We start from the raw sequence: 115,343 nt of genomic DNA on the forward strand, positions 1-115,343 counted from the left end.
AGACGGCGGTTGGGGTTCGGCTCCACGAAGTATTATGGCCCAAAAAGAAGATGGTACAATTATGTTTCTAGTTATTGACGGTAGACAGACGCATAGTATAGGAGCTACGTTAAAAGAGTGTCAAGACATCCTATATGAAAAAGGAGCTATAAATGCAATGGCAATGGATGGAGGTTCTTCTGCTACGCTATATTTAGGGGGAAAGGTTATAAATTCGCCTTCCACATTATCTCATGAAGATCGTTATTTACCGAATGCTTGGGTGGTAACAGCAAACCAAAAACAAAAAATAAAGATGACAATTGATGGGAGAAAAATAGATACCAAAACATCAGATGAATTTGATGCGAACATTTCAACGAATTTATGAATTATTAAAAATAGAACAAATACATGAGTTTTATCTCGTTAGTTGGAAAATTGAAATTATTTTTTGAAATTAGAAATTATTATTTCATATTCATGATTTGCACAATATCAAATGAGAGTGATGAGGATTCCAAATTTACGGAATTCTTATCACTCTTTTTTAGTTTTTTGTAAATATGGAACAATATCCTTACTTTCACTGTCTATTAAGCGTTAAAACATTTTTTATTAAATAAATTACGAAAGGAATCATCATTTTTAACTAAGGGAGAAGATTGAATTGAAAAAATTATGGATGCTGCTTTTCGTTTGTTTCGCAGTTTTGTTGGTAGGATGTAATAAAAACGAACCACCAAAACAAGCATTTGAAGAATATATCAATTTATGGAATGATAGAAAATTTGCAAATATGTATGATCATTTATCAGACCATGCCAAAAAATCGATTTCTAAAAAAGAATTCACAGAAAAATATCAAAAAATCTATGAGGGGATTGGAGCTAATAATTTAAAAGTTAAAATGAAAGGAGAGAATACGAAAGATAAAGAGCTTTTTCTTTTTGAAGTTAAGATGGATACGGATGTAGGACCAGTTTCATTCATCCATGAAGCAAAACTTGTGAAAGATAAAGAGTCTTGGGAAATAGATTGGACACCAGACTTCATCTTCCCAGGTATGAAAAAAGATTACAAAGTACGTATGCAAATAGAGCAAGGAAAACGCGGAGAAATATATGATCGAAATGGAAAAGGGCTTGCAACGAATGGTAAAGCGACTGAGGTTGGAATTATTCCAGAGAAACTAGGCGAAACAGCAGCGCAAACGAAAGAAATAGTAGCACAATTACTTGATATGTCTATAGAAGAGGTCGAACAAAAGCTCACAGCGAAGTGGATAAAACCAGACTCCTTTGTACCAATTGGCATTTTAAAAGAGGGAACCAGACAGAATGATTATATTGAATTAGAAGGAGTTTCATCTCACCCAGTAAATATTCGTACGTATCCATTAGGTGAAGCAGCGGCACACTTAACTGGATATATAGGAAAGGTGAATGCGGAGGAGTTAAAATCACTTCAAAAACAAGGTTATCAAGCAGATGATTTAGTAGGTAAGACTGGTTTAGAGAAAGTGTTAGAAAATAAATTGCGTGGTGAAAAGGGTGGACGCGTATTTATAGAAGATGAGAAGGGGAAAGAGATTAAAAACGTAGCAAAAAAAGAAGCCAAAGAAGGAGAAAATGTTACGTTAACAATTGATGCTGCAATTCAAGAAAAAATCTTTAATGAGATGAAAACTGAAGCAGGGTCTAGTGCAGCGGTCAATCCTAAAACAGGTGAAACAATCGCACTTGTAAGTAGCCCTGCTTATAATCCAAATATAATAGTTAGAGGAGCATCGAAAGCCCAACGAGAAGCATGGAGTAACGACTCGAAACTACCAATGACGAATCGCTTTACACAAGCATTTGTACCAGGTTCCGTATTTAAAACGATCACAGGTGCAATTGGTTTGGAAACAAACACAATAAATCCGAAGGAAGAATTTAAAATTCAAGGATTGAAGTGGACAAAAGATTCATCTTGGGGAAATTACTATGTAACGCGTGTAAAGGATGCAAGTCCAATTGATTTTGATAAGGCAATGAAGTATTCTGATAATATTTATTTTGCTCAACAAGCTTTGAAAATGGGAAAAGATCAGTATGTAAAGGAATTTAAAAAGTACGGATTTTATGAAAAATTACCAATCGAATACGAATTTCCTATTTCAATCATTGCAAAAGATGGGATAAAAAACGATATTCAACTAGCAGACACGGGCTATGGACAAGGACAAGTATTAATGACGCCACTTCATTTAGCATTAACATATGCACCGATTGTGAATGAAGGGAATATTCCGTCGCCACATCTTTTAAAAGAAGCAAAAGTAGCAGGGAATTGGAAAGAAAATGTGGTTTCTAAAAAGAATCAAGAAATATTAAAGAGTGCATTAATCAAAGTCATTAATGACCCTGATGGTGCAGGGAGAATTGCAAAGGTTGATGGTGTAACGCTTGCTGGTAAAACTGGTACAGCAGAACTGAAAGAGTCGAAAGAAGCAGACGGAAAAGAACTGGGATGGTTCGCAGCTTTCGATGCAAATGCGCCAGACATGATTGTTACAATGATGATTGAAGATGTAAAAGGAAGAGGGGGAAGTAACGTTCCAGGTGAAAAAGTAAAACATGTATTTCAGAAATAATACTTAATTATAAGGTGAATTTTTTGACTACATTTATTACATGTTTGCTTAACTCAAAGATATAAATTGGTGAAAATATAGAGCAATGAAATTTCAAAAAAGCATTCTTTCTAATCGAGAATGCTTTTTTGCTGCGACTCTAGAAAGTTAATACCTTATCTTAATTTTCATTTCTGAAAAGTTGGCATTGCTAATGGTAAATAGAAGAGTATAGCAAGTTGAAATGGACAAGTGGAGTGTTACGTTAAATTCAAAAAACAGATTTTCATGAGTAGAATTTTATCATTGTATGCTTTACTTGTTTTTTAGTAGTATTATTCTGCTTGAAAAAAGATAAACAATGGAACAAATGAAACTTGTATCTTGTCTATATATTGAAACCATAATAAAAGTGAGGGCAGTTTTTATGTTTATTCAAATAAGTTTGAGGTGTGGAAATGGAACAGACGTTTATTGAAAAGTGTAATCATGATGAGCTGGACTATGTTATAAAAGACTATTGGCAAGATGTATGGAATTATTCATTTATTATTACGAAAGATCCACACTTATCAGATGATATCACGCAAGATGTATTTATAAAGGTGTTTAAAAATTGGAATTCATTTCGAAAGGAGTCATCTATTAAAACGTGGATTTTAAAAATCACAAGAAATACGGCAATAAACTATTTGAAATCCTCCTATTTTAAAAGGATATCTTTAATAGGATTTTTTAGTGACGATAAGCAATCCCTGTCAGCAGAACAAGAATTTTTTAACCAAGAAGAGATGAATGAGGTGTGGAAGGTTGTATTAAAACTACCTAAAAAGCACCGTGAAATAATTATATTGGACGCAAAATATGAATTATCATATGAAGAAATGGCTGAAACATTAGGAGTATCCATTGGAACTGTAAAATCGAGATTAAGTAGAGCAAGAAGTAAGGTTTCAAAATTAATAGGGGAGGGTAGTAGTGATGAACAATAAACAAAATCCTGACTGGTATAGAAAAATAAAAAAAGGCCCAATGGAGAATCGTAAAGATGAAGAAGAATTTATTTCTAAAATAAAGCAGTCTATATACGAAAATAATGAAGTGGATTTTGTAAAACATAAAAGACCATTTCATAAAAAAGCATTACCTATTGTAGTTGTTTTAGTTTGTACAATGTTATTTTTCATTGTTCAACAACCTTGGCTTGATGATAATAAATCACCAGTACAAAGTAGTACTCAAATTAAGCCTAAAACAAAAGATGAGTCTGCTCAAGATCCATCATTAAAACAATTTATGAATGAACTATATCAAAGTACGAACTCAAAAAATGAAAATGACTTGTACAAAGCGTTAAATGATGAAGTTCTATTTAAAGGGAAGAGTTATAAAAAGGATGAACTGAAGTTTGATGAAGATATTTTTCATGAGTTGCAAGTCGCCCTTACAATGGGGGGAGAGTTTGGAAATGATACAAAGCAAGTATATAAAGTACCAAGTGGATTGACGGAAAGTAACCAACCAAAGCAAGCACATTTTATATATGCAACTGTTACTGGAAATAAAACAAAAATTTTAGCAGAACCAAAGCGAGAATCACAAGTTTTATATGAAGTATCTAATGAAATGGTAAAAGCTTGGATTCCAGAAAAAGTGCAGAATGATGGATATATAAAAATATCGACAATTAACGGTAATACTGGATATGTACAGAAAGAGTACATTTTAACTGATATTAAATATTCATTTATGTTCGAAAAGAATAATGAAGGTATATGGAAAATAATAAATATAGATTCTATATGGTAAAAGAGGAAGGTTCACTTTAATGAACCTTCCTCTTTGTTTTTATTCTCTTTTTGAAGAGTATTCCAGTACTCTAAAATTTCTGATGTAACGAGAGCGGCAATGTTTTTTTCGGAATTACTGCCAGGAATAACGACAGAAACGGCAATTTGTGGATCTTCAGTAGGAGCATATGCAATGAAAAGAGAATGATTTATCATTCTTTCTTGCTCATTTGGAAAACCTGTAATACCTGTTTTACCTGCGACGTCAAAGGGCAACTTTTTAATTTCCTCTATATTTTGACTCATTCCACCTTGCACGACACTCCAAAAGTTCATCGGGTAACGATTTGAACTTTCTAAAATGGTTTTAAACTTTTTGGTTTCCTTACCATCTTGACCAATAATCGCACTTACGATTTGAGGTTTATATTTATCACCTTTACTTGCCAATGTTGCTGCATATTGAGCGAGTTGAAGAGGAGTATGCACTTCATTTCCTCCCCAAGAGGCATTTAATAAAGCAGAAATCCCATTTTCAAATTTATTAGATGGATGGAATTCATATTGTCCGTCTTCTTCAAAGGGCAAATCAATCCCGGTTTTAGAACGTAGGCCGAATTGCATTAAATAATCTGTCCATATATGTGCCACTTTTTCTATATTTCCATTATTTTGGTTGAATAAGGGCAGAGCTACTTTTGCTGTCATAAATGTGTTAGATGAATTAATGATAGCCTGCCTCGGTGTAATCTCACCTGTTGGTGTTCCAGGTGCATTCGTAATGTTATTTTGATTATCATACTGAAAAGTACCTTTATCTAAATAAGTATCTTCGGGTTGAAAAAGTTTTTCGTTTAATCCAATTAAAATAGTAAGTGGTTTTATAGTAGAAGCCATATTTACATAAGATTCACCATACTTTAATTTTTGAATCGCTTTATTTTGCGAAAGAGATTTAATATTTTCTTTTCTAGAAGATACATGTGTATTTAATATATTTGGATCAAAAACTGTCGAGTTGACCATAGTTAAAATCGCGCCAGTTTTTGCATCGCTCACTACAGCATAACCAGCTTTAGCATCAGGTGTTTTCTTAATTTGCGATCTTAATGCTTCTTCTGCCTTTTGCTGCAACTCAGAGTCTAAAGCTAGCCGTACATCTTTTCCTTTTTGTACTTTTTGAATGTTCCATAAGAACTTTTTATTATTCAATTTAAAAATAAGAGTTTTACCTGGTTTTCCTTTTAAATCATTTTCATATTGCAGCTCAATCCCGCTTTTTCCAACAGCCATATGTTTTGAATTAAGGTCATTTTCTACATACCCAATTACTTGTGAACCAATTTCGTGTTTAGGATAATATCGAATCCATTCATCTTTAATTATTACATTATTGGGTTTGTTTTTGTTTATGAATGCAAGTTCATTCTCAGTTATATCAGAGTATAACGGTATATCATTCATAGTCTGCTTTTTACAAGATTGTTGTAATTGAGATTTTATGTTCTCTGTAGAAATATCATGTTGAAACTCGCTTGAAAATTGATTAAAAAAAGCTAATGTGCTTGATGTATCTTGTTTCGATAGCTTTTCATCATTAGAAGTGCAATATAGAGACTTAACTTTCTTATTTGTAGCTAGTATTGCACCATTTTGATCAAAAATCTTTCCTCTTTCAGCTGAAGAAGTTGCGATAGTAATTGAAATGAAGTTGATTTTTAATAAAATTAGTAAAATCAAACCTACAATAGAAAGAACCGCAAATAATCTCCATCTTTTTGTATGTAACATATAACCCTCCCTTATGTAGCCTACTTCATCTTATATTTAATTATTTTTTTTGTAAATGTGGAACAACTGTATTGTTTAGGTTGTCTATTAAGTATTACAGCATGAAGAAAGGAATAATTAGCATGAAAAATTACTAGCACGTCTATATGTAAGTTTAATAAGAGTCATTATACAGTTTAGCACTTCTCATGCAAGTGGCAAAAAATTGAGGCGATATTTATAACCGATTATCAGTATCTAATATATAAGGAATGCTTTTAGTATTTGTAGCAATTTCTGAAAGGATTAAATGGAGGATTTATGAAAGAACAAAAAGGCAAGAAGCAGAAGACATATATATCTATTCGATTAAATATAATGTTCCTTTGCATATTTGTACTATTCTCAGCTATTATTATGCAGCTAGGAAAGGTACAAATCGTTGAGGGAGAGGCTTATAAGAACCAAGTGGAAAGTAGTCAAAATGCAATAACTAGTATTCCAGTTCCACGTGGACAAATTTTAGATCGAGAAGGGAAAACAGTTGTTAATAATAAATCTCTTCGCACAATTACGTATACAAGGGTGAAGGGAATTACGAGTGAAGATATTTTAAAAACAGCAAAAGACTTGGCGAAAGTACTTGAAATGCCTGAACAAGATATAAATAAATTAACAGCTATCGATAAAAAAGATTTTTGGATGCAGTTGAATTCGAAACGTGCGGAGACAAAGATTACTAAGAAAGATATAGAAAAGTTTAAAGAAAAGGGTATAGAGGGAAAAGAGTTAGATAAAAAAATAGAAGACTTAAGACGAGGTCGTGTTACAGAGGTAGAATTAGCAGAATTAACAGCACAAGATTTAAAGGTGTTAGCTATTAAAAGTAAAATGAGTTCAGGTTATCAACTAACACCACAAATCATTAAAAAAGATGTAACAGATGAAGAGTATGCGCGGATAAGCGAAAATCTTGCGAATTTTCCAGGAGTAGATGCAACTGTTGATTGGGAACGTAATTATGTAAACGGTAATTTATTTCGTTCTGTATTAGGAAATATTACGAGTAGTGAAGAAGGATTACCGAAAGAAAATTTAGAGTCTTATTTAGTACGTGGATATAACCGTAATGATCGTGTTGGAAAAAGTTATATTGAACAACGATATGAAGATGTATTACACGGCACAAAAGAAGAAGTGAAAAATATTACTGATAAATCAGGAAACATTGCTAGCACAGAAATAATCTCTAAAGGAAAAAGTGGTAATAGTTTAACATTAACGATTGATATGGAATTACAAAAGAAAGTGGAAGAAAGTATAGAGAAAAACTTGAGAGCTTTTAAGAGTTCAGAGCCACTGCTCGATCGAGCTTTTGTTGTCATGACGAATCCAAATAACGGACAAATTTTATCAATGGCAGGCAAAAAGATTGTAGAAAAAGAAGGGAAAATAGAGGTTGAGGATTTAGCATTAGGAAACATGACAACTTCGTATGAGCTAGGGTCAGCTGTAAAAGGTGCTACTTTATTAACTGGATATGAGACAGGCGCAATACATCCAGGAGATCAATTTTATGACGCGCCGATGAAATTTAAAGGTACACAAGCTAAGAAATCGTGGAATGTATCCGGATTTGGTAATATTAATGATTTACGGGCTTTACAAGTATCTTCGAATGTATACATGTTCCAGACAGCTTTAAAAATTGCGGGAGTTAATTACGTACCAAATGGCTCATTGGATATTAAACAAGGAGCATTTGATACGATGCGCTATTATTTCAAGCAATTTGGTTTAGGTGTCCCAACAGGTATTGATTTACCGAATGAAATAATTGGACAAACGAGAAAAGTAGATAGTCAACCTGGGTTTTTACTAGATTTTTCTATCGGTCAGTATGATACGTATACGCCGTTGCAATTAGCGCAATATATTTCAACGATTGCGAATGGTGGTTATAGAATGCAACCTCAAATTGTACAAGAAATACGAGAACAATCAATAAAAGAAGAGGTTGGCAAAGTTATACGTTCCATAGAGCCTGTCGTATTAAATCGAATTGATATGAAGAAAGAACATATTGATCGGATAAAAGAAGGGTTTAGATGGGTATTCCAAGAAGGTGATGGAACTGGCGTGAAATATTTCAAAAACGCGCCATATAAACCAGCAGGAAAGACAGGAACAGCCCAAACTGTATATGGTGGAGATGACCCGATTGGTAGAAATGCAAAAGGAGAACGTATGGAATGTTACAACTTAACGTTAGTTGGATATGCTCCATATGATAATCCAGAAGTAGCATTTTCCGTAGTAGTTCCATGGCTTCATGATGATAAAAATGGAATTAATTCTATAATCGGAAAGGAAGTATTAGATGTATACTTTGATTTAAAACAGCAACGTATACATGGTGAAGCTAATAGTACAGGTAGTTCTAAGCAAAATTAGAGTACTTTTCTCAGGGAAAGACCCTGTTCATATAAAGCCATTTATAAGTAAAAAAATGAAATATGAAATAGGAGATAGAGGCGTCGTAGCTACTATCTCTTATTTTGTTAATAACTCTCATACTAGCTATAATTTTTTTAGTTTATGGAACAAATTTGGTTCGGTGATTGTCTATTATGTGTACGTATAAAAAGGTGCTAAAAATTTGGAAGGAATGATGATTTTGAAAAATAAGAGGATGCTAAAAGTAGGAATATGCGTTGGTATATTAGGTTTAAGTATTACAAGCCTAGAAGCTTTTACAGGAGGGGCACTGCAAGTTGAAGCGAAAGAAAAGACTGGACAAGTGAAACATAAAAATCAGGCGACGCATAAAGAGTTCTCTCAACTTGAGAAAAAATTTGATGCTCGGGTAGGTGTATATGCGATTGATACTGGTACAAATCAAACAATTTCTTATCGATCTAACGAAAGATTTGCCTTCGCATCAACCTATAAGGCTTTAGCAGCAGGAGTATTACTACAGCAAAACTCAATTGATACATTAAATGAAGTAATCACATTTACGAAAGAAGACTTAGTGGATTATTCACCTGTTACAGAGAAACATGTAGATACTGGAATGAAACTAGGAGAAATTGCTGAGGCTGCTGTTCGTTCAAGTGATAATACTGCAGGGAACATTTTATTTAATAAAATAGGCGGACCTAAAGGATATGAAAAAGCGCTTAGAAAGATGGGGGATCGGGTTACTATGTCTGATCGCTTTGAAACAGAATTAAACGAAGCTATTCCAGGAGACATTCGTGACACTAGTACAGCGAAAGCAATTGCTACGAATCTTAAAGCTTTTACGGTCGGAAATGCACTTCCAGCTGAAAAACGTAAAATTCTTACAGAGTGGATGAAAGGAAATGCTACAGGAGACAAACTTATTCGTGCAGGCGTACCAACTGACTGGGTAGTTGGAGATAAATCAGGTGCTGGCAGTTACGGGACAAGAAATGATATTGCTATCGTTTGGCCTCCAAATAAAGCACCAATTATCATCGCAATTTTATCTAGTAAAGATGAGAAAGAGGCAACTTATGATAATCAACTCATTGCAGAGGCAACTAAAGTTATAGTTAAGGCTCTTAGGTAATAGTATTTTAGTTTTCGCATTTTTAACATGAAAGTATTAAAAGTATAAAGTTAGAAAACGACTCTTTTCGTGTGATAAGAGTCGTTTTTGTATTCTTATTATTAAAAAGGTAAAAGTAAAAATATAACGAATATATATGACATATCTCATATGAAATTTCATGTATTGTATTATTTTATTAATTTAAATAAATTTCAAGAAAGTATAATATAATTCAGTTAGCATATAGAAGTGTTTGATGAGAATGTAAAGGAGAAAATATGAAAAAGAAGATTAATAGAATTGTAATGATTATTTGTATATTAGTAGGTTTTACAATCTTTTTATATTTACAGAACAATTTAATAAGTATAACTGAGATTAAAATAACCTCTAGTAAAATACCATCCTCTTTTAAAGGGTATAAAATTCTACAAATTTCAGACTTACACAATAAAAAATTTGGCGATAATCAAGATGTGTTAATTCAAAAAATGAAAAGTATAGAGCCAGATATTATTGCAATTACGGGTGATTTAATTGACAGTAAATCATACGATGCAGAAGTTAGTATGCAATTAATACGAGAAATGGTAAAGAAGTATCCTATATATTTTGTGACAGGAAACCATGAACAATGGTCTGGAAAGTATAACAGTTTAGAAAAAGAGTTGAAGAAATATGGTGTCAATGTTTTAAGGAATGAACATGTAGGCATTCGAAAGGGTGAGCAAGAGATAAACTTGCTAGGTATTGATGATCCAGAGTTTGGTACTGGAAACCATGATGAAGGAAATATTATAATAGATGAAATTAAAAAAGCAAAAATTGAAATGCAGCCAGATAGATATAATGTATTATTATCCCACAGGCCTGAATTTATAAAGGAATATACGAATGAGCGGTTGGATTTGGTTTTATCGGGACATGCTCATGGAGGGCAAGTTAGATTGCCATTTATCGGTGGATTAGTTGCTCCAAATCAAGGTGTTTTACCTAAATATACAGCGGGTTTATATGTAGAACAAAATACATCAATGGTAGTGAGTAGAGGATTAGGAAATAGTATCATTCCGCAAAGGATTTTGAATAGGCCAGAAATTGTAGTCGTGCAGCTAAATTAAGCTGTACGATTTTTTTATACAAAAATGAGTAAAGGGGCTTTCTGTATTTTGCAGGAGTAAACATTACAATTTTGTTAAAAATTTTCTACGTTACATAAAGTAACAAAATTTGACCCTCAGTGTTTGTTATAGTGTAAATAATCAAAAAACTTAAAATTTGTCGAGTGAAAATTGTGATAAGTAATTCATATAAAAAACTTAAAGGGGTGTACACATGCATAAAGAATATGAAATTGAAGAATACACGGCGATTGAGGAACAAATCCATTATTATTGTAAATGTTTATTAGTAAGTCATCCTGATCAAATAATAAAGTATTTAGAAAAAAGGTTAGAAAAATATGCAGAAACATTACAATATGCACATTTATATCCTGACACAGTTATTTTACCGTTACAGCAATTAGTTATCGAATATTCTTTAGACGTTGCTAGAATTCGGAAGTATATGAATTTAAAAACGTAAAGTGAAATTTATAGTTTAAATGAAACAGAGTCGACTTTAGGAAATGAAATTCTAATGTCGACTCTGTTTCATTGTTTAATATCGGTGATTGAACATACATACTAATCAACGAAGTTTGACATATAATTAAGCAAGAGTAAAATAAAAGTGAGTACTCACTCATTTTATTAGAAAAGGAGGATGAAACGTGCAACAACCTTCAATTATTTTACGGACTGTATCAAAAAGTTTTGGAAAAAAAGAAGTGTTACACAATCTTTCATTGCAAGTTGAAAAAGCAGAGATTTTTGGTTTTGTTGGACCTTCTGGATCGGGGAAAACAACGCTCATTAAAATGATTGCAGGTATTAATGAGGCAACGAAAGGTGAAGTGCTTGTTAATAATACTAATATGCCTAATTTAAATGAAATGAAACGAATTGGTTATATGGCCCAGGCGGATGCATTATACGAAGAATTATCAGCATATGAAAATGCAGATTTTATAGCAACGATGTATGGACTAAAGGGAAAACGCAAAAAGACAAGAATTGCAGAGGTTTTTGAACTTGTACAATTGTCACAGTATATGAAAAAGCAAGTACAACAATTTTCAGGTGGAATGAAAAAACGCTTATCATTAGCAATAGCGCTCCTTCACGAACCAGAAATATTAATTTTAGATGAGCCTACAGTGGGGATAGATCCGCTTCTTAGAAAAACGATTTGGGAAAAATTTTATGATCTTAAAAAGAAAGGCACAACGATTATTGTAACGACGCACATTATGGATGAAGCTGAATTTTGTGAGCGTCTAGGGTTAATTAGAGAAGGGAAACTAGTTGCGGTTGGAACAACTGAAGAATTGAAAAAACGCGTGTCATCTGGACGGATTGAAGATGTCTTTTTGCTAGAAGAGGTGGTGCCATCATGAGAGTTACTGGTGTAATCATACGTATTATTCGTCAATTTTTTCGAGATAAGCGTTCGTTAGCAATGATGTTTGGAGCACCGATGTTATTACTTTGGCTTTTGTCACTAGTGTTTACACAGAAAGACTATATACCGCAAATTGCTGTTGTTGATATGCCCGCTCAAATAGTAAAAGTGATGAAAAATCAAGAAGCGTCAATTTATGAATACAGTAAGGAAAAGGCGATTTCTGAGTTGGAAAAACAAAAGGTAGATGCAGTATTTCGAATAGAGAATGGAAAAATGAAACTTCTGTTGGAAGGTAGTGATTCGTCAAAAAATCGTGCTGTACTTCAAGTATTGCAAAAAAGCACAGAGAAGAATGATGTATCGATTATGAAACCTGAAGTAAATTATTTACATGGCTCTAAAGACTTTACGATGTTTGATGGGCTTGGTCCTGTATTAATTGGTTTCTTTACATTTTTCTTTGTATTTATATTATCAGGTGTATCTTTCGTAAGAGAACGTTTAAGTGGTACGCTAGAAAGGTTATTATCCACCCCAGTAAGAAGATGGGAAATAGTCGCAGGTTATATTATTGGTTTTGGAATCTTTGCCTTTATACAATCCATTATTATCGTAAGTTTTTCCGTTTATATTTTAGATTTATACGTAGCTGGCTCCATATGGCTAACGTTACTTATTACATGTATGCTCTCTTTAACTGCACTAACATTAGGTACGTTTTTATCGGCATACGCAAATAATGAGTTTCAAATGATTCAATTTATACCGCTTGTTATTGTGCCACAAATCTTCTTTTCTGGATTGTTTCCAATGGAATCTATGAACCTACAAATGTTAGGGAAAGTATTTCCACTCACATACGGCGCTGACGCAATGAGACAAGTGATGATTCGGAATCAAGGGTTTACAGAGATTGCATTAGATCTTACTGTGTTATTACTTTTTGCAATATTATTTGCAGTAGGAAATGTATTTGCTTTAAAGAAACATCGCAAAATATAATAATGACAAAAAGGAGCTTTATAAATGCAGAAGGATTGGCTGGAGGAATTAATAGCTGCAACTAATACGGATAAACGAAATGAACGTCAAATGCGTATATTAGAGGCGGCTGTTGATATGTTTGGAGAAAAAGGATACGCTTCAACTTCAACAAGTGAAATTGCAAAGCGTGCTGGTGTAGCGGAAGGAACCATCTTCCGCTACTATAAAACAAAAAAAGATTTATTACTAGCGGTCGTAATGCCAACTTTAACTAAGTTCGCTGCACCATTTTTCGTACAAACCTTTGCAAAAGAAATATTTAAATCGGATTATGAATCATACGAAGGACTTTTAAAGGTTGTAATTCATAATAGGTTTAAATTTGCTCAAAAACACTTTCCTATGATAAAAATATTAATTCAAGAGGTGCCATTCCAACCAGAACTGAAAAATGAAATACAGCAATTAGTAGAAACAGAACTGTTTTCACATTTCAAAAAGTTGATTGTGAAATTTCAAGAAGAAGGGGAAATTATTGAGATACCACCATCTTCCGTACTACGTCTTACTTTATCAGCTGTATTAGGTTTATTATTAACACGATTTTTATTATTGCCTGAAGAAAAATGGAATGATGAAGCGGAAATTGAAAATACGATTCAATTTATATTGTATGGATTAACTCCACGATTTTAATCGTTGAAGTGTGAATTACATACATTACTTTTAAGTAAAAATAAATCGCCTTTAAAAAGGCGATTTATTTTCATTATATATTTTTGATAAATAAGTACTTGTTTACTAAAAACATTCTAAATCAGCGTGTTTCTTTGTCTCTTCTTCTAAGACCTAATAATCCTGCTAGTCCTAATAAACCAAGCCAAGCCCAATTATTATTTTTATCACGATTATCATTTAAATCATTTGTTGTATTTACATTTCGAGTTCTTACATCATTATTAACTCTGTCTAAGTTATTGTCATTTACTCGAGTTGAAATATCAGTGTTATTAACTCTATTCATATTATTTCCATCGTATTCAGCTTGCGTAGATGTACCTAAAAACATAATAGATAGTGCTAAAACACTTAAAATAGATGATAATTTCTTTTTCATAACAATCCCTCCTTTCTTAATCATTAATTTCTCCGAAGCATGTGTGTATTATTCATTTCACAATATCTAAACCCTCATTAATAGGGCGCACATTTATAGAAAATAGAGTTGAATGATTGTTAATATATCATTGGATATATATTTCTCATAAAAATAACTGAATCAAACTTTGCTTAAAATGTTAATCTTAGTACAATTTATATTATACGGGCTAGCAATAAGGAGGTAATAAGATGCGACAATTTGCAAAACCTACAATCGTCGTAAGTAAGTGTTTAGAATTTGATGCTTGTCGTTATAATGGAGAGATGATTCCAGATGTAACAATACGAAATTTGCAGCCATTTGTTACATTTATACCTGTTTGTCCAGAAGTGGAGATTGGATTGGGGACTCCTCGTGAAACGATACGAATTGTAGAAGAAAATGGTGAGAATAGACTTGTGCAACCGTCGACACGAGAAGATGTAACTGAAAAAATGGAGCAGTTTTCAAATGACTTTTTACAAACGATACCGGATGTGGATGGTTTTATTTTAAAGAATCGTTCACCAAGTTGTGGTACGCGTGATGTGAAAATTTATTCTGGTTTTGAAAAAGCCCCAGCAAAGGGAAAAGGAGCTGGCTTATTTGGCGGAGCAGTAGTAAAAAATTTTTCGCATCTTCCTATTGAAGAGGAAGGTAGATTGTCAAATTTTATTATTAGAGAGCATTTCTTTACAAGGTTATTTACAATCGCATATTACAAAATGATTAAACACAATAAAAATATGAAAGAACTTGTATCGTTTCAGTCGGACAATAAATATTTATTTATGGCATATAATCAGGTGAAACAAAAGGAATTAGGGCGTATAATTGCAAATCACAAAAATGAAAAGATTGAAGTGGTATTTGAAAACTATGAGAAGACTTTATATGAATTATTTATGCGTGCGCCCCGTTATACATCGAATGTAAATGTATGCGAGCACATTTTTGGATATTTTAAAACAAAGCTAAAAAAACAAGAAAAAGATCATTTTATAGAACTGTTACAAAAGTATGCAGAAAAGAAAATACCACTTAGTAGTTTACTTACAATTTTAAAATCATGGGCCATTCGATTTGATGAAAAGTATTTATTAAGACAAACGTATTTCGAACCATACCCTGAAGCATTAGTAGAAATTTCTGATTCGGGAAAAGGTAGAGATTATTAAACAATAAATTACATAATTCGACACGAAATCTCCTATGTTGTTGTAGAACAATGTAGGAATTTTTTTGTGCATTAGTACAGAATCTGTTTTAAAATTAAGTTATGACAGAATTATAGCAATTGTCTAACTAATATTCTTGTCTTTTAAGTTGTTATGTTTGTAGTAGAAACTCGCACGCTGTCGAAACTCAATATTCGATAAGGGGTGTGTAGCGGAATGGAATTTACTCTAACTCGCGAAAAACAAATGATTAAAGAAATGGTACGTGACTTTGCTGAAAAGGAAATCGCACCGAAAGCTGTATATTATGACAAAACTGCAGAGTTTCCATATGAAACATTTCAAAAAATGGGCGAACTAGGATTATTAGGCATCCCATTCCCAGAAGAGTATGGAGGTTCAGGTGGCGATACGGTATCGTATGCGTTAGCAGTTGAAGAAATTGGTCGCGCTTGTGGTGGCACCGGTTTAAGTTATGCTGCAACAATTTCATTAGGTGCTTCTCCAATTTATTATTTCGGTACAGAAGAACAAAAACAAAAGTATTTAGTTCCAATGGCATCAGGTAAAACATTAGGTGCCTTCGGATTAACGGAGCCGAATGCTGGATCAGATGCAGGTGGTACTCAAACGAAAGCGGTATTAGATGGTGATGAGTATGTAATCAGTGGTGAGAAGTGTTGGATTACAAACGCAGAGTATGCAAATACAATTATTGTAACCGCTGTCAACGGTGTTGAAGAGAATGGTAGAAAACGTATTTCTGCATTTATCGTGCCTACTACGAGTGAAGGATTAACGATTTCAAGTCCTTACGATAAGATGGGTGTTCGCGCTTCTAATACTTGTGAAATCGTACTTGATGGTGTTCGTGTACCGAAAGAAAATATTCTTGGTGATGTAAATAAAGGCTTTAAACAATTTTTATATACACTTGATGGAGGGCGTATTTCAATTGCTGCATTGGCAGTTGGTATTGCGCAATCAGCCTTTGAACGTGCATTACAATATGCGAAAGAACGTCAACAATTTGGAAAGTCAATCTCTAATTTCCAAGCGATTCAATTTAAATTAGCTGATATGGCGACTGAAGTAGAGCTAGCACGCAATTTAGTACATAAAGCAGCTTGGTTAAAAGATAACGATAAACCTTTCGGCAAAGAAGCGGCAATGGCAAAACTATTTGCATCGGAAGCAGCAAGCCGTATTGCGAATCAAGCAGTACAGATTCATGGTGGATATGGTTATATGCGTGAATATGAAGTTGAACGACATATTCGTGATGCGAAACTATTAGAAATTGGTGAAGGAACTTCTGAAATTCAACGTCTCGTAATTGCTAGACATTTAGGATGTAGATAAAAGGGAGGAATCACTATGTTTCAAAAAATATTAATTGCGAATCGCGGGGAAATCGCTGTTCGTATTATGAAAACTTGTCAAAAACTTGGCATTCGCACTGTTGCTATTTATTCTGAAGCAGATGAAAATGCCCTTCATGTGAAAATGGCAAATGAAGCTTACTTAGTAGGTGGACCGCGTGTTCAAGAAAGCTATTTAAACCTTGAAAAAATTATTGAAATAGCTAAGAAGACAAATGCAGAAGCCATTCATCCGGGTTATGGTTTATTATCAGAGAATCCGTCTTTTCCGGTTCGCTGCAAAGAAGAAGGAATCGTATTTATCGGTCCTTCAGAAGAAATCATTACGAAGATGGGAAGTAAAATTGAATCACGTATCGCAATGCAAGCAGCAGATGTCCCAGTAGTCCCAGGTATTACTACAAATATTGAAACTGCTGAAGAAGCAATTGAAATTGCAAAACAAATTGGTTATCCATTAATGCTTAAGGCATCCGCAGGCGGCGGAGGCATTGGTATGCAGTTGATGGAAACTGAGCAAACGCTCACCAAAGCGTTTGAAAGTAATAAAACAAGAGCGCAAAACTTCTTCGGTAACGGAGAAATGTATTTAGAGCGATATATAGCAGATGCGCATCATATTGAAATTCAGCTTTTAGCAGATACACATGGTAACACAGTGTATTTATGGGAGCGTGAATGTTCGGTACAGCGCCGAAATCAAAAAGTAATCGAAGAAGCACCTTCACCATTTTTAGATGAAGGTACACGAAAGGCGATGGGAGAAGTTGCTGTACAAGCTGCCAAAGCACTTGGCTATACAAATGCAGGTACAGTTGAGTTTCTTGTAGATAATCAGAAAAATTTCTATTTCTTAGAAATGAATACGAGATTACAAGTAGAGCATCCAGTGACAGAAGAAATTACGGGATTAGACCTTGTAGAACAGCAACTCCTTATCGCAAGTGGAGAGAAACTATCATTTACTCAGGATGATGTAAAACGTAGTGGTCATGCCATTGAAGCTCGTATTTATGCAGAGGATCCGAAAACATTCTTCCCGTCACCTGGGAAAATTACAGATTTAACATTACCGTCAAATGTACGAATTGATCACTTCTTAGAAAATCATGTAACGATTACACCTTTCTATGATCCAATGATTGCGAAAGTCATTGCACATGGCGAGACTCGTGAAGAAGCAATTTCGAAATTACATGATGCTCTAGAAGAATTAAAAGTAGAAGGTATTAAAACGAACACGCCAATGCTACTGCAAGTTTTGGAAGACGAAGTGTTCAAAGCGGGTATTTATACAACGGGTTTTGTAACGAAACAACTCGTTAAAAAATAAGATCTAACAATATTAAGGGGGAAAAAATGATGACGAAAGTATACGCATCGATGGCAGGAAACGTTTGGAAGATTGTTGTAGGAGTAGGAGATACAGTAGAGGAAGAGCAGGATGTCGTCATTTTAGAATCTATGAAAATGGAAATTCCAATCATTTCAGAAGAAGCCGGCACAGTTATGAAAATTAATGTGCAAGAAGGCGATTTTGTAAATGAAGGAGATGTATTATTAGAAATTGAATAGGGAGATATAGGGGGAAGCGAATTGAAACTACCTAATTTTGCTGTCATTAAAGAAGTAGGACCACGTGATGGTTTACAAAATGAAAAAAAGATTGTTGGCACAAAAGATAAAGTAAAATGGATTCAACTACTTACAGAAGCAGGATTGTCGTATGTTGAAGTTTCCTCATTCGTTCACCCAAAATGGGTCCCAGCATTAGCGGATGCAAATGATGTGTTTTCTGAGCTGAAAAGGGATCCAAATGTTACATATGCTGCGCTTGTTCCGAACCAAAATGGTTTGGAACGAGCTTTTTTGCAAAATGTAGATGAGGTGAATGTTTTTTTATCAGCAAGTGAATCTCATAATAAAAGTAATATTAATAAATCGATTAAAGAAGCGTTAGTTGTAATCGAAGATATAACAAAACAGGCATTATTCGAAGGGAAAAAGGTAAGAGGTTATGTTTCTACTGTATTTGGATGTCCTTATGAAGGGGATATAAGTGTCACAGCAGTTGACGAATTATGTAATCAACTATTTTCATACGGCATTTATGAAGTTTCTCTTGGGGATACAATCGGTGTAGCGAATCCATTACAAGTAGAACAAGTATTAGAACATCTATTAAAGAAGTATGATGCTTCGCAGTTTGCCATGCATTTTCATAATACGTATGGAATGGCTCTAGCAAATGTAGTTAAATCATTAGAATACGGTATTACAACATTTGATAGTTCTTGTGGTGGACTCGGGGGCTGCCCTTATGCACCAGGAGCATCAGGTAATGTTGCTACTGATGACCTAGTACATATGCTCCATAAATTAGGAGTTCAAACGAATATAGACGAAGAAAAGTTATTGCGAGCTAGTCAATTTATTCAAAGTAAGCTAAATATCCAATTACCGAGTCATGTGTATAGAGCGCTTCAACATAAAACGATAAGTAGGTGAGAAGATGCTACAATTACAAAACATTTCAGTTGATTATGTAACACCTCACGTTGTAAAGATTTCGTTATATCGTGAAAGACAAGCAAACTCATTATCTTTAGCGTTATTAGAAGAGTTACAAAACATATTAACTCAAATAAGTGAAGAGTCCAATACGCGTGTAGTTATTCTAACAGGTGCTGGTGAAAAAGCATTTTGTGCTGGTGCTGATTTAAAAGAACGTGCTGGTATGAATGAGGAACAAGTTCGCCATGCTGTTAGTATGATTCGCACGACTATGGAGATGGTTGAACAATTACCACAGCCAGTTATTGCTGCTATAAATGGAATCGCACTTGGTGGTGGTACGGAATTAAGTTTAGCTTGTGATTTTAGAATTGCTGCTGAATCTGCAAGTCTTGGTCTTACTGAAACGACACTTGCAATTATACCAGGAGCGGGTGGTACACAGCGCTTACCGAGATTAATTGGTGTTGGTAGAGCGAAAGAATTAATTTATACAGGTAGACGTATTTCAGCGCAAGAAGCAAAAGAATATGGTTTAGTAGAATTTGTTGTACCAGCTAATTTACTTGAAGAGAAAGCGATTGAAATAGCAGAGAAAATTGCTAGTAATGGACCTATTGCTGTTCGATTAGCAAAAGAGGCAATTTCAAATGGTATTCAAGTTGATTTACATACCGGATTACAAATGGAAAAACAAGCGTATGAAGGTGTAATCCATACGAAAGATAGATTAGAAGGATTACAAGCATTCAAGGAAAAACGCACACCAACGTATAAGGGGGAGTAAATATGTTAGATCAAAAACAACAATCTAATTCATTTGAAGAACGAGTTGAAACGATTAAACAAGGCGGCGCACCAAAGTATCATGAACAAAATAAAGCAAAAGGAAAATTATTTGTTCGAGATCGTTTAGCGCTTCTATTTGATAATGGCGAATATGTAGAAGATGCATTATTTGCTAACTGTGAACAAACAGGCTTACCTGCGGACGGCGTTGTAACGGCAACGGGTAAAATACATGGTCGTACTGCATGTGTAATGGCCAATGATTCTACTGTAAAAGCTGGATCGTGGGGATCACGCACAGTTGAAAAGATTCTACGTATTCAAGAAACAGCTGAAAAACTACGTGTTCCGTTATTTTATTTAGTTGACTCTGCTGGAGCACGTATTACAGATCAAGTAGAAATGTTCCCAGGGCGCCGTGGTGCAGGAAGAATCTTCTATAATCAAGTGAAATTATCAGGTAAAGTTCCTCAAGTATGCTTATTATTTGGACCTTCTGCAGCTGGTGGTGCCTATATTCCAGCCTTTTGCGACGTTGTAATGATGGTAGAAGGAAATGCATCTATGTATTTAGGATCTCCTCGTATGGCTGAGATGGTTATCGGTGAGAAGGTAACTTTAGAAGAGATGGGCGGAGCTCGTATGCATTGCTCTGTATCAGGATGCGGAGATGTTTTATGTAAGACAGAAGAAGATGCGATTACACAAGCAAGACAATACATTTCATATTTTCCAAATAACTACTTAGAAAAGACTCCATTGGTTACACCTCAAGAACCGAAACAATTCGATAAAACGTTAGAACAAATCATTCCAGAAAATCAAAATGCTCCTTTCAATATGAAAGATCTCATTAATAGAGTTATTGATGAAGGTTCATTCTATGAAGTAAAAAAATTATTTGCTCAAGAGCTAATTACAGGCTTAGCACGTATTGATGGTAAGCCAGTTGGTATTATTGCAAATCAGCCGCGTATGAAGGGCGGCGTATTATTCCATGATTCAGCTGATAAAGCTGCTAAGTTTATTAATTTATGCGACGCATATCATATTCCATTATTATTCCTTGCGGATGTACCAGGATTTATGATCGGTACAAAAGTAGAGCGTGCTGGTATTATTCGCCATGGTGCAAAAATGATTTCTGCAATGAGTGAAGCAACTGTACCGAAGATTTCTATCGTTGTTCGTAAAGCATATGGTGCTGGTTTATATGCGATGGCAGGTCCAGCATTTGAACCAGATTGTTGCCTGGCATTACCGACAGCCTCTATTGCGGTAATGGGTCCAGAAGCTGCGGTTAATGCTGTATATGCAAATAAAATTGCAGCTTTACCAGAAGAAGAGCGTGCTAGCTTCATTGCTGAAAAACGTGAAGAGTATAAGAAAGATATTGATATTTATCATTTAGCATCAGAGATGGTGATTGATGGTATTGTTCATCCAAACAATTTACGTGAAGAATTAAAAGGACGTTTCGAAATGTATATGAGTAAATATCAAGTATTCACGGATCGTAAACATCCTGTATATCCAGTTTAAAAGCCCTATTTAGGGCTTTCTTGCTTAAAAAGTTAAGGAGGGGAAAACATTGAAACAAGCAGTTTGGTTTCCAACAGAAGAGTACAAGGAAAAAACACGTTTATATGGTTGGATGAAATCATTGGGATATGAAGATTATGAAACTTTTTATAATAAATCTATCGAGGAAACAGCTTGGTTTTGGGGAGAGGCAGAAAAGGCAGTAGGCTATCAATGGATGAAACCTTATACAGACGTGTTAGATTTAGAAAATGGTACACCGTTTGCACAGTGGTATAATGGCGGAACATGTAACGTTGTAGAATCAGCTTTATCCCGCTGGCTTGCGGATGAAGAGACGAGAATACAGCCAGCACTTCAGTACGAAGGGGAAAATGGAACTTCAAAATCATTTACATATGAAGAGCTTGACAACTGGGTAAGTCGTGTTGCAAATGGTTTGAAACACGCGGGTATTGAGAAAGGTGACCGTGTAACAATTTATATGCCGATGATTCCAGAAACAGTTGTTGCGATGCTAGCTGTAATGAAAATCGGAGCAATTATTTCACCAATATTCTCAGGCTTTGCGTCTGATGCAGTCATGACACGTGTGCAAGCGGCAGGTTCAAAAATGATTATTACCGCAGATGGATTTTCACGCCGCGGTAAAATTGTTTCTTTAAAAGATGAAGTAGATAAAGCTTGTGAACATTGCCCAACTGTTGAAAAAGTTGTTATCGTTCGTCATGCAGGAAATGATTTTACACCACATAACTATGACTTTTCGTGGAGTACGCTAGAAAAAGAAAAACCATTCATACATGCCGAGGAAATGCAAAGTGATGATCCATTAATGCTCATTTATACATCAGGAACGACTGGTAAGCCGAAAGGAACAGTACACACGCATGCAGGATTTCCTTTGAAAGCAGCTTTTGATGCAGGATTTGGAATGAATATTAAACAAGGTGATCGTGTATTATGGGTAACTGATATGGGCTGGATGATGGGGCCGTTTCTATTATTCGGTTCACTCATTAATGGAGCAACGATGGTTATGTACGAAGGTGTTCCAGACTTCCCAGAAGCAGACCGGTTATGGGAGACAGTTGATAAATATGAGATTACTCATCTAGGTATTTCGCCAACGTTAATCCGAGCATTGATGGCAAAAGGTGATGAGTATGTCAATAAACATTCTTTAAAGAGTTTGGAAGTATTCGCATCAACAGGAGAACCTTGGAATCCTGATCCATGGATGTGGCTGTTTGAAACGGTTGGAAAAGGAAATGTCCCAATCTGTAACTACTCAGGTGGAACTGAAATCTCTGGTGGGATTTTCGGTAATGTTCTTATTAAGCCAATCGCACCGATTAGTTTTAACGCATCTTTACCAGGAATGGCAGCTGTCGTACTGGATGATCAAGGTAAACCCATTCGAGATGAAGTCGGAGAATTATGCTTAGAGAAACCTTGGGTAGGTATGACGAAAAGCTTCTGGGAAGATGATGAACGTTACGTAAACACATATTGGTCGCGTTTTGAAAATAAATGGGTCCACGGTGACTGGGTCATTTACGATGGTGAACAATATATCATCACAGGGCGTTCAGACGATACGTTAAATATTGCAGGTAAACGTATTGGACCTGCTGAATATGAATCTATTCTTGTGAAACATAACGATGTAATCGAAGCTGCTGCAATTGGTGTACCTGACGAAGTAAAAGGTGAAGTTTGTCATTGTTTTGTAGTGTTAAGAGATCATGTAGCATTCACAGGAGAATTAAAGAAAGAATTAATGAGTTTAGTAAACTCTCATATTGGAAAAGCGTTGTGTCCTAAAGACATCCACGTTGTAGAAGATTTACCGAAAACACGTAATTCTAAAGTAATGCGCCGTGTTATTAAAGCAGCTTACTTAGGAAAAGAATTAGGTGATTTATCATCGCTTGTAAATCCTGAGGTAGTTCCGTTTATTCAGGGGTTACAGTCTAGTAAATTATAAAGTTAGAAAGGATCTCTATATAAATAGAGATCCTTTTTTTATGTTTATAAAAAGAAAAGAAGTGAATTTGATGAAGAAGAAAAATTTTACTATTAGTGTTAAGTATGTTTTTTAGTTTTAATCAAAATACGATATTATGGAATGTCTATTCAATGGAGAAATACTAATTTACAACAACAAGGTGATGACAAAGCGTGACTGCTTATATGTCTGTTTAAACCTTTACGTGTTAATATATAAAAAGCTGACTATAAGCAGTCAGCTTTTTATATATTACATTCTAGTATTTGCCGGGCAGTAATGCCCCCATCTAAAAATTCAGCAAAAGCAAGGAAGTAGGTGAGGGATCAACTTTCCGGAAAAGCCCGATTGGTTCCAAAAGACATATTCTTTCCTTTACGTTGACATTAAAAATATTACCAATTTTTTCTTTTACAATGGCAACAAATAAAGAAACATTTACAACGACACTTATTTCGTTTAGAACTCCAATTATCATCACAATGACACTTTTCTTTAGATTTCCACCAATCATCATTACAATGTTTTTCCTGAGAACTCCAATCGTCATCACAATGACACTTTTCTTTAGATTTCCACCAATCATCATTACAATGCTTTTTCTGAGAACTCCAATCATCATCACAATGATGCTTTTCTTTAGATTTCCACCAATCATCACAACAATGCTTTTTCTGAGAACTCCAGCAATCATTTTTCCAGGACATTTATTTCTACCTCCTTTCAATAGTGTTCATATTATTCTATGTTTTAATAAAAAAATGGCTTGTTTATTAACCTACTATTTTATCTTTATATGATAGAGTGTCTTCTACTCGATATAGAATTCATACAAACTATGCTAATTTTTAAGAGAAAGTGGAGAGAACTACTACTAGTTATGGTATTTTTCAATAAACACTTGTTGAAGAAAATGTTCTGATTACAAATAATATCTTATTTTCGAGTACGCTTTTTAAATGTATATTTCACAATGAAAAATGGGAAATCCACAAATAAAGTCTATGTATATGTGAGTTAATGGGGAAATCTAGTGTGTTTTTAAGGGGCGTCTTATTTAAAAGAAAAAAGGTTTGTTTTAGAAAGTGGTGTCTAAACATTAAATGGAGTAGGACTAAATTCACGGCCGCTCATTAAAAAGCTTTTAATTAGGAGAAGTCTGTTTTTATAATGAATAATGAAAAGAAAGTTTGGTACAATTGTTTGTTTTTTTCTTTTTATGTGTTTGCCTCGTACCCTTTTAAGCTAGTGGACATACTTTACTAATAGAAAGGATTAGGGGGTGAGGTATTGGGTTCTCGATTTAATAATTGTAAAAAGAAGTGTACATGTAAACAAGATGATTGTTGGGAAGTATTCGAAGAGTGTAAAAAAGAACAGCATGAGAAATGTGATAATTCTTGTGTACAAGGAATTAGAGATGAACTTAAGAAATTAATTAATCGAACAGTTCAAATTAATACAGAGGGACGTACTTATGTAGGTACTGTTTCGTCTGTAAGTTGTGATGTAGTTAGGCTTGCGGCTATTCCTGGATCGGTTGGAGTAATTATTTCCATTTGCAAAATTGAAGCAATTTTCCCACCGGTTACAACGGTTACTGCTGACTTTGATTTTAATGGTATTGATGTAGCAAACAAAGCATAATTATGCTGCTTTTTTGTAAAGCCATTCACATGAATGGCTTTATTTTAATTTTATATAAAAGGAGAATATATTCTTTATATAGAAATAAGTTTGAGGTTATAAAGCATGATGTACGAAAGGAGCAAGGAAGTGATTAAACTAGAAAGCTTTAAGAAATCTGATTTTAAACAATTAATAAATTGGATTAATTCCGAAGAATTTCTAATACAATGGTCAGGAAATGCATTCACATTTCCTTTAGATGAACAGCAATTAGAGAAGTATATAGAAAGTGCAAATACACTCGCTTTCAAAGTGGTAGATGAAGAGACTTCAGACGTTATTGGACATATTTCGCTTGGCCAAATAGATAATATTAATAAGTCCGCTAGAATTGGAAAAGTATTAGTTGGTAATACGAAGATGAGAGGACGTTCTATAGGAAAACATATGATGAAAGCAGTACTTCATATTGCTTTTGACGAATTAAAACTACATAGAGTAACTCTTGGTGTGTATGATTTTAATACATCGGCCATTTCATGTTACGAAAAAATAGGGTTTGTAAAAGAAGGCTTATTAAGAGAGTCAAAAAGAGTAGGAGAAACGTATTGGAATTTATGGGAAATGAGTATGTTAGAATATGAATGGAAGAAGTAGCAACGCTAGTAATTTATAATTATATTATTTTAATAAAGGGGTTTGGTGGGTATAGTGGATAATAAAACAAAAATAATTTCAATTGCAGCTGTTTCGGGAGGAGGTAAAACTACAATTACAGAAAGATTAAAGCATAAGTTTAAAAACTCAAAAGCTCTATATTTTGATAGTTATACATTTGATAACTCTCCTGCTGATATTTGTAAATGGATTGATGATGGGGCGAATTACGACGAGTGGGTATTAACACCATTAATTCATGATATTGAGCAACTTATACAAAATAATACCTTAGACTATATTATTGTAGATTATCCTTTTGCATACTTAAATAGTGAGATGCGAAAATTCATTGATGTAACTATATTTATTGATACGCCTTTAGATATTGCGATGGCTAGAAGGATTTTGCGAGATTTTAAGGAAGGTACAATAGATGAAATACATAATGATTTGGAACATTACATGACATATGCGAGAAAAGCTTATTTAGAGGCAATTCATACTGTTAAGCCGAATTCAGATATCATATTGGATGGTTCTTTATCTGTAAGTGAAATAATTAATCACGCTGTAGAGGAACTTGGCCGAAGAGAAGTGATTGTCAATGGTTAAATGTATAACAGATGCTGTTAGGTGGATAATTGAAGTAAGAGAGAGATAAATGTGTACACTTTATTTCAATATAATTGGCAAGTAAGAGATGATTGGTTTAAGTGGTGTGAACAACTTTCAGAGGAAGATTTACTTTGCAAACTGGGGGTATTTTAGAAACATTATTTCATATTGTAGATGTAGAGTATAGTTGGATTAGTGCTTTTCAAGAAGAAGATAGAGAACCGCAATTTAAAGATTATCAATCGATTCAAAAAGTGAAAGCGTTATCTGATTTATATAAACGAGAACTTGAAGTTTTTTTGCAGTCATGATCATCTAGCCTAGAATGCTAGCACACTTAAAATAAGCCGTATAAAAAGTTAATCATTGGTGCTTTGATTATATAACGTCGGCGAAATAAATAGTGTGAGGGACAGCTATTCTAACAAGTATTTTATGTAACGTTCGTATATTTAAATTTTCTTGTAATTAATCGAATTCTAATTTTTTAGAAACGGATAATGAGGTATGGGTGGAGCTCTTTTTTATTGAATAAAATGGGTTAATTTTTCGGATTTTCATTACAATATAAAAAATAAAATTTAAATTTTGTTTGTTTTTAAGAAAAGGTGAGAAGAAAATAAAAAAAGAGGGCTAATGCCCTCTTTTTTTATTAATTTGGTAATTAATCACAGATTGGTATCCCAAGCACTCTTAGAGCTAATGCTACTTGAAGGGAAATCTCTAATCTAGCAATTTCAATACCAGCTACTGAAAGAACTAAAAAAGGTTGTCCGTTTACAAATACAACACAACTATCCATAGTTAAGCCTCCTTTCTAGTAATCTACTATAGTATATGAGTAGAACTTTAAAGTGTAATAGTTCGATTGTTGGATTTAATAGAATTAATAGATTAACCCATTTAAACTAAACAAACGAACACAACGAAAGGAAACAGAGATGGATGTATGCCTCAAAAAATATAGGTTTTAAGACATGTAATGGGATATTAAATTTATCATATTGGTCAGTTATCTATATGGGCGAGAGAGTTAAACTTGCAACTAGTTTCAGCAAACTTGATTGGAAGAGGATGATAGAATTAAAAACCGACTTGCATCTCAAGCGCAAGTCGGTTCTATATATAAGAAGATTTCTTAATTGAAATCCTCGGATTTTTTCTGACGTATATGTAAAAACATTAAGGTGGTAATGATTAAAAAAATCATTATAGTTTGTATAATTAAATTTTTAAACTGAAGCAATATTGTCCAAGATGTAAGGGCGTCTTTAAAAGCTTGGAGTGCAGAGTACGAGGAAGGATCAAAACCATACTGTAGCAACTTTTTTGTTTCAATAAATGAAATGTTTTCTTCATCTGCATCTAATATTACTGAAATTAGTCTAGTATCTCCAAGTTTTGCTGTACTGACAAAACTATAATTACCGTTAGTTGAAAAACTAGTTTGTAAGCCATCAACACCTTGAAGTTTAATGTTTTCATTAAGGGAATATATCATTTTATTCGTATTGAAAACCTGGGAATCTTTGAAGGTAAATTGGTAAGAGGTTAGTTTCGTAATATTCAATACATCTGGAAAATCTTTTACTAATCGTGCTGCTAGTTTAGCTGCGTCTATCGCTGTTGTAGTTGATTGTTTATTTGTATTATTATTAATTCCAGTAGAGTTTAGAAATGGAGATGGTTGTAATAACTTTAGTTCTTTTGCTTTTTTATTCATTAATACTGTAAAGTTATCTTCATTTCCAGCAATGTGTTCTGCTAGAGCGAGTGCAGAACGATTATTCCCTGCCAGTAGCAATGCATGAAGTAAATCACGAACCGTTGTTTTATCATTCGATGTTACTTGTATAGGGCTTGTTTCTACTCGGAAAACTTCGTTACTTATTTGTACGAAGTCATCTAACTGTATCTTTTTATCATTTAGTTGCTCCAATACGATATATTCTGTCATTAATTTAGATAAAGCAGCTGATTGTACTGGGGTTTCTTCATTTTTTTTATAAACAATTTCACCTGAATTAGCATTTATTAAAATAGCTGATTTAGCTTGAATAATCGGACCATTTACATAAAGATAAAAATATAAAACGATAAGTGCAGTAATAAAAAAAGATAATAATAAAATAGCGAATTTCTTTAAGAATTGCATAAGCGATCCTCCTATTATGACATCAATAATAGTATTGTAAAAAGGAATGCTTAATTAGGAAGAAAGAAAAGGTAAAGAATTTCTAAAGAATTATAAAGGATTATTAAATTTAGGGTAATTATGGAAAAAGTTCAATTTCTTATATGGTAAGAAATTGAACTTTTTATTTGTAATATTAACATTTGTATGGGAGTAGTTTTACAGTGAATGTTGTTTTTTCGTCATCACTATATACCTCAATTGTTCCTTTATGCAATTCGACTATACTTTTTGCAATTGCTAATCCAAGTCCAGATCCACCAGTGTTTGTAGAGCGAGATTTCTCAACGCGATAAAAACGTTCAAAAATATGAGGTAAATCCGTACTAGGAATAGGTTGTCCGTAATTTGTTATATCAATTGTAATCATATTATTACTTTCATAAGCAGTAAGGTCAATATAGCGACCTTCGCTTCCATAAGCGATAGCGTTTATAATAAGATTTTCAAACACACGCACTAATTTGTCACCATCAGCTAATACCATGAGCTTTTGAGACGGGAAAGAAGGCCGACATTCTATATTAGCTTCTTGAACCTGTATGCGGAATTGAACAGTTAATTGTCCAAGTAACTCTACAATATCAATAGGAACAGAATACAAGCTTAATTCTTTATTTTGAACACGTGTATATTCGAACAAGTCATTCATTAATGCATTAAGACGAGTTACTTTATCGTAAATGACTTGAATATAGTATCGCAATTCCACTTCATCTCTATAATTATCATGATGGATTAAATTTACGTATCCAACTATAGAAGTAAGGGGAGTGCGTAAGTCATGTGATACATTTGTAATAAGTTCACTTTTTGCTTGTTCCGCTTGTCTTTCTTCATCAATTGAGACTTTTAATTGTTCAACAATTTCATTGACCCCGATTGCTAATTCTTCTAGATAATTATGATTTACAATAGAAACTTTATGATTGAAGTTTCCATTTGCAATATAACGAATTTCTTCTATCATTTTTTTTATACAAGTTTCATAATAAAGTTTTTTCTCGTGACGATAAAAAATGTAAAGATAGGATGAAAAAATAGAAAATAAAAACAAATAAGATACAATCATCATCCATAAAGACTCTTTAATCCCTTTATACTTTTCATAACCAAAAATTCGAATGAATTCTTTACCGAGTTCGGTTAGAGTAAGTGAACTTTCAATTACACTCGTAACGAGGCGATAAATAATTAGTTCAGTAATAGGAGTGAGTGTGATAGCTAATAAAAGCCAAAAAATAAGTTTCCATTTAGGAATATCTTTTAATATATCAAATGCTTCATTTCTCAATTTTATAGCCAACTCCCCAAACAGTATGAATAAATTTTTCTCCATTTATTACTGTTTCAAGTTTATCTCGTAAGTTGCTAATATGGACCATTACCGTCTTATTTGAACCATAACCATCTTCATTCCAAACGCGTTCGAAAATTTCTTCTGAACTAAATACTCTTCCTGTATTACTCGCAAGTAAATATAAAATATCGAATTCAATAGAGGTTAGTTTAATGTACTCTCCATTTACTTTAACTGTATGATTATGTTTGTGTATTTCAACAGAGCGAATACGAATAATACCATCTTCATTCTTTTGCGAAGTAGCATTTTGGAAAGAGGATCTTCGTAATAAAGCTTTCACTCTAGCTACTAATTCTAATGGATTGAATGGTTTGATCATATAATCATCAGCACCTGTCATAAGGCCTAATATTTTATCCATATCTTCTGCTTTTGCACTAAGCATTAGAATTGGTACAGTATTATTTTCACGCACTTCCTGACAAACTTCTAATCCGTTTCGTTTTGGCATCATAATATCCAAAATCATAAGGTCAACTTCATATGTAGAAACCTTTTGCAATGCTTCATCGCCATCATAAGCTTTATAAATGTTATAGCCTTCATTTCGCAAATAAACAGCAAGTAATTCAACAATTTCTTTATCATCATCAATAATTAATATATTTTTATTCATTGTGTAGTTCCTTTCCTTACAAATCATCAACATTACTATAATATCAAACATTTATGTACTTGTAGCGATGATTATGTATAAAATTTCATGTAACGTATTAAAAAGGAGTAAAAAGATTAATAACGAATATAAAATAACAAGGATATTTAGATTCTACATTATAATGAAAGTTAGTTATAAGGGGGATTTTCTATGTTATGTAATGATATATATTCATTTACTCCAACTGGAAAAATAGACAATGATATTAAAGCTTTTCTACTAAAATATAATAAAGAGTTTACATATAAACATTCAATTCGTGTGGCAAATGAGGCAAAAAAGATTGCAGAAAAGTTTCACGTAGGTAAAGAAAAAGCAGCAATTGCAGGATATTTACATGATATTAGTGGCATTTTTCCAAACGAGGAGCGGATTGCAGTTGCTGAAGAATTTGGTGTAGAAATAGTGGAAGCGGAAAGAAAGTTTCCTATGATTATTCATCAAAAATTATCGAGGGTAATCGCAAAAGAAATATTTAAAGTCGAAGATGAAGAGATTTTAAATGCAATTTGTTGCCATACAACGTTGCGTAAACATGCAACGAAGATGGATTTAGTATTATTTGTTGCAGATAAAATAGAATGGGATCAAAAAGGGACACCACCATATTTAATAGAAATAAAAAAAGAATTGGGAAAATCTTTGGAAAAAGCAGCTTTTGTATATATTTCATATTTGTGGGAAAGGAAAGATACATTGAAAGTTATACATCCGTGGCTAGAAGAAGCATATTGGGATTTAAAAAGAATTGTACAGTAGAAAGGACAAGGAAATGCAATTAAAAGAATATATGAATCAAACATTTCCAGGAGTTACATTAGGACCCTACTTATATTCTCAGTGGGAAAATCATTTACATTTTGATTTCGGAAAAGATAAATATCAAATTGTAGAAGGAACCGACGATTTAAATATGGAATACTTTTCTCAACTTTGAAGACATATTTTCAAAAGAAGATGTAGTGTTTGTAGTGACAAATGTTTATAGATTTAAAAAGGAAAACATAAAAACTTCACAGAAAATAAATATATACAATAAATATATTAAGAAAAGAGATTTAAGATTTCATATAAGATTAGAAACGTTACCGTTTTTATTTGAAGATGAAGAAGCAGATTTATCCCGCTATTTGCCGGGCAGTAAGACCCCCCACTGATTAAAGTTTCACTTTATATTGTACATATCAATTTTCTTTTAAATGTCTTGCGGAAGATATTAAATATGAACCGCTGATACAAGCTGCTAATCATGAGGATTTTTCTGATCTGTATCTTCGATTTGGACGAAAAAAAGAAATCTCTTATCCAGATGTATTTCTCATAAATGCAAAGAAAGATATTGTGATGTTTATGTATGATGATAGAGGATGTGAAGTAATTGCGAAGAATAAAGAAATAATACGAGATTCATATAAGAAATACAAAGAATGGATTCCAGATTATGAACGAGAAAGTATAGATAACTTATTTAAATGACAATAGGGGAAGTGAAGCGTGTAATGAAACGTATTGCAATTGTATCTGCATGGGAACCAGAACTGACGTATTTGCATCAACATTATCCGAGTGAACGTGTTGAAAAAAGAGCAGCTTGGGAATTTCATTTTCATACTATTAATGAGCTGGAAATTATATCAGTTGTTACTGGTGTCGGTAAAGTAAGCTGCGCTAGTTGTGTACAATTGTTAATTAGTGAGTTTCAGCCAGATGAGTTGTTTATGACAGGAATATGCGGAAGTTTATCAAACAAGGTGAAAAACGGTCATATTGTAGTGGCACTAAACGCAATACAACACGATGTTACTGCAGCTGGCTCAGGGGAAGATGTTTTTAATTTATATAACGGTAGAACAGCACCTATTGAAACAACAAAATCACTTGTAAGAAGAATAAAAAAAATACGATCATATGATCCAATACATTTCGGTACATTTTTATCCGGAGATCAACGTATTCGTAGTTCAGAAATGAGATATTTACTCCATACCGTATATGGAGCATTGGCAGTTGATCAAGAAGTAGCAGCTTTCGCCTATGTGTGTCAAATAAATAAAAAACCATTTCTCTGTTTAAAAGCTGCTTCAGATCAAGTAAATGATAAAACGAAAGAAGAACAAAAAATTTTTAAAATGCTAGCATGCGAAAGAGCATGTGAGCATTTAATTGCCTTTTTACGTGTTTATGAGATTAATGTAGTAAATAATAGATAGTTAGAGGGTTTTAACATAAGTAATTGGAGGCATCATTATATTATGATTCAATATAAAAGGTGTAGTGATGTAAATATTGATTTAGTATATGAAGCTTTTAAAGTTGGATTTTCAGATTACATTATTAAAATGGAAGTTTCAAAAGGGGATTTTATACAACGTTTTTTGGGACCAGAAGGTAATTTGCTAGAACATTCTTTTCTTGCTTTAGAAGAAGGCAAACCTGTTGGCGTAATACTAGGTGGTATAAAGGATTATGAAAGTATTAAGACTATGCGCTGTGGAACATTAGCGGTTCATCCTAATTACCGCGGTATTGGTGTGAGTCAAAAATTATTTGAACTGCATAAAGAAGAGGCGATTCAACATGGATGTAAGCAACTTTTTCTCGAAGTCATTGTAGGAAATGACCGAGCGATTCATTTTTATAATAAGTTGGGCTATGAAAAAGTGTACGATCTTTCTTATTATAATTTAAATGATTTGACTAAAATAATGAATAAAGATTGTAAGGATATTGAAGTAAAACAATTAGAATTTCCAACTTTTAAAGATGAAATTCAGAAATGGTTAAACTTCCATATAAATTGGCAAAATGATATTGATTATATCAAAAAAACAAATCATGTATTTTATGGTGCATATGTCGATAATGACTTAAAAGGCTCTCTATGTGTAAATAAACAAGGTAAAATTAGTTTTATTTTCGTAGACAAAGATTATAGAAATATTGGTGTTGGGATGAAATTATTACAAGTAGCAAGAGAAGAATTAAATTCATCAAGTTTATCAATTGGGTTTCCTAACAATAATTTACTGGAAGGTTTTCTTAAGAAATGTGGATTTGAAAAGAATTCTTTAGCGCAATATGAAATGTATTTATTACTCTAAGAGCGGAAAGATTTATTCTTTTCGCTTTTTATTTTGCTGTTACGTTGGTAAATGCTCCGCAACTATAATTTATAATGAGAGGGATTTTGTTTATCCTTAAGTTATTTTTTAAATTGTCAATTTCATGCTAATAATTTTCTTTGTATAATATTCTAATTTTATGTAGAATAGATACGATGGGAGGGGATGAAATGAATAATGGATTAAAGTTTAAGATTTTTGAATTGCATTGTCTCGTTCAAAAGACTTATTCTGATATTAAAATAGCGTGTGATATTGCTATTTATCAAGAAAACACTTCTAAATATTTAATTTCATTAGGATTTTTAAATAAATCATATATGACTTATATAGAAGCAAAAAGATTCTATCGCGAAAATGAAGAGCTTGTAAGTGTAGAATTTGATAATTTCTTTGATATGTATGATAAATTAGAAAACGAATTAAAACAAGTTATTTCAACTGAAGATAAAAATCCTTCATTGTTACATAGCAGACTTGATCAGTTTCAGCAGAAAGTTGAAAATATAAATGACCTAATAAAAGTATTGCAAAATGCTCGTTAATGAATGCTTTTTTCTGTTCGTATAGAAATTATGTATTAAAAACATTTTAGGGATATTACATATTGAAGAGGTGGCTTTTGTAGATTACAAAAGTCATCTTTTTATGTTAGGAATAGATTGTATACATTTTAGCAGTTTCATATAAATAATAGAAATTTATACGAGGTAAATATCATGGGAAATAAAAAAGAAATAGCTATAGTTGCATTAACAACAGGATTCGTTTTAACAAGTGTAACACCATATGGAGTAGGTCATGCAGAGGAACCTGGTCAAATGCAAGTTGAAATTCAAGAGGATTCGTTCCGTACAGGTGATCTGACACAACCATCAAAAAAGGCACCAGAGAATGTAGTGAAAGATGCACTTAAGGAAAATACGGAGCATGCTTTGTCTCCAAAACAAGTTAGTGCAGAAACAGGAGTAGATTACAAGGTTCTTCAAAAACGTGGTTCTTATGATGGAACTACACTTGTGCGCATGCAACAAATATATGAAGGAAAAGAAGTATATGGCCACCAGTTGACTGCTCACGTAGATAAAAAAGGTATTATTAAAAGCATTTCAGGAGCTAGCGCACAAAATTTAACACAAGAAGATTTAAAGAAACCTATTAATTTATCAAAAGAAGAAGCAAAACAATATATTTATAAAAAGTACGGAAACGATACTAAATTTATTTCTGAGCCAGAAGTTAAGGCAGTTATTTTTGTTGATGAAAATCATGGGCAGGCTAGCAATGCATATCAAGTTACATTTGCTGCTACAACACCAAATTATGTATCTGGAACTTATTTAGTGAATGCTCATAATGGTGAAATGTTAAAAGATATGGTACAAGAATCAAGTTTGAAAATAAGTGAAGAGTATGTTGAATCCGTTAAGGAAAATAAAACTAGCAATTTTACATCATTAACTGGAACAGGAAAAGATGATTTAGGCGTAACTCGTACATTTGGTATTTCTAAACAGACCAGTGGGAATTATGCGCTTGCTGATTACACAAGAGGACAAGGAATTGAGACATATGATGTAAATTATAGAGATATTACAAATGAAGAAAGTTATTATCCTGGTATACTAGCAACTAGTGTTTCAACAACATTTAATGATCCAAAGGCGGTAAGCGCTCATTTCTTAGCAACAAAGGTATACGATTTTTATAAAGAAAAATATAAGCGTAATAGTTTTGATAATAAAGGAAAAAAAGTAGTTTCAGTTGTACATGCATGGGATTCTGGAGGAACAAATGATCCTGAAAATTGGGAGAATGCATTTAGTACTAATATTAATAACATTAGTATGCTTTTATATGGAGATCCCATGGTAAAAGCGTTCGATATAGCCGGTCATGAATTTACACATGCAGTTACATCAAGTGAATCTAACCTTGAATTTTCAGGAGAATCTGGGGCAATTAACGAGGCATTATCGGATATTATGGGAACGGCTATAGAGAAATACATAAATAATGGGGAATTTAACTGGACAATAGGAGAACAAACTGGATCGACTTTTCGTAATATGAAAAATCCAACTGCAATTAATTTTTCAGAAGGACTACCGTATCCGGATGATTATAGTAAATATAATGATTTAAATGGAGAGGATTATGGAGGCGTTCATTTTAACTCCAGTATTATTAATAAAGTTGCGTATTTAATGGCACAAGGTGGTACTCATAACGGTGTAAATGTAAATGGTATTGGTGAAGATAGAATGTTTGATATTTTCTATTATGCAAATACTGATGAATTAAATATGACTTCTAATTTCTCTGAATTGAAATTGGCATGCCTTAAAGTGGCAACTAATAAATATGGAGCGAACTCAATTGAAGTTCAAGCAGTCCAAAATGCTTTTGATGCGGCAAAAATTACAGGAACGGTGAAAGAGAACGAAAAAACAGCAGAAAACCAAGCTCCAGAGTTAACTGTACCGTTTACGATTACACTACGTGTAGGTGATACGTTTGATCCAATGAGAAATGTAAAAGCTGTTGATAAAGAAGATGGTGATTTAACAAATAAAGTAAAGCATAAAGGCGATGTAGATACTTCAAAACCAGGTACATACATTGTGGAATACATGGTTGTTGATTCTCAAGGGCGGAATGCAACGGCAACACAGACTGTAATTGTAGAGGGAAATGGAGAAACATCAGATTTAGAACCTAAATTAACAGTGCCTGTTGGAGCGACAATTCATGTTGGAGATTCATTTGTTCCAATGGCAGAAGTATTAGCTATCGATAAAGAAGACGGTGATCTCACTTCTAAAATCAAAGTTGATGGTGAAGTAGATACAACTAAAGCCGGTACTTACGTATTAACGTACACGGTTACAGATTCTAAAGGTCATGAAGTAACGGCGAAGCAAACTGTAACGGTCAAAGTTAGAGAAGAAGTTAAAAATGATAAACCAATACTAAAAGTACCTGCTACAACTTCAATTACTGAGGGTGATCAATTTGATCCATTGGTAGGGGTATCAGCTACTGATAAAGAGGACGGTGACCTTATTTCTAAAGTAGCGTATGAAGGAACTATAGATACAACTAAAGCTGGTACTTATGAAATAATATATAGTGTTAGAGATTCCGTGGGTAATGAGGTAAATGCAATACAAAAAGTATTAGTGAAAGATAAAGAAACTAGCAAAGCTAATGGCCTTGCTAATAAGGAAAATAAGAGTAATATCTCAAACAACAGTAATAGCGATAAAAAAGAATATACATATAAGGAGCTTCCAAAGACGGGTGTAAGTACAACTAACAGTGCAGCAATCGGCATATTGATGATTATTACAGGCACAGTACTCACTTTTGTTCGCAAATTTAGAAAGATACAAAAATAATAGTAGGGATCATTCGTTTGAAGAAAAGAGTTCATTATTCAAAAGAAATAAAGTAGAAAGTAAGTAAAACAAAATATGGATTTTTTACTTAATAAGATTTTAGTAGTTAAGCGGTGCATTTGGCTTCTATAAAAATTTGTAGTTGGATCATGTTCTGTCTACAAAACTACATTACATAAAAAACACGTTACTATTCTCATTAAAATAAAAGAATAGTAACGTGTTTTTTGGTTTGGAAAAAGCATAAATCCTATAGTTCATGAATCTGGGAGTGCTTCTAATCTGCCATTGATGAGTTACTGAAAACATTTTGTTTTAATGGAAGTTTCACTCTAAATGACAACATGAGATTTCCGATATTTACCAGGTGTTTCATTGGTGAATTTTTTAAAAATTTTAGTGAAATAACTTTGATCGCTAAAATTAAGCGAAGCGCATATGTCTGATAAAGGATAGGTGGTGAAAGTTAATAATTTCTTTGCTTCTTCGATTCGTTCACGTTGAATGTACTCAATTAATGAAATACCGACTTCTTTTTTAAATAATATAGATAAATAATCTGAATTCACATTTGCAAATTTAGCAACTTGTTTAACAGATATTGGATTGTAAATATTTTTAAAAATGTAGTTTTTGCAAATAGCAATAGTCTGTGAATGTTGCTGTGTTTTTTGTGCCTTTACACGGTCTGCAAAGGTACAAAAAGCATTTTTTAATAAATCCCAAACAGATTCTTTGTCTTTTAAATCTTCTGTTCTTTGAATATGTAAATCATAAATTTTGTAAGCAATCCCAGATGGAAGTCCCCCTTTTATCGCATATCTAGTAGCGAGCGTGATGGATGAAATACAAATGTTTTTATGACGTCTTAATTGATGGAATGAAGATAAAGATGAAAGAGTCTCTTGTTGGAATTCGTAATAATATTTGAGTACGGTTTCTTTATCCCCGTGTTCTATAGAACTAAGTAGTTGCTGCTCTATATATAAATTATGATAAATGGATTCGTCTTTTTGCATTGAAATATATACATCTTCGTTTAAGATGCTGCTATGACTTATATGAAGTGAGTCACTGTTATTTGAAAAGGTGCTTACATCTGAATTTTTTTTATAGAGAATGTTATAGAACAATATCGCTATATTTACAAAGAAATTTTGATCTTTGACTGACAATGAAAAATAATGGTCTCTTGTTCTTTTATAATTTGGAATAAAATTAAGGTTACTATCCGCTTTACTTGTAGAAGAATTCACATGTGTCAAGGGCCCAATAATAACAGTACCGTTCACCATATAATCGCTCTTTATGTGAATTAAAATAAAGTGCCCTAGATATTCGTGAGTTCTGAAGATGGGGGAATTATATGTATCATTTCTCTGAAAAAGCATATGTAACTCTTCTATTTTTGATGTATATAACGAATGTGAATCATTTTTTGATTTAAATTCTAAAAGAATATTTTTGTTACAATCTAAAAAACAAACTGGAATTTCGAAAGATTGAAAAAACATATTGCAAATGTACTCTATCTCAACTAGACTGAGTTTTTTAGTCATATTCTTCCTCCTTACAGTTATGCGTAATAGTTAAATAAACATATATTCCTTTTTCATAAGTAGATACGGAAAACCTTTATCAATAAAAAATATAAATAAAAGTTATAAACTTCTAAGAATAATACCATAATTTAACATGAATAGCACATATTATTTGAATATACAGGTAATAGTTTTGGACAGTAACGTAAAATATGAATCGTCACACTTATTTGTTGGTTATTACTTATATGTATTAAAAAATGATTAAGATTGGATTTTAAATCGGGATAGGAAGTGAGAAATGAATAGATTGACAGTAAGTGAATAGTCGAAATTAGCGGTGAAAGCTATTATGTAACAAATGTAATGATTCTTGAAATAGGGATATACGTGTAATTTAGGGGAGAAAATTACATATATCATGTGGAGAGACAACGTAATAATAGAAGATAAGAAAAGTGAATAAGTGATTGTAAACAATGGATTGTTGGACGACTATGTTTTATGTTATTCGTTTAAATCTGATACTTGGCACACTATTGCTTTTAAGAAGGTAATAGTAATAAAGAAATTTTTAAAATGATAGAAGTAGTAAAGGGGATAAGAGAAATGAAAAAAATATTTAGTGTGCTTTTAGTGTTATTCTTAACATTTTCTACATGGTCTAGTGTATTAGTAAAGGCAGATTCACCATCTAAAGGTACTTTAACGATTCATAAGTATGAACAAGAAAAAGATGGAGCGCAGGGACTAGAAGGTGACGGTTCTGCAAATCAAGAGGTGCCAAAGGATGTGAAACCATTAAAAGGTGTAACGTTTGAAGTAAAAAGGGTTGCTTCTTTTGAAAAAATTTCAAACGATGGGAAAATCGTAAAAGAAGACGTGAAACCTGTAATGGGAGCCACTCCAAATCAAGTAGTAACAGATGATAACGGACAAGCTGTATTAAAAGATCTTCCGCTAGGACGTTATGAGGTGAAAGAAGTGGCAGGACCTCCACATGTTAATCTAAATCCCAATACGTATACAGTGGATATTCCATTAACAAATAAAGAGGGTAAGGTGCTAAACTATGATGTTCACATGTATCCCAAAAATGAGATTAAACGTGGTGCAGTGGATTTAATAAAAACTGGTGTAAATGAAAAAGCATTAGCAGGTGCAGTATTCTCTTTATTTAAAAAAGACGGTACAGAAGTGAAAAAAGAGTTAGTAACAGATGCTAATGGTCATATTCGCGTGCAAGGATTGGTGTATGGAGAATACTATTTCCAAGAAACAAAAGCTCCGAAAGGCTATGTAATAGATCCAACTAAACGTGAGTTTTTTGTTAAGAACTCCGGAACAATTAATGAAGATGGAACTATTACTTCTGGTACAGTAGTTAAATTAGAAGTGAAAAACTATGAAGAACCAACAATTGATAAAAAGATTAACGGAAAATTGGAAGCGTTACCAATCAATCCGTTAACTAATTATAATTATGATATTAAAACATTAATTCCAGAAGACATTAAGGAATATAAAAAATATGTGGTAACAGATACTTTGGATAATCGTTTAGTGATTCAAGGAAAGCCAATCGTGAAAATTGATGGAGCAGAAGTAAATGCAAGCATTGTAGAGGTAGCTATAGAAGGTCAAAAAGTAACAGCTACAGTAAAAGATTTCACAAAATTAGATGGTAAAAAAGAATTTCATTTGCAAATTAAATCTCAAGTAAAAGAAGGAGTACCATCTGGTTCGGAAATTTTCAATACAGCAAAAATACATTTTTTAAATAAAAATGATGTAATTGGAGAAAAGGAATCTAAACCCGTAGTTGTTATTCCGACAACTGGAATAATTGAGTTAACAAAAATTGATGGTGCTAATAAGAATAAATTAAAAGGTGCAGAGTTTGTACTTAAAGATAATAATGGAAAAATAGTTGTCGTAGCAGGAAAAGAAGTAACAGGTGTATCAGATGAAAATGGTGTTATTAAATGGTCTAACATTCCATATGGAGACTATCAAATTTTTGAAACGAAAGCACCAACATATACAAAAGAAGATGGTACAAAAGCATCTTATCAATTATTAAAAGACCCCATTGATGTAAAGATTAGTGAAAATAATCAAACGGTTAAATTGACGATTGAAAATAATAAAAGTGGATGGATTCTTCCGGTAACGGGTGGTATAGGAACGACTCTTTTTACTGTAATAGGCCTTACTTTAATGCTTACAGCGGCATTTGTTTTCTTTAGAAAAAAGTTTGCTAGAAATTAAGATTTTAGGAACATGTAACCATACGAAAAGGGGAGAAGCAAAATGCTTTCCTCTTTTCGATATTTAAGCGTATACAGAGGTGGAAATATGAAACGAAATCTTGTTTTGGGAGGTATTTTCTTATTTGGATTAGGTATTTTTTTATATCCTACTATTAGTAATTGGTTGGCGACCCGTGCACATTATTCTGAGATTAGCTCTTACGATAAGAAGATCAAAGCGCTACAAAAGAAAGAAGTCGAACGTAGGGAAAAAGAAGCAGCCGAATATAATAAACAAGTTCACACTTCCACGAAAACATTTACTGATCCATTTTCTGAAAAAAAAAGTAATCATCAAGCATATGCTGATGCGTTAAATTTAGGAGATGTAATGGGGTATATTGAAATATCGAAAATTAATATAAAACTGCCAATCTATCAAGGGACATCTGAGGAAGTATTGAGCCGCGGGATAGGTCATTTAGATTTTTCTTCGCTCCCGATAGGTGGAGAAAATACGCACACTATTTTAACAGGGCATCGTGGTTTACCATCAGCAAAATTATTTACAGATTTAGATAAGTTGAGCGAAGGAGATCTCTTTTATATTCATTCTTTAGACAAAGTTCTTGCTTATAAAGTAGATCAAATTAAAGTAGTGTTACCACACGAAACGGACGATCTACAAATTGTAGAAAATAAAGATTATACAACTTTAATTACGTGTACGCCTTATGGAGTAAACACCAATAGATTGCTAGTTCGAGGTGTGCGTGTGGAGTTAAACGAGAAAGAAAAACAAAAAATGAGTACAGAGATATTTATGTTTAATAAGTGGACTGTAATAGTTCCAATCCTATTGTTATGTGTGTTTCTAGTCGTAATTTATAAGAAAAGGTTAACTCGATAGAATGTATGTATTTATCCTGCATTAATGGACATTGGGACCGGAAATTCAGAGATAAGTAAAGAAGGTATATAGGGAATGAAGTAAATCCTCATTGATAAACATGTCATTTTATTCGACTATAGAAAAAATACGGTAAAGGTGGGAACAAAGGAATTGAGGCTACGATTAAAGCTGGTAAGTATTCATTTTATTGTTTTGTTAATGTTAAGTGTAAGTTTTGTCATATATGTACCAAAAGAAGTATATGGATCCACGACAAACTTAGAAGGTCTAGGTGATATATCGCGCTATAATGCTGTTGTCTTTGGTAACCATAAAGCAATAGGTGGCGACATTGAAGGAGCAATTGCAGTTCAAGGTGATATGGATGCATCGGGGTATACAATTGTAGGTGCTGCAGCGGGAACATCTAATATAGTAGGTGAAAAATGGGTTGATGAGGGATATCCGTCCTTGTTATTGTCTGGAAAATTTAAGAAATCAAGAGAAGAATCTTTTATCATTCAAAACGGAATAGTCGTAATGACAAAAGAGAGTGATCCAGATCGCATCATACAATCCTCTTATGATCGTATCGTTTATAAAGAAAAACTAGAAATTGACGCGAAATTTAATGAATTTCGCAATATAGTGAACCAAGTCAGTAAAAATGCAGGTCAATATAAAACAAATACCCCAATTCCAAATATGAGTCATGGAATCGGAAAAGATATAAACAATCCTAATATTTATGTTTCATCAGAATTGACAGGGAAAATTAATTTAGATATAAGAGATGTATTTTTACCGAGTGCTAAGGACAAAGATTTTATTGTTATGTATTCGGATGCAACAGAGGTTACATTTAAAAATGGGTCTATTCTATATGACACGAACAATATTGGAAGGGCTACAGATATAGTTCCTACATCACAACCATATTCTCCTAATTCCCCGTTTACTGAGCTATATGGGAAAGTGATTTGGGTTTTTCCAAATGCGAAAAAAATTATAACAGAGGGATATGGTGTCGTTGGTAGTGTGTTTGCCCCCAATGCTGTATTAGAAACAAAAGGCGGTTCGATTAATGGACAAGCATTTGTCGGTGCGGTACAACAAACTGGTGGATTTGAATTTCACAATTTCAAATTTAACTGGCAACATTGGAACAAGCCTAGTACAGGAAAAATAAAAATAAAAAAGGTTGATAGTAATAATGTTAATAAAAAATTGATCGGAGCAAAGTTTCATATAGAAGATTCAAATAAAAAAGTAGTTGGAGAACTAGTAACAAATGAAGAAGGAGAAGCGATATCAAAAGACTTACCAAAAGGAAACTATACCCTTGTAGAAATAGAAGCGCCAAAAGACTATGAATTATTAAAAGATAAAATAGCTGTAAAAGTAGAAAAAGATGCAGTAGTAGAAATTAAAATAGGAAATAAGAAATTGCCAGATCCAATGGGAAAAATGAAGTTAGTGAAAGTAGACATAAGTGATAAAAATAAAAAGCTAGCAGGGGCAAAGTTTCATATAGAAGATTCAAAAGGAAAAATAGTTGGAGAACTAGTAACAAATGAAGAAGGAGAAGTAATATCAAAAGACTTACCAATAGGAAACTATACCTTAGTGGAAGTAGAAGCACCTAAAGGTTACGAATTATTAAAAGAAAAAATAACTGTAAAAATAGAAAAAGATGCAGTAGTAGAAATTAAAATAGGAAATAAGAAATTGCCAGATCCAATGGGGAAAATGAAGCTTGTGAAAGTAGACATAAGTGATAAAAATAAAAAACTAGCAGGGGCAAAGTTTCATATAGAAGATTCAAAAGGAAAAATAGTTGGAGAACTAGTAACAAATGAAGAAGGAGAAGTAGTATCAAAAGACTTACCAATAGGAAATTATACCTTAGTGGAAGTAGAAGCACCTAAAGGTTACGAATTATTAAAAGAAAAAATAACTGTAAAAGTAGAAAAAGATGCAGTAGTAGAAATTAAAATAGGAAATAAGAAATTACCAGATCCGACTGGACAATTTGAAATTGAGAAAGTTGATGATAAGGATATCAATTTAAAACTACAAGGCGCTATATTTCAAGTCTTAGATAAAGAGGGTAAAGAAGTGGCTAGATTAACAACGGATGAAAAAGGAAAGGTGATTTCCAGTCAATTAGTACTTGGAAAATATACGATAAAAGAAATAAAAGCGCCAAACGGATATATGTTACTTAGGGATCCAATAGAAATAGAAATTACAGAAGCAGTAAAGACAAAAAAAATAACAGTGAAAAATGCGAAGAATAATTGGGTAATTCCTAATACTGGTGGGAGCGGAACAACAATTTTTTACGTAATTGGTATTATGCTAATGTTTGGTGTGCTATATTTCTGTAAGAAAAATCGTATATTATGAACTAATTTTATAGAGTTAGACAGATTGTTACGTTAGAGAGTTTTTAGGACATGAGTTCGGTATTGTACTGGACTCATGGTACTAAATTTGTTAAAGGAGGAAGGATAATAGTAAACATAGAATATATTAATGAATTAAAATGTTTAAGAGGTGAACATGGTGGCAATAAAACAAGACGAAATTAAAGTAGTTGTCGGAGCTGGAGTGTTTAATAATAATCCAGGTTGGATTCAAACGCAAGAAGATGAACTTAACTTACTAGATAAAGCTACGTGGGAAGAAAGATTTGAATACAACTCTATTTCAGCTATTTTAGCTGAGCATGTATGGGAACACCTTACTTTTGAAGAAGGTGTAAGAGCAACTGAAATTTGTTATGAATTTTTAAAACCATCTGGTCATATTCGGTGCGGAGTCCCTGATGCATTCTTTCAGGATGAGGCATATCAAAATATAGTTCAAATAGGGGGCCCCGGTCCGAAAGATCATCCAGCAGCAAGTCATAAAATCGTTCATAATTATATAACATTAACGAAAATGTTTGAAACTGCTGGATTCGAGGTAGTTTTACTTGAATATTGTGATGAAAATGGTCGGTTTTATTACAACGAATGGGATGCAAACGACGGTGTTATTTTCCGTTCGAAAAGGTATGATTCTAGAAATAAAGGCGATAAACTTGGTTTTCCATCGCTAATTGTCGATGCGATTAAGCGCTAATCATTCAACAAAAAAAGGAGTTAATCCTATGATTTCATAAGTCGCAAATGCGGCTTTTTTATTTGTACATAAATCTATATTTAATTTTCAATATTATATAATTCGATTTAGAAAATATTTAAGTTTTTCTCAGCACCATTCACTTTAAATTAACACTTCGTTGACATAAATATTTATTTTATATTTATATTCGTGTAAAATGAAATGGGAACATATATTCTATATAAGGAGACAATCAAAATGATAGCTGAAATTAGGAAACTAACTGATGGATATATTGTAAAATTTGAACGCCAATTTCCATATACGGCAGAAGAAGTTTGGTCTGTATTAACAGAAAACAGTAAGCTGAAAAAATGGATGCCGAATTTACAGATTGAAAGCCTTAAAACTGCTGGAATAATAAAGTTCGACATGATGGACGGTTCATTCATAAATATTGATATTTTAGAGTGTCAACTAAACTCAGTACTTGAATTTACTTGGGATAAAGACCGTGTCAGATTTGAAATACATAATGAGGAAAATGGTACTCTTTTACTTCTTAAAGAGTACATTCATGAATTAACAGATCATACACCGAGAGATGTAGCTGGTTGGCATATTTCTTTAAATCTTTTTTCTTTCGTTTTAGAAGGAGAAGAGAAAGAATTTTCTAAAGATGAATGGCAACAGTGGTTTGAAATATACAAGGATAAGATTCATGAAGTGAGAGGATAATTGCATAATAGGTAATATTCATTATGTAATTATTATATTGTAAAAATGCTTTTGTGAATAAATAAGAATAGAGGTTAATATGAAAGTAAATCAATTAATTGCTAATAACATAAATAAATTAGATGCAACTATACCGTTTAATAAATCGTTTGGAATTGCTGGTTTATCTGGATCGGGTAAAACAACTTTTTGCCAAACAATTGGTGAAGAATCAAAAAAACGATTAGTTTCTTTATTACCAAAGGCTGAATATCAATATTTATTTCCTAACATTATGGAAACAAATTTTAGTGCCATTAAGATGGAAGAAATGCCTTTAGTACTTTTTCTAGGAAAATCATCGATTTCGTCTAATCCGCGTTCAACGATTGGTACTCATACTGGTGTTTTTACAGAGGTTCGGGAAAAACTTGCTGAAGTATTTAATCTTTCTCCAGAGGTCTTTTCATTTAATAATCAATTAGGCTGGTGTACTGGTTGTAAAGGCCGTGGTACTACAAAAAATGTTGAGTGTAAAAAATGTAAGGGAAAACGTTATAGTGAAGAAATTGAACAACATGAAATTGATTTGTTGGCCAAGCCACATTCAATTTCAAATATTAATGATTTAAGTGTTGAATCTATTCTTTCACTAGCAAAAGAGTTAAATATTAGTGAAGAAAAACAGCATATACTGCAAAATATTATTAATATGAACATTGGTTATTTAACATTAAATCGAATTATGGGTACGTTATCAGGTGGAGAGTTAACACGACTTTATTTGGCCGAATTCATGGCAGTAAGTGAAAATGCTGTAATTATTATTGATGAGATTTCAGTTGGACTTGATCATGAAACTTTATTACAAATTTTAGAAGAGATTAAACGATTAGGGTGTAAAAATCAAATTTGGCTTATTGATCATTCAGATACAGTACTAGATACATCTGATGAGCAATTGTTCTTTGGACCTGGTAGCGGAAAATATGGCGGGAAAATTGTGGAAGAATCACCAAGACCAAAGTCAATACTGTGGGATCGAAATAAAGAAATACCAACAGAATTTTATACATTCTATGATTTATATTGCCGTAATATCCAAATGGAGGAGTTTCAAATTCCTAAAAACAGGCTTGTAACAGTTACAGGAGAATCAGGATGTGGGAAATCTACACTTGTCAACGAATGTCTAGCTACAGATTTTTTGAAACGATATCCAAAAGATAAATTAGTTATGGTAGGACAAGACCGAAATCAATCAATTACAAGTCGATCAACTGTAGCAACTTTCCTAGATATTAAAAAGAAACTGACAAAGTATAGTGAAGACATTGATGATATTTTTGAGCGCTCGATTGAGGATATTATTGATGAACTTCCAAATGAAGATATCGCTTATAAACGTTTGAGCCTACTAATTAAATTAGGACTTGGCTATTTAACATTAGAGAGAAAAACACAAACATTATCGACAGGTGAGTTTCAATGTGTTCATTTAGTTTCGGAATTATTTGCAAACACTAGAAATCCACATACATTATTCATTTTTGATGAGCCTTCAAAAGGTTTATCACAAAATATTTTAAATCAATTTATCGATAGTATTAGAGGTATTCTGCAAGATGAATCAGTTTCTATCATTATGATTGAGCATAATCGTTACATGTTAGAAAGCTCTGATTATATAGTTGATTTTGGAAAAAGGCAGAATGAATCTGTAGAGCATTTGGATGTTGTTAATCATGAGGATTACTATCGTCAAAAAAGTAATGTGAATAGCACAAAGAAAATAAATATCTCTTCAATGCTTAAGCAGAAAAAGGAGTTCACTATTTAGAAGAAAATCATATTAACTATTTTAAAAATGCCGAAAATGTTTATAAGGGCGGTATTTTAAAAAGTTTATCATCAATGGCTAGGTTAATTTATGGTGAATATGAATCTGATACAATCGCACCTGTTATTGCTATTGATCTTGAAAGACATTTATATAGTCAATATAGTTTCTTATATGAGATTGGTGGATTAATTAATCATATTGTAGCTGCTCATCCAATTAATAAAGATACGAGAAGTTTTGATTTCTATTCACAGGACAATCATTGTCCATCTTGTTCTGGACGTCTTCAAATTGAAGTTTTTGATAAAGATATTGCCATTCAAGATAAAAGTGTTCCATTTTGGGATGGGCTATTCGATCCAGAAATCATGAAGGTATTAAAATTTTATCAGCATGAAAAAATAGAATTTCTATTCGAAGAAATAAAAAATGAGCTTGGTCACGATTTGTCAAAAAGCTATAATGATATGTCAGAAGAAGAAAAGCATACGTTTTGGTACGGATATTTTGAAAAATCATTTTATGATAAAAAAGGAAAGACACGTAGAACATGGGTAGGGTTTAATACAATTATTGGTGGATATATTGTTATTTCAAAAGCACCTATTAAAGAAGAAATTAAAAGTTCAAAAAAAATGATGAAATGTCCAATTTGCGAGGGGACGGTTTTAAATCATCATAAACCACTTAAATTTGGTAACGTAGATATTCGTGAAATAATCAATCAGCCTATTAATGAAGTATTGAAAACAGTTGGTGATTTACCGGCACTTGTTAAATTGAAGTCTATTGTTGGTGGCGATATGGTATTGACAGAAGATGTTTCTTTATTGCCAAGAAAAGCACAAGTTGCATTGAAAATGTTTGAATTAGAACAAGCAAGCTTTTCAAACTATGAAATGGTGTTACAAAATGTCTTACCATTCTGGAGCGAAATAAAAGGAAATATCGAATCCATTAGTGTTAATAATCAGGTAACTGTTTGTGATTTCCCTAATGTTTATGAAACGAGAGAAACCATTATAGATAAGTATTTCACAAATGGTAAATATAAAAAACTTACGTATGTATACGAAGCGTTTGGATACAAAAAATTAGTTACCCAAATTAATAAAATTAAAAAAAGTAATCCATGTCCATTTTGTAAAGGTAAGAAAGTGATAACCGAAGATAATCTACATGATGGTGTCTTTAAACTAACAATTCCATGTGTAACTTGTAATGCAAGTGGTATTAATGACGAAGGGTTAAAAGAAGTTGTCGAGGGCGTGGATGTACAAACATGGTTAACTGGAAAAGTAAGTGATGTTGTGGATGAAAGCTTATTAACAGAAGCTGTTGCGCAATTACCAATTTTTAATCGCATACGTGAGTTGGATAAACGAGATATGATGGCGGTTTATGAATGTCTGGAGAAAAATAACTAGTGATGGATTGTCAATTGCAGTAGTCATAAAAACAGGAATATAGGTTTTTAATTATATAAATATAACATGTTAAATTGTTATTTAAATCGTTAAAAATAGTTGACCCTCACATAATGTCATTGTTTATGATGAAGTTGAGCTTCAAAGTAGATGTAACTTATAGGAGGAAATCATGTTTAAAATAGGGGATTTTTCGAAACTATCTTCCATTAGTATACGTATGTTGAGACACTACGATAAAGTGGAATTATTACAACCAGTAAAAGTCGATGAGCAGAGTGGATATCGATTTTATTCAGCTGACCAATTAAAAAAGGTAAATCAAATTCAAACATTAAAAGCTATGGGGTTTAATATTGCTACCATCAAAGAAATAATAGAATGCGATAATATAGATAGCATAAAAGAGCAATTTTTAAATCGTAGTGCTCAAATTAAAGAAGACATGAATAACCGCCAAAAACAATTACGTCTCCTCGAAGACTCAATGAAAACGATGAGAGAGGATGTTGTTGAGATGAATTATCATGTTTCAATAAAAGAAATTCCAGAAAGAACTGTAGCTAGTGTTAGAAAGATTATTCCATCGTATAATTGCGAAGGTGATTTATGGAGTGTATTAATGCAAGAAATTCAAATGAAAAATATTAGTATTGCCCAACCGAGTTATAGTATTGCGGTTTTCCATGATCGTGAATACAAAGAAAATGATGTAGATATAGAAATACAGCTAAGTATTCTAGGTAAGCACGAAAATACAAAAGACGTTACATTTAAAAATATGGAATCGACTAATGTAGCTTCTATAACAGTTAATGGAAGTTATGAACAGATGACAGCTGTAAATGAGGCTGCGGCAAAGTGGATTGAGACAGAAGGTTACAAATTAGCAGGCCCGATGTTTAATATTTACCATGTGAGCCCAGCGATGGAAGCGGATCCTAATAAGTGGGTTACAGAAGTTTGTTATCCAGTTAAATGATGATAAAGAAAAAAGGCATTAATTATATGCCTTTTTTCTTTGTAAACTTATCCATAAATATCAAGACAAATTACTTCGAGATTCGATTCGTCAACTACTAGCACAATTTTATTTGCAAATGTACAAAATGAGCAGATTGTAATGAATCATCTATTTGGAAATTTCAGCAATGTTTAAATGAGCAACAAAAACCATCGTAATAAGGGGCTTCTGTCTTAAATAATTTAATGATATGTGTACCCTCCATCTGGAAATAATACATTACCCGTAGTAAAACTATTTTGCATTAAATATAGAACAGTATGTGCAATTTCATTATTATGGCCAGGCCTTTTTACAAGAGAAAGAGATTTATAAGATTTATAAGCAGCTAGTCTATTTTCGTTTTGTTCATTCTCTCTTTGTATCGTTCCAGGAGAAACCACATTAACTCTTATAGGAGCTAATTCAACAGCTAAAGCTTTCCCTAAACTTTCAATAGCACCATTGCAAGCTCCATAGGCAGGTGCGCCTTTAAGTGGTCTTTGACTAAATGCACCAGACATTAACACAATCGATCCAGAGTTTGAAAGAAAAGGAATTGCATATTTTACGGCATAATATTGAGGCCAAAACTTTCCGATGAAGCTACTTTCAGCAATTTCCTCTGTAGAGGTAATTGGTCCAAGTGTGTAAGAGGCTCCCGGTGTGAATAAATGATCAAAGTTCCCAACTGTCTTGAAAAAATTTTGTAATTGCTCTTTATTTTGATTATCCAATATATAAGTTTGAAGATGATTGTTATTTATTACTTCTCGAGCAACTTTTAATTTTTCTTCCGAGCGTCCGGCAATAATAACATGTACGCCTTGTTTAATTGCTTGTGTTGCTGTTGCTAATCCAATACCAGAACTCCCGCCAATGATAACAATACGGCTATTTTTTAATGTAGTAATAGACATATTTTAGCCACTCCTTTAATAAAAAATTTAGAATATAACTAACTGTGCTATGCTTTTATTATTCGCTAAAAGGGAGCAAGTGAAAAGTACGCACTTTATATGTACATAGTCGCAAATTTCGTACTAATCGCTATACATGCGGATAAGTAATGGGAAAAATTTCTAAATATGGTTTATCCCGCATTAACGGGCAGTAAAACTCTCACCTCAAAGTTAGGAAAATGCAAGGAAGTTAGGTAAGAGATCAATTGCCCGTAAAAGCCCGATTGGTTCAACTAATAATCAGTGTGGGATGAACAAAACCCCCACTGATTAAAGTTTCACTTTATGATATCTGAGGAGAGGTGAGAAAAATGGATTTACAAGAAACGAAGTTAAAAGGGGTAATAGCAACATTACAAATAATCGGTGGGAAATGGAAGTCACTCATTTTGTTTATTTTGCTAACAGATGGAATGAAACGTTTTGGTGAATTAAAGCGATTGATACCAGATATATCTCAAGGGACGTTAGCGAAGCAATTACGTGAATTAGAGCAAGATCAACTAATAAAACGCGAAATTTATCAAGAAATACCACCTAAAGTAGAATATAGCTTAACTGAACATGGAAAAACAGTCAGTACTGTTTTGGATAGTATGTGTAGTTGGGGAAGAGGGCATTTAGAATATATAGATAAAGATAAACCATAAAAATGTTATGTAAACTTATTGTAGTGTGAAGGGAAATGTTGTTTTAATAATTTGTATTTTATAATATATAATTAAAGAGTGTCGTAGGTTATTATACATATTTAATTTATTTTTACAAAGGGGAAGTAATAAGATGAACGAATTAGAGTATAAAAGCTTCTATGATAAAGTAGGAAGATTAAATGGATGGGATTTTAGCAAAATAAAATGTGAAACTGTAGGAGATACATGGGACTTTTATAGTGAGGTAAAAGAAAGGTGTAAACCATCACATATTTTACTTGATGTTGGTACAGGCGGAGGAGAAAATGTACTTAACATAGCATCATCAGCTAAATTGTTGATTGGAATTGATAATTCTAACGGCATGATTGCAACGGCACATTCTAACTTGAAAAAATCAGGTGTACAAAATGTTGAGTTTCTTCAAATGGGTTCTGAAGCTTTAACATTTCCACATGCACATTTTGATATTGCTTCAAGTTGTCATGCCCCGTTTCTGGCATCTGAGTTAGCGAAAGTAATGAAAAAGGGTGCCTTTTTCTTAACACAACAAGTAAGTGAGCATGATAAATTAAACCTGAAAGAAGCATTTGGTAGAGGACAATGCTTAGGTGAACGGGATGGTACTTTAAAAGAAAATTATATGAATGAACTTATTAGTGCAGGATTTGATCTCGTGCAAGTACGTGAATATGATGTTACTGATTATTACAGTAGGTCTGAAGATCTCATTTTCTTATTAAAACATACCCCTATTATTCCTAGATTCGGAGAACAGGAAGAGGATTTTACTATTTTACAAAAGTTCATTGATACGTATAGTTCTGAAAAAGGGATTCGTACTAATTCAAAAAGATTTATGATTATTGCTGTTAAATTATAATGTATTTTAGTGTAAAAGCTGCTTTTCATTTAAAGAAAAGCAGCTTTTTGTGTGGAAAAGAATACAGGAAATACTTGAAAATAATAGAAATAAATAAAGTGTAAATTAAAAAATCAAAATATGGAGGATAAATGTTTTGAAACGTTACTATATTAGCAATGAAAAAATAAATGTACATATTACTGAATGGGGGAATAATGAGAAGCCCGTTATCTTTTGTTTACATGGATTAGGTAGTACGAGTTTAAGTTTTATAGAAATTGCTGAGGAATTAAAAGAAGAGTATAGATTTATCTCCGTTGATGCACCTGGACATGGTAAAACACCCCCATTTGAAAGAACAGAAGATTATGAGATGCACAATTTAGCAAATTGGTTAAATGAAAAAATAAATGAATTGAGAATCAAATACTTCTATTTTCTATCACATTCATGGGGAAGTTTTGTAGCGTTATTTTATTTGTTAAATCATCCAGAAAAAGTACAAGGAAGTATTCTTATTGATGGTGGATATCAAACAAAAAGGCTTCGAGAAGAAACGTTGGAAGAAGAAATTGCTTATTATGAAAAGGACTTTGATGAATACGTTTTTAATAATTGGGACAAATTTTTCAAAAGTGAAAAAGAAGCTTATACTAGGTGGTCTTCATTGTTAGAAGTTGCTGTAAAGGATCTAGGGATCGAAATGGATAATAAAGTATGGTGGCATGCCAGGGGAAATACAGCTAGTAATATAATAAGAGGTATGCATAAAGATGAAACAATAGATATATATGAGAAGCTACCGGCTAATATTGTATTACTTCGAGCTACAGTCCCACAAGTTTGGGCGGATTATAGAGATAAGACAGTAAATATTTTTAAAGAGAAAACGGACAGTATAGTAAAAGTAATTCCTGATACTACACACATGTTGCACTGGGATAAACCAGAAATTGTTATAGCGGAAATAAAAAATAATTGGAGCTAACATATTCATACTAAAGTTGTAGTTTCTATATGAAAAATCCATCCTTCCGTTTGATTTTATCTATTTATAATTGTAATACAATACGAATAGATAATAAGAAATGAGGGGGAATGTAAAGTGATTACACATATATCAGATATAAAACTACAAACGGTTTCCATAGAAGGGGTAAAACAAGTTTATAAGGACATATTATCTTTTCCAATAAAAAAAGAAACAGAATCCTTCATTCAATTTGAAGTAACACCTTATACAAAAATTAGTTTTCAAGAAGTGTATGAACCAATCGCACCTGCACATTTTGCTTTTGAAATCCCATATTCAAAATTCCATGAAACAGCAAGGTGGTTAAACGACTCTGGATTACTCATTGTGAAATGGCAAAATGGAAATGTAATTGGTGAAGAGAATGGTCTATTCAATTTATACTTTAAAGACGGAGATGGAAATCTACTCGAAATTATTGCGCATAGTTATGTTAAAGAAGATGTATTAGTACCATATTCACCTTTAAACATTTTATACGTAAGGGAAATCGGTCTTCCCGTTAAGAGTGTACCTGTTTTTACGGAATGGTTAAAATCAAATCTAAATATGAAAACGATGGAAGATGGGGATATTTTTAACTTTGTTATAGGTGGCACTGCATATATCGTCGCGACTTGGTGGCAGCGACCTTGGATTCCAATCGCGATGAAAGCTCTATCACCGAAAGTACACGTTTCTTTCGGAACACCAGACGTCGCATTTTTACAGCGAATCCATAATAACTTTAAGATAAATAATGTTCCCTTTGAATGTAAACATAATGAAGTATCATTTATTGAGCAGGGATATTCATTTTCTATTGTGTATACACCAGAGTTTCATTCCAATATTCCTAAAGAACTAAACTTACCACTTTCTATTTAAGGATAGAAAGTGGTAAGTTTTTTATATCTTCGTGAAGAAGGTTTTCGTTATGATTAGAGTGAATGCAAAGAAAAGGATTAAGCGTTATTCAAATTTATTTTAAGGAGAGAAATGAATCTAGGTAATCCAATTGCAAAAGGGAATACTGCAGAAATTTATTTAACTGATGATAAGGTTGTAAAATTATTTAAAGATTACCTCCCAGATACAGAGTCTATGAATGAAGCAAAAAAACAAAAATATGCGTATTCATGTGGGTTGCCAGTTCCAAACGTATTTGAAGTGAAAAAGATACAAAATAGACAGGCAATTATTATGGAACATGTAAAAGGGGACAACATTGGTGATCTTCTGCTTAATAATTTAAATGAGGCAGAGCGTTATATCAGCCTTTGTGTTAATGAGCAAAAAAAGATCCATGCTATACATGTAAATACAGATGAAATGGAGTTAATGAGGGAAAGGTTAGAGCGTCAAATTAAATCTGTGTATAAATTGGATGAACGCAAAAAGAAGGATATATTACAAAAATTAGATTTTATTACATTTGATTTTAGGCTATGTCATGGAGATTTTCATCCATTTAATTTGATTTTGAGTAAGGAAGAGAAAGTGAAAGTTATAGATTGGGTAGATGCTAGTTCAGGTGATATTCGCGCAGATGTATTTCGAACATATTTGTTGTACTCACAATCTTCGGTAGAATTAGCTGAGATGTATTTACATATATATTGCAGTCGTACCGGCTTATCAAGAGATGAAGTTTTTCAATGGGCTCCTATAATTATTGCAGCTAGATTTTCTGAAAAAGTATCACCGCAAAATGAAGTGTATTTGAGAAGATTATTGAATCAGTATTTATAAGTCATAAAAAAGGTTGTCAGCTAATTAATAAATGCTGTTGTTTAACCAAAGTTTCCTTGCAGTTAAACAACGGCATTCTTAAATATTGATATAGGTATTCTTATTTTCGATCTTCATCCTATAAAGGTTCATAATCCGTACTTGTTCCTCCGTTAATTCTTCTCTATCCCAATACATATGCATTAAGCTATATTCAAAAATCTCCTTTAATTTAATAAATAACGGAAACTTGTCTTTCATCTCTTTTGGTAGCTCATTTTCCTCTTGGTAGCCTTCAAATAGTGCTTTTGTAATAGAATACTCATAGTCAACGATATTCCCATTTCCAGCAAATGAATATTCTATCGCACTATAAATAGGAACGGCTAAATCGAATATGTAAAAATGTTTTTGGAATGAATCCAAGAGAATATCAACTTAACAAAATGCCTATCCAATCATTTGTTAAACTAAATTTAAATAAAGAAGGGGCGTTTAAAATGAATATTTCTAGAAAAATAGAGGTTGAACAGTTACGAAATAGGAAGAGTGAGCTATTTGATAAAGAGGTACTTAACATATTAAATGGTCAAGTTATGTATGAAGAATTTAAAAATAAAAAGCTAATGGGTGATTCTGATTATGCACCATTTAATGAGGCAATGTGTGTGAACCCTGCTACTACACAAGTTTTTGATGAGGATTTTATTAAAACAAGAGCGGAAGGACATAACAGTTCCGTAGAAAGTTATACAAAAAAGGTTATAGATCCGTTAGAAAAACTTTTTACGAAAAATTATAAATGTATTGTTTTATGGTTTGGTGAAGATATGTTTTGTCAAATGAACCTACTTACCATACTTTCTCACCTTGAACAGTCTGTTTATGAAGGGAAGGTATACTTAAATAGCTTTAGAGAGGATGAATTTAAAGTAAATCAAATTGAACTTGAATTGGGGAAGTATTCTTCTATATACAATGAAGTATTAGTAAACCATAAAAAGACCTCTCATAAGGTACCACCTGTAATGTATCAGGCTATAGACTTATTTTTAGAAATGTTAACAGAAGATAATGCAGTAATGAAATTCATCTCTAAAAATAAAGATTTATCAACTCGTGAATTATTAATAAAGTTGTTTTATCTTTTTCCAACAATCGGATATGGAGATACTCAGTACATAGAGCTGATTAATAAAATAAAGAAGAAAGCTACACCAAAAATATAGGTGCAGCTTTCTTCTTATAATTGCTCAAGTAATTCTAATTCTTTTTCTACAAATAGCATTAGTTCTTTAATTGTTTCACCAGAAAAATCAAAACGAATACCGGCTGCATCATACACTTCTTTTATAGATTGCGAGCTTCCTAGTGATAATGCCTTTTTATAATTTTCTAGCGCTTGCTTAGGATCCTCTTTATATTGTTTATACATTTGTAATGCACCAAGTTGGGCGATCGCATATTCAATATAATAAAATGGTACTTCAAAAATATGGAGTACAGGTAGCCAACTCGTTGCTATCCAGTTTTCGTAGCCATCAATATGTATGACGCTAGACTGATAATGTTTTTGAAGTTGTAAGTATTTTTCATTTCTTTCTTCAGAAGTATGACTTGGATTTTCATACAGCCAGTGTTGAAATTGATCGACAATAAGCATAATAGGTAAATATGAAATAACATCTTTAAAGAAGTTAATTTTTGCTTGTTTTAAATCTTTTTTGTCTGTATAGAAGGTATCCCAATAATTAAGCGAGAATAACTCCATTGTCATACTGGCTAGCTCAGCTGTTTCAGCTGGAATTTCTATATACTGTCGTAATTTTAATGGTTTTATGAGTTCGTTATGAATACTATGACCCATTTCATGTATAAAAGTGACAATATCATCTTGTGTATAATTTAAGTTCATAAAAATATAAGATAATTGTGAAGCTGGTAAGTACTCACAAAAGCCACCAGCTGCTTTTCCTTTGCGGCTTGTTAAATCAAGACAATTGTGTTTATACATTCGGTTTAAAAGTGCTGAAAATTCAACATCTAGTTTATTAAAGATATGAGTGCTCTTTTCAATTAAATCATTTTCATTTGCAATAGGTTTAAGTACTTTTTGATCTGGAGTTACAGCTGATACATCCCACGGGCGAAGTGTATCCAATTGCAGTTTATCTTTTTTCTCTAGCAATATTTTATCTTTAAGAGGCACAACATACTTACGTATGGATTCAGCTAGTTCATAGCAATCTATCGCTGAATAATCAAAACGCTCGTATTTTTTGAACATATAATCGCGATAATTCTCTAGTTGAATATTTTTTGCTTTTTGATGGCGAATTTCAATTAATTGATTTAATATGTTTTGGAGTTCTTTTTCAACAGATAAAAATTGTTCAGAAATAATGGTTTTTGCCTTTTTACGGGTGTCACGATTCGAATCTTGTAAATAGGATTGTAATTCTGTTATCGTTTTTTCTTCTCCGTCCCAAATTCCACTTAATCCTCCAGTGATTTCAAAGTACTCTGTGACTAATTTGTCTTCCTTTATTTCTAATTCGATATTTTCCTCACAAAATAACTTTTGAGCATTTTTTATTTTTGTATCTAATAAACCATATACGTTAGAATCTAATTCGATTCGAAAAGGTGACTCTAAATATTTATTATCCAATAAATTTTGGTACCGCTTTAAAAGTGGCTTTACAAATTGTTGATCATGTTCAAAAGTATCCTTTATTTCTTCATCATCCGTATTACATTGAAAGGCGATGTAATGTGATCTTAATTGTTCTTCGATGTCCCAAATTACTTTTGACTGCTCTTTTAACCAATTTTCAAGGTCTAGTTTTGAAGAAATCATTTTATTTAATAAAGTCGAAAGAGTTTTTTCCAATTGTAGTACATTACTAATATCAATCGTATTTACATGTTGCATTATATATCCCTCACTTTTTATTTATTCATAGAGATATTCTATTTATTAATTGTAATTCCCTTGTTAAGTGGGGTAAATGTGAAATAATGTTAAATTTAATAATTAAAGAAGGTATTTATATGTCAAAGTAAAAAGTTTATCGTAAATGAAAATATATGGAGGGGTGCTGCATGAGAAAGGGAAAGAAGTTACTTGTATTTTTATTTCCACTTGCTTTATTATGTGCCTGTGAGAATGACATTGAAGATGCTAAAAGTGAAGAGTCTATAGTGATGGATATTGCTACAGCCGCGGTAAAGGAGGAATCTTTTTTTAGTGCTGCTATAAGAGATGAAAAAGAAAGAATATTAGATTTAGAGATTGCTGATAGCGAAGATAGTAACGAAATAAAAAATGATATTAATAAAAGATTGGTGATACAAGGTGTAACGTCTTATAAAATCAATATAACTCAAAGGAATAGAGAAGTTGTAAAGGCAGAGAGTAGATGGAATCAAGTTTTTGGACATATATTTGATGACGTATTCAGAAAAAATGGATATGAAGGGTTTGGTATTCAGCAAATAAATTATAAAAAGAATCAACCTGTTACCATTGATATAAAAACTAAGATTAGCGATGATGAAGTAGGGGCGAGAGAACTTGGACAGAAAATAGAAAAAGAAGTTGAAGGGGTACTTAAAACAGAAGCAGTAAAGAAATGGATTGAAAATGATTCATATGCTATTGGGATTTACGATATAGATGATCGGAAAATTAACTAATTGAGGAATGAATGCTATATGAATGAAAAATCGATATAATTAAATATAGAATTACTGAAGGAGGTGTAAGATGTATAAGTATTTACATATTTTAAACGACATAGAAAATATGATTCAAAATGGAGAAATAAGAGAAGGAAAGAAATTACCGTCTATACGGTCACTCGTTACGCAATATGAATGTAATAAGGCAACAGTTATACGTGCTCTTCATGAATTAGAAAAGCGTCACATTATATATTCTGTCCCTCAAAGTGGATACTACGTTGTTAAAAAATCAGAGAGTACTATAGAAAATAACGAGATAATTGATTTTGCCTCCTCAGCACCAGATCCAGATGTTTTTCCGTATTTAGATTTTCAACATTGTATTAATAAGGCTATTGATACGTATAAAAATGATTTGTTTGTATATGGAACGCCGAAAGGCTTACCATCTTTAATACCAGTTATTCAAAAACAACTAGCAAATTATCAAGTCTTTACAAAAGAAGAAAATATTTTTATAACATCAGGTGTTCAGCAGGCACTTGCTATATTAACTTCTATACCATTTCCGAATGGAAATGAAACTGTATTAATTGAACAGCCAACATATCATCTATATATTGATTATCTAGAAATAAATAAAGTTCCTGTAATCGGTATTAAACGTACGAATGAAGGTATCGATTTGAATGAATTGGAGCAAATATTTCAAACTGGAAAAATAAAATTCTTTTATACGATACCGAGATATCATCATCCGCTTGGAACTTCTTATTCTAAAGATGAGAAAGAAAAAATCACACTATTGGCTAAGAAATACAATGTATTTATAGTGGAAGATGATTATTTAGCAGATTTAGAAACTGATTCAAAAGCAGATCCGTTATATAGCTTGGATAATTGTAGTCATGTCATATATTTGAAAAGTTATTCGAAGATTATTTTTCCTGGTTTACGGGTTGGAGTTGCAGTCATCCCACCATCCATTGCAAATGCGTTCTATACATACAAAAAGATACTAGATATTGATAGTCCGATGATTTCTCAAGCGGCTTTAGAAATTTATATAAAGAGCGGTATGTTTGAACGTCATAAAAGTAAAATTAATTCTTCCTACTATAATAGATCAATAAAACTAGCAGAAACATTAGAAAAAGTGCAAAATGAAGATCCATCATTATTTACATATAATAGACAAAACACATTTGGAATACACACTTGTTTAGAAATGCAGAAAAACACAGTTACAGAAACACTTATACAAAAATTAGGTGACAGGCAAATAAGTGTCGATACTATTGATAAGAATTATATGAGGAATTTTCCTAAAGAAAAACTGTTAAAGTTAAATGTTTCGAATGTAAAAGAAGATAAGATTGAAGAAGGTATTCGTAAAGTAATTGAGGAAATCAAGCAATTAAGACAGTTTAATTTTCAGTTTAGAAAAGAATAATTTGAATTAGGAGGTTCGTTGTGAGGCGCAAAATCATTCTCTTGTTTGTATGTAGCGCTATAGTGGCAGGTGCAATTGTTGTGATTACATATTATAAAAAAGAGGATCAATGCATAGCAGTTGCAAAGTATTCAAGAGGTATTATCGTAGATTAAAATAACGAACCTATAACTAATGTGAAAATTTATGAAGATTCAATTGAAAGTAAGATGCGTAGTATTTCAAATGCACAAGGTGAATTTGAAATACCACATGGAGTTTGTGGTGAAATTGCATTAAAATTAGTTACTCAGAATGGGGAAGTCTATACGAGAAAACATGATAAGAATCATGTGTAAGAAGAAAACTAAAGGTGAATAAAATGAAACCATTACAGAGAAAAGTAGCAGTTGTGGACGGAGCAACTATATATGTAACTGAATAACTATATGTTTTTTAAGAGCGCTCTTAGAAAAGAGTGCTCTTTTTCATTAATGTAAATATTTACTTAGCATCTTTTTAAAATGATTTTTATCATAATTTACATATTGCGTAGCTGTATTTCGTATTGGATCTCCGGCATAAAATCTTTCATACAATTCGTGTCTAGATCCTAATGGACTTCCAATGATATCCCAGGCTAACTTAAATAATTTTGTGCGTTGTTCGGCATCTATATTCGTTCCTTTAAAGTGCTTTTTCAATAAATTAGCTATCGGACTTTGGAAGTCATTCGAGCTCGAAGGAAGTTGAATGAACCCACCTGCTCCAATTAATTGTAAAATTTCTATTGCACGGGGATAATATTTGGAACCAAGATTCCTTGCAGTTTCGATATATTTAAAATTCGGCAAATAAGTTTTCGTTTCATTTGTAGTACCTTCAACTTCTGCAGCAATTAAAAGTGCGCGAATTGTTTCGATTTGCATAATTAATTCCCCAAGCTTCTCTTGAACATGCAAATAAGTAGTAGCACCGATCGCTTCAGCAATTTCACAAGCAATTGCAGTTATAAATTCTAGCTTTACTACTAATCGTACAATTGCTTGGTGATAAGCTAAACTACTAGAAGCTACATCTGACTTTATTGCCCATAACGCTTCAGGGTTGTTATATAGTAAGACTCGTTCCCATGGTACAAATACATTATCAAAGATTAATAGTGCATCCATTTCATCGTACTGTGAGCTAAGAGGGGAATCAACTGTAATTGAATGTGTATTCGCAAATGGTTCTCTACAAACCATATGTAATCCAGGGGAATTGGCTGCCACGATGAGAAAGTGAGCTAAATCTTTTTGAGTATCAGTCAGTTTTGCTAATGGATAGATTAATAAATCATTTGAATAAGGAGAAGCAGTACCAATCATTTTAGCACCACTTAAATAAATTCCATCAGAAGTTTTTTTCGTAACTCTTAGTAATCCTAAGTCGTTTGTATTCAACATTGATTCTGTAGATCGATTTATTTGTGGATCACGTTGAACTACGCTTAAGAATAAGTGATTATCTCTTGCTTCTTCATAATAAGATGTAATTTTATCTGGAAACTGTGCATCGAATTTTTTATAAAAATATTTTGATACGTACCAGCCAGTAAGTCTCGATCTTGCGTAATCAGATAGTCTACTCATTACACCGTCTGTAGCATAACTCCACGTTTCAAAAGCGGTTCTCCTCATTAATAATTCGTTATAGGAATTCGGAACTAAAAAGGCTGTATGGACAAATTCTTTCGTTTTTGGACTAACATATCCAACAGAATTTCTTCGTATTGGATCATCAAACAATGTAAATAAATTAGAAATGGTACTTAATGTTCCTGCAAAATGTTTGTCTGTAGTTACATCTACTTTTTGTCCATAGAGCCAAACGTTACGACCATCTTGTAAGCTCTTTATATAGTAATCTTTCAAATTTTGCATATTTCCTCCTTCTAAAGACTATTCATATATTTGGACATCTTTTAATGGTGGGGAATATACGTGGAAAGTTATTACTGCTGAATTTGTAGCATTATACATTTTATGCACAGTATCTTTTTTTACTGTGAAAATATTTCCCTCTGTAAACTCTTCAATCCGCTCGCTATTATTTTCGTACGTTATATTTTGTAACGTACCATTGACTATTAGTATACATCCTACAGATATTCCATGATCGTGCACAAAGGTCTTTGCTTTGCTGGGGAAATTTAATACTAAAATCTCTACGAATTCAGACTGATAGATAACGTTCCTTCCGTATTCAAGATTAACTGGTGAAGTAATAAAAGGAGCTATTTTATGAAGTGAAATATTTAATGATTGAATAGTGTGTATTAAATTGAACGTATCGTAGTTACATAGGTTATTAAATGCCTTTCTTATGTTATGAATCAATTGCATGTACAACTTCCTCCTAAGCATTTGCAGTGAAAGAAAGTAATCTCCTATTATATCGTGTGTAGTCGATTACATAACATTGTATTGAATAAATTCAAAAAGGTGACTGGTTTTAATTGGGTAATATTTGCTCTGGACTACATGGTAATTAATTCCTTTTTTATGGTATGCTTGAACTATAGCCCGCTTTCTATTGGAAAGGTGATGAAATAAATGGCAGTTCTTTTAGTGGATAATCTATATCAAATGTCTATTGTTTTACTGATCTTATGTTCATTTTGTTTTTATAGATATTTAAAGAAAATAAAAAGGGAAAGAAAGCTTACAGGTTTTGAAATTACGATGTATATCGTGACGCAACTTGCGTATTTCATTTGGGCGGCAACGACTTTTCTTAAAATGTTATCAGAATAGTAATCTTGAAGTATTAGACGCTGAACAGAAAGGTACAGGAGCATTAAAGGTATAAACGTGGGCAAGGGTAATTTATCATCTATTAGGTAAATAAATTTAGTCGAAATTTAGATGGATAACAATATTACTTATAACATCTTTATAAAAAGAGAGGATATAAATGGAACAATATAAGTTAATTGTAAAAGGGCCTAAACAACTTAAGTGGGAAACAAATGAAATTAAGGACATACAGGACGATGAAATTATCGTTAAAACAATCGCAGGATCGATAAGCATTGGGGCCGAGTTACCACAGTATAATGGATCCGATGTTACAGATCCGCATCCTTTTTATCCAAGAAAAACTGGATATGAAAGTTATGGTGAAGTGATTGAAGTTGGTAATCAAGTAACACATGTAAACGTAGTTGATAAAGTAGTTTCTTTTTATGGACATGAAACGATAGGGATAGTTAAGGCGCATAAAGTAATTCGAGTGCCTAGTTCTATACAACCTAAAATTGCTTTATTATCTATTCTTTCATGTGATGCCGCTAAAGGAGTATTGAAACTAAACCCGCGACAGGATGAAAAAGTACTTATAATTGGAATGGGAGTTATTGGTTTACTCGCTTGTTATTTCTTAAAATACTATGTAGGCATTGAGCACGTGGATGTTGTTGAGCCTAATAAAAATAGAAGAGATTTTGCAAAGAAGTTTGGTACGAAAAACATATATGATTCAGAAGAGAAAATAATAGAAACATATGATTATGGTTTCGAATGTTCTGCTACAAATAGTGGGTTCCATACTTTGCAAAAAGCTCTTAAAACTAATGGTAAAATATGTATACTGTCTGATGGCAATATAGAAGAACTAACATTAACTGCTAACTTTTATCAGAAAGAATTGCAAATCATTGGATCAAGTGATGGATACGATTATCAAAAGCATGCAGATTGGTTTTTTGAAGAAATAGGAAAAACACCATTTATAGAAGAGATCTTTCAACATGAAATACATTATACTTCACTCATACAATGCTTTGATGAATTGAGTTTAGGGATAATTAAACCATTAAAAGTATATGTTTCATATGAATAACGAAAAAAATGAGAAAATATTTGTCACATACCTTACAAATGTTTCGTCACATTTATGATTACTAAATGAGGAGGAACATATATGAAAATATTTGTAGCAGGTGCAACGGGTGTAATAGGACGTTCTTTATTGCCAATGTTAATAAAAAATGGGCATACAGTTTTTGCGATGATCCGTAATACTTCGCAAGTAGAAGCAATGAAAAAGGTTGGTGCCATACCAGTAATAGCTGATGTATTTAATAGAAAGGCTGTATTTTCTGTATTAGAAGAAACAAATCCCGATGTAGTTATTCATCAATTAACGTCATTATCTTCATGGGATTTTGAGGATAATGCAAAAATTAGAACAAAAGGCACTCGTAACCTTGTCGATGCAGCTAAAAATGTAGGGGTACAGAAAATAATCGCTCAAAGTATTTCATGGGCGTATGAACCAGGGGATACATTTGCGACTGAAAAAGATTCACTACATATTACTGCTTCCATGCCTCGACAAGTCACTGTTAATGGCATATTGAAATTAGAAGAAGCTGTTACTGAATTACCTGAATCGGTAATACTTCGTTATGGCACATTATACGGACCAGGAACATGGTATGCGGAAAACGGATTAATAGCAAATCAAGTTCGTAATAATGAGATTATTGCATCAGACGGGATAATCTCGTTTATACATGTCGAAGATGCTGCAAGAGCTACTATGCTATCCCTTAATTGGCCTTCAGGAATCGTAAATATTGTAGATAATTATCCAGCAACTAGTAAAGAATGGTTACCAATATATGCAGCAGCGATAGGGGCACCTAAGCCTAAAGTTCAAGATGGGAAAAATAGTTGGGAAAGAGGAGCTTCCAATAATAAAGCACGTAAAGAGTATGGTTGGATACCTTTATTTCCATCATGGTCTGAAGGATTTAACAACTTAATAGGTAAGTAAAACACACCTTTAATGGGAATGATAGTAAAATACACCATTAAAGGATTGGGTTATTATGAATATAATTTGGGAAAGTATTATATTAACTTTTACTGGAATAATTGTTTTGAAAATGACAGGTAGTACATCTGTCAGCCAAATGACAAGAGCTGAAATCATTATAGTTGTATCAATTGGCCGTATTATTGTAGAACCTGTATTAAGTAGAAAAGTAGTCCCATCTATATTCGCGGCTATCATATTTGCAAGCATATTACTTATCATTCATTTCTTTGAATTGAAATTAAGGAAGGTGGAACAATTTTTAAATGGAAGTAGCATTATAATTGTTGAAAACGGAGAGATTGTAAAAGAGAATTTGATGCAGGCAAAAATGTCGGAACAACAACTTTATATGCAATTAAGAGAAAAAGGGATTCATGACGTAAAGAGTTTACAGCAAGTTACAGCGGAACCGAATGGTCGTATTGGTTATCAATTAATAAAAGAAGCAGAACCAATAACTTTAGAAATGTTAGAAAAAGTATTAGATCGGTACAATATAAAAAGATAATTTCTCGTGAGAAAAAGCCAATACTATAACGGAAGTATTGGCTTTTTTATTTTTCTACAAACGTAAGGATTAATAAAATAGGGTGGATTTTAAACCAATCATTATAATAGATATAGGCTTATAATTGTGCTATATTCAATGGACTTATAGTGAATGTGGTAAAAAACTAATTTGGCATAGGTAGACGCAGCGTTAAAATTTATAAGTTTTTAATGTGATACTAAAAATGGATTGAAAATAAGGAGATAGATACATAATGGAATTTTGGGAATCAAGTTTTATCGAAAAACAAACGATGTGGGGATTTGAACCTACAGAATCTGCAATTTTGACAAAAGATTTTTTTCTTGAAAAGAACGTTAAAGACATATTAATTCCGGGTATTGGATATGGAAGAAATGCAAAGGTTTTTATCGATAATGGTATAAATGTAACAGGTATTGAAATTTCAAAAACAGCCATTGATTTAGCAAAGCAAAATGGACTAGAAGATATTAGTATCTATCACGGTTCGGTAAATGAGATGCCTTTTAATAACAAACTGTATGATGGGATATTTAGTCATGCACTTCTTCATTTGTTGAATGAACAGGAAAGAGAGAAATTTATTGAAGATTGTTATAATCAGTTAAAATCAGGCGGATATATGGTTTTTACAACTGTTTCTCAAAAAGCCCCAATGTACGGAAAAGGAAAACAGCTGGAGCAAGACTATTATGAAATAATGGAAGGCGTAAAAATGTTCTTCTATGATTCTGAATCTATAAAACGAGATTTTAATCAATATGGATTAGTACAAGTTTCGGAAATTGATGAACCAAATAAGAACGTGGTAAATAAACCTTCAATCAATTTTTTTACGATAAAATGTAAGAGAGAACTATAATTAAAAGTTATTAAGAATGATTAAAGATGTTTATATATTGATTATGCACAAATAAAAAGGACAAGCATATAATAGAAGTACCTATTAACTTTAAGTAACCTTAACTTTCTTTAATAGGATATCTCAAAATCCCCAAAAAGAGCACTTGCGGAAACAAGTGCTCTTTTATTTTTTGTTTCATAAATATTTATAGTTGCAAATTTCGTGCAATAAAAATAAATCTGAGAGAAATAATCATATCTTTATTATACGATTATTTTTGAACTACAAACGTTATAGCATTTGTTTTTAATTGAATGTGTCTTTCATTACGAACTATATTATAAGCTAATTCTTTTATTTCAACTTTTACTTCTTTCCATCCTTTATAAATGCTTTTTAATAGACGTATTATTTCTTCGGTTGGGAGATTAATTTCAATTAAAGCTTCTAATGCTTCATTCGTTTTTAAATCAATTTCTTGTATGTTAGAGTTAATAATCAAACAATTAATACCGCCGTTTTTTGTCCCTTTTTTCATAGAATGAAGCACGTTTTTAAAATCTTCTTCTGATTTGACATGTTCTAAACTTGATACTGCAACGATATAATCATAAGCGTTAGAGTCAATATGATAGTTTTCAATTGCTGCTTGTTCTGTTTTTATAACCTCGAATACATCATGTTCTTTGCTATAAGTTTGTAGCTTTGTTAAAGCGGAATTAAGTAAATCAACACATGTAACAGTGCCGCTAGTATTTCTTAACTTTTGTGCAATTGGAATGCTATTTCTACCGACGCCAGAGCCAAGATCAAGTACTTGCAAGTTGTTTTGTCCTTCAAAGTGATCCATCAAGTCCATAACTGTTTTAACCGGTTTGTACAGCCAAGAGCCAAATTCAAATAGTTTATATTGTTCATAGCAAAGGTCGTGATATTTCTTTTCTTCTTGTCTTATGTAATCGATACGGTTCACATTGTTTCAACTCCAATATTTTTATTGCAAAATTCATATGTAGGACAACCTTTTATATTTGTTTGAATTCGAAAAATACCACCAGCATGTGGATACTCTTTTAATTCGTCATCCGTCATTCTTGTTCTGGCTGTTGTAACATATAAATCTGTTAAATTAGGTCCTCCAAATGTACATGATGTTACATATAAAGCTGGAATTGGAATATTTAATATTTGTTCTCCAGTAGATGGATTCCATCTAGTTATTTTTGAACCTCCCCAATGTGCAATCCATAAACAACCTTCTTCGTCAATTGTCATACCATCAGGTAGACCATCATTTTCAGAGAAAATGATTACATCACTTGGATTATGAATTTCTCCAGTACGTATATTATATTGATAGCGAACCACTTTTTTAGTAGGTGTATCTATAAAGTAAAAGTATGTATGATCAGGTGACCAAGCAATTCCATTTGATGTATTTACATGTGAAACTTTTTTCTCTACACTTAAATTATGATGTAAACAATACAAGGAACCTGCAGCATTCATACCGTATGTATCTGTAGAACCTGCCCAGAAACGACCAGCTGGATCACATTTTCCATCATTGAAACGATTTTCTATTAAATGTGGTTCAGGGTCAAAAATATGTGTCAGTTTTTCGGTATTTACATTAATAGAATAAAAGCCTTTTTCCATAGCTAAGAGTAGTACATCCTCTAAATATGGAACAACACAGCCAATTTGTTGATTGAGAGCAATTACTCGGTTCGTATTAGCGGTAGGATTGTATATGCATAATTTTCTCTCCATAATATCAACCCAATATAAAAGTTGCTTTTTTCCATTCCAACATGGTCCTTCAGCTAAACTTGCTTTAGCATCTAAAACTAATTCTATATTACTGAACAAGATGTTCACCTCGCGTTATAAGATATTAATATAATTCGATAAGAATAGAGGTAAACCTTTTAGTCAAAGGATATTAAAATTTATACTGTAGAAAAATGACCTTCTCACAAGTGATTAAAAAAGTGTATAAACAAGGAGAGGAAAATGCATATGATGTTTTATGAGATTGTTTGCTTTTCTTGTAAGAATATATTTCGTGTTTACGAAGGCAGTGAAAAATATAAGCGATTTAAAGAGAAACCAAACGGGGTATATTGTTGTGATGAGTGTAGTCATAAAATTCAATTAGAAGCGATAAAGAATTTTTTTAGGTAATTATATGTTTTTAATTCGGAAAAGTTCGACAATAAAAGTGTTATAAATTATCATATTAAAAAACTAATATTTAAAATGGCATGGAAGAGAAGAGTAGTTAAGAAAGAATACGTACAGAGAGCTCTGGTAGCTGAGAAAGAGCGGTATACATCTTAACGAAAAAAGACTTGGAGCTGCGCAAGGAACTAATTTATTTAGGGATGGTGTGACGGATTCTCCCGTTATAGAGATAGGGTATAAGCATATTTTGCCGTACCTGAAGAGGTTAATATGGTGACATATTAACAAACTGAGGTGGTACCGCGAAGCTAACAACTCTCGTCCTCAAGATGAATAATCTTGGGGGTGGGAGTTTTTTTATTGCATAAAACTGAAAATGAGAAAACAAAAAAATAATCGAGGTGAGTAATATATGCATTGGGCGTATGAAGTAGCACATGAATTAATTAGGAAACATCCAAATAAAGAAACGTTTGTTTGTGCATCAGGAATTAGTCCGTCAGGTTCTGTTCATATTGGGAATTTTCGTGAAATCGTAACGACTTATTTCGTAGTAAGAGCACTTCAAGATTTAGGGAAAAAGACTCGTTTTATATTTTCGTGGGATGATTATGATAGGTTTAGAAAAGTTCCCCAAAATATTGATCCTTCTTTTGCGAAGTATATTGGTATGCCATACTGTGATATTCCAGATCCGTATGGATGTTATAACTCGTATGCGGAGCATTTTGAAAAAGAGTTTGAAAAATCGCTTCAAGCATTTGGAATTGAAGTGGAATTTATTTATCAACATGATGAATATAGAAGCGGAAGGTATAACAAAAATATTTTAGAGGCTTTGTATAAACGAAAAGAAATATATGATATTTTAATGGACTTTAAAACTGGAGAGTGTAGTGAAGAAGAGCGAAACAATTTTTATCCAGCTGCATTATATTGTGAGAGGTGTGGAAAAGATACAACAACTATTACACATTTTGATGAAGTATTAAAAACAGTCCGGTATGAATGTGAATGCGGAAATGAAAAAGAATTATCCGTATTAAATACAAATAAAATGAAACTAAACTGGAAAATCGATTGGCCGATGAGATGGATGATAGAGGATGTTATTTTTGAACCGGGTGGAAGAGATCATTCATCAGAAACGGGTAGTTATAATGTATCAAAAGAAATTGCAAGGAAAATATTCAATCGTGAAGCGCCTCATTACGTTGCTTACGATTTCATTGGTATTAAAGGAAATCATGAAAAAATGTCTAGCTCTTCAGGGAATAGTATTACACCAAGTAATTTATTGAGAGTGTATATACCAGAAGTAATTCTCTTTATGTTTGCAAAATACAAACCAGGCGCTGCTTTTCATATTGGGTTAGATGAAGATGTGATTCGCAATTATACAGAGTATGAGCGATTTAAAGATAGCTATGAAAATAAAACGCTCAAAAATGAAGATTTATTTGATGCAATTAAAATCTCTAAAGTTGATAGCGAGTTTAAAGAATATCCGAAATTTAATCAAGTAGCAGGAACGTTACCATTATTAAATTTTGATTCTACTATTTTACAGGGGATATTAAAGAAAATAGATAAGAGCTATGCATTAGATGAAATGAGAGCGATAAGTAATCGCGCAGAGTATTGGATAAGAAACTTTCAATCTGAAAAATTAATTGCGGTAAATCAGGAGAAACATAAAGAGTTTTACTATACATTAGATGAAAGGCAGAAAGAATGGCTAGTAGAAGTTTGTAAAATACTTCGTTCTAATAAAGATTACTCTAACTTAATGGAGCAATTGTATTCCATTTGTCATCACGAAAATAAAAAAATAATGAAAGAAAATCAAAAACAATTATTTATTATTATTTATAAGCTCATTATGAATCAGTCTAGTGGCCCACGTATATCGTTATTAATACATGTGGTGGGCATCGAAAAATTCATCTCATTACTAGATTTCTAAAATAAAGCTAAAAGAAACGCAAGTACTTAGAGGTCTAAGTACTTGCGTTTCAAATTTTGCTAGCGTGAATACATTTTTGGACATTCATCACCACTTGGCTCATAAAAACAATGGCTTTTAAACTGTCCTACAAATGGCTGATTATACCATTCAGGTGGACAAGCTCCAACTGGACGGAAATACCAAAGAGCCCATCGTGCAGGCCAGCGCCATTGACCTTGTAAAACTTTTCGTGCGATTTCTTTTTCTGATTCACGAGCGCGTTGATAAAAATATCCATATTGTACTGCTTCAAATCCGCCGGGGCTTTGATATACAGCGTCTCGTACGGTACGGAGTTGTTTAAAATCTAAGCAATCACAAAATACACGGTTTACTACAACGCATCCAACTAACTCCTCACCTTGGCGACCTTCGCCTTCAGCTTCAGCACGAATTAATCGAGCTAGTAAATCAACATCACTTTCGTTGTATGGAATAAGGGGCATAGTGATACCACCTTTCTGTTATAGTAAAGAGTGTATGTTATAAAACAATCTGCGTGCTTTTTTACATAAAAATAACATTTAATTTTAAGAGGAGCTTGTATAAAAAGAGCTAATTAGTAATAGTAGATAAATATAAAAGGGAGAGGTATTATGTATCGAATTCATAAAGACCATATTATTTACGCGATGTCATCAGAGAATAAACCATGTATGGTGTAGTTTTGAAATAAAGTTGCGATGCTGTATCTCTTTAATCAAAGAATTGTAAATATATGATCAAACTTTTTTATAAAACATAAACCTGCTGGATAAGAAACCATTTGGATTAAACTTTTTTCAAAATGGTTTCTTTTTATTCAACATAGAATACGGTTTAACACAATATTTTTAATCAAACTTTATTTTAAAGCCACACATTGCTTTTTCTTATGGTGAATTTGTTTCTTAGTTATTTCCTGCATTTTATATCATTCACCAATCATGTAATGTTAAGGGAGATGACAAAAGAAAGGAAGGATGTACAAATGAGTATAGTAAAAAACGGAACATTGCAAGTAATTGGAGCAAGCATCTATTATGAGGTGCGTGGCTCGGGTCCAATTCTTCTTTTGATTCATGGTGGGGGTGGTGATGCCGACAAGTTCCATAATATTGCCGACCATCTTGCTAAATGGTATACCGTTGTTACTTACGATCGTCGTGGTCATTCCCGTAGCAATCTCGTCAATAAAACTGAGGATTACCATGTGCAAACACATAGTGAAGACGCTCACCGGCTGCTAGCCAATTTGACCAATGAACCGGCTTATATATTCGGAAGTAGTTCTGGTGCTGTCATCGGACTTGATTTGTGTATACGCCATCCTGGGCAGGTACAGTTACTAATCCCACACGAACCGGTTTTACTACAACTTTTACCTGAAAATGAGTTGAAGCAGGCTATAAATTTCATGGAAGACCTTAAAGGGAATCATAAAAGTGAGGTCATGAAGTTATTGTCAAATATCGATGATAGCAATTCCGGACTATCGAAGGATATGCTAACAAAGCGACTACTCGGCAATTCGATTTATTTCACTGAGTATGAAATCCCGGGAATTCTCAGCTATACTTTAAACATCGATGCATTAAAGCGCTCATTAAAACCTGCATCGATACAGGTACGTCCAGCCGGTGGAAGTATTTCACGAGAATTTTTTCCTTACCATTGCGCATTCAACTTGGCAGAACACCTCGGAACAGAATTCGCAGAGTTTCCAGGAAACCATGTGGGCTATAACACAGTGCATCATAAAGAGTTTGCTGAGAGGTTACACGAAATTCTTGAGAATTAATCCGGAAACGTATCAATCGGTAGTGTATGAGCACACCAAAGAGTTATAAGACACTTCGTAATTTAGGGTTTTGTCTTTATGTCTAAATTATAATACGATGCATGTTGTTCAAGAAAAGGGCGCGTTTGTTGAAGAATAAAGATAGAAAATGACCAAACTTTTTATAGTATAGAAACTTAAATTTGTTAGATAAGAATTCATTTTGATCAATCTTTTTTCAAAATGAATTCTTCTTGTTTACCATAAATTACGAGTCTGTGAGGTATGTTTAATCAAAGTTTATTTCAAAGCAACATATGGAAGTAGAAATTGGGAGTCGTCTTATATTTGGAACATATGATTGCTTTGAGAATCAAATTGACTCTGAAGATGTTGCGTTTCAAGAATTTGATTGAAACCGAATTAATCCGACGACTGGACCTGTATATATCAGTGGTGCAGAACCTGGTGACATATTAGCTGTAACGATTGAAAAGATAAAAATTGCAGAGCAAGGTGTTTTAACTACAGGGGTGAACCTTGGCGTAATGGGTGAAGATCTACATGAAAATACAATAAAAATCGTCTTAATACATAATGAACATGTTTTGTTTTCAAATGAACTACAAATTCTGATTAATCAAATAATTGGTGTAATTGGTACTGCACCGAAAGAAGAGAGCATTTCATGTGCCACACATCAGCTGCCGGTGATTTAAAAGTTTGTCAAGTTGTGGATCCACTTAAAACGGCACGAATGGAACTAAGTATGGATTATGTGGAGAAGCTAGGTTTTAATTGCAGTAACTTTCATATTAAGTAAGAATAATAGAAGAAGGATACTTTTGTATAAAAGCATCCTTTTTTTAATTTACGGATTTTGTGAAAAGAGGTAGTATTTATTTTATATAAGTATATTTGAGATTGTGGATTAAAAAGGAGTTCAATAATGGTCAAAATTATGATTGTAGAAGACGATATGAAAATTGCAGAACTATTATCAACATATGTTGCGAAATATGGTTATCAAGGAGTTATTGTATCGGACTTTCAAAATGTATTAGACATTTTTTTAGATGAACAACCAGAGTTAGTTTTATTAGATATTAATTTACCGAGTTTTGATGGTTACTTTTGGTGTCGTCAAATTCGTAGTGTTTCTACATGTCCGATACTATTCATTTCGGCTCGTGAAGGTACGATGGATCAAGTTATGGCGTTAGAAAACGGTGGCGATGATTTTATTCCGAAGCCTTTTCATTATGAAGTTGTAGTGGCGAAAATTCGTAGTCATTTAAGACGTGCATATGGAGATTATGCACCGAAACTAGAAGAGCGAATGATTGAGCAACAAGGCCTTTGTTTATATCCTGAAAGACTTGTATTGAAACTTAGAAACGAAGAGATTGATATAACGAGAAACGAAGCTATTTTATTAGAGACATTAATGAAAAATTATCCGCGTGTTGTGAGTAGGGAAGTGTTGTTAAATAAATTATGGGATAGCGAATCTTATGTTGATGATAATACATTAAGTGTAAATACAACACGTGTGCGTAAAAAGTTACAAACGTTACATATAGAAGGTGCGATTGAAACGATTCGTAGTGTTGGATATAGATTGCATATTACTTGGGATACTGGTATAGAAAAATGATAAGGTTGTTTATACGTGATCATATACCACTTATTTGCTTTACTATAATTCAACTACTAGCTATATTTCTCGTATATTGGTTTGATGGGCATAATCATATTACAACGGCGTTATATGCAATGTTTCTAGGTGTTTTCTTTATGGGAAGTTATTTAGTGTTTCGTTATTTTACACATCGTTCTTTTTATGAGCGCTTAGCAAACCCGATGCAATCTTTGGATGAATCTGTTCAAAAATCTGATTTTGCAGCTGTATCGGCTGCTCTTCAAGAACTACTTGAGGTGCAATATCGACATTATCAAAATCAGCTGCAAATACAAGAGAGAAAAAATAATGACCATTTAACCTTTATGAATCAGTGGATTCATCAAATGAAAACACCTTTATCTGTAATAGAATTAATTACACAGGATGAAGTAGATTCACGTTTTGAAAGTATAAATGAGGAAACTGATCGATTAAAAAAGGGATTAGAAATGGCTCTGTATGTCGCACGTTTAGAAGCATTTACACAAGATTTTTATGTAGAAAGAGTACAACTACATAAAATAGTGAATGATTCGGTACATGAGCATAAACGTTTCTTTATCCGGAATTTTGTATATCCAGAGCTTGAAATTGATAAGGACATTACTGTAGAAAGTGATGCGAAATGGTTACAATTTTTAATCGGACAAATACTATCGAATGCGATTAAATATTCATCAGGTAGTAGAGAGAAAATTAAAGTGAAAGCTTGTAAGGAAGGTAATAATGTTATACTTGAAATTGCTGATAATGGTGTAGGTATACCGAAGCAAGATTTACCAAGAGTATTCAAACCTTTCTTTACAGGAGAAAACGGTAGAGATTTTAAAGAATCAACTGGAATGGGGCTATATCTCGTATATGAAATTACGAAGCAATTAGGACATAGTGTAGAAATCTATTCAGAAGTTGGTAAAGGTACCGTTGTACGTATTATATTTTTTAATGTGTAAAATGACTCAGGCTAAAGAACTTTTGAAATAAGTTTTTTAGCCTTACTTTATATGGATTAAATGAAATGATATACAAGACTGGTATGATTCTAATAAAAGGTCGTGTAAGTATGTGTAATGACACAATAATAAATAAGGCTGTTAAATGAGAGGGATTTAATAATTTATTAATATATAAATAGTTTATTGTAAGAAAAAAGCTCGCCCTTTAAAAGAGCTAGCTTTATGAATTTTAATTAAGTAAACAAACTTAATAATTTATATCCAATTAATCCCAAAATAGTGATAGGAATCATCATTAAGAAAGAAGAAATTCGATGAGCATTAGAGCGTTCTAATACAAGAATCAAGATAATCCCGACTATGACTTCGGTATATCCAACAGGTAACATGTGACTATAGTCTTCAAAATTTAAAAGAATGTGAAGTCCATCTGTTACAAAAACTCCACTAATAAGTGAGCTTCCGAATTTATGAAGTGGATTTGTAGTATCTTTCCATAGAAAACCTGCAATTCCAAAGATAGTTCCTCCTATACATGCACATACAATCCATACAGATATAAAATAAATAGAGTGAGCTATATTTTTAATAACTATTGCATAACCATAGTAGCCTAATACCATTCCGAATAGTGCAAGGATACCAGAAAGTATAGCTGTACGCTTAGAATAACTAAAGCTAGCCACAAAAAAGGATGGAACTAACCAAACGCTTCCTAGATTAGCTAATGAATTCCAATGTCCAGGAAGTATACTTTGCCCCAATTTAGTTAGTATACCAACAATTATCCCTACTATAATCGGGATGAGAAAAATCATTAAAAACATATTTAACTTTGTGATTTTTAATGTCCTGTCCATAAAATCAATCCTTACATTAATATTTTCTGTAAAAATATAATAGCTTATTACAAGGGGATAATCAATAAAAAATTATCGATAAACAATAATTTATTGTTGGGTAATGAATAATATTTTGTTTTTATACAAAATTTATCCCGCTTTAATGGGCAGTAAGACCCCCACCTCAAAATTCAGCGAAAGCAAAGAAATTAGGTGGGGGTCGGGCTGCCCATAAAAGTCCGATTGGTTCAACTAATAATCAGTGGGGATGAAGAAAACCCCCACTAATTAAAGTTTCACTTTATATAAGAGAGAGTGCTTAGAAGTTTACTACTGGGGAAATCTAAAGGACGTATTACAATCAATGTAATTTGTGCTTATTCAACATGAAGTTAAGGAATGATAAATAAACCTAAAAGAAAGCAATCTTTTTAACAGCACATATAATTGCATTTACTCATACAGTACTAGTATGGTACAATATGGTTATTAACGATGGAAAGGAATGATGGGTGGACGATGATTAACTAATCTTATTTTTAAATGTTGAAATTCAATAAATTTCAATTTCTAAAAAATAGGATTAGTCTGCCCAATTTCCATACAACGGTATTGCTATTTATATTGCGCAATAGCTTATTTGGGTATAAATAATGTAATGACTAATCCTGCCAAATTTATTTGGGAGGATTTTTTTATTCTCCCTTAATGAAAGGGATCGATATTTATGAAAGAACTATTAAAATTAAATGATGTTTATGTTGAAATAAAAGAAAATATGTTGTTAGAGAAAATGAATGTGACAGTAAAACAAGGGGATGTTATCGGATTAATCGGTAAAAATGGTGCTGGTAAATCAACGTTACTTCAATTAATAAATGGGAAGATTGAACCTTCAAAAGGTACTGTTGAATGGATGCAAATGAATATGACAACAGCATATGTTGAGCAAGAAATAGAATCTTTTATTAGTAATGATGTAATTGCAAAAGAAGCAGAACTTCTTGCGAAATGGGGCGTGCCAACGAACGATTTTCATACTTTAAGTGGTGGTGAAAAGCTGAAAATTCGATTAGCAAAAGGATTTGCTGAAAATCCTAATGTCTTAATATTAGACGAACCGACAAATCATTTAGATGAGATCAGTACGGGATTTCTCATTAAACAAATAAAAAACATGAGAGGTACAGTTATCGTTGTATCGCATGATCGATATTTTTTAGATGTTGTCGCAACAAAAATATGGTCAATTGAGGACAAAAAATTAATTGAGCATAGTGGTAATTATACGAGCTACATGAAAGCACGTGAGCAAAAAAGAAAGTCGCAGCAGCGTGAATATGAAAAGCAGCAAAAAAAGATAGAACAAGTAGAAACACATATAAAAGAATTGAGTTCATGGTCACAAAAGGCACACGCGCAGTCTACAAAACAAGAAGGTGTGAAAGAATTCTATCGTGTAAAAGCGAAGCGAATGGATGCACAAGTGAAGTCAAAACGAAAACGACTTGAAAAAGAGCTGGAGAAAGCGAAAGTAGAACGTGTGAAAGAAGAGTATTCAGTTGAGTTTTCTATTCAAGCGAACAAAAAAGTAGGAAAACGTTTTTTAGAAGTGAAGCAATTAAAAAAAGACTTTCATGGGAAAGTATTATTTGAAAACGTTAATTTTACAATTCAGCACGGTGAGAAAGTTGCGATTGTTGGACCAAACGGTAGTGGGAAAACAACATTACTGAAGATGATTATGGGAACGGAAACTGCTGAAGGAGAAATATGGATTTCACCATCTGCGAACATCGGCTATTTAACACAAGAAGTTTTTGATTTACCGCTTGATAAAACACCAGAAAATTTATTTTTTAAAGAGACGTTTGAAGAAAGAGGAAAAGTCCAAAATTTAATGAAACATTTAGGGTTCCAAGCTTCTCAATGGAAAGAGCTGATTGAGCATATGAGTATGGGAGAAAGAGTAAAATGTAAGCTAATGGCTTATATTTTAGATGAAAAAGATGTACTCATTTTAGACGAACCGACGAATCACTTGGATCTACCTTCACGTGAACAACTTGAAAATACATTAGCTGAGTATAACGGAACATTAGTAATTGTATCTCACGATCGATATTTTCTGGAGAAAACAACTAACACAAAACTCGTGTTTTCAAACAATACGATACAAAAGCAGCTAGAAGAACCTACGAAAACAAGAGATGATATTGAAGAGCTACGTTTAACGTTAGAAACAGAGAGACAAGAAGTATTAGGGAAATTAAGCTTTTTAACTTCTAACGACAAAGAATATAAAGCACTGGATGAACGGTTTATGGAACTTACGAAGCAGATTAAGGAGCTTTAATGTAAGTAAGGGGGATTAACATGGATGAAGAGAGATTCACTAAGTTATTTAAAATAGATTGTGGAGATATATACCTACAAGAGTTTACGGTCAAAGATGCAGAGAGTATTTATAACATATCCAATCAACCGGAAATAGAAAAGTTTTTACCGGACTGGAAATCGACGAAAGAACAAAGGGTTAATTGGGTTGTAAATTATGAAATACCAGAAAATAAAGCGTTTCTTCATGCAGTGAGAACTACGACTAACATAGATGATCACATATTAAGACTAGGAATATTTAAGAAAACCACAAATGAATTTATTGGATGGTGCTGCACAGGTATGAAAGAAGAACTCCCTTCACCAAACAGAGAGATAATGTATGCTATCTCAAATGAACATCAAAATCATGGCTATGCTACAAAAGCGACTAAAGGTTTAATTGACTTTTTGTTTAAAGAAACAAATTTAAATGTCCTTAACGCAATTGCTTTAATTAACAATGTAGCATCAAATAAAGTTATTGAAAAATGTGGGTTTATTTATAAGAGCCAACAGAGGATAGAAAATCAAATATATAATCATTATATATTGAGAAGATCTGAGTGGATAAAAATATAACGTTGGGTAGTAAAAGACCGATAAAGCAATCGGTCTTTTCTCATTTATATAATAAAGGTTTCATATACTTTGTATTTCCTGCTACTATACAATTATTATAAGATAGTTATGCGTTAATTTCAGTTTGAAAATAGTTTTATTATCAGTTTTTTTAGAAATCTTACAAGCGTGTAAGATAAATGAAAGACGAATCAATATGAGCTGTAAGACAATTCATTTACACTCTGTTATGAGACGTGCAAATGAAGGGAGAATATACATGGAAATTTTACATGCAAAAAGTATTAGTAAAGTATATAAAGGGAAAGTACCTTATAAAGCATTAGTTGATATTGATTTATCAATTCAAGAAGGTGAATTTGTAGGGATTATGGGGCCATCTGGTAGTGGAAAAACAACGTTATTAAATATGGTATCTACTATTGATTCTCCATCATCGGGAGAAATTTTAATAAATGGTACAAATCCTTTCCAATTATCATCAGAAGATTTAGCGTTATTCCGCAGAAAACAATTAGGATTTGTTTTTCAATCATTTAATCTTCTTAGCACACTTACTGTAAAAGAAAACATCGTATTGCCGATGACTTTAGATGGTGTTTCCGTGCAAGAAATGAACAAGCGATTGGAAGAGATTGCAGAGAAGTTAAATATTACAGATATCTTGAATAAAAGAACATTTGAAATATCAGGGGGACAAGCTCAAAGAACAGCAATCGCTCGTGCGATCGTTCATAAGCCGCAATTATTACTTGCAGATGAACCAACAGGGAACTTGGACTCTAAATCTTCAAATGATGTAATGGAGATGCTTGATACTCTTAATAAAGAAGAAAAAGCAACGATGATGTTAGTTACACATGATCCGTATGCTGCGAGTTTTTGCAGTAGAGTAGTATTTATTAAAGATGGTCAACTATATAACGAAATTTATTGTGGTGAAAGCAGACAAGCCTTTTATCAAAAGATTATGGATGTTCTTTCTTTGTTAGGAGGGAAAAGGCATGACTTTTCGTCAGTTCGCATTTAATAATATTTTTCGTAATAAGCGTACATATGCTGCCCATTTTTTAAGTAGTACATTTTCTATTATGGTTTTCTTTACGTATGCTCTTTTATTATTTCATCCTGATTTACAAGGGGAATTAAAATCAACAAGTGCAACAATGAGTGCATATGGTACGATGGGATTTACAATTTCGCAAGGTTTGATTTTTGTATTTTCATTTTTCTTTATTTTATATTCAGTTAGTTCATTTTTAAAAACTCGTAAGAAAGAATTTGGCATATTAATGATGCAAGGTATGTCAATGAGACAGTTTAAGAAATTATTATTAATTGAAAATATGTTGATTGGACTTGGTTCAATTTGTATAGGGATTTTCATTGGACTCATATTTTCTAAACTAGTTTTATTGATAAGCGCAAGTGTATTAATGATTAATAATGGTTTGCCTTTTTATACACCAGTGAAGGCTGTATTATTAACAATTATCACTTTTCTTTTCTTATTTTTCATTGTTTCACTATTTACATTTAAAATGGTAAAAATAACGGAACTTGTCGAACTTATTCGAGCAGAGGAAAAACCAAAACCTGAACCGAAATCTTCAATTTTATTATCACTGCTTTCTTTAATTAGTATAGGATATGGATATTTCTCAGTATTTCGCTTTATTTCAAGTTCCAGTTTTACTACACTTGGAATGGGTGTCTTACTAGTAATTATAGGAACGTACTTTTTATATACACAGTGTAGCGTTTATATATTACATCTTGCTAAAAGGAGAGAATCTTTCTTTTTAAAAAGAACAAATATATTAACGTTTTCTGAATTAATTTACCGTATGAAAGATAATGCAACGATGTTTTTTATTGTATCTATTATTTCAGCAGTTGCATTTACAGCTATTGGTACAACAGCTGCTATTGGTAATAGAAATTTAGTGTGGATGACAAACCCATATACATTTCTGTATGAAAGCTCTGAAAACAACAAATTGGTAGATAAACATCTCTCTATTATAAAAAAACATCTCTTGGATGCAAATATTCCGTATCGAATGGCTTCATCTTCAAGTAAATTTACAGAAAGTAACGTAAATGTATTGAAATTAAGTGAATATAACGAACTTACGAGAGCACTCGGGTACCAACATGAAACGATTGAAAAAGAAGATGAAATTTTACTAATCCCTGGGAGGGTGTCACAAAAGCAAGAATTTAAAAATGGTGACTACAAAAAAAATATTGAAGTCATTCAAGGAGATTGGACAAAGACATTTCGTGTGAAGAAAACTGTAGAGAATTTAGTTTTACCACATGATTCTAGTAGTATTTATATTGCTGTTCAAGATCATGTGTATGATGAAATTCCTCTGACGAGTAATCCAGAGGATGAAGATATTCAACATCGTACTTACGGATTTGTTGTAGATGATTGGATAAGAACGAAAGAGATTTCAAATCAATTAAAAAGTATATTCGATAAAGATCTTAGGGACAGTGATTTCTACTTTGAAGCTTTAACATTAAACTTGTTGGAGGCAAAGCAAAAGAATGGTTTATTACTTATGGCAAGTGTTTTAGTCGGAATCGTTTTCTTTACATTTGCTGCTAGTTTTATTTATTTCCGATTATACACTGATTTGGACCGTGATCAACAACAATATAAAATGATTTCGAAAATGGGATTAAGTAAACAAGAGTTAAAAAAAGTTGTAACGAGACAGTTATTATTAATGTTCTTCTTACCGATTGCTGTTGCGGTGATTCATACTGTAGTAGCGTATACGGCACTGCAACAATTAGTTAGTTTTTCTATTTTAAATAGCTCGATTTTTATTTTAATTTCATTTATATGTATACAAGTTTTATATTTCTTTATTACTCGTTGGCGTTACCTACAAAAGCTTTATAAGACTATGGAGCAATAAAGGATATCAACTAATAAAATTACAGAAAAGCATGTAAAAAATGATATGAATTATGAAAGGAACCGTGATGAAAAGAACTTTAACTATTTTTATGTTAACTATAATACTTTTAATAAGCTTTAGTTCATGCTCTAAAAAGGATAACTCATTTCCTGCAAACGGTGTATTAATTATTGGAGATGAAAATAATATTTCACCAATTATTAATCGTTATAAGGAAATTACGAAAGAAAATGAAGTGTTTTCTGTGAAAAAAGGTGAAGTTGGAAATGGACATGTATTAATTTTAAATGAATCTACAGCACTAGCACTGATTAAAGAAAAAATTTTTCATAAACGAGGTAATGGCTCCAATTATATTTTAGATACGTTACCAAAATTCCCAAAAGAAGGATCACTATTGTTTACAAATGAAGACGAAAAGAATATGAAAAGTATTAAAATAGAAGGAAATGACATTCCTGTTACATACGATAGTGACACTTGGATAGGAAACACTCGTAAATATCCAACGCAATCGTATGTGATTGTAGCAAAAAATAGCGTATATAAGGAAATAAAAGCAAATGAAACGAAAATGCACCTTCTTCAATTAAAGAAATCTCTAGGTGATGAAAGACCTAAAATGTCGACAGATAATACAATGGTTAATGAAAATGTCAAAGTAAAAAAGCTAATTAAAGGTTTGGAAGGAGAAGTATCTTTTCAATTTGTAACGATTGGCGAAAAACCTTAAAAAAGAGTTCGGAGTTGATAAAAATTTCATCAGCTTCGAACTCTTTTTAGTTTATAGACAAATCAATTATTATGCTTTACATTACTTCATTTAATCGAGTCTCGTTTGTTTCCTCAATCCCATTTGAATTTTGAACTGAATTATTTTGGGCTTCTTTTTCTTTACGAGCCTTTTGTAGCATTTCAAGGATGATCCATAAGGGAACACCTTTATCCTTTAACATCTTCCATAAATCTAATTCATTAAATTTATGCTCAGGCTGTTTCATTTCTTTTTCAGATAAACGAATATCAAACTTGATAGGATCACTTATTTTCTTACTTTCAAGTTTAGTAGAAGAGATAGTATTATGCTCAAGATTAGATGGAGTTATTTTAGTAGGTTGAGACAATGTATGAATATTTGATCCGATTTGCATGATTTTTCCTCCTTTTCAAGCAATGAGATTAGTTTTCTTATGGTTTTTAAATCTTTTTAACATGAGGAAACTATATCTAATTATAAATCTAAATAAATAGATTTACAAGTTATATTGTAAAAAGTAAATACTCACTTGAATTAATATTTATCAACATTTTTATATGTTTTCTATATATACAACGTATATAAAATACTTTACATTATGTTTAAGTTGTTAAATTATTCTGTTAATTTTTTAAAAAGAAAAATGTAAACGTTTTATTAGGGGGGAGAAAGTATGGGGAAGTTATTTTTAAAAATATGTTTTTTTGCATTAGTGACCGTATGTTCATTCGCAGCGAAAATATCATACGCTGAAGAGAGGCAACAAAATAATTATCCTATCATATTGGTGAATGGATTTGCTGGATGGGGTAGAGAAGAAATGCTTGGCGTAAAATATTGGGGTGGTGTTCATGATATACAGGAAGATTTGAAACAAAATGGTTATACGGTACATACCGCAGCTGTTGGACCTGTTTCTAGTAACTGGGATCGTGCATGTGAATTGTATGCACAAATTAGCGGTGGGACAGTAGATTATGGTGCAGTCCATGCTGAGAAACATGGACATAATCGTTTTGGCAGAACTTATAGTGGTTTTGCGCCGAATTGGAGTGAAACAAATAAAGTTCATTTAGTTGGACATAGCATGGGTGGACAAACGATTAGAACATTAGTACAGCTATTAAAAGAAGGTAGTTTTGAAGAAAAGAATTATGTGAAAAATCACCCAGACACCAAAATATCACCACTATTTGAAGGCGGAAAATCATACGTTCATAGTGTTACAACATTAGCAACCCCTCACAACGGTACAACACTTGCGGATGGTAGTCTTCTACTGCCGTTCGTTAAAGATTTACTCATTACAGCTGCAAGCTTTGGAGGAAACAATAATTTATCATTATATGATTTTAAATTGGATCAATGGGGTATAAAGAAGAATGCTGGAGAGTCCTTTTTCCAATATAGTAATCGTATTCTAAATAGTTCACTTTGGAAAAATACAAAAGATATAAGTCAATGGGATTTAAGTACAGATGGTGCAAAGGAGTTAAATAATTGGGTAAAGACGCAACCAGATGTGTATTATTTATCCTATAGTGGACATGCATCACAAGCAGCACCTATAACAGGTTTACATTTGCCTCATATAACGATGAATAAAGTGTTAATGGGAAATGCATTTTTCTTAGGTTCTTATGCGAGATATGAAGAAAACCGTCCGCTAGTTGATACTTCTTGGTGGCAAAATGATGGTGTAGTAAATACAAATTCTATGATTGCACCATCTTCTAATGTTACTGTAAATAATAATGAGTCATTACAGATTGGAAAATGGAATCATATCGAAACGAAAGCGAATTGGGACCATCTCGACATGATAGGGTTAAGTGTTTCAGACTCGTTAGGTTTTTCTAGCATTCAAGAGTTTTATAGAACAATTGCTGAAAAGCTATCACGTTTACCGAAATAGGTAATAATAAAGCGCTCTCGATGGAATTCGAGAGCGCTTTATATTATATTGAAAGAGGGATTTGGTAGAAAAATATGGGGGGATATTATGAAAATTCAAGTTGTATTATCAGGATACGGAACAGTAGGTAGAGAGTTTATAAAATTATTAAATGAAAAATATTCATATATATATGAAACATATGGGATTCAATTAGTTGTAAGCGGCGTATTAGGGAGAAATATTGCAATACATAATGAAGACGGCTTATCACTTCATCATTTATTAATGTATGGTGGCGGTACCGCTGCAATTGAAAAATATTTAGAGTATCATCCGAAGGAACGTGCAACAACTAGCATAAGTGGTACTGTATTGGTAGAATCAACAGTTACAAATCTTAAAGATGGAAATCCAGGGAAACAATATATGAAACAAGCGATTGAAAAACAGATGGATATAGTAGCAATTTCTAAAGGTGCGCTCGTTACAAACTGGAGAGAAATAAATGAAGCAGCAAAAGGCGCAAATATACGAATTCGATATAGCGGTGCAACAGCCGCTGCACTACCGACACTAGATATTGGACAAGTTAGTTTAGCCGGTTGCAGTATTGAAAAAATAGAAGGAATATTAAATGGAACAACTAATTATATTCTTACGAAAATGTATGAGGAAGATATGACATTTGAAGAAGCACTGAAAGAAGCACAAAATAAAGGAATTGCTGAGACAAACCCTATATTAGATATAAGTGGTTCAGATAGTGCGTGTAAATTGTTACTTTTGACAAACAGCTTAATAGAAACAGAGAAAACACTTACTGATATACATATAAAAGGAATCGAGCACGTTACAAAACAGCAAATTCGAAATGCTAAGGAACAACATAAAATTATTAAATTAATAGCATCAACATATAAGGATGAGGGAGGCAATGTGAATTTAAATGTTGAACCGTGCCAAATAGAAAAAGATCATCCGTTAGCAAAAGTAAATGGAACCGAAAAAGGAATTACGTTCTTTACAGATACGATGGGACAAGTTACTACAATTGGTGGGGCTTCTAATCCAAGAGGCGCTGCAGCTGCAGCTTTAAAAGATGTAATAAACTTATATCGAAAAGATTTGTAAGACCGTACCGCCCTTTATAAAAAATACATATGCCGTGGACCTTTTGAGAATGAAATAAATATGCAAAAATGATTGCAGGGGGTAAGAAATTGTTTAAGGATTTTAAAGTTGTTAAAGAACGTCCCGTTTATATTCAATTGAAAGATTATTTGAAGAAAATGATTATGAAAGGGCATTTGCTCGGGGATCAAAAAATCCCATCAACAAGGGAACTAAGTGAATTACTAAGTGTGAGTAGAAACACTGTACTCGCTGCTTATGCAGATTTAGAGCAAGAAGGACTCATTTATGCAGTTAAAGGAAAAGGGAACTTTGTTGCCAAGGTGGATATATCTAACACTTCGTCTGTTGAAATAGATTGGAAAAATAAACTTAATACAGTGACCGCATTAGCGGACGAATTAGATTTAATGAAACATGGTGTTCGTTGGGAAAAGGGAATGATTGTTTTTAATAGTATAGCCCCGGATGAGAAGCTATTTGATGTTGAAAATTTCAAAAGAGCTTTTCTTACTCGTATGTCCATTGAAGGGGACATCGTATTGAACTACGGATATGCAAAGGGATATAGACCGTTAATGAATTATTTACTTCATTACATGGAAATGAAAGGTGTAGACATTTCGAATAAAGATATTCTAATTACAAATGGATTTACAGAAGGATTGGATATTGTACTCTCTTCTTTATCAAAAAAATCCGGTCGTGTCATTTGTGAGAATCCAACTCACCATGCTGCACTTAAGCTTTTCCGTTTACATGGACTTGAAGTTCATGGGATTGATATGCATGAGGATGGTATTGATACGAATGAAGTTGAAAAAAGTTTGCGTGAAAAAGATTTTGATTTTGCTTATTTAATTCCTTCTTATCATAATCCAACCGGTATTGTTACGAGTTCAGAGAAAAGAACGGAATTGATGAGGTTATTTTCAAAATACAACGTTCCTATTATAGAGGACGGATTTAATGAAGAATTACGTTATTCAGGTTCACATTTAGCTCCATTATTAACTTTTGCGGGAGCTGGCAATAATGTGATTTATATTAGTAGCTTTTCAAAGGTGCTTTTCCCTGGTTTACGTGTAGGCTGGATTATTGCAGATAAAGAGCTGATTCATTATTTAGAAAGCGTAAAAAGAGCAAGAACGATTCACACATCTACGCTAGATCAAGCTGTTCTGTTTCAATATTTACATGAGGGATATTTTGAAAAATATTTAAAAAAGGCAAGATCTGTTTATAAGAAAAAATATGAGTTAGCTGTCGGGGCATGTAACCAGTACATTCCTTTTAAAAGAATGACTGGAGATGGTGGGCTGCATTTATTTATAGAGCTAGAAGAGCATATGAATGCCCGCACACTTTTACAAAAGTGTTATGAGAAAGGCGTTACGTTTTCACCTGGAGATGTTTTTTACTCTGATGGAGAAGGAGCGAACACTTTCCGATTAGGTTTTTCGCGCTTGAAAGAAGAAGAAATAGTTCGGGGAATTAAAATAATTGGTGATACATTAAAAAATGAAATTTGGAGTTGAGAAAATGAAAATCGGTGTTATTATGGGCGGGGTATCGTCTGAAAAACAAGTTTCAATTATGACGGGGAATGAAATGATTGCTCATTTAGATAAAAATAAGTATGAAATAGTTCCAATTACATTAAATGAAAAAATAGATTTAGTTGAAAAAGCGAAAGACATTGACTTTGCGTTGCTCGCATTACACGGAAAATACGGAGAAGATGGGACAGTTCAAGGAACACTGGAGAGTTTAGGGATTCCTTATAGCGGAAGTAATATGTTATCTAGCAGTATATGTATGGATAAAAATATTTCGAAAAAGATTTTACGTTATGAAGGTGTAGAAACACCAGATTGGATTGAACTTACAAAAATGGAGGATCTAAATCTTGATGAGTTAGATAAGTTAGGATTTCCATTAGTAGTAAAACCAAACTCTGGCGGATCGAGTGTCGGAGTGAAAATCGTTTATAATAAAAATGAATTGATCTCAATGCTAGAAACTGTATTCGAATGGGATTCTGAAGTAGTAATTGAGAAGTATATAAAAGGTGATGAAATTACATGTTCAATTCTGGATGGAAAACAGTTACCTATAGTTTCAATTCGACATGCAGCCGAGTTCTTTGACTACAATGCAAAATATGATGATACTAGTACAGTTGAGGAAGTTATCGAACTTCCAGCAGAAATTAAGGAACGTGTAAATAAAGCGTCACTTGCTTGTTATAAAGCATTAAAATGTAGTGTTTATGCAAGAGTTGATATGATGGTGAAGGACGGAATTCCATATGTAATGGAAATTAATACATTACCAGGGATGACACAATCAAGTTTATTGCCAAAAAGTGCAGAAGCAGCGGGGATTAGTTATAGCAAACTATTAGATATGATTATTGAAACATCATTAAAAGTTAGAAATGAAGAAGGGTTTTAAGGAGATTATATAACGAATTCTTTTGACAGTTTCACGAAGTATGCTATGATGAATACATTATAAAAACAAAATATTTATCCACTAGGGGGGCCTTTTATAGGCTGAGATCAAATGTGATTTTGAGACTCTTAGTACCTGATCTGGTTAATGCCAGCGTAGGGAAGTGGGAACGACGTTGCTATTTAATGAGTAAATAAATACTGTCAATTTCACTTTCTTTACGCCTGTAAAGAAAGTTTTTTTATTTTACAGCTTTAATAATTGTGGATAAATACTTATATTTTATACATTATTGGAGGGATTTAAATGACTTTTTCACAATCATTACGTAAAGAAGTAGATTCAATTTGGGAAGCGAGTTTTAACCATCCTTTTGTAAAAAAACTTGGTGAAGGAACATTAGATTTAGCTAGTTTTCGCTATTATGTGCTTCAAGATTCATATTATTTGAGTCATTTTGCTAGAGTACAAACTTTAGGAGCTGCAAAAGCTCTTGAATTAGAGACGACAGCTCGTATGGCACATCATGCTCAAAATACATATGAGGCCGAGTTATCTTTACATGAGAATTTTGCTAAAAAGCTAGGGATAACAAAAGAAGAAAAAGATAATTTTATTCCTGCGCCAACTGCATATGCGTATACTTCACATATGTATCGTGCTGCGTATGAAGGGCATTTAGGAGATATCATTGCAGCAATTTTACCTTGCTATTGGTTGTATTATGAAATTGGCGAACGCTTAAAAGAGTGCCAGCCGGAAGAGCCAATTTATAACGAATGGATTTCTGCTTATGGATCTGATTGGTTCCGTACGCTAGTTGAAGAACAAATTACACGTTTAGATACTATCGCTGAAAAAGTAACAGAGGCAGACCGCAAACGTATGAAACAGCATTTTATTATTAGCAGTCAATATGAATATTCATTTTGGGAAATGGCTTATACATTAGAAAAGTGGCCAGTGGATACAGACGTAAAAGACGTAATTGGATAAAGAATAGAAGTAATGTTATAGATAGGTATGGATCATACCTATCTATATATTTTTTCTTGTCAAATTTGCGTAAAGTCATTAGTGCTACGGATATGGCGAAATAGAATATCGATAATTTAGCTCATTTACTTGTCTACGCATTAACTGGATAAACTTCTGTCACATTTATTTTACAATTAAAGAACGTAAATGTTGGTGGTATGAAGTTAAATAAGAAAAGAAACCCGAGCTGTTAGCTGTAACGGAGTTGTTTTTTCTTTGCAGGAATTTCTATATTATCATGGAGTGTTGTTAATACGATATGCAAATATGCATATTGTATTTTTTTGAGTTCTTTATGTGTTAAAATTAGATATAAAGATATGAAAATATAAAGAAGCAAAAGCAGGAATATCCAATGAATTTTGAGAGGTGTTATATGTTTACAAATAAGAAATTAATTCGATTTGGTTTATCGTTGTTTGTATTTTTAGGAATCATTAATTTTACAATCAGCTATTTCCAAACATATCTTGAAACAGCAGCAGATATCAAATGGGTAGTTCCAGAAATTTGGAAAACTATTTTACTAGATGTTCCTCAAGGTATACTTGTTCTTTTAGGCGCAATTGCTTTATATGATTTCACAAAAGAGGCATCACAAAAAGACGCATCAATCTAAGTGTGTCTTTTTTCAATTAGGAATTTCATAGAGAGTTTTGCTGGAGAAATAGAATGAAAAGCCCTAATTAGGGCTTTTTTTGTTGGAATTTCATATCCGTCATAGAAACCGGTCACTTGGAGGTGTTATAGCGAAAGCCATTTACAGTACAGAAAAATCTAAGCAGCAGACGGAAATATATAGGACATGGCATCATAATTATTGAGAAATTAATTGAACTTAGTAAGTATGAAGATATGACGCTAGAATTCATATTTTTTAATTTTTATTTATCCCGCTATTTGCCGGGCAGTAAGCCCCCCACCTCAAAATTCAGCGGAAGCAAAGAAGTTAGGTAGGGGATGAACAAAACCCCACTGATTAAAGTTTCACTTTATAAAAATGAGCCCATAGTAAAAATAGGTATATGAACAAGGTGCATCATCTAGTGATAAGTCATACTTTGTTGGTGTACGTATTGAACTTAGTTTATAGCGCTATTTCTACTTAGATGTAACGAACAGGAATATAGGGAAGTATCGATGAGGTTGTATTTTATAAACGGAGGTTATGAAAATGAATCAGTTTCAACAAGAACTACAAGCGTTAAGCCTTAATGATTACCGGTCTGGAAATATTGTCTATTGGGACCAGCAAAACCAATATCCATATTACTATATTGAAGATGCTGCTCGTCGCTGTGGCGGTTGTGGTCGTTGTGGCGGTTGTGGTGGAGGTCGTTGTGGCGGCTTCCGTTGTGGTGGCTTCCGTTGTATTGGTTGCTTCGGTTGTTTTGGTTGCGGAGGCTGTGGCGGTTGTGGCGGTTGTGGCGGCTGTGGTGGTTGCTCTAACTGTTTTGATGGTTTTACTGATACTACCGGTACTATTGTAACGTATGAATATTGATAATATCTATCTTGCTAGTTGCGGGCAGTAACATCCCCAAAAAAATTCAGCGAGAGCAAAGAGAAGTTAGGTGGCGGACTGCCCATAAAAGCCCGATTGGTGAGAGCTGATTAAAGTTTCACTTTATCAATAAAAAAACATTAGTTATATGTACGTGCCGACAAAGAATATAGCCATTTTTAATGGATATATTCAATCATTCAAGTGAAAGAGTAACAATAAGATATATAGATGTAATCAAGATGTGATGGATAAAGCAATGACTAGATTTAAAATCTAATCATTGTTTTTTTCTTATGGTTTTGTCATTAAATATCTGTCTAGTTTGGGCATTGCTTCCTTCTAGCTAATGATTTTATTACAACCGTGTAAGGTTAATGTAATGTTAATCGATAGTAAAATAAGTTGCTTAAGTGTATTTTAAATAAGATTAAAAAGTACTGTTTATCTACAAAATAATAGGGTAAATACTATGTAATTAGGAAGTGTCTGAATATGGTTGAACTAAAATCTATTTTCCATTCGTATAAACTAAAGAGAAAAATAGCTAAAGATTTATACGGAAAAAGAGATGAATTATCACTGTTATTAAATGAATTTAATAATATGAAATGTACAGTAACATCTGAAAAGAAGAAAAATAATATATTATCTCGTTTGCAACTAATTTATCAAAATATGAAATCGGATAAGCAGTACCCTCTAGCAGTTGCTTTTGATAGTAAATTATTGGAGCAATTAGAAAAAGAATCTGTACATACTATTGAGGAGGGTATAACATGTCTACATTTAATGTTAGATATGAATTATGAGAAGATAAAACAATATGGTTCGGGTACAAGTAGGTCATTCGTTCCATTATCGCAGTCTTCTATTTGTCTTGCTGATTGTATTTGTTTAACAGGATTTGTAGTAGGTTTACTAGGAACAATTTCATTTGGAGGATTACTGTTATCTATATGTTCAATTACATAACGCTTAATATTTGTAAAGAGAGCGCCGATTTAAGGTGTTCTTTTTTAGTTTTTTGTAAATTTTTTGTAAATGATAAGTACAATACATTATATAAATTGTATAATTTAAATGTATTAAAACATAAATATAAGAGGTGCTGTATATGATAATTACTTTTAATTGTTAAAAGAGTCGATTTGATAATGTTTTATTCAGATAAATAGTTTTTACTTTTCTTTTAAATACTTGATTTAAATGGATTAGATTAAGTAACTATTGTTCTAGCTTTTTGATAATCAAGACAACTGAAGAAAGGAAGGAATCATTTTATGAAAAAATTAAGGCTGCTAACATTTGAAAATATAGTAGAACCCCTTTTAAATGAAAAGGTATCATTTATATACTTTCCTATTGAATGGCTGGACATCGTAGAGATACATTATAAGACATTTTTATTAACGAGTAAGTTGAAACGTTTGAATGAAAGATTGTATGATATGTTTTCGGATATATTGTTTATTCAGCATAACCCATACGTATTAAATGAAAATACACCATGGATTGTATCGAAAGAACCTATTAGACAAGAGCAGCTCGATTATATTTTTCAAAGTTGGTATGAGATTATTCATGATTGGAAACCAAATAGATTAGTAGAACCACCAAAATATGAATGGCAATCCGATTTGATTTCTAATTTGCCAGTACTACATGATAATGAAACGTATTCTAAGTGGGTGCCCGCTTTAATCTCACATATTTTTTGTGAGCGTCCTATATATTTAAAAAATACAAATGAAGAAGAAATCTATTTTTCCCCTCTTAGATCACAAAATATTTGTGAGGCGATGTCAGGGCCGATAAAAGATGAAAAAACACAAGATTTTTTCTCCTATGTATATCGATTCGAATGCATAACCCGCGGTGGTGAGAACGCTCCATTATTAAATATTTCAATAGGGATTCGGAGATTTTATCAAGAATATAATCACCCAGATATTCCTTTACTTTTAAGACGGAAACGAGGCATTATATTGATTTCTACCTCAGAGTTTGCGTCAAATAATAAAAAAATACGGTTTGTAAAACTAAAAATACAACAAGCTACAACCGGCATGAAATGGATTAAGATATTTAGAAATTTAAAAGATGATTTTCAAATAGGGGGAGAGGTGGATTTAGACCATATTCTCCAATATCCGAAAGATTATATTGTAGGAGAAAATAAAAGGGTGTTATTTCCATACAATGAGAGAATTTATAAAGTTCAAGGTACTAAAATAGAACCGGGTATAACAGTAAAGGAAAGAGAGTATTTATTTAAAGAATTTCAGCGTAAATTCTCTTATTTCACAATACTTCCAGAATGTAAAAAGGTAGCTACAAATAACAAAAATGAATTATTTCCTTTATTTGCCCCAAAAGGATTAGAGACATTAACATTAGAAGTTTGGTCTGAAGATATAGTGTTGGAAATAGAACAAACATTACTTGAGAGTCAAATTGTTTTGACTAAAGTTGGTGAAAATTCTTATGTATTGAATACAGATTTTCCAGTGTTATTAAAGATTGTGAGATACAATATTGAAAAGGTGTTACAAAATCCATATAAAATGCAATATTGCCAAAAATATAAAACAAATCTTGTAGATGATGTTACGAAAGCTGTCTATGCTACCGCGGGCGAGCGCAGTGATGCGACATTAGCATTAATCGCATTGAAAAATTGTGATGGACGAGAAAAAATTGATCCAAAACAAATCATTAGAGAGGGATTTGCACGAGCAAACCGTATTTCAACATTTATTAATTTATTTATAGGCCAAAGTGTATCTCGTAAAACAATTGTAAATAGTGTTTTTAGTTTATTAGAGCAAAAAGGATTTTTGAAGCGTAGTTGGAATAAGATAAATTTACCTTGTATATATGTTAACTTATCAATTGAACGAATATCGAAATTTGATTTCTTACCTATTCTTTCAAAAATAAAAGGAAAAGAAATTTTATATAAATTATATGGGAATACAGAATGGCAAACGATTGATTACGTATTATTAAATATAAATAAACATAATGCATTTTTACCACAACCATCAAAGAGAAATGATATGGGAGTTCTTTTTAAACAATATGTTTCCGAAACATTAATGGAAATTGTACAATATGCAAAAGAACAAAATGAACAAGTTTATTTCATTGTAGATGCAAATTTGAGAAGGTATTGGATAAAAGAGTTACAAAATAAAGAAATTAATACAGATATTTTACCTGATATTGTTCCAGAGGTGTTAAAGGTTCCAAATTTAAATATTATTAGAATAAATACAGGTTTTGATGTACCAAGTTACGGTGTAATAGAATCTGATGATGCTCTAGATAGCATTGGCTTATATACAGATCAAAAAGGGATGTATTATAGCACTGGTGAATATTCACTTAATTGTAGTGGGATTTTTCAGCGATATATACTTGAAATTCTACCATTAGGTGTAAAACCTGTAGAAAGGGATTATATCGCTAAAATGATACATTACATGTGCTGTAATTCTAGTATGCTTTCGAAAAAGAATGTACACATTACATATTCCATGCATATGGAAAAAGTAATAAAGAGTTATATTACTGACATAGATGCAAGAGAGTTTAAAGAATTTGATGATGAATTGGATGTAGATGTAGTAAAAGTAGAAAAGAAAGATTCAATTATTCTACTTTAAATACTAGTAAACAAATCCTGCTCGTTATATCGATCAGGATTTGTCATTTTTTTATGTAAATAAGGATATCCTTTGTCAAGTATCTTTTCGTTTACATATTTACTTTATGTGCAGACAGGATTAATATGTTTTTTAGAAATACAAAAACTATTTCATATGGAAAAACGATTTTTATTAATTGAAAAAATTTGAAAGGAATGGGGAATTGTGAAGAAATTAGATGTGCTCTTAATGCTACTGAGCGGCCTCTTTCCAATTGCAGGACTTACAAAGCAAATCCCTCTAGAACAATCTATATATATTGGAGGGCTTTTATTTTTTACTAGTTTCGGTAGTTATTTTGCTAAAAAGATGTATTCACGTATATGCAGTTGGATAGCGTATGCGCCATTTATAACACTACTGTTAGTTATTTGGCATCAAGATATTGCAACAAGCTCAATCATAGCAAATGCGAAAATTGCTGCATGTGTCGCGTTAATTCCATGTTTATTCCGTTTTCGTACATATGGACTTACTTTGGGCTTATTCTCATTATGGGCCGCTTTACTATGGGATATAAAAGAAGTACAGTCGTTAGTCATACTTGAACGCATAATGAGTTTAATGACAAGCCATTATGTATATATATTACTATTAATTGGAGGACTTGTAATAGGAGGATTACTTGCGATGTTCATTCACCGCAAAGAGAAAGATAATAATAAAGAAAATATAAATCTACTTGGACCAAAAAAGAAACGCAAAAGATTATCAATTAAGATTCGACTTCCAAGATTGCCGAAATTAAAGATGAAACTATTTAAGTTTGGTGGGAAAGAATCTAAAAGTAAAATGCCAGAAAAGATCCATGAGTATAAGTACGAAGAACCAGTTGCAACATATGAAATGACAGAGCAAATAGATCCATACAAAGAAAATGCAGTTCAAGGTCAAACAAGGATGGAACGCCGAAGAAATAGGTATAATGCATAATGAGGTTTAATAACCCCGTAATGACTTATCTTAATATTGATAAATCATTACGGTTTTTTTATGTAATGAAATGAAGGTTGCTAATGTGGGGGGAACAGCATATTTTATAGGTGGGAACCAAAATGAAATAAGGGGAGGATAAAATGCTTATCATTACATATATATCTGCTTGTATATTATTCTTAGTTAGTTTTTTACATGTATATTGGGCTTTCGGAGGTAATTGGGGGACAAATAGTGTTATTCCAACTAAAGCAGGGGAAAAGGCGTTTACACCTCGTGCCGGAATGACATTGGTCATTGCATTATTATTAAGTATGGCAGCAATAATTTTGTTGCAACAAGCAAATATTGTTCATTTTGCAGTTCCTAATGTTATTATTCAAGTCGGTTCCTGGATTTGTATGATCGTCTTTTCTATTAGAGTAATTGGTGAATTTAACTATTTTGGTATCTTTAAACGACAAAAAGATACGCACTTTGCAAGAATGGATACCGGTTTATATATTCCACTTTGTGCATTTTTATCTTTATCTTTCTTATTAGCAATAATTTTGTGAGTGAATAATAGTAGTTTCCGTTCTCAAAATATATATAAACGTGAGAAATCTAAGCGGTAAATAAAAAGGATGTAAGCGCCTTCTTGTCGAAATGTAAATTATTATGAAAGGCGGTGACACTATGAAGTATGTAAAAGTTAGTATGAATGGTGGAAGTGAACATAAATTCTCAATGACTTTAGATCGGTTTGAAGAACTTATTACTACAGAGAATGGGATATTAGAAAATAAATTAGTATGTATTGAAAATGTAATGATTAATCCTACTAATATATCTTCTGTAGTTGAAAAAATTGGTGTACCGGCTAAGTTTATGGAAGCTTAAAATCTTTAGATAAAAAACATCCATTGAGGATGTTTTTTAATTTATAAATATGAAATTGTGCAGTGAAATTTTGAGTAGATTTTTTAGCAATGACTGTGCATATATTAAGTACCTGAACATGGTGCTTAATACATGCACGAAATAATAAGCACAAGCATATATTATGTAGTAGGACAAGATCTTCGTGTCCTACTTAATACTCAGAAAAAACCTCTAATCACATAAGAGCAGCTAATTGCAGGGTGCTCTTATTTTTTATGAAAATCTACTATGAGCCTTATTTTATAGTAGGATGCAATAATAAAGGGCTATTTTGAAATAGTGTTTTTTAGCCTTTAATTTTAAATTTATCTTTAACGTTAATAAATATTAAAAATAATATGATAGCAGAAATTAAGTTAGATAAGTAGAAATTTTGATGAAACAGTAGTTCAAAGATGACATCGAAAGTAACGAATAAGGCAATAGCAGGTAGTATGCAAATAAATATAAATCTCCAATTTTTTAAGTAATGTTTATAATTTGTAAGTACTTTATCCATAAATATAGCTCCTATATTTTTGTTTTTATATAATTATACATTTAGATACAAGGATTTTCAAAGTAAAAATATTTAGCAATTCAAAAATATAAGGAGAGCTTTTGTTGAAAATCCAGATTGCTGTAGTAATCTGGATTTGACTTTAAAGAACTATACTAAAATGATACACTATAATCTACGTTATTTTTGAAATGAATAGAGGGATTTGTGTGATAGATAAAATTAAAAATGCTGTAGAGGATATGTACGAAGATGAGGCTAAAGTTTTACTTCAAAGTATTCTCATACAGTTAAACTTATTAGAAGAAAACTATAGTGAAGATACAATTAAAAATTTGATGGATATTCCGAAACAATTAACAAGTAATCCTACTTATAAAAGGAATGTAAAAGACAGTACGCACGTACATATTGCTTTTGATGATTCAACGGCTGGTTGCTTAAAATATATGTTAAGTCAAGAAGAATTATTTGAAGAGAGTGTTGTTGCTTTTTCGGAATTTTTTTCAATTGGACCGATATATAGGTTGCATACGAATGAGGGGCAACTAGCAAGACAGGAGTGGTTAATAAATAACTTAACTGCTTATGATAGTTATTTTGAAGAAGAATATTTATCAAGATTTATAGCAACTATAGAAGAACTACATACTATTCCTGTTGAAACACCTATTACAATTTGGAAGGCTGATAATGCACATGAACATGTAGGCCTAAGTTTTGTAATAGCACAATTAAAGGATAAGAAAAACATTCGAGTTATTAATACGTCTGAAGCAAGCAGAGAAATATTAAAACAAGAGTATGATATTCGTGGAACGGGAGAATTACCACCTGAAAGTTTAGCTCTATTCCAAAAAAGTTTTATAAAGTTACCTTATTTAACTGAAGAGAAGCGAATGAAGTTTGAACATGAGTGGGATAGATTATCGGAAAGCATAGAATGTTTAAGAGTGTGGAAAGAAAATGAAGTGCATTTTGTACAAGAAGATTATTTTGATCAATTTATAATTGAATGCGCGAAAAGTGTGGGTGCTGATCGAGAGTTCCTCAAAGCTCCTAGAGTAATTGGTGAAGCACTTGGTCTTGTTGAACAATTGGTTGGAGATACATTCTTAGAATATCGCTTGAAACAATTAATTAAACAAGAAGTATTTGAATTTGAAGGTTCGTTAGATGAAATGCGTTTTTATAGTGTGAAGTTAAGGAAATAATAAACACATTCTATTTTTGAAAGGCTCGTATTTTTAATAATACGAGCTTTTTAAGTTGAATTTGGGCTATACATAAGCTTCCTAGAGAGGGCATATCACATATGAATGATAAAGGTAATGAATGAAAAGAAGGTGATTTGTTAATATGTATAACCAACAAAATTATCCATATGATCAAGCGATGTATTATAATCCACAAAACTACGGGTATGAACCTACAAATGAAGTGAGAGATATTGAACAAGAAGATTACAGACCAGATGATGCGGAGGATGCTCCAACGTCACCACCACCGTCACAAGCGCCATCGTTACCGTCTACATTTGCTTCTCCAGCACAACCAGGCAATATGAAATCATGGATGTGTAACTGTTTAGGAAGATGGGGCTATTTACGTTTACATCGTCCTGGACCTTTTGGAAGGGATTTATGGTTCTTTCCGACTGAAGTGAGAAGAAACGGAGTATCAGGTTACACTTGGCAAGGTGGTCGTCGTCGTAAAGTAAGTTATCGCTATCAACAAATTAGTAATTTTATGTGCTTCGCATAAAGAGAGGTGGGAGAGTAAAACGATTGTACTCTCTCACTTTTTTATTTTTCAATATACGAAGTAAGATTTTGATTAAAAATTTACAATTTTCACGTTTTTATTAGAGTATAATGCATATGTTGGTTGGTTTTCAAAAACAAATGAGAGTGAGGGAATACAATGTCAATGAAAAACAAAGTTGGGTTAAGCATAGAGGATGGCATTAATTTAGCTTCAGCTCAGTTTAAAGAAGATGCGTATGAAATTTATAAAGAATCGCGAAAAAAACAACCTATATTATTTGTAAACCAAGTTGAAATCGGTAAAGAATGGCTCATTACTAGATATGAAGATGCTCTGCCACTTTTAAAAGATAATCGTTTAAAAAAAGATTGGACAAATGTGTTTTCTCAAGATATAAAGAACATGTATCTTTCCGTTGATAATAGTGACCACTTAACAACACATATGCTAAATTCAGATCCACCTAACCACAGTCGTTTACGATCTTTAGTTCAAAAGGCTTTTACACCGAAGATGATTGCACAATTAGACGGAAGAATTCAGAGAATAGCAGATGATTTGATAAGTGATATAGAGCGAAAAGGTACATTAAAGCTTGTGGATGATTATTCATTTCCATTACCAATTATTGTAATAAGCGAGATGCTCGGTATTCCAAAAGAAGATCAAGCGAAATTTAGGATTTGGTCTCATGCTGTTATTGCATCACCAGAAACACCTGAAGAAATAAAAGAGACTGAAAAACAACTATCTGAATTTATTACATATCTTCAATATTTAGTTGATATTAAAAGAAAAGAGCCAAAAGAAGACTTGGTGAGTGCTTTAATACTTGCAGAGAGTGAAGGGCATAAACTTAGCGCTCGGGAACTATATTCAATGATAATGCTATTAATTGTCGCAGGACATGAGACGACAGTGAATTTAATTACAAATACGGTATTAGCACTTCTTGAAAATCCAAATCAATTACAGTTATTAAAAGATAATCCAAAACTAATTGATTCGGCTATTGAGGAAGGATTGCGTTATTATTCTCCAGTTGAGGTTACAACTGCAAGGTGGGCAGCGGAACCTTTTCAAATTCACGACCGAACAATTGAAAAAGGAGATATGGTTGTCATTGCCTTAGCTTCTGCAAACCGTGATGAAACTGTATTTGAAAACCCAGAAGTATTCGATATTACTCGAGAAAATAATCGTCATATTGCCTTTGGTCATGGTAGCCATTTCTGTTTAGGCGCTCCACTTGCGAGGTTAGAAGCAAAGATTGCTATTACTACTTTGTTTAATCGAATGCCTGAACTACAAATAAAAGGGAATCGTGAAGAAATTAAATGGCAAGGGAACTATTTAATGCGTTCTTTAGAGGAATTACCTTTAACTTTCTAGAATAGTTAAAAGGAGACATGCATACATCGAAAATGATTTACATAGAGTATGTATGTGTTATTTAAATTCGAAACGGAAGGGTGAAGACATCCCAATGATCAACTAATTCTATTTGTAAGAGATCTTCGTTAAAAAACGAAATATTCTTCTGAATAGGGTTAGTCTGTACATTTATAGAAAAGGGATGTATTTCGCTCTGCGAATATATAGTCTTTTTATATGATTTGTGCTGCCTCCTGTTCAGAACATGAAATAGGAGGCTTTTTTATGTCGACAAATGTAGTAACGAAACAAAACAATGGGGTATCACAAGTATTAAAAAATCGGTTTGTACAAGGGATTTTAGCATCAGCATTATTTTTACAAATAGGAATATGGGTTCGAAACTTTGCGGTATTACTATATGTAATGGAAATGACAAAAGGTGATGCTTTTGCTATTTCTATGATTTCAGTTGCTGAATTCGCTCCAATTTTTATTTTTTCATTTATTGGCGGTACCTTTGCTGATAGGTGGAAGCCAAAGAAGACAATGATATGGTGTGAAACGTTAAGTTCCATTTCAGTATTCGCTGTATTAATTACGCTTATGTTTGGAACGTGGAAAATTGTGTTTTTTGTGACACTCATCTCTGCAATCCTTTCACAGTTTTCACAACCATCTGGAATGAAGTTGTTTAAACAACATTTATCAACGGAACAAATTCAATTAGCGATGTCTATATATCAAACGATATTTGCAATATTTATGGTATTAGGACCAATTCTAGGGACATTTATCTTTCATAGTTTTGGAATTTATATTTCAATCATCATAACAGGTATCTCGTTTTTACTTGCGGCAGTTGTATTGTTATTTCTTCCGAAAGATCTTGAAAACGACGTAGAAAAGAAAGATATCACTCTGCTGCAGGAGATGAAGGATGGTATTAAGTATGTCAAAAAGAAAAAAACATTAACTTTGCTAGGGCTTTGTTTTATGGCTGCAGGACTAGGTATAGGATTAATTCAGCCATTAGGTATATTTATTGTGACTGAGCAGTTAGGATTATCAAAAGAGAGTTTACAGTGGCTACTAACAGTAAATGGTGCGGGAATGATTGTTGGCGGAGCATTAGCAATGGTATTTGCGAAAAATGTTGCTCCGCAAAAGATGTTAATTATCGGTATGCTTGGTCAAGCAATTGGTATTGGCATTATAGGATATTCTACAAATTTATGGGTGACACTTACGGCGCAGCTTTTTAGTGGTTTAGCTCTTCCTTGTATCCAAATTGGTATTAATACGCTTATTATTCAAAATAGCGATACCGATTTTATAGGTCGTGTAAATGGTATTTTAAGTCCGCTTTTTACCGGTTCAATGGTAGTAACGATGAGTATAGCTGGTTCATTAAAAGAGATGTTTTCATTAAGTATGATGTATGAAGGGACGGCTTTACTTTTTATAATTGGATTATTGTTTATTTTACCTATATACAATTTAAAGCCAGTAATAGCGGTAGAAAGTGAAATAAGTGGTAAAGGAAGTGCCGTACAAAATGAATCCTAATCCAAATGTTAAATACCCTATTGAAGGAAATCAAAACGTTCAATTTATAAAAAATATAATAACAAAACCTAATATACTTGTTGGTGACTATTCTTATTTTGATGCAAAAGATGGAGAAACATTTGAAAATCGAGTATTACATCATTATGAATTTCTTGGAGATCGCCTTATTATTGGAAAGTTTTGTTGTATTGCATCTGGAGTTAACTTTATTATGAACGGAGCCAATCATCGGATGGATGGATTTTCGGCATATCCATTTAATATCTTTGGAAATGGGTGGGAGAAGTATACACCTAGTTTGTCTGATTTACCTTATAAAGGTGATACAGTTATAGGAAATGACGTTTGGATTGGTATGGATACAACAATTATGCCCGGAATAAAAATAGGGGATGGTGCAATCATTGCAGCTAAATCTGTTGTGACTAGAGACGTCGCACCATATACAATTGTTGGTGGAAACCCTGCAAATAAAATAAAAGAGAGATTTTCAAATGAAATAATTCAAGAATTATTGCAAATTCAATGGTGGCATTTTGATATTGAAAAAATAACTGGAAATATTGATGCTATTGTATGTGGAGATATTGAACCATTAAGAAAGCTAAAAAGGGAATAAAAAATGGATGACAAATAGTATCATACCTCCGAATGTTGTTAATGATAATAGAACAAGGAGGTGTGATACTATGGCACAAGACGTTTTATGTGAAGTAAATAACTGTAAATTTTGGGCGAACGGTAATAAATGTAGTGCAGAGGCAATTTACGTAGTAAGTCATAAAGGTAAACATGCATCTACAACGGAAGAAACAGATTGCAAAACTTTCGATCCAGAAGTGTAAATGTTTGAAGGGTAGCCAAATCGTGGTTGCCCTTTTATTAATTATAGTATTGATAATAAATATCATTTTCATTCATTGTTTTTAACTTTTCTTGTTATTTTTTCATATTTTTTTCATAAGTGATGTAATCCAACTCAATTCATGTTCAATTCGTGATTTACTAAATTCAATGACTTCAGTAATAAAAGATGAGGTAACATCTAGAGACTGAATAGCAGTAAGCTGATTATGTAGTACGTTTTGACGTACAGTCAAAATCTCTTTTCTATCCTCATAGTCAAGTTTTTCAAATAGCGCAATACGAACAAGAAATTCTGTATTGTTTGTCGCAAGTTTTTCGGGAAACTCTCGTAACATTTCAGAAAAAATTTCTTCTCCTGTTTCTGTTATATCGTACATATTTCGGTTTGGTTTTCCGACTTGTTTATGTGTTTTTTTCGTTATAGCACCCATATTTTCAAAGCGCCGAAGGGCTGGATAAAGCATGTTGTGATTTAATTCGAAATTTTCACCTAAACGATTTTGAACATTTTTTTTAATTTCATATCCATGTTTTGGTCCTGTCGTTAATTCTGCTAGTAGTAAAATGTCAACGTACATAAAAATCCCCCTTATATATTTCTCAAGTTCTCTAATGAAAAATCCCCTTTGGTATATGTTAAAATAACATATGATAGTTTATACAACTTTGGACTGCCGACCTATCACTTTTATTGTAAAAGAAAAGGGAGGAAAGAACTATGGCTTCACCTGAAAATGTTATTTTAGTTCATGAAATTTCAAAGCTAAAAACAAAAGAAGAATTATGGAATCCATATGAATGGTATCGTTTGATGAGGGATAATCACCCAGTTCATTATGATGAAGAGCAGGATGTATGGAATGTTTTTTTATATGATGATGTAAATCGTGTTTTATCAGATTATCGCTTATTTTCAAGTAGAAGGGAGCGCAGACAATTCTCAATCCCTCCTTTAGAAACTAGAATAAATATAAACTCTGCAGATCCACCAGAACATCGCAATGTACGTTCCATTGTTTCTAAGGCATTTACTCCAAGAAGTTTAGAACAGTGGAAACCTCGAATACAGGCTATCGCAGATGAACTTGTACAACATATCGAAAAATGTAGTGAAGTTAATATCGTTGAACAGTTTGCTGCACCTTTACCTGTTACCGTTATTTCCGATTTATTAGGAGTCCCAACAACAGATCGTAAAAAAATTAAAGAATGGTCTGATATTTTATTTATGCCGTATAGTAAAGAAAAGTTTAATGATCTGGATGCCGAGAAAGGGATAGCATTAAATGAATTCAAAGCATACCTTCTACCGATTGTTCAGGAAAAGAGATATCATTTAACCGATGATATCATATCTGATTTAATTCGAGCTGAATATGAAGGCGAAAGATTAACCGATGAGGAAATTGTAACCTTTTCATTAGGTTTACTAGCGGCTGGGAATGAAACCACTACAAATTTAATTATTAATAGCTTTTATTGCTTTTTAGTAGATTCACCTGGAATTTATGAAGAGTTAAGAAAAGAACCTAACTTAATTTCAAAAGCGATTGAGGAAGTATTACGCTATCGCTTTCCTGTTACATTGGCCCGGAGGATTACAGAGGATACAAATATATTTGGTCCTTTCATGAAAAAGGATCAGATGATTGTTGCGTGGGTTAGTGCAGCGAATTTAGACGAGAAAAAATTTTCACAAGCCTCTCAATTTAATGTACATCGAACAGGAAATGAAAAGCATTTAACCTTTGGGAAAGGTCCTCACTTTTGCTTAGGAGCACCACTTGCACGTTTAGAGGCTGAGATTGCATTAACTACCTTTATAAATACTTTTGAAAAAATAGAACTATCTCCATCTTTCTGTTTAGAAAAATGTATATTGGAAAATGAACAAACATTAAAATACTTACCTATTCGATTGAAAGCTAAATAAAAATCTTAACAAGGTGCATACATTTGCATCTTGTTTTTTGTTTCTCAATTGTGAGTTTTCCGAAATTACCTTAATATGGAATTGTATAAAACGTAGAGGAGGATTCTTATGTTGACTTGTAATGGAAGTAAATCATTTCAAAAGTTTATTAAAGGTGTTACAGATCTTATGGAAAACGGTTTATTTGAAGAAGAAATAGTGTGTGGCATTGAAAAGTTACTAGAAGAACTTTTAGAAAAGAAAACATGGCTTCCGTTAGATAAACAGAAGGCCAATTTGACTCAATATGCACGACATTTATTGTATGAAGATCCGCTCAAACGTTTTGAAGTACTAGCTCTCGTATGGAAAGATGGACAATCTACACCTTTACATGATCATGACGGCACATGGGGAGTAGAAGGCGTTTTTTCAGGAAGGATAATGGTGCAGAACTTTATACAAACGAAACAACTTGGAAATTCACTTGTTTATTTAACACATACAGGAAATCTTTATTTGGGAGAAGGAGAAACTGATAAAGTAATTCCACCAGCAGATTGTCATATTCTTGAAATTAGCACAAATGAAAGCGTTATTACGATTCATGTCTATGGAAAACGGTTAGAAAAGTTTAAAGTATATATCCCAACTGAAGAAAAAAATGTGTACATGTATGAGACAAAATACATTAGTTATAATTCATAGTTTAAAATCCAAAGCTTTTTAAAAAGAAAAGCTTTGGATTTTATTTTTAATTATTTCTTGACCTGAAACGCTTTTCATAAATTATAAATAAGAAGTACCACACGAGGATTGTATGAAAACGATACCTAATAATTAATTAGAACTCGTGTATTTATAGAAAGTGGTGAAGAAATAATGAAATTAATCGCAATTGATTTAGATGGAACTCTTCTTTCAGGGAATAAAATGATAAGTAAAGAAAATGCAGAAGCAATTCGAACATGTCAAGAAGCTGGCCATGTTGTAGCAATTTGTACAGGACGTTCTATTGTTGACATTGAGCGATTATTGTTAGAAGTTAATTTAGAGTGTCCAATCATTGCAGAAAATGGGGCTCTTATATATAAGGATAAAAAAATGATGAAGAGATATCCAATTCAAAATATGCAGGCACTTGAAATTGTAGCATATCTTGAAGAGAATGGTTTATATTATCAGCTTTATACTGATAAAGGTGTGTATGTACCGGATTATGGAGTAGAGAGTGTACGTAATGAAATTGAGTATGTGAAGAATTCAAAAGAAAATTTCGACTTGAAAGAGTTAGAAACAATCGCAGCATTATATCTTGAGCATACAGCGTTTCATAGTGCGGAAAGTTGTAAACCAATTGTAGAAACAGACATACATGTGCATAAACTATTACCATTTTCTTATGATATTGAGAAATTAAAAAAACTAAAAGAAACATTTCTTCATAATACAGATTTAGCAATTACATCTTCATATTGGCACAATTTAGAGATTAATCATCGAGATGCTCAAAAAGGGAATGGATTATATACTTTAGCAGAATATCTTAATATTCCGGTTGAAAACACTGTAGCGATAGGTGATGGACTAAACGATGTTTCTATGATGGAAAAAGCGAATATATCAATTGCAATGGGAAATGCAGTTGAAGAAATAAAAGCAATGTGTAAATACGAAACGTTATCAAATGAAGAACATGGTGTGGCACATGCTTTATATAAATATGTAATGTAATTAAAAAAAGAAAAAAGAATCCAAATGGATTCTTTTTTCTTTTTTATTAGGGGTAAGGTATTCTATGAGATTCATAGAAGCCTTATTACATTTTATTATATAGAATATATTGGAATAAATGTTTATATTTTTCATGGGAAATGTGAATATCTTATGAACTTTATACTTATTGCATGTTTATACCGCTATTAGTAACGTGTATGACTCTCGAGTAAAAATTCAGTGAATGTAAGGAGGAATTCAAGTTATCTAGATAATAAGTGAGGAATCAACGAAATATATACTAATTAAAGGTATATTCAGTATATATATTCTTTTCTTTTTTTAATTGAAAAATAAAATTTGTTCGAATAATTATTCTACAGCTATATACCTACACTAGCTTTCTTCGTATAATGGAGAAGTATGAATTTTAGATTTGTATTAATTTTACATATTGAGGTGAAAAAGGAATGAATTCGCGGCTAATGGAACTTATTGATGTGAGTACAATAGAAACCATGGCAGAACAATTTTATAAATTAACTAACATATCACATCAACTTCTTGATGCTGAAAAAGAGTGTGTTTTTTCATTCGGAATGAATGAGATAAAAAAGAGTAAACTTCCAAAGATTGAAATCCCCATTTTCTTATACAATCAACATTTAGGATCTTTTGTTGTATGGTCCAAAAAAAGTGAAATTTTCAGTTGTCAAAAATACTTTGAAATGCTCTCAAGTTTAATCTTAGATAGTGCAATAAAAGTATTTCAAAGTAAAAATACAACGTTGCTTTCTCAGAAAGAGGAGGAACTACATACGATTTTACAAAACATGCCTGTTATGGTCGATGCGCTTGATTATAATGGAGATTTTGTTTTGTGGAATCGAGAATGCGAAATTGTAACAGGTTATACCGCTGAAGAAATAATTGGAAATCCCAATGCACTGCAATTATTGTATCCTGATCATAATTATCGCCATCAAATACAAAAGAAATTTTTAACTTGTGGAAAAAATTTCAGAGATTGGGAAATGCACTTAACATGTAAAAATGGTGAAATCAAAACAATAATGTGGTCGAATATATCAGAACAGTTTCCTGTAACAGGATATAGTTATTGGGCTGTTGGTGTAGATATTACACATTTAAAAGCGATAGAAGAGCAGTTAAAACAACAAACATCTGAACTGGAATTAATTTTTAAAGCTTTACCAGATTTATGTTTCTTAACAGAAGATGATGGCACAATTATAGATTACAAGGCAGGATCTCCTACAAAGTTTTACGTACCCGCAGAAGCTTTTATGGGAAAAAAGTTTTACGAAGTATTACCAACGTCAGTAGCACAGCAGTTTCAGGAAGCCATTAATCAAGTGAAGGAAAAAGGAACGAATGTAATTGTAGAATATCCACTCACACTTAATGGAAGTATTGATTTCTTTGAGGCTAGGTGCTTACCATTATTACATGATAAAATTATGATTATTGTACGCGACATTACAGAGCGAAAAAAGACAGAAGAATTGCTAAATAAATCAGATACGCTTGCAGCAATTGGTCAATTAGCAGCTGGCGTGGCTCATGAAGTAAGAAATCCTTTAACTGTAATTAAAGGTTTTATACAGTTATTTCAAATTAATAAAGAAGATCAAGAAAAATATTTTGATATTATGCTCTCTGAAATTGAAAGGATAGAAGCGATCCTGCAAGAATTTCTGGCAATTGCTAAAACAGATGAGATAAATACAGAAAAGAAAAATATTTATCAAATTTTTAAAAATGTCGTATCGTTAATGAATACAAAAGCAATTATGACAAATATTCAAGTTGAACTATTTACGGATGACAAAGATATAATTATTGAATGCTCAGAAAATCAATTGAAACAAGTATTTATTAATATTTTGCAAAATTCAATCGAAGCTATGCCAAATGGTGGGGAAATTTCAATTCACATAAAAGAAATAAATGATGATGGTGTCATCATTCATGTAATAGATGAAGGAATAGGAATACCTGAAGAAAGAATTAAGAGATTAGGTGAACCTTTTTATAGTACGAAAGAAAAAGGGACTGGTATTGGATTAATGTTAAGTTATAAAATTATTGAAAGTCATCGAGGGACAATTAGTATCATGAGCGAGGTTGGTGTCGGGACAACAGTAACTATTTACTTACCGAAAGTACTAAGTAAACAATCTCTTTCTAATTGTGACGACAAATGTATAGCAATACGCACTAGTAGTAATTCTTAAATCAATTAATACCCAATAACAAAGCGATTAGTGAAAACTAAGCTTTTTGTTATTGGGTATTTTTTATATTTAATTTAGTAAACTTTACCTTTTCTTTACCTTTGTTTTAATTTCTATTAAGTTTTAAACATTATATTAATATTTGTACAAAGCAATGTATAGAAATTGTACATTACTTTTAATATAGAAATGTGATTATTATTTGAAATATTGTAAGGAGGAGATTATGACAAGGTGAAAAAGCAAGAGAAGAAAAGTGGTAGAGTAGTACCTCTCCGGTTAAATATTTTATTCCTTTGTGTATTTTTATTATTTTCTGGCATTATTATTCAGTTAGGGAAAGTGCAAATTTTTGATGGAGAAACATATAAAAATGAAGTAGAGAAGAGAGAAAATGCAACCGTGGGCCTTTCTGTACCACGTGGGAAAATATTTGATCGTGAAGGAAATCCAGTAGTTGATAATAAGTCTTTACGTACGATTACATATACAAAGGTGAAAGGTGTAAAACAAGAAGAAATATTAAAATCAGCAAGACAACTTGCAGATATTATTGAAATGCCACAAGAAGATATAGATAAGTTAACTGAGACTGATAAGAAAGACTTTTGGATGCAATTAAATCCAGAACTTGCTCAAGACTTAGTATCAAAAACAGAAATAGATAAGTTCCGAGATAAGGATATTACCGGAAAAGAGCTAGACAAAAAAATAGAAGATTTAAAAAGGAAACGCGTTACAGATAAAAATCTTCAAGAACTAACGGCTAAAGATATAGAAGTGTTAGCTATTAAAAGTAAAATGACCTCAGGTTTTCAAATGGCACCTCAAATTATTAAAAAGGACGTTAGTGAACAGGAATATGCGGTGATTAGTGAAAATTTAGCGAACCTTCCAGGAGTAGACACATCAGTTGATTGGGAGAGAATCTATGTAAATGATGGATTATTCCGTTCTGTCCTTGGTAACGTTTCAAATGCTGATGAAGGATTGCCACGTGAACGATTAGATTATTATTTAGTGCGTGATTATAGCCGAAATGATAGGATCGGCAAAAGTTATATCGAACAGCAATACGAAGATGTACTTCATGGTACAAAAAAAGAAGTAAGAAGCATTGCTGATAAACAAGGAAATACTATTAGAACGGAAACGGTTTCGGAAGGGAAAAGCGGTAAAAATTTAACTTTAACAATAGATATGGAATTGCAAAAAAAAGTAGAGGAGAGCATAGAAAAAATATTAAAACAATATAAAGGATCAGAATCAATGTTAGACCGTGCTTTCGTAGTGATGATGAATCCGAAAAATGGCCAAGTATTATCGATGGCTGGGAAAAGGCTTGTAGAAAAAGACGGGAAAATGGAAGTTGAAGATTATGCTTTAGGCACGCTGACAAGTTCATATGAGCTTGGATCAACGGTTAAAGGTGCGACAGTGTTAACAGGGTTTGAAACAAATGCAATAACTCCTGGAACACATTTTTATGATGCACCTATGAAATTTAAAGGAACTAAGGAAAAGAAGTCTTGGAAAAATTTTGGTGATATAGACGATCTAAGAGCGTTACAAGTTTCTTCAAACGTTTATATGTTTAATATAGCATTAAAAATTGCTGGCGTGGGTTATGTGAAAAATAGTTCACTAGATATTAAACAAGAATATTTTGATAAAATGAGGTATTATTTCAGGCAATTTGGACTAGGCGTACAAACTGGTATTGATTTACCAAATGAAACCGCAGGGCAAATTGGAAGAAAAGATAATCAGCCTGGTTTCTTATTAGATTATTCTATTGGACAATATGATACGTATACACCACTTCAGCTTGCACAATATATTTCGACTATCGCAAATGGAGGGTATCGAATGAAACCACAAATTGTTCAAGAGATTAGAGAACAAACCGTTCAAAAAGATGAGGTTGGTAAAGTAGTACAATCAATAGAACCCGTTGTTTTAAATAGAATCGATATGAAACAAGAATATATTAATCAAGTAAAAGAAGGATTTAGAAAAGTATTTCAAGAGGGAGATGGAACGGGAGTAAGAGCATTCCAAAAAGCACCATATAAACCAGCTGGTAAAACAGGGACCGCACAAACTGTATATGGTGGAGAAAATGAAATTGGGCGAAATGCGAAAGGTGATCGTAGAGAATGTTATAACTTAACATTGGCTGGATATGCGCCATATGATGATCCAGAAGTAGCATTTTCTGTTGTAGTACCATGGGTTGAAAATGATAAATCGGGAATTAACTCCGATATTGGAAAAGAAGTTTTAGATGCTTATTTTGATTTGAAAAATAAGCGATTAACTGGTGAAGCGCCAAAAACAGATGCCTCTAAAGAGAATTAAAATGTACGAAACGTCTCTAGTATTTCTGTAAACTAGAGGCGTTTTTATCTGGGAATAGATTAGAAATGAGGTATATATGAAGCTGTTTATTCTAAAATATTGGCGGAACATATGTAGCTACATATTCATTATAATAGGGGTTATTTTTATTAATAAATCCTTTTTATTTTGTATGGTAGAAGGAATTTCTATGCAACCTACTTTGAATGAAAAAGATTATATACTTGTTAATAAGGTAAACGTCTGTTTATCGTCTTTTCATCATGGAGATGTTGTCATTATAAAAAAAGAAGACGAGCCTACTTACTATGTGAAACGAATTATTGGATTATCGGGGGATAACATACAACTAAAAGAGGATGAGGTATTTATTAACAGTAAAAAGCGTGATGAGTCGTATATACATTTAGATATGTCGCAAGTATCCAATCGTTTTTCAAATTTTAGAGAAATAAAAGTTCCTACGCATAAATTATTTGTGTTAGGTGATAATCGTAATCATAGTAAAGATAGTAGGAATACACTTGGACTTATTGATGAATCAAATATAATAGGTAAAGTAGAAATGGTATTTTATCCATTTGATCATATAAAATGGATAAAATAATTCTATTAACGATTCACATTTTATAAAATAAATCATATATTGATAGCATAGGACAAGCAGAAACGCTTGTTCTAACCTCACAGAACACTCCTTATCACGGTTAGGCATCTACATAGGTAGATGCTTTTTTTATGTTGATGACTGAAAATTATTTATCAATATAATGTAGCAAGCATATTAGGACTATTAGGGGAAGATTACTTGTACAAATAACAGTATGCTTAATTAAAACAGTGAAATGTAAGGAGTGAGGAATAAGTGCTAAATATTTTAGTAGTTAATTTTCCAGCAGAGGGGCATGTAAACCCTACATTAAATTTAGTAAAAGCCTTTACTGAACGAGGGGATAACGTACATTATATTACAACGGCAAACTTTAAGGATAGAATTGAAGATTTAGGAGCTACTGTACATACTCATCCGGATCTATTAAAAGAGATTTCTATTGATGCTGAAACCTCATCTGGGTTAAATGCTTTCTTTCATGTGCATGTTCAAACTTCTTTATATATATTAGAAATTACGAAACAATTATATGAAAGTATAAATTTTGATTTCGTAATTTATGATATATTTGGCGCAGGAGAGTTAGTAAAGGAATATTTACAAGTTCCAGGTGTAGTGTCCTCACCTATATTTTTAATTCCGCCAGAATTTTTGAAGACATTACCTTTTCATCCAAATGCAGATATGCCATTTCAACCAGAGGAAATCTCTGAAAAATTACTAAATCAGATGGAACATAAATTTGGAGTAAAACCAAAGAATAATCTTCAATTTATGAATAATAAGGGTGATGTTTGTCTCGTATACACAAGTCGTTATTTCCAACCTAATAGCGAATCGTTCGGGGAAAATAACATTTTTATTGGGCCGAGTATTTCAAAGCGTAAAACAAATATAAAGTTTCCACTGGAATCACTTAAAGAAAAGAAAGTTATTTATATTTCAATGGGAACACTGCTTGAAGGACTCGAACCATTCTTTAATACTTGTATTGATACTTTTTCAGATTTTGATGGGATAGTTGTAATGGCAATTGGTGATAGAAATGATATTTCTAAAATTAAGGAAGTACCAGATAATTTTATAATTGCTCCATACGTACCTCAATCAGAAATATTAAATGAAGCAGATGTTTTTATTACACATGGCGGTATGAATAGTGTACACGATGCCATTCATTATAATGTCCCATTTGTAATAATACCGCATGATAAAGATCAGCCAATGATAGCGCGAAGATTAACTGAGCTTGAAGCGGCACATAGACTATTGAAAGAACATGTTAATGTACACACTTTAAAAGAGGCCGTAACAGATGTACTTTCAAATGAAAAGTATAAATATGGTATAAGAAAACTTAATGATAGCTTTTTAGAATGTGGTGGTTCAAAAGAAGCGATTGCAGTTATTGAATCTCTTTTAAATAAAGTAAAACTTTAATTGGTGGGGCTTTACTGCCTGCAAATAGCGGGATAATTAGTCGTAACTGTATACAAGCATAGAGGTTCTCACCTTTATGCTTGTGTATTCTTATCCAGCAAATTGTACAGCAGTATTTGCATGTAAAAAAGCAGTATCAAAAACGGGAACAGTAAGATCATTTTGGGAGATGAGTAAAGGTATTTCAGTGCAGCCTAATAATATACCTTCAGCGCCGTTTTGAATTAATGATTTTGTAATTTGTAATAACCTTTTTTTAGATGTTTCTGAAATGATCCCTCTACTTAATTCATCTAATATGACATGGTGGATAAAAGTTCTTTCCTCGTCATTTGGGATAATTGTCTCAATGTTATATTTCGCTAATCGTGATTTATAGAAATCTTGCTCCATCGTTTGTTTTGTTCCTAATAGTCCGATACGTTTTATATTCTGTTCTACCATTTCTTTAGCACTTACATCACCAATGTGAAGAAGCGGGATAGATATTGCTTGTTCTACCTCCTCGGCAAATAGATGTACAGTATTTGAACACATTAATAAACATTCAGCCCCAGATTTTTCAACTTTCTTTGCAACTGTAACTAGTTCATTTTTCACTTCTTCATATTGATGGTTTTGTAATAAAGTAGTTACTTCACCAAAGTCCATACTATATAAAATTAGCTTCGCATTTTGATCGTATTGAGAGAGTGTAAGTGTATTAATATGTTTATAGTATAATGATGTAGATTCCCAACTTAATCCTCCAATCAAACCAATAACTTTCATAATGCATTCCTCCCGAAACGATTTTGAATTCATTATTTCATAATTCCGATAAGAATACAATGATTTAAATGTGCTATTTAATAAAAAATAAAAATAGTAAGAAAAGTGTTGAAATTTACATTCTTTAGTGCCATAATACGAATTACAAATTAATACTTATCCAGAGAGGTGGAGGGAACGGCCCTAAGAAACCTCAGCAACCCCTATGCAATTTTATAGGAAGGTGCTAATTCCGCAGAGGACACGATGTGTTTTTTGAAAGATAAGAGGATTCTTGAAAGTGAAAGAAAGTGACCTCTTATGTAAGAGGTCATTTTTTTGTTGTATAGAAAGGGAGTGTCGATGCATAATTCATTTTTAAATTAAATATAGAGTAATAAAAGTTGACTAATATGAGAGGGGAATTGTCATGAATAAATTATCAACAAAGTTAGTAGTAGCAATCGGTATTGGAGCAGCATTATACGGGATATTAGGACTTTGGGGATTTTCTATTGCACCGAATACATTTATTAAACCAGCATTAGCTATATTAACTGTTTTTGGAGCATTATTTGGTCCAGTGGCAGGACTGTTAATCGGACTTATCGGTCATACCGTAACAGATACGATTGCTGGATGGGGTATTTGGTGGGGATGGGTTATTAGTTCAGGAATTATTGGTTTTTCAATGGGGCTTATTCAAAAAAGAGTTGGTTTTAGTGTGAAAAACGGGTCGTTTAACAAGGGGGATATTTCTTATTTAGCAATTACTGGGCTAGTTGGTATTGTCATTGCTATTATATTTGCTGGGGCATTCGATATTATTGTGATGGGAGAACCATTTGACAAAATTGTTATACAAGTATTAGGAGCAACAATTTCCGATGTCATCGTTTTCTTAGTACTTGGATTGCCACTTACAATTGGTTTGGCGAAATCCAATAAGAAACATACACATTTAAAAATTGAAAAGTAGGGATGTTAACATGCAACCAATTATTTCGTTTGAACAATTCACCTTTCAATATGGGCATGCTGCGCAGCCTACTTTAAGTGATATTACCTTTCATATATACCCTGGGGAAAAAGTGCTAATTGCTGGACGAAGTGGTTCAGGAAAGTCGACATTAGCTCATTGTATAAATGGGCTAATCCCATTTTCTTACGAAGGGAATAGCACAGGTAACGTTTTAATTGCCGGTAAAGACCCAAGGGAAGGAAGTATTTTTGAACAAAGTAAACAGGTAGGAACAATTTTACAAGATCAAGATGCTCAATTTATTGGTCTGACAGTAGAAGAAGATGTAGCTTTTTATTTAGAAAATGAATGTGTAAAGCAAGATAACATGAAAAAGATTGTTTCGGACTCATTAAGAAAGGTGAAGATGCATACGTTTCATAAACAAAGTCCACATGAATTATCAGGAGGTCAAAAGCAAACAGTTTCTCTTGCTGGTTTATTAACAACAAATGCGGATATATTATTGTTCGATGAACCATTAGCGAACTTAGATCCACTAAGCGCCATACATACGATAGAACTTATGAAAGATATACATGAGCAGTATAATAAAACGATTGTTATTATCGAACATAGGATAGAAGAAATTTTAAAACTGGATTTAGACAAAGTTATATTAATTGATGAAGGTAAAGTCATTGCGATGGGAACACCAAAAGAAATCTTAGCGTCAAATATATTACCACGTATTGGCTTA

Annotated in this window: 104 protein-coding genes, 7 pseudogenes, 2 riboswitches and 1 other annotated feature (2 of these 114 cut by a window edge); of the genes and pseudogenes, 90 read left to right on the forward strand and 21 right to left on the reverse strand. The window is 32.5% G+C overall.

The window, feature by feature from the left end:
• From MR112_RS12565 to MR112_RS12580, 4 genes are all read left to right on the forward strand, one after another.
• A protein-coding gene (locus tag MR112_RS12565) for a phosphodiester glycosidase family protein (protein WP_078186951.1) crosses the window boundary here: on the forward strand, nt 1-370 show its final stretch. The gene continues 728 nt to the left of window position 1, outside the view; 370 of the gene's 1,098 nt are visible here — the last part of the coding sequence; the start codon falls outside the window, past its left edge; the stop codon is at nt 368-370.
• A gap of 279 nt (nt 371-649) precedes the next feature.
• A complete protein-coding gene (locus tag MR112_RS12570) occupies nt 650-2,617 on the forward strand; it encodes a penicillin-binding transpeptidase domain-containing protein (RefSeq protein ID WP_000737758.1) in 1,968 nt (655 codons plus the stop codon).
• Between the two features lie 437 nt (nt 2,618-3,054).
• Complete coding sequence (locus MR112_RS12575; RefSeq protein WP_000438330.1) at nt 3,055-3,588, forward strand: RNA polymerase sigma factor; 534 nt, start codon at nt 3,055-3,057, stop codon at nt 3,586-3,588.
• Entirely contained in the window at nt 3,578-4,405 is an 828-nt protein-coding gene (locus tag MR112_RS12580; protein ID WP_074553476.1) for an SH3 domain-containing protein, read from the forward strand. The genes MR112_RS12575 and MR112_RS12580 overlap by 11 nt, the downstream gene beginning before the upstream one ends.
• Before the next feature lie 11 nt (nt 4,406-4,416).
• Here the strand turns inward: MR112_RS12580 and MR112_RS12585 are convergent, their stop codons facing one another.
• Nucleotides 4,417-6,177, reverse strand: coding sequence for a peptidoglycan D,D-transpeptidase FtsI family protein (locus MR112_RS12585; RefSeq protein ID WP_000903359.1), 1,761 nt, complete (start codon nt 6,175-6,177; stop codon nt 4,417-4,419).
• 300 nt (nt 6,178-6,477) lie between these two features.
• On the opposite strand from MR112_RS12585, the gene MR112_RS12590 reads away from it, so the two are divergent.
• The 7 genes from MR112_RS12590 (at nt 6,478) to MR112_RS12620 (ending at nt 13,924) form a co-directional block, all read left to right on the forward strand.
• Nucleotides 6,478-8,610 carry a peptidoglycan D,D-transpeptidase FtsI family protein gene (locus MR112_RS12590; RefSeq protein WP_226368505.1) on the forward strand — a complete coding sequence of 711 codons (2,133 nt, stop codon included), beginning with the start codon at nt 6,478-6,480 and terminating at the stop codon, nt 8,608-8,610.
• 217 nt (nt 8,611-8,827) lie between these two features.
• Nucleotides 8,828-9,754, forward strand: a complete 927-nt coding sequence (gene bla, locus MR112_RS12595) for a class A beta-lactamase Bla1 (RefSeq protein ID WP_226368512.1) — start codon at nt 8,828-8,830, stop codon at nt 9,752-9,754.
• A gap of 260 nt (nt 9,755-10,014) precedes the next feature.
• On the forward strand, nt 10,015-10,857 hold the full coding sequence (locus MR112_RS12600; RefSeq protein ID WP_242245008.1) for a metallophosphoesterase: 843 nt from the start codon (nt 10,015-10,017) through the stop codon (nt 10,855-10,857).
• 214 nt (nt 10,858-11,071) lie between these two features.
• On the forward strand, nt 11,072-11,323 hold the full coding sequence (locus MR112_RS12605; RefSeq protein WP_000548621.1) for a hypothetical protein: 252 nt from the start codon (nt 11,072-11,074) through the stop codon (nt 11,321-11,323).
• 187 nt (nt 11,324-11,510) lie between these two features.
• Complete coding sequence (locus MR112_RS12610; protein WP_001187071.1) at nt 11,511-12,236, forward strand: ABC transporter ATP-binding protein; 726 nt, start codon at nt 11,511-11,513, stop codon at nt 12,234-12,236.
• Nucleotides 12,233-13,246 (forward strand): ABC transporter permease, encoded by a 1,014-nt coding sequence (locus MR112_RS12615; RefSeq protein ID WP_001266729.1) that lies wholly within the window; start codon nt 12,233-12,235, stop codon nt 13,244-13,246. The genes MR112_RS12610 and MR112_RS12615 overlap by 4 nt, the downstream gene beginning before the upstream one ends.
• 24 nt (nt 13,247-13,270) lie before the next feature.
• Nucleotides 13,271-13,924 (forward strand): TetR/AcrR family transcriptional regulator, encoded by a 654-nt coding sequence (locus MR112_RS12620; RefSeq protein WP_226368507.1) that lies wholly within the window; start codon nt 13,271-13,273, stop codon nt 13,922-13,924.
• 121 nt (nt 13,925-14,045) lie between these two features.
• Here the strand turns inward: MR112_RS12620 and MR112_RS12625 are convergent, their stop codons facing one another.
• Nucleotides 14,046-14,345: a WGxxGxxG family protein gene (locus tag MR112_RS12625; RefSeq protein ID WP_000728157.1), complete on the reverse strand. Its 300-nt coding sequence runs from the start codon at nt 14,343-14,345 to the stop codon at nt 14,046-14,048.
• Between the two features lie 233 nt (nt 14,346-14,578).
• On the opposite strand from MR112_RS12625, the gene MR112_RS12630 reads away from it, so the two are divergent.
• The 8 genes from MR112_RS12630 (at nt 14,579) to MR112_RS12665 (ending at nt 23,764) form a co-directional block, all read left to right on the forward strand.
• Nucleotides 14,579-15,547: a YbgA family protein gene (locus MR112_RS12630; protein ID WP_086404165.1), complete on the forward strand. Its 969-nt coding sequence runs from the start codon at nt 14,579-14,581 to the stop codon at nt 15,545-15,547.
• A gap of 216 nt (nt 15,548-15,763) precedes the next feature.
• Nucleotides 15,764-16,909 (forward strand): acyl-CoA dehydrogenase, encoded by a 1,146-nt coding sequence (locus MR112_RS12635; RefSeq protein ID WP_000397282.1) that lies wholly within the window; start codon nt 15,764-15,766, stop codon nt 16,907-16,909.
• Between the two features lie 15 nt (nt 16,910-16,924).
• On the forward strand, nt 16,925-18,262 hold the full coding sequence (locus MR112_RS12640) for an acetyl-CoA carboxylase biotin carboxylase subunit (protein WP_000486749.1): 1,338 nt from the start codon (nt 16,925-16,927) through the stop codon (nt 18,260-18,262).
• A gap of 26 nt (nt 18,263-18,288) precedes the next feature.
• Nucleotides 18,289-18,504, forward strand: a complete 216-nt coding sequence (locus tag MR112_RS12645; RefSeq protein WP_001987345.1) for an acetyl-CoA carboxylase biotin carboxyl carrier protein subunit — start codon at nt 18,289-18,291, stop codon at nt 18,502-18,504.
• Nucleotides 18,505-18,525: 21 nt separating this feature from the next.
• On the forward strand, nt 18,526-19,437 hold the full coding sequence (mvaB, locus tag MR112_RS12650) for a hydroxymethylglutaryl-CoA lyase (RefSeq protein WP_000775436.1): 912 nt from the start codon (nt 18,526-18,528) through the stop codon (nt 19,435-19,437).
• A gap of 4 nt (nt 19,438-19,441) precedes the next feature.
• The gene (locus MR112_RS12655; protein ID WP_000939818.1) at nt 19,442-20,230 is read left to right on the forward strand and encodes an enoyl-CoA hydratase; all 789 of its coding nucleotides are present in this window, start codon (nt 19,442-19,444) and stop codon (nt 20,228-20,230) included.
• Nucleotides 20,231-20,232: 2 nt separating this feature from the next.
• Complete coding sequence (locus MR112_RS12660) at nt 20,233-21,774, forward strand: acyl-CoA carboxylase subunit beta (protein ID WP_000886744.1); 1,542 nt, start codon at nt 20,233-20,235, stop codon at nt 21,772-21,774.
• Between the two features lie 49 nt (nt 21,775-21,823).
• The gene (locus MR112_RS12665; protein WP_226368510.1) at nt 21,824-23,764 is read left to right on the forward strand and encodes an AMP-binding protein; all 1,941 of its coding nucleotides are present in this window, start codon (nt 21,824-21,826) and stop codon (nt 23,762-23,764) included.
• A gap of 310 nt (nt 23,765-24,074) precedes the next feature.
• On the opposite strand, the gene MR112_RS12670 is transcribed toward MR112_RS12665, so the two are convergent.
• Nucleotides 24,075-24,512, reverse strand: a complete 438-nt coding sequence (locus MR112_RS12670) for a hypothetical protein (protein ID WP_173602377.1) — start codon at nt 24,510-24,512, stop codon at nt 24,075-24,077.
• 563 nt (nt 24,513-25,075) lie between these two features.
• Between MR112_RS12670 and MR112_RS12675 the strand changes: the two genes are divergently transcribed.
• The 4 genes and pseudogenes from MR112_RS12675 to MR112_RS12690 form a co-directional block, all read left to right on the forward strand.
• Nucleotides 25,076-25,432 (forward strand): hypothetical protein, encoded by a 357-nt coding sequence (locus tag MR112_RS12675; RefSeq protein WP_000535577.1) that lies wholly within the window; start codon nt 25,076-25,078, stop codon nt 25,430-25,432.
• Nucleotides 25,433-25,537: 105 nt separating this feature from the next.
• On the forward strand, nt 25,538-26,071 hold the full coding sequence (locus MR112_RS12680; RefSeq protein WP_000990082.1) for a GNAT family N-acetyltransferase: 534 nt from the start codon (nt 25,538-25,540) through the stop codon (nt 26,069-26,071).
• Between the two features lie 45 nt (nt 26,072-26,116).
• Complete coding sequence (locus MR112_RS12685; protein WP_000513268.1) at nt 26,117-26,686, forward strand: nucleoside/nucleotide kinase family protein; 570 nt, start codon at nt 26,117-26,119, stop codon at nt 26,684-26,686.
• Between the two features lie 51 nt (nt 26,687-26,737).
• Nucleotides 26,738-26,994, forward strand: a pseudogene (locus MR112_RS12690) (DinB family protein); the annotation flags it as partial.
• A 359-nt stretch (nt 26,995-27,353) separates the two neighbouring features.
• On the opposite strand, the gene MR112_RS12695 reads toward MR112_RS12690, so the two are convergent.
• Nucleotides 27,354-27,491, reverse strand: a complete 138-nt coding sequence (locus tag MR112_RS12695; protein WP_000376554.1) for a DUF3956 domain-containing protein — start codon at nt 27,489-27,491, stop codon at nt 27,354-27,356.
• Between the two features lie 165 nt (nt 27,492-27,656).
• On the opposite strand from MR112_RS12695, the pseudogene MR112_RS29055 reads away from it, so the two are divergent.
• Nucleotides 27,657-27,767: pseudogene (locus MR112_RS29055) on the forward strand (DinB family protein); the annotation flags it as partial.
• Nucleotides 27,768-27,827: 60 nt separating this feature from the next.
• Here the strand turns inward: MR112_RS29055 and MR112_RS12705 are convergent.
• The 3 genes from MR112_RS12705 to MR112_RS12715 form a co-directional block, all read right to left on the reverse strand.
• Nucleotides 27,828-28,844: a D-alanyl-D-alanine carboxypeptidase family protein gene (locus MR112_RS12705; protein ID WP_001160045.1), complete on the reverse strand. Its 1,017-nt coding sequence runs from the start codon at nt 28,842-28,844 to the stop codon at nt 27,828-27,830.
• 175 nt (nt 28,845-29,019) lie between these two features.
• Nucleotides 29,020-30,177, reverse strand: coding sequence for a sensor histidine kinase (locus tag MR112_RS12710; protein ID WP_001243312.1), 1,158 nt, complete (start codon nt 30,175-30,177; stop codon nt 29,020-29,022).
• A complete protein-coding gene (locus MR112_RS12715) occupies nt 30,167-30,862 on the reverse strand; it encodes a response regulator transcription factor (protein WP_001038807.1) in 696 nt (231 codons plus the stop codon). The genes MR112_RS12710 and MR112_RS12715 overlap by 11 nt, the downstream gene beginning before the upstream one ends.
• A gap of 192 nt (nt 30,863-31,054) precedes the next feature.
• On the opposite strand from MR112_RS12715, the gene yqeK reads away from it, so the two are divergent.
• The 6 genes and pseudogenes from yqeK to MR112_RS12745 all read left to right on the forward strand — a co-directional run bounded on the left by yqeK (nt 31,055) and on the right by MR112_RS12745 (nt 37,427).
• Nucleotides 31,055-31,663, forward strand: a complete 609-nt coding sequence (gene yqeK, locus MR112_RS12720) for a bis(5'-nucleosyl)-tetraphosphatase (symmetrical) YqeK (protein WP_226368688.1) — start codon at nt 31,055-31,057, stop codon at nt 31,661-31,663.
• A gap of 13 nt (nt 31,664-31,676) precedes the next feature.
• A pseudogene (locus MR112_RS12725) lies at nt 31,677-32,380 on the forward strand (DUF3885 domain-containing protein).
• The gene (locus MR112_RS12730) at nt 32,377-33,114 is read left to right on the forward strand and encodes a phosphorylase family protein (protein WP_242245009.1); all 738 of its coding nucleotides are present in this window, start codon (nt 32,377-32,379) and stop codon (nt 33,112-33,114) included. Before MR112_RS12725 ends, MR112_RS12730 begins: the two are co-directional and overlap by 4 nt.
• 42 nt (nt 33,115-33,156) lie before the next feature.
• Nucleotides 33,157-34,005, forward strand: coding sequence for a GNAT family N-acetyltransferase (locus MR112_RS12735; RefSeq protein WP_242245010.1), 849 nt, complete (start codon nt 33,157-33,159; stop codon nt 34,003-34,005).
• A gap of 191 nt (nt 34,006-34,196) precedes the next feature.
• Complete coding sequence (locus tag MR112_RS12740) at nt 34,197-34,571, forward strand: hypothetical protein (protein ID WP_001059022.1); 375 nt, start codon at nt 34,197-34,199, stop codon at nt 34,569-34,571.
• A 174-nt stretch (nt 34,572-34,745) separates the two neighbouring features.
• Nucleotides 34,746-37,427 carry a M4 family metallopeptidase gene (locus MR112_RS12745; protein ID WP_000527066.1) on the forward strand — a complete coding sequence of 894 codons (2,682 nt, stop codon included), beginning with the start codon at nt 34,746-34,748 and terminating at the stop codon, nt 37,425-37,427.
• A gap of 332 nt (nt 37,428-37,759) precedes the next feature.
• On the opposite strand, the gene MR112_RS12750 is transcribed toward MR112_RS12745, so the two are convergent.
• Entirely contained in the window at nt 37,760-38,986 is a 1,227-nt protein-coding gene (locus MR112_RS12750; RefSeq protein ID WP_000162828.1) for a helix-turn-helix domain-containing protein, read from the reverse strand.
• A 591-nt stretch (nt 38,987-39,577) separates the two neighbouring features.
• Between MR112_RS12750 and MR112_RS12755 the strand changes: the two genes are divergently transcribed.
• The 7 genes and pseudogenes from MR112_RS12755 to MR112_RS12785 all read left to right on the forward strand — a co-directional run bounded on the left by MR112_RS12755 (nt 39,578) and on the right by MR112_RS12785 (nt 50,192).
• Entirely contained in the window at nt 39,578-41,239 is a 1,662-nt protein-coding gene (locus MR112_RS12755; protein WP_242245011.1) for a SpaA isopeptide-forming pilin-related protein, read from the forward strand.
• 87 nt (nt 41,240-41,326) lie between these two features.
• The gene (locus tag MR112_RS12760; RefSeq protein WP_242245012.1) at nt 41,327-42,130 is read left to right on the forward strand and encodes a class C sortase; all 804 of its coding nucleotides are present in this window, start codon (nt 41,327-41,329) and stop codon (nt 42,128-42,130) included.
• Between the two features lie 153 nt (nt 42,131-42,283).
• Complete coding sequence (locus tag MR112_RS12765) at nt 42,284-44,521, forward strand: MSCRAMM family protein (RefSeq protein WP_048538111.1); 2,238 nt, start codon at nt 42,284-42,286, stop codon at nt 44,519-44,521.
• A 156-nt stretch (nt 44,522-44,677) separates the two neighbouring features.
• The gene (locus tag MR112_RS12770) at nt 44,678-45,241 is read left to right on the forward strand and encodes a class I SAM-dependent methyltransferase (RefSeq protein WP_242245013.1); all 564 of its coding nucleotides are present in this window, start codon (nt 44,678-44,680) and stop codon (nt 45,239-45,241) included.
• Nucleotides 45,242-45,481: 240 nt separating this feature from the next.
• Nucleotides 45,482-45,961, forward strand: a complete 480-nt coding sequence (locus MR112_RS12775; protein WP_242245014.1) for an SRPBCC family protein — start codon at nt 45,482-45,484, stop codon at nt 45,959-45,961.
• Between the two features lie 79 nt (nt 45,962-46,040).
• Nucleotides 46,041-49,210, forward strand: a pseudogene (locus MR112_RS12780) (ATP-binding cassette domain-containing protein).
• 172 nt (nt 49,211-49,382) lie between these two features.
• Nucleotides 49,383-50,192, forward strand: coding sequence for a MerR family transcriptional regulator (locus MR112_RS12785; RefSeq protein WP_226368692.1), 810 nt, complete (start codon nt 49,383-49,385; stop codon nt 50,190-50,192).
• Nucleotides 50,193-50,416: 224 nt separating this feature from the next.
• Here MR112_RS12785 and MR112_RS12790 read toward each other — a convergent pair whose 3' ends face one another.
• On the reverse strand, nt 50,417-51,133 hold the full coding sequence (locus tag MR112_RS12790; protein WP_242245015.1) for an SDR family oxidoreductase: 717 nt from the start codon (nt 51,131-51,133) through the stop codon (nt 50,417-50,419).
• A gap of 353 nt (nt 51,134-51,486) precedes the next feature.
• Here MR112_RS12790 and MR112_RS12795 point away from each other — a divergent pair, with 353 nt between their 5' ends.
• From MR112_RS12795 to MR112_RS12815, 5 genes are all read left to right on the forward strand, one after another.
• A complete protein-coding gene (locus MR112_RS12795) occupies nt 51,487-51,825 on the forward strand; it encodes a winged helix-turn-helix transcriptional regulator (RefSeq protein ID WP_000365541.1) in 339 nt (112 codons plus the stop codon).
• A 133-nt stretch (nt 51,826-51,958) separates the two neighbouring features.
• Nucleotides 51,959-52,711: a class I SAM-dependent methyltransferase gene (locus MR112_RS12800; RefSeq protein ID WP_001003869.1), complete on the forward strand. Its 753-nt coding sequence runs from the start codon at nt 51,959-51,961 to the stop codon at nt 52,709-52,711.
• Between the two features lie 136 nt (nt 52,712-52,847).
• Nucleotides 52,848-53,681, forward strand: a complete 834-nt coding sequence (locus tag MR112_RS12805) for an alpha/beta fold hydrolase (protein WP_242245016.1) — start codon at nt 52,848-52,850, stop codon at nt 53,679-53,681.
• Between the two features lie 117 nt (nt 53,682-53,798).
• A complete protein-coding gene (locus MR112_RS12810; protein ID WP_226368693.1) occupies nt 53,799-54,593 on the forward strand; it encodes a VOC family protein in 795 nt (264 codons plus the stop codon).
• A gap of 111 nt (nt 54,594-54,704) precedes the next feature.
• A complete protein-coding gene (locus MR112_RS12815; protein ID WP_226368694.1) occupies nt 54,705-55,457 on the forward strand; it encodes an aminoglycoside phosphotransferase family protein in 753 nt (250 codons plus the stop codon).
• A gap of 78 nt (nt 55,458-55,535) precedes the next feature.
• Here MR112_RS12815 and MR112_RS12820 read toward each other — a convergent pair whose 3' ends face one another.
• Entirely contained in the window at nt 55,536-55,862 is a 327-nt protein-coding gene (locus MR112_RS12820; RefSeq protein WP_242245017.1) for an aminoglycoside phosphotransferase, read from the reverse strand.
• Between MR112_RS12820 and MR112_RS12825 the strand changes: the two genes are divergently transcribed.
• Complete coding sequence (locus tag MR112_RS12825; RefSeq protein ID WP_226368695.1) at nt 55,853-56,665, forward strand: AraC family transcriptional regulator; 813 nt, start codon at nt 55,853-55,855, stop codon at nt 56,663-56,665. The two genes, MR112_RS12820 and MR112_RS12825, sit on opposite strands and share 10 nt — an antisense overlap.
• Before the next feature lie 14 nt (nt 56,666-56,679).
• On the opposite strand, the gene MR112_RS12830 is transcribed toward MR112_RS12825, so the two are convergent.
• Entirely contained in the window at nt 56,680-58,371 is a 1,692-nt protein-coding gene (locus tag MR112_RS12830; RefSeq protein WP_242245018.1) for a M3 family oligoendopeptidase, read from the reverse strand.
• Between the two features lie 170 nt (nt 58,372-58,541).
• On the opposite strand from MR112_RS12830, the gene MR112_RS12835 reads away from it, so the two are divergent.
• The 3 genes and pseudogenes from MR112_RS12835 (at nt 58,542) to MR112_RS12845 (ending at nt 60,914) form a co-directional block, all read left to right on the forward strand.
• Nucleotides 58,542-59,135 (forward strand): DUF4030 domain-containing protein, encoded by a 594-nt coding sequence (locus MR112_RS12835; protein ID WP_001225387.1) that lies wholly within the window; start codon nt 58,542-58,544, stop codon nt 59,133-59,135.
• Between the two features lie 70 nt (nt 59,136-59,205).
• On the forward strand, nt 59,206-60,576 hold the full coding sequence (locus tag MR112_RS12840; RefSeq protein ID WP_071740587.1) for an aminotransferase-like domain-containing protein: 1,371 nt from the start codon (nt 59,206-59,208) through the stop codon (nt 60,574-60,576).
• Between the two features lie 20 nt (nt 60,577-60,596).
• A pseudogene (locus MR112_RS12845) lies at nt 60,597-60,914 on the forward strand (hypothetical protein).
• Between the two features lie 132 nt (nt 60,915-61,046).
• Here the strand turns inward: MR112_RS12845 and MR112_RS12850 are convergent.
• Complete coding sequence (locus MR112_RS12850; protein ID WP_086403826.1) at nt 61,047-62,480, reverse strand: 4-hydroxyphenylacetate 3-hydroxylase family protein; 1,434 nt, start codon at nt 62,478-62,480, stop codon at nt 61,047-61,049.
• 18 nt (nt 62,481-62,498) lie between these two features.
• Nucleotides 62,499-62,942 carry a cysteine dioxygenase gene (locus MR112_RS12855; RefSeq protein WP_086403825.1) on the reverse strand — a complete coding sequence of 148 codons (444 nt, stop codon included), beginning with the start codon at nt 62,940-62,942 and terminating at the stop codon, nt 62,499-62,501.
• A 210-nt stretch (nt 62,943-63,152) separates the two neighbouring features.
• On the opposite strand from MR112_RS12855, the gene MR112_RS12860 reads away from it, so the two are divergent.
• The 5 genes from MR112_RS12860 (at nt 63,153) to MR112_RS12880 (ending at nt 66,818) form a co-directional block, all read left to right on the forward strand.
• Nucleotides 63,153-63,353 (forward strand): hypothetical protein, encoded by a 201-nt coding sequence (locus MR112_RS12860; protein WP_000279689.1) that lies wholly within the window; start codon nt 63,153-63,155, stop codon nt 63,351-63,353.
• Nucleotides 63,354-63,513: 160 nt separating this feature from the next.
• Entirely contained in the window at nt 63,514-64,440 is a 927-nt protein-coding gene (locus tag MR112_RS12865; protein WP_242245019.1) for a zinc-dependent alcohol dehydrogenase, read from the forward strand.
• An 81-nt stretch (nt 64,441-64,521) separates the two neighbouring features.
• Nucleotides 64,522-65,379, forward strand: a complete 858-nt coding sequence (locus MR112_RS12870) for an NAD-dependent epimerase/dehydratase family protein (RefSeq protein ID WP_000689433.1) — start codon at nt 64,522-64,524, stop codon at nt 65,377-65,379.
• Nucleotides 65,380-65,434: 55 nt separating this feature from the next.
• Nucleotides 65,435-65,932: a DUF421 domain-containing protein gene (locus MR112_RS12875; RefSeq protein ID WP_001021700.1), complete on the forward strand. Its 498-nt coding sequence runs from the start codon at nt 65,435-65,437 to the stop codon at nt 65,930-65,932.
• A 256-nt stretch (nt 65,933-66,188) separates the two neighbouring features.
• Nucleotides 66,189-66,818, forward strand: coding sequence for a class I SAM-dependent methyltransferase (locus tag MR112_RS12880; protein ID WP_226368696.1), 630 nt, complete (start codon nt 66,189-66,191; stop codon nt 66,816-66,818).
• A gap of 253 nt (nt 66,819-67,071) precedes the next feature.
• Here MR112_RS12880 and MR112_RS12885 read toward each other — a convergent pair whose 3' ends face one another.
• Together MR112_RS12885 and MR112_RS12890 are read right to left on the reverse strand one after the other, a co-directional pair.
• A complete protein-coding gene (locus tag MR112_RS12885) occupies nt 67,072-67,773 on the reverse strand; it encodes a class I SAM-dependent methyltransferase (protein ID WP_226368697.1) in 702 nt (233 codons plus the stop codon).
• A complete protein-coding gene (locus MR112_RS12890; RefSeq protein WP_227900547.1) occupies nt 67,770-68,672 on the reverse strand; it encodes an SMP-30/gluconolactonase/LRE family protein in 903 nt (300 codons plus the stop codon). The genes MR112_RS12885 and MR112_RS12890 overlap by 4 nt, the downstream gene beginning before the upstream one ends.
• A gap of 144 nt (nt 68,673-68,816) precedes the next feature.
• On the opposite strand from MR112_RS12890, the gene MR112_RS12895 reads away from it, so the two are divergent.
• Together MR112_RS12895 and lysS are read left to right on the forward strand one after the other, a co-directional pair.
• The gene (locus tag MR112_RS12895; RefSeq protein WP_000551048.1) at nt 68,817-68,987 is read left to right on the forward strand and encodes a DUF2197 domain-containing protein; all 171 of its coding nucleotides are present in this window, start codon (nt 68,817-68,819) and stop codon (nt 68,985-68,987) included.
• Between the two features lie 72 nt (nt 68,988-69,059).
• Nucleotides 69,060-69,316, forward strand: a binding site (T-box leader).
• 83 nt (nt 69,317-69,399) lie between these two features.
• The gene (gene lysS, locus MR112_RS12900) at nt 69,400-70,953 is read left to right on the forward strand and encodes a lysine--tRNA ligase (RefSeq protein ID WP_242245020.1); all 1,554 of its coding nucleotides are present in this window, start codon (nt 69,400-69,402) and stop codon (nt 70,951-70,953) included.
• A gap of 59 nt (nt 70,954-71,012) precedes the next feature.
• Here lysS and MR112_RS12905 read toward each other — a convergent pair whose 3' ends face one another.
• Complete coding sequence (locus MR112_RS12905; protein ID WP_001128402.1) at nt 71,013-71,441, reverse strand: cell wall hydrolase; 429 nt, start codon at nt 71,439-71,441, stop codon at nt 71,013-71,015.
• A gap of 524 nt (nt 71,442-71,965) precedes the next feature.
• Between MR112_RS12905 and MR112_RS12910 the strand changes: the two genes are divergently transcribed.
• The 4 genes and pseudogenes from MR112_RS12910 to MR112_RS12925 all read left to right on the forward strand — a co-directional run bounded on the left by MR112_RS12910 (nt 71,966) and on the right by MR112_RS12925 (nt 75,391).
• A complete protein-coding gene (locus MR112_RS12910; protein ID WP_227900545.1) occupies nt 71,966-72,775 on the forward strand; it encodes an alpha/beta fold hydrolase in 810 nt (269 codons plus the stop codon).
• Nucleotides 72,776-73,071: 296 nt separating this feature from the next.
• Nucleotides 73,072-73,577 (forward strand): annotated as a pseudogene (locus MR112_RS12915) (acetamidase/formamidase family protein).
• A gap of 126 nt (nt 73,578-73,703) precedes the next feature.
• Nucleotides 73,704-74,411, forward strand: coding sequence for a response regulator transcription factor (locus MR112_RS12920; RefSeq protein WP_000239008.1), 708 nt, complete (start codon nt 73,704-73,706; stop codon nt 74,409-74,411).
• On the forward strand, nt 74,408-75,391 hold the full coding sequence (locus MR112_RS12925) for a sensor histidine kinase (protein ID WP_033686943.1): 984 nt from the start codon (nt 74,408-74,410) through the stop codon (nt 75,389-75,391). The genes MR112_RS12920 and MR112_RS12925 overlap by 4 nt, the downstream gene beginning before the upstream one ends.
• A gap of 236 nt (nt 75,392-75,627) precedes the next feature.
• On the opposite strand, the gene MR112_RS12930 is transcribed toward MR112_RS12925, so the two are convergent.
• Nucleotides 75,628-76,254 carry a DUF6518 family protein gene (locus MR112_RS12930; RefSeq protein ID WP_000376264.1) on the reverse strand — a complete coding sequence of 209 codons (627 nt, stop codon included), beginning with the start codon at nt 76,252-76,254 and terminating at the stop codon, nt 75,628-75,630.
• A gap of 709 nt (nt 76,255-76,963) precedes the next feature.
• On the opposite strand from MR112_RS12930, the gene abc-f reads away from it, so the two are divergent.
• From abc-f to MR112_RS12955, 5 genes are all read left to right on the forward strand, one after another.
• The gene (gene abc-f / locus MR112_RS12935) at nt 76,964-78,592 is read left to right on the forward strand and encodes a ribosomal protection-like ABC-F family protein (RefSeq protein ID WP_048518996.1); all 1,629 of its coding nucleotides are present in this window, start codon (nt 76,964-76,966) and stop codon (nt 78,590-78,592) included.
• A 20-nt stretch (nt 78,593-78,612) separates the two neighbouring features.
• A complete protein-coding gene (locus MR112_RS12940; protein WP_000343079.1) occupies nt 78,613-79,197 on the forward strand; it encodes a GNAT family N-acetyltransferase in 585 nt (194 codons plus the stop codon).
• 259 nt (nt 79,198-79,456) lie between these two features.
• On the forward strand, nt 79,457-80,227 hold the full coding sequence (locus MR112_RS12945) for an ABC transporter ATP-binding protein (RefSeq protein ID WP_000404284.1): 771 nt from the start codon (nt 79,457-79,459) through the stop codon (nt 80,225-80,227).
• A complete protein-coding gene (locus MR112_RS12950; protein ID WP_048518997.1) occupies nt 80,202-82,133 on the forward strand; it encodes an ABC transporter permease in 1,932 nt (643 codons plus the stop codon). Before MR112_RS12945 ends, MR112_RS12950 begins: the two co-directional genes overlap by 26 nt.
• Nucleotides 82,134-82,200: 67 nt before the next feature.
• Entirely contained in the window at nt 82,201-82,869 is a 669-nt protein-coding gene (locus MR112_RS12955) for a lipoprotein BA_5634 family protein (RefSeq protein ID WP_242245021.1), read from the forward strand.
• Between the two features lie 76 nt (nt 82,870-82,945).
• Here MR112_RS12955 and MR112_RS12960 read toward each other — a convergent pair whose 3' ends face one another.
• A complete protein-coding gene (locus MR112_RS12960; RefSeq protein WP_001165495.1) occupies nt 82,946-83,287 on the reverse strand; it encodes a DUF3914 domain-containing protein in 342 nt (113 codons plus the stop codon).
• A 279-nt stretch (nt 83,288-83,566) separates the two neighbouring features.
• Between MR112_RS12960 and MR112_RS12965 the strand changes: the two genes are divergently transcribed.
• From MR112_RS12965 to MR112_RS13025, 13 genes and pseudogenes are all read left to right on the forward strand, one after another.
• Entirely contained in the window at nt 83,567-84,808 is a 1,242-nt protein-coding gene (locus tag MR112_RS12965) for an esterase/lipase family protein (RefSeq protein ID WP_000517059.1), read from the forward strand.
• 87 nt (nt 84,809-84,895) lie between these two features.
• Nucleotides 84,896-85,921, forward strand: coding sequence for a homoserine dehydrogenase (locus MR112_RS12970; RefSeq protein ID WP_000701758.1), 1,026 nt, complete (start codon nt 84,896-84,898; stop codon nt 85,919-85,921).
• A gap of 89 nt (nt 85,922-86,010) precedes the next feature.
• Entirely contained in the window at nt 86,011-87,459 is a 1,449-nt protein-coding gene (gene pdxR / locus MR112_RS12975) for a MocR-like pyridoxine biosynthesis transcription factor PdxR (protein ID WP_000471644.1), read from the forward strand.
• A gap of 4 nt (nt 87,460-87,463) precedes the next feature.
• On the forward strand, nt 87,464-88,378 hold the full coding sequence (locus MR112_RS12980) for a D-alanine--D-alanine ligase (protein ID WP_071740577.1): 915 nt from the start codon (nt 87,464-87,466) through the stop codon (nt 88,376-88,378).
• A gap of 73 nt (nt 88,379-88,451) precedes the next feature.
• Nucleotides 88,452-88,557, forward strand: a riboswitch (TPP riboswitch).
• 127 nt (nt 88,558-88,684) lie between these two features.
• A complete protein-coding gene (tenA, locus tag MR112_RS12985; RefSeq protein WP_000144509.1) occupies nt 88,685-89,374 on the forward strand; it encodes a thiaminase II in 690 nt (229 codons plus the stop codon).
• Nucleotides 89,375-89,771: 397 nt separating this feature from the next.
• Nucleotides 89,772-90,035, forward strand: a complete 264-nt coding sequence (locus MR112_RS12990; protein ID WP_069358061.1) for a DUF3937 family protein — start codon at nt 89,772-89,774, stop codon at nt 90,033-90,035.
• 555 nt (nt 90,036-90,590) lie between these two features.
• Nucleotides 90,591-90,920, forward strand: coding sequence for a heterocycloanthracin/sonorensin family bacteriocin (locus tag MR112_RS12995; protein ID WP_113710692.1), 330 nt, complete (start codon nt 90,591-90,593; stop codon nt 90,918-90,920).
• A gap of 145 nt (nt 90,921-91,065) precedes the next feature.
• A pseudogene (locus MR112_RS13000) lies at nt 91,066-91,200 on the forward strand (site-specific integrase); the annotation flags it as partial.
• 209 nt (nt 91,201-91,409) lie between these two features.
• Nucleotides 91,410-91,895, forward strand: coding sequence for a hypothetical protein (locus tag MR112_RS13005; protein ID WP_033687380.1), 486 nt, complete (start codon nt 91,410-91,412; stop codon nt 91,893-91,895).
• A gap of 308 nt (nt 91,896-92,203) precedes the next feature.
• Entirely contained in the window at nt 92,204-94,591 is a 2,388-nt protein-coding gene (locus tag MR112_RS13010; RefSeq protein WP_000736208.1) for an RNaseH domain-containing protein, read from the forward strand.
• Nucleotides 94,592-94,798: 207 nt separating this feature from the next.
• Nucleotides 94,799-95,566, forward strand: a complete 768-nt coding sequence (locus MR112_RS13015; RefSeq protein ID WP_048538123.1) for a DUF3959 family protein — start codon at nt 94,799-94,801, stop codon at nt 95,564-95,566.
• A 143-nt stretch (nt 95,567-95,709) separates the two neighbouring features.
• A complete protein-coding gene (locus tag MR112_RS13020) occupies nt 95,710-96,126 on the forward strand; it encodes a DUF3995 domain-containing protein (protein ID WP_000905568.1) in 417 nt (138 codons plus the stop codon).
• A gap of 121 nt (nt 96,127-96,247) precedes the next feature.
• On the forward strand, nt 96,248-96,451 hold the full coding sequence (locus MR112_RS13025) for a hypothetical protein (RefSeq protein ID WP_000878369.1): 204 nt from the start codon (nt 96,248-96,250) through the stop codon (nt 96,449-96,451).
• 328 nt (nt 96,452-96,779) lie between these two features.
• Here MR112_RS13025 and MR112_RS13030 read toward each other — a convergent pair whose 3' ends face one another.
• Complete coding sequence (locus MR112_RS13030) at nt 96,780-96,992, reverse strand: hypothetical protein (protein WP_000362067.1); 213 nt, start codon at nt 96,990-96,992, stop codon at nt 96,780-96,782.
• A gap of 209 nt (nt 96,993-97,201) precedes the next feature.
• On the opposite strand from MR112_RS13030, the gene MR112_RS13035 reads away from it, so the two are divergent.
• From MR112_RS13035 to MR112_RS13060, 6 genes are all read left to right on the forward strand, one after another.
• Entirely contained in the window at nt 97,202-98,206 is a 1,005-nt protein-coding gene (locus tag MR112_RS13035) for a DUF1835 domain-containing protein (protein ID WP_242245022.1), read from the forward strand.
• A 145-nt stretch (nt 98,207-98,351) separates the two neighbouring features.
• The gene (locus tag MR112_RS13040) at nt 98,352-98,756 is read left to right on the forward strand and encodes a hypothetical protein (RefSeq protein WP_000282687.1); all 405 of its coding nucleotides are present in this window, start codon (nt 98,352-98,354) and stop codon (nt 98,754-98,756) included.
• A gap of 159 nt (nt 98,757-98,915) precedes the next feature.
• Entirely contained in the window at nt 98,916-100,151 is a 1,236-nt protein-coding gene (locus MR112_RS13045; RefSeq protein ID WP_000062122.1) for a cytochrome P450 family protein, read from the forward strand.
• A 267-nt stretch (nt 100,152-100,418) separates the two neighbouring features.
• On the forward strand, nt 100,419-101,702 hold the full coding sequence (locus MR112_RS13050; protein ID WP_000106401.1) for an MFS transporter: 1,284 nt from the start codon (nt 100,419-100,421) through the stop codon (nt 101,700-101,702).
• Nucleotides 101,692-102,324, forward strand: a complete 633-nt coding sequence (locus tag MR112_RS13055; RefSeq protein WP_001069245.1) for a Vat family streptogramin A O-acetyltransferase — start codon at nt 101,692-101,694, stop codon at nt 102,322-102,324. Before MR112_RS13050 ends, MR112_RS13055 begins: the two co-directional genes overlap by 11 nt.
• A 70-nt stretch (nt 102,325-102,394) precedes the next feature.
• Nucleotides 102,395-102,550 carry a DUF1540 domain-containing protein gene (locus tag MR112_RS13060; protein WP_000046095.1) on the forward strand — a complete coding sequence of 52 codons (156 nt, stop codon included), beginning with the start codon at nt 102,395-102,397 and terminating at the stop codon, nt 102,548-102,550.
• A gap of 102 nt (nt 102,551-102,652) precedes the next feature.
• Here MR112_RS13060 and MR112_RS13065 read toward each other — a convergent pair whose 3' ends face one another.
• Nucleotides 102,653-103,150, reverse strand: a complete 498-nt coding sequence (locus tag MR112_RS13065) for a PadR family transcriptional regulator (RefSeq protein WP_078187643.1) — start codon at nt 103,148-103,150, stop codon at nt 102,653-102,655.
• A gap of 140 nt (nt 103,151-103,290) precedes the next feature.
• Here MR112_RS13065 and MR112_RS13070 point away from each other — a divergent pair, with 140 nt between their 5' ends.
• The 7 genes from MR112_RS13070 (at nt 103,291) to MR112_RS13100 (ending at nt 112,872) form a co-directional block, all read left to right on the forward strand.
• On the forward strand, nt 103,291-104,505 hold the full coding sequence (locus MR112_RS13070; protein ID WP_078404615.1) for a cytochrome P450: 1,215 nt from the start codon (nt 103,291-103,293) through the stop codon (nt 104,503-104,505).
• A gap of 108 nt (nt 104,506-104,613) precedes the next feature.
• Complete coding sequence (locus tag MR112_RS13075) at nt 104,614-105,192, forward strand: cysteine dioxygenase family protein (RefSeq protein ID WP_000954438.1); 579 nt, start codon at nt 104,614-104,616, stop codon at nt 105,190-105,192.
• Between the two features lie 174 nt (nt 105,193-105,366).
• Complete coding sequence (locus MR112_RS13080) at nt 105,367-106,218, forward strand: Cof-type HAD-IIB family hydrolase (RefSeq protein WP_000766391.1); 852 nt, start codon at nt 105,367-105,369, stop codon at nt 106,216-106,218.
• 452 nt (nt 106,219-106,670) lie between these two features.
• Nucleotides 106,671-108,458, forward strand: a complete 1,788-nt coding sequence (locus tag MR112_RS13085; RefSeq protein WP_001088560.1) for an ATP-binding protein — start codon at nt 106,671-106,673, stop codon at nt 108,456-108,458.
• Between the two features lie 234 nt (nt 108,459-108,692).
• Complete coding sequence (locus tag MR112_RS13090; protein WP_242245023.1) at nt 108,693-110,819, forward strand: peptidoglycan D,D-transpeptidase FtsI family protein; 2,127 nt, start codon at nt 108,693-108,695, stop codon at nt 110,817-110,819.
• A 76-nt stretch (nt 110,820-110,895) separates the two neighbouring features.
• A complete protein-coding gene (lepB, locus tag MR112_RS13095; RefSeq protein ID WP_025687419.1) occupies nt 110,896-111,426 on the forward strand; it encodes a signal peptidase I in 531 nt (176 codons plus the stop codon).
• A gap of 258 nt (nt 111,427-111,684) precedes the next feature.
• On the forward strand, nt 111,685-112,872 hold the full coding sequence (locus MR112_RS13100; protein WP_242245024.1) for a macrolide family glycosyltransferase: 1,188 nt from the start codon (nt 111,685-111,687) through the stop codon (nt 112,870-112,872).
• Between the two features lie 90 nt (nt 112,873-112,962).
• On the opposite strand, the gene MR112_RS13105 is transcribed toward MR112_RS13100, so the two are convergent.
• Nucleotides 112,963-113,643 (reverse strand): aspartate/glutamate racemase family protein, encoded by a 681-nt coding sequence (locus tag MR112_RS13105; protein WP_000864372.1) that lies wholly within the window; start codon nt 113,641-113,643, stop codon nt 112,963-112,965.
• Between the two features lie 153 nt (nt 113,644-113,796).
• Nucleotides 113,797-113,912: riboswitch (SAM riboswitch) on the forward strand.
• Nucleotides 113,913-114,052: 140 nt separating this feature from the next.
• Between MR112_RS13105 and MR112_RS13110 the strand changes: the two genes are divergently transcribed.
• Together MR112_RS13110 and MR112_RS13115 are read left to right on the forward strand one after the other, a co-directional pair.
• Nucleotides 114,053-114,601, forward strand: a complete 549-nt coding sequence (locus MR112_RS13110) for an ECF-type riboflavin transporter substrate-binding protein (RefSeq protein WP_001038210.1) — start codon at nt 114,053-114,055, stop codon at nt 114,599-114,601.
• A gap of 10 nt (nt 114,602-114,611) precedes the next feature.
• Nucleotides 114,612-115,343, forward strand: partial view of an ABC transporter ATP-binding protein gene (locus MR112_RS13115; RefSeq protein ID WP_001182511.1) — the start only. Its footprint extends 969 nt past the window's final position; 732 of the gene's 1,701 nt are visible here — the first part of the coding sequence; it begins with the start codon at nt 114,612-114,614; its stop codon lies beyond the right edge, outside the window.

The organism is Bacillus cereus group sp. BfR-BA-01330, from assembly GCF_022663885.1.
Lineage (GTDB): Bacteria > Bacillota > Bacilli > Bacillales > Bacillaceae_G > Bacillus_A > Bacillus_A cereus.

Excerpts from the sequence above, each read along its gene's own strand:
- MR112_RS12940 (WP_000343079.1), top strand. The coding sequence starts at position 78,613 with ATGGATGAAGAGAGATTCACTAAGTTATTTAAAATAGATTGTGGAGAT.
- MR112_RS12575 (WP_000438330.1), top strand. The coding sequence starts at position 3,055 with ATGGAACAGACGTTTATTGAAAAGTGTAATCATGATGAGCTGGACTAT.
- MR112_RS12850 (WP_086403826.1), bottom strand. The coding sequence starts at position 62,480 with ATGCAAAATTTGAAAGATTACTATATAAAGAGCTTACAAGATGGTCGT.
- MR112_RS12840 (WP_071740587.1), top strand. The coding sequence starts at position 59,206 with ATGTATAAGTATTTACATATTTTAAACGACATAGAAAATATGATTCAA.
- tenA (WP_000144509.1), top strand. The coding sequence starts at position 88,685 with ATGACTTTTTCACAATCATTACGTAAAGAAGTAGATTCAATTTGGGAA.
- MR112_RS12980 (WP_071740577.1), top strand. The coding sequence starts at position 87,464 with ATGAAAATCGGTGTTATTATGGGCGGGGTATCGTCTGAAAAACAAGTT.
- MR112_RS13040 (WP_000282687.1), top strand. The coding sequence starts at position 98,352 with ATGTATAACCAACAAAATTATCCATATGATCAAGCGATGTATTATAAT.
- MR112_RS12865 (WP_242245019.1), top strand. The coding sequence starts at position 63,514 with ATGGAACAATATAAGTTAATTGTAAAAGGGCCTAAACAACTTAAGTGG.
- MR112_RS13080 (WP_000766391.1), top strand. The coding sequence starts at position 105,367 with ATGAAATTAATCGCAATTGATTTAGATGGAACTCTTCTTTCAGGGAAT.
- MR112_RS13105 (WP_000864372.1), bottom strand. The coding sequence starts at position 113,643 with ATGAAAGTTATTGGTTTGATTGGAGGATTAAGTTGGGAATCTACATCA.
- abc-f (WP_048518996.1), top strand. The coding sequence starts at position 76,964 with ATGAAAGAACTATTAAAATTAAATGATGTTTATGTTGAAATAAAAGAA.
- MR112_RS12835 (WP_001225387.1), top strand. The coding sequence starts at position 58,542 with ATGAGAAAGGGAAAGAAGTTACTTGTATTTTTATTTCCACTTGCTTTA.
- MR112_RS12770 (WP_242245013.1), top strand. The coding sequence starts at position 44,678 with ATGGTGGCAATAAAACAAGACGAAATTAAAGTAGTTGTCGGAGCTGGA.
- lysS (WP_242245020.1), top strand. The coding sequence starts at position 69,400 with ATGCATTGGGCGTATGAAGTAGCACATGAATTAATTAGGAAACATCCA.
- MR112_RS12735 (WP_242245010.1), top strand. The coding sequence starts at position 33,157 with ATGATTCAATATAAAAGGTGTAGTGATGTAAATATTGATTTAGTATAT.
- MR112_RS12660 (WP_000886744.1), top strand. The coding sequence starts at position 20,233 with ATGTTAGATCAAAAACAACAATCTAATTCATTTGAAGAACGAGTTGAA.
- MR112_RS12800 (WP_001003869.1), top strand. The coding sequence starts at position 51,959 with ATGAACGAATTAGAGTATAAAAGCTTCTATGATAAAGTAGGAAGATTA.
- MR112_RS12580 (WP_074553476.1), top strand. The coding sequence starts at position 3,578 with ATGAACAATAAACAAAATCCTGACTGGTATAGAAAAATAAAAAAAGGC.
- MR112_RS12950 (WP_048518997.1), top strand. The coding sequence starts at position 80,202 with ATGACTTTTCGTCAGTTCGCATTTAATAATATTTTTCGTAATAAGCGT.
- MR112_RS12860 (WP_000279689.1), top strand. The coding sequence starts at position 63,153 with ATGGCAGTTCTTTTAGTGGATAATCTATATCAAATGTCTATTGTTTTA.
- yqeK (WP_226368688.1), top strand. The coding sequence starts at position 31,055 with ATGTTATGTAATGATATATATTCATTTACTCCAACTGGAAAAATAGAC.
- MR112_RS12875 (WP_001021700.1), top strand. The coding sequence starts at position 65,435 with ATGAATATAATTTGGGAAAGTATTATATTAACTTTTACTGGAATAATT.
- MR112_RS13110 (WP_001038210.1), top strand. The coding sequence starts at position 114,053 with ATGAATAAATTATCAACAAAGTTAGTAGTAGCAATCGGTATTGGAGCA.
- MR112_RS12920 (WP_000239008.1), top strand. The coding sequence starts at position 73,704 with ATGGTCAAAATTATGATTGTAGAAGACGATATGAAAATTGCAGAACTA.
- MR112_RS12825 (WP_226368695.1), top strand. The coding sequence starts at position 55,853 with ATGAATCCAAGAGAATATCAACTTAACAAAATGCCTATCCAATCATTT.
- MR112_RS12795 (WP_000365541.1), top strand. The coding sequence starts at position 51,487 with ATGGATTTACAAGAAACGAAGTTAAAAGGGGTAATAGCAACATTACAA.
- MR112_RS12965 (WP_000517059.1), top strand. The coding sequence starts at position 83,567 with ATGGGGAAGTTATTTTTAAAAATATGTTTTTTTGCATTAGTGACCGTA.
- MR112_RS12830 (WP_242245018.1), bottom strand. The coding sequence starts at position 58,371 with ATGCAACATGTAAATACGATTGATATTAGTAATGTACTACAATTGGAA.
- MR112_RS12995 (WP_113710692.1), top strand. The coding sequence starts at position 90,591 with ATGAATCAGTTTCAACAAGAACTACAAGCGTTAAGCCTTAATGATTAC.
- MR112_RS13010 (WP_000736208.1), top strand. The coding sequence starts at position 92,204 with ATGAAAAAATTAAGGCTGCTAACATTTGAAAATATAGTAGAACCCCTT.
- MR112_RS12645 (WP_001987345.1), top strand. The coding sequence starts at position 18,289 with ATGATGACGAAAGTATACGCATCGATGGCAGGAAACGTTTGGAAGATT.
- MR112_RS12755 (WP_242245011.1), top strand. The coding sequence starts at position 39,578 with ATGAAAAAAATATTTAGTGTGCTTTTAGTGTTATTCTTAACATTTTCT.
- MR112_RS12730 (WP_242245009.1), top strand. The coding sequence starts at position 32,377 with ATGACAATAGGGGAAGTGAAGCGTGTAATGAAACGTATTGCAATTGTA.
- MR112_RS12970 (WP_000701758.1), top strand. The coding sequence starts at position 84,896 with ATGAAAATTCAAGTTGTATTATCAGGATACGGAACAGTAGGTAGAGAG.
- MR112_RS12945 (WP_000404284.1), top strand. The coding sequence starts at position 79,457 with ATGGAAATTTTACATGCAAAAAGTATTAGTAAAGTATATAAAGGGAAA.
- MR112_RS12775 (WP_242245014.1), top strand. The coding sequence starts at position 45,482 with ATGATAGCTGAAATTAGGAAACTAACTGATGGATATATTGTAAAATTT.
- MR112_RS12930 (WP_000376264.1), bottom strand. The coding sequence starts at position 76,254 with ATGGACAGGACATTAAAAATCACAAAGTTAAATATGTTTTTAATGATT.
- MR112_RS13065 (WP_078187643.1), bottom strand. The coding sequence starts at position 103,150 with ATGTACGTTGACATTTTACTACTAGCAGAATTAACGACAGGACCAAAA.
- MR112_RS12910 (WP_227900545.1), top strand. The coding sequence starts at position 71,966 with ATGAGTATAGTAAAAAACGGAACATTGCAAGTAATTGGAGCAAGCATC.
- MR112_RS12895 (WP_000551048.1), top strand. The coding sequence starts at position 68,817 with ATGCATATGATGTTTTATGAGATTGTTTGCTTTTCTTGTAAGAATATA.
- MR112_RS12620 (WP_226368507.1), top strand. The coding sequence starts at position 13,271 with ATGCAGAAGGATTGGCTGGAGGAATTAATAGCTGCAACTAATACGGAT.
- MR112_RS12760 (WP_242245012.1), top strand. The coding sequence starts at position 41,327 with ATGAAACGAAATCTTGTTTTGGGAGGTATTTTCTTATTTGGATTAGGT.
- MR112_RS12855 (WP_086403825.1), bottom strand. The coding sequence starts at position 62,942 with ATGCAATTGATTCATAACATAAGAAAGGCATTTAATAACCTATGTAAC.
- MR112_RS13020 (WP_000905568.1), top strand. The coding sequence starts at position 95,710 with ATGCTTATCATTACATATATATCTGCTTGTATATTATTCTTAGTTAGT.
- MR112_RS12715 (WP_001038807.1), bottom strand. The coding sequence starts at position 30,862 with ATGAATAAAAATATATTAATTATTGATGATGATAAAGAAATTGTTGAA.
- MR112_RS13085 (WP_001088560.1), top strand. The coding sequence starts at position 106,671 with ATGAATTCGCGGCTAATGGAACTTATTGATGTGAGTACAATAGAAACC.
- MR112_RS13055 (WP_001069245.1), top strand. The coding sequence starts at position 101,692 with ATGAATCCTAATCCAAATGTTAAATACCCTATTGAAGGAAATCAAAAC.
- MR112_RS12630 (WP_086404165.1), top strand. The coding sequence starts at position 14,579 with ATGCGACAATTTGCAAAACCTACAATCGTCGTAAGTAAGTGTTTAGAA.
- MR112_RS13025 (WP_000878369.1), top strand. The coding sequence starts at position 96,248 with ATGAAGTATGTAAAAGTTAGTATGAATGGTGGAAGTGAACATAAATTC.
- MR112_RS13045 (WP_000062122.1), top strand. The coding sequence starts at position 98,916 with ATGTCAATGAAAAACAAAGTTGGGTTAAGCATAGAGGATGGCATTAAT.
- MR112_RS13030 (WP_000362067.1), bottom strand. The coding sequence starts at position 96,992 with ATGGATAAAGTACTTACAAATTATAAACATTACTTAAAAAATTGGAGA.
- MR112_RS12870 (WP_000689433.1), top strand. The coding sequence starts at position 64,522 with ATGAAAATATTTGTAGCAGGTGCAACGGGTGTAATAGGACGTTCTTTA.
- MR112_RS12635 (WP_000397282.1), top strand. The coding sequence starts at position 15,764 with ATGGAATTTACTCTAACTCGCGAAAAACAAATGATTAAAGAAATGGTA.
- MR112_RS12925 (WP_033686943.1), top strand. The coding sequence starts at position 74,408 with ATGATAAGGTTGTTTATACGTGATCATATACCACTTATTTGCTTTACT.
- MR112_RS12960 (WP_001165495.1), bottom strand. The coding sequence starts at position 83,287 with ATGCAAATCGGATCAAATATTCATACATTGTCTCAACCTACTAAAATA.
- MR112_RS13050 (WP_000106401.1), top strand. The coding sequence starts at position 100,419 with ATGTCGACAAATGTAGTAACGAAACAAAACAATGGGGTATCACAAGTA.
- MR112_RS12750 (WP_000162828.1), bottom strand. The coding sequence starts at position 38,986 with ATGACTAAAAAACTCAGTCTAGTTGAGATAGAGTACATTTGCAATATG.
- MR112_RS12695 (WP_000376554.1), bottom strand. The coding sequence starts at position 27,491 with ATGGATAGTTGTGTTGTATTTGTAAACGGACAACCTTTTTTAGTTCTT.
- bla (WP_226368512.1), top strand. The coding sequence starts at position 8,828 with ATGATTTTGAAAAATAAGAGGATGCTAAAAGTAGGAATATGCGTTGGT.
- lepB (WP_025687419.1), top strand. The coding sequence starts at position 110,896 with ATGAAGCTGTTTATTCTAAAATATTGGCGGAACATATGTAGCTACATA.
- MR112_RS12745 (WP_000527066.1), top strand. The coding sequence starts at position 34,746 with ATGGGAAATAAAAAAGAAATAGCTATAGTTGCATTAACAACAGGATTC.
- MR112_RS12785 (WP_226368692.1), top strand. The coding sequence starts at position 49,383 with ATGTTTAAAATAGGGGATTTTTCGAAACTATCTTCCATTAGTATACGT.
- MR112_RS13075 (WP_000954438.1), top strand. The coding sequence starts at position 104,614 with ATGTTGACTTGTAATGGAAGTAAATCATTTCAAAAGTTTATTAAAGGT.
- MR112_RS12740 (WP_001059022.1), top strand. The coding sequence starts at position 34,197 with ATGAATAATGGATTAAAGTTTAAGATTTTTGAATTGCATTGTCTCGTT.
- MR112_RS12790 (WP_242245015.1), bottom strand. The coding sequence starts at position 51,133 with ATGTCTATTACTACATTAAAAAATAGCCGTATTGTTATCATTGGCGGG.
- MR112_RS12600 (WP_242245008.1), top strand. The coding sequence starts at position 10,015 with ATGAAAAAGAAGATTAATAGAATTGTAATGATTATTTGTATATTAGTA.
- MR112_RS12625 (WP_000728157.1), bottom strand. The coding sequence starts at position 14,345 with ATGAAAAAGAAATTATCATCTATTTTAAGTGTTTTAGCACTATCTATT.
- MR112_RS13060 (WP_000046095.1), top strand. The coding sequence starts at position 102,395 with ATGGCACAAGACGTTTTATGTGAAGTAAATAACTGTAAATTTTGGGCG.
- MR112_RS12615 (WP_001266729.1), top strand. The coding sequence starts at position 12,233 with ATGAGAGTTACTGGTGTAATCATACGTATTATTCGTCAATTTTTTCGA.
- MR112_RS12955 (WP_242245021.1), top strand. The coding sequence starts at position 82,201 with ATGAAAAGAACTTTAACTATTTTTATGTTAACTATAATACTTTTAATA.
- MR112_RS12705 (WP_001160045.1), bottom strand. The coding sequence starts at position 28,844 with ATGCAATTCTTAAAGAAATTCGCTATTTTATTATTATCTTTTTTTATT.
- MR112_RS12815 (WP_226368694.1), top strand. The coding sequence starts at position 54,705 with ATGAATCTAGGTAATCCAATTGCAAAAGGGAATACTGCAGAAATTTAT.
- MR112_RS12655 (WP_000939818.1), top strand. The coding sequence starts at position 19,442 with ATGCTACAATTACAAAACATTTCAGTTGATTATGTAACACCTCACGTT.
- MR112_RS13070 (WP_078404615.1), top strand. The coding sequence starts at position 103,291 with ATGGCTTCACCTGAAAATGTTATTTTAGTTCATGAAATTTCAAAGCTA.
- MR112_RS12880 (WP_226368696.1), top strand. The coding sequence starts at position 66,189 with ATGGAATTTTGGGAATCAAGTTTTATCGAAAAACAAACGATGTGGGGA.
- MR112_RS12605 (WP_000548621.1), top strand. The coding sequence starts at position 11,072 with ATGCATAAAGAATATGAAATTGAAGAATACACGGCGATTGAGGAACAA.
- MR112_RS12640 (WP_000486749.1), top strand. The coding sequence starts at position 16,925 with ATGTTTCAAAAAATATTAATTGCGAATCGCGGGGAAATCGCTGTTCGT.
- MR112_RS12590 (WP_226368505.1), top strand. The coding sequence starts at position 6,478 with ATGAAAGAACAAAAAGGCAAGAAGCAGAAGACATATATATCTATTCGA.
- MR112_RS12905 (WP_001128402.1), bottom strand. The coding sequence starts at position 71,441 with ATGCCCCTTATTCCATACAACGAAAGTGATGTTGATTTACTAGCTCGA.
- MR112_RS12990 (WP_069358061.1), top strand. The coding sequence starts at position 89,772 with ATGAATTTTGAGAGGTGTTATATGTTTACAAATAAGAAATTAATTCGA.
- MR112_RS12585 (WP_000903359.1), bottom strand. The coding sequence starts at position 6,177 with ATGTTACATACAAAAAGATGGAGATTATTTGCGGTTCTTTCTATTGTA.
- MR112_RS12680 (WP_000990082.1), top strand. The coding sequence starts at position 25,538 with ATGATGTACGAAAGGAGCAAGGAAGTGATTAAACTAGAAAGCTTTAAG.